Annotated in this window: 99 protein-coding genes, 1 tRNA gene, 2 pseudogenes and 2 riboswitches (2 of these 104 only partly in view); of the genes and pseudogenes, 40 read left to right on the plus strand and 62 right to left on the minus strand. The window is 61.5% G+C overall.

Annotated elements, in window-relative coordinates; translation table 11 throughout:
• Both cobN and cobW read right to left on the minus strand, forming a co-directional pair.
• Positions 1-2,327: the 5' portion of a cobaltochelatase subunit CobN gene (gene cobN / locus ACM6I6_RS18980; RefSeq protein ID WP_414920497.1), read on the minus strand. It extends 1,498 nt beyond the left edge of the window; 2,327 of the gene's 3,825 nt are visible here — the first part of the coding sequence; it begins with the start codon at positions 2,325-2,327; its stop codon lies beyond the left edge, outside the window.
• Between the two features lie 3 nt (positions 2,328-2,330).
• Positions 2,331-3,398: a cobalamin biosynthesis protein CobW gene (gene cobW / locus ACM6I6_RS18985; protein WP_323606363.1), complete on the minus strand. Its 1,068-nt coding sequence runs from the start codon at positions 3,396-3,398 to the stop codon at positions 2,331-2,333.
• Between the two features lie 98 nt (positions 3,399-3,496).
• Positions 3,497-3,708, minus strand: a riboswitch (cobalamin riboswitch).
• A 176-nt stretch (positions 3,709-3,884) separates the two neighbouring features.
• Positions 3,885-4,110: riboswitch (cobalamin riboswitch) on the plus strand.
• Between the two features lie 120 nt (positions 4,111-4,230).
• On the opposite strand from cobW, the gene ACM6I6_RS18990 reads away from it, so the two are divergent.
• The 4 genes from ACM6I6_RS18990 (at position 4,231) to cobM (ending at position 6,379) form a co-directional block, all read left to right on the plus strand.
• Positions 4,231-4,425, plus strand: coding sequence for a CbtB domain-containing protein (locus ACM6I6_RS18990; RefSeq protein WP_323606364.1), 195 nt, complete (start codon positions 4,231-4,233; stop codon positions 4,423-4,425).
• An 11-nt stretch (positions 4,426-4,436) separates the two neighbouring features.
• On the plus strand, positions 4,437-5,141 hold the full coding sequence (locus ACM6I6_RS18995) for a CbtA family protein (protein WP_414920498.1): 705 nt from the start codon (positions 4,437-4,439) through the stop codon (positions 5,139-5,141).
• Positions 5,138-5,551: a cobalamin biosynthesis protein gene (locus ACM6I6_RS19000; RefSeq protein WP_323606367.1), complete on the plus strand. Its 414-nt coding sequence runs from the start codon at positions 5,138-5,140 to the stop codon at positions 5,549-5,551. The genes ACM6I6_RS18995 and ACM6I6_RS19000 overlap by 4 nt, the downstream gene beginning before the upstream one ends.
• An 81-nt stretch (positions 5,552-5,632) precedes the next feature.
• The gene (gene cobM / locus ACM6I6_RS19005) at positions 5,633-6,379 is read left to right on the plus strand and encodes a precorrin-4 C(11)-methyltransferase (RefSeq protein ID WP_414920499.1); all 747 of its coding nucleotides are present in this window, start codon (positions 5,633-5,635) and stop codon (positions 6,377-6,379) included.
• Positions 6,380-6,501: 122 nt separating this feature from the next.
• Here cobM and nfuA read toward each other — a convergent pair whose 3' ends face one another.
• Positions 6,502-7,086: a Fe-S biogenesis protein NfuA gene (gene nfuA, locus ACM6I6_RS19010; RefSeq protein WP_007912592.1), complete on the minus strand. Its 585-nt coding sequence runs from the start codon at positions 7,084-7,086 to the stop codon at positions 6,502-6,504.
• A 192-nt stretch (positions 7,087-7,278) separates the two neighbouring features.
• Positions 7,279-9,576 (minus strand): fatty acid cis/trans isomerase, encoded by a 2,298-nt coding sequence (locus ACM6I6_RS19015; RefSeq protein WP_414920500.1) that lies wholly within the window; start codon positions 9,574-9,576, stop codon positions 7,279-7,281.
• Between the two features lie 156 nt (positions 9,577-9,732).
• Here ACM6I6_RS19015 and metH point away from each other — a divergent pair, with 156 nt between their 5' ends.
• On the plus strand, positions 9,733-13,443 hold the full coding sequence (gene metH, locus ACM6I6_RS19020) for a methionine synthase (RefSeq protein ID WP_414920501.1): 3,711 nt from the start codon (positions 9,733-9,735) through the stop codon (positions 13,441-13,443).
• Positions 13,444-13,508: 65 nt separating this feature from the next.
• Here metH and ACM6I6_RS19025 read toward each other — a convergent pair whose 3' ends face one another.
• Positions 13,509-20,105 (minus strand): NEL-type E3 ubiquitin ligase domain-containing protein, encoded by a 6,597-nt coding sequence (locus ACM6I6_RS19025; RefSeq protein WP_414920502.1) that lies wholly within the window; start codon positions 20,103-20,105, stop codon positions 13,509-13,511.
• Between the two features lie 122 nt (positions 20,106-20,227).
• Here ACM6I6_RS19025 and ACM6I6_RS19030 point away from each other — a divergent pair, with 122 nt between their 5' ends.
• Entirely contained in the window at positions 20,228-20,446 is a 219-nt protein-coding gene (locus tag ACM6I6_RS19030; RefSeq protein WP_274075934.1) for a DUF2970 domain-containing protein, read from the plus strand.
• Here the strand turns inward: ACM6I6_RS19030 and ACM6I6_RS19035 are convergent.
• Entirely contained in the window at positions 20,443-21,516 is a 1,074-nt protein-coding gene (locus ACM6I6_RS19035) for an ABC transporter substrate-binding protein (RefSeq protein ID WP_414920503.1), read from the minus strand. The genes ACM6I6_RS19030 and ACM6I6_RS19035 overlap by 4 nt on opposite strands.
• Before the next feature lie 522 nt (positions 21,517-22,038).
• On the opposite strand from ACM6I6_RS19035, the gene ACM6I6_RS19040 reads away from it, so the two are divergent.
• Entirely contained in the window at positions 22,039-23,697 is a 1,659-nt protein-coding gene (locus ACM6I6_RS19040) for a nitrite/sulfite reductase (RefSeq protein ID WP_274075932.1), read from the plus strand.
• Complete coding sequence (locus tag ACM6I6_RS19045; RefSeq protein ID WP_274075931.1) at positions 23,681-24,175, plus strand: DUF934 domain-containing protein; 495 nt, start codon at positions 23,681-23,683, stop codon at positions 24,173-24,175. The genes ACM6I6_RS19040 and ACM6I6_RS19045 overlap by 17 nt, the downstream gene beginning before the upstream one ends.
• A 68-nt stretch (positions 24,176-24,243) precedes the next feature.
• Here the strand turns inward: ACM6I6_RS19045 and ACM6I6_RS19050 are convergent, their stop codons facing one another.
• Together ACM6I6_RS19050 and sohB are read right to left on the minus strand one after the other, a co-directional pair.
• The gene (locus ACM6I6_RS19050; protein WP_414920504.1) at positions 24,244-28,071 is read right to left on the minus strand and encodes a dermonecrotic toxin domain-containing protein; all 3,828 of its coding nucleotides are present in this window, start codon (positions 28,069-28,071) and stop codon (positions 24,244-24,246) included.
• A 177-nt stretch (positions 28,072-28,248) separates the two neighbouring features.
• Entirely contained in the window at positions 28,249-29,271 is a 1,023-nt protein-coding gene (sohB, locus tag ACM6I6_RS19055) for a protease SohB (RefSeq protein WP_274075929.1), read from the minus strand.
• Between the two features lie 201 nt (positions 29,272-29,472).
• On the opposite strand from sohB, the gene ACM6I6_RS19060 reads away from it, so the two are divergent.
• From ACM6I6_RS19060 to ACM6I6_RS19085, 6 genes are all read left to right on the plus strand, one after another.
• Positions 29,473-30,183, plus strand: a complete 711-nt coding sequence (locus tag ACM6I6_RS19060; RefSeq protein ID WP_274075928.1) for a histidine phosphatase family protein — start codon at positions 29,473-29,475, stop codon at positions 30,181-30,183.
• A 78-nt stretch (positions 30,184-30,261) separates the two neighbouring features.
• The gene (locus tag ACM6I6_RS19065; RefSeq protein WP_008059234.1) at positions 30,262-30,576 is read left to right on the plus strand and encodes an SCP2 sterol-binding domain-containing protein; all 315 of its coding nucleotides are present in this window, start codon (positions 30,262-30,264) and stop codon (positions 30,574-30,576) included.
• Positions 30,577-30,870: 294 nt separating this feature from the next.
• On the plus strand, positions 30,871-32,718 hold the full coding sequence (locus ACM6I6_RS19070) for an amidohydrolase (protein WP_414920599.1): 1,848 nt from the start codon (positions 30,871-30,873) through the stop codon (positions 32,716-32,718).
• A gap of 221 nt (positions 32,719-32,939) precedes the next feature.
• Positions 32,940-33,803, plus strand: coding sequence for a LysR family transcriptional regulator (locus ACM6I6_RS19075; RefSeq protein WP_414920505.1), 864 nt, complete (start codon positions 32,940-32,942; stop codon positions 33,801-33,803).
• A 755-nt stretch (positions 33,804-34,558) separates the two neighbouring features.
• Entirely contained in the window at positions 34,559-35,710 is a 1,152-nt protein-coding gene (locus tag ACM6I6_RS19080; protein ID WP_414920506.1) for a sterol desaturase/SRPBCC family protein, read from the plus strand.
• On the plus strand, positions 35,707-36,798 hold the full coding sequence (locus tag ACM6I6_RS19085) for an SMP-30/gluconolactonase/LRE family protein (RefSeq protein WP_414920507.1): 1,092 nt from the start codon (positions 35,707-35,709) through the stop codon (positions 36,796-36,798). Before ACM6I6_RS19080 ends, ACM6I6_RS19085 begins: the two co-directional genes overlap by 4 nt.
• A gap of 123 nt (positions 36,799-36,921) precedes the next feature.
• Here ACM6I6_RS19085 and ACM6I6_RS19090 read toward each other — a convergent pair whose 3' ends face one another.
• Both ACM6I6_RS19090 and ACM6I6_RS19095 read right to left on the minus strand, forming a co-directional pair.
• Positions 36,922-37,164: a hypothetical protein gene (locus ACM6I6_RS19090; RefSeq protein ID WP_323606387.1), complete on the minus strand. Its 243-nt coding sequence runs from the start codon at positions 37,162-37,164 to the stop codon at positions 36,922-36,924.
• 97 nt (positions 37,165-37,261) lie between these two features.
• Positions 37,262-37,492: a DUF465 domain-containing protein gene (locus ACM6I6_RS19095; protein WP_274075923.1), complete on the minus strand. Its 231-nt coding sequence runs from the start codon at positions 37,490-37,492 to the stop codon at positions 37,262-37,264.
• Between the two features lie 218 nt (positions 37,493-37,710).
• Here ACM6I6_RS19095 and ACM6I6_RS19100 point away from each other — a divergent pair, with 218 nt between their 5' ends.
• Positions 37,711-38,232 carry a DUF4142 domain-containing protein gene (locus tag ACM6I6_RS19100; protein WP_274075922.1) on the plus strand — a complete coding sequence of 174 codons (522 nt, stop codon included), beginning with the start codon at positions 37,711-37,713 and terminating at the stop codon, positions 38,230-38,232.
• 60 nt (positions 38,233-38,292) lie between these two features.
• On the opposite strand, the gene ACM6I6_RS19105 is transcribed toward ACM6I6_RS19100, so the two are convergent.
• The gene (locus ACM6I6_RS19105; RefSeq protein WP_274075921.1) at positions 38,293-38,481 is read right to left on the minus strand and encodes a hypothetical protein; all 189 of its coding nucleotides are present in this window, start codon (positions 38,479-38,481) and stop codon (positions 38,293-38,295) included.
• Positions 38,482-38,694: 213 nt separating this feature from the next.
• On the opposite strand from ACM6I6_RS19105, the gene ACM6I6_RS19110 reads away from it, so the two are divergent.
• Genes ACM6I6_RS19110 through ACM6I6_RS19135 form a run of 6 tightly spaced genes read left to right on the plus strand, consistent with a single transcriptional unit; the run spans position 38,695 to position 44,119 of the window.
• Entirely contained in the window at positions 38,695-39,546 is an 852-nt protein-coding gene (locus ACM6I6_RS19110) for an STAS domain-containing protein (RefSeq protein ID WP_274075920.1), read from the plus strand.
• Position 39,547: 1 nt separating this feature from the next.
• Positions 39,548-39,910 carry an STAS domain-containing protein gene (locus tag ACM6I6_RS19115; RefSeq protein ID WP_274075919.1) on the plus strand — a complete coding sequence of 121 codons (363 nt, stop codon included), beginning with the start codon at positions 39,548-39,550 and terminating at the stop codon, positions 39,908-39,910.
• Positions 39,907-40,311: an anti-sigma regulatory factor gene (locus tag ACM6I6_RS19120; protein WP_323606389.1), complete on the plus strand. Its 405-nt coding sequence runs from the start codon at positions 39,907-39,909 to the stop codon at positions 40,309-40,311. The genes ACM6I6_RS19115 and ACM6I6_RS19120 overlap by 4 nt, the downstream gene beginning before the upstream one ends.
• Positions 40,308-41,318, plus strand: coding sequence for an ATP-binding protein (locus ACM6I6_RS19125; protein ID WP_414920600.1), 1,011 nt, complete (start codon positions 40,308-40,310; stop codon positions 41,316-41,318). Before ACM6I6_RS19120 ends, ACM6I6_RS19125 begins: the two co-directional genes overlap by 4 nt.
• Positions 41,311-42,186 carry a sensor histidine kinase gene (locus ACM6I6_RS19130; protein ID WP_274075917.1) on the plus strand — a complete coding sequence of 292 codons (876 nt, stop codon included), beginning with the start codon at positions 41,311-41,313 and terminating at the stop codon, positions 42,184-42,186. Before ACM6I6_RS19125 ends, ACM6I6_RS19130 begins: the two co-directional genes overlap by 8 nt.
• A complete protein-coding gene (locus ACM6I6_RS19135) occupies positions 42,176-44,119 on the plus strand; it encodes a response regulator (RefSeq protein WP_414920508.1) in 1,944 nt (647 codons plus the stop codon). The genes ACM6I6_RS19130 and ACM6I6_RS19135 overlap by 11 nt, the downstream gene beginning before the upstream one ends.
• 84 nt (positions 44,120-44,203) lie before the next feature.
• Here ACM6I6_RS19135 and ACM6I6_RS19140 read toward each other — a convergent pair whose 3' ends face one another.
• The 3 genes from ACM6I6_RS19140 to ACM6I6_RS19150 all read right to left on the minus strand — a co-directional run bounded on the left by ACM6I6_RS19140 (position 44,204) and on the right by ACM6I6_RS19150 (position 49,985).
• Positions 44,204-46,837, minus strand: coding sequence for an excinuclease ABC subunit A (locus ACM6I6_RS19140; RefSeq protein WP_414920509.1), 2,634 nt, complete (start codon positions 46,835-46,837; stop codon positions 44,204-44,206).
• A gap of 138 nt (positions 46,838-46,975) precedes the next feature.
• Complete coding sequence (locus ACM6I6_RS19145) at positions 46,976-49,087, minus strand: ATP-binding protein (RefSeq protein ID WP_414920510.1); 2,112 nt, start codon at positions 49,085-49,087, stop codon at positions 46,976-46,978.
• Positions 49,088-49,295: 208 nt separating this feature from the next.
• Positions 49,296-49,985, minus strand: coding sequence for a GntR family transcriptional regulator (locus ACM6I6_RS19150; protein WP_046820177.1), 690 nt, complete (start codon positions 49,983-49,985; stop codon positions 49,296-49,298).
• A gap of 140 nt (positions 49,986-50,125) precedes the next feature.
• On the opposite strand from ACM6I6_RS19150, the gene ACM6I6_RS19155 reads away from it, so the two are divergent.
• The 8 genes and pseudogenes from ACM6I6_RS19155 to ACM6I6_RS19190 form a co-directional block, all read left to right on the plus strand.
• A complete protein-coding gene (locus ACM6I6_RS19155) occupies positions 50,126-51,211 on the plus strand; it encodes an ABC transporter ATP-binding protein (RefSeq protein WP_274075913.1) in 1,086 nt (361 codons plus the stop codon).
• 1 nt (position 51,212) lies between these two features.
• Positions 51,213-52,130 (plus strand): ABC transporter permease, encoded by a 918-nt coding sequence (locus tag ACM6I6_RS19160; protein ID WP_414920511.1) that lies wholly within the window; start codon positions 51,213-51,215, stop codon positions 52,128-52,130.
• A complete protein-coding gene (locus ACM6I6_RS19165; protein ID WP_274075911.1) occupies positions 52,127-52,915 on the plus strand; it encodes an ABC transporter permease in 789 nt (262 codons plus the stop codon). The genes ACM6I6_RS19160 and ACM6I6_RS19165 overlap by 4 nt, the downstream gene beginning before the upstream one ends.
• Positions 52,916-52,933: 18 nt before the next feature.
• Positions 52,934-53,986, plus strand: a complete 1,053-nt coding sequence (locus ACM6I6_RS19170) for an extracellular solute-binding protein (protein ID WP_323606393.1) — start codon at positions 52,934-52,936, stop codon at positions 53,984-53,986.
• Positions 53,987-54,118: 132 nt separating this feature from the next.
• A complete protein-coding gene (locus tag ACM6I6_RS19175) occupies positions 54,119-55,315 on the plus strand; it encodes an amidohydrolase family protein (RefSeq protein ID WP_414920512.1) in 1,197 nt (398 codons plus the stop codon).
• Entirely contained in the window at positions 55,312-56,799 is a 1,488-nt protein-coding gene (locus ACM6I6_RS19180) for an amidohydrolase family protein (protein ID WP_414920513.1), read from the plus strand. Before ACM6I6_RS19175 ends, ACM6I6_RS19180 begins: the two co-directional genes overlap by 4 nt.
• A 12-nt stretch (positions 56,800-56,811) precedes the next feature.
• Positions 56,812-57,474, plus strand: coding sequence for a flavin reductase family protein (locus tag ACM6I6_RS19185; protein WP_414920514.1), 663 nt, complete (start codon positions 56,812-56,814; stop codon positions 57,472-57,474).
• Positions 57,475-57,515: 41 nt separating this feature from the next.
• Positions 57,516-57,605, plus strand: a pseudogene (locus ACM6I6_RS19190) (outer membrane lipoprotein carrier protein LolA); the annotation flags it as partial.
• A 2-nt stretch (positions 57,606-57,607) separates the two neighbouring features.
• Here the strand turns inward: ACM6I6_RS19190 and ACM6I6_RS19195 are convergent.
• From ACM6I6_RS19195 to ACM6I6_RS19215, 5 genes and pseudogenes are all read right to left on the minus strand, one after another.
• The gene (locus tag ACM6I6_RS19195) at positions 57,608-60,706 is read right to left on the minus strand and encodes an error-prone DNA polymerase (RefSeq protein WP_414920515.1); all 3,099 of its coding nucleotides are present in this window, start codon (positions 60,704-60,706) and stop codon (positions 57,608-57,610) included.
• Complete coding sequence (locus ACM6I6_RS19200) at positions 60,682-62,097, minus strand: Y-family DNA polymerase (RefSeq protein WP_274075904.1); 1,416 nt, start codon at positions 62,095-62,097, stop codon at positions 60,682-60,684. The genes ACM6I6_RS19195 and ACM6I6_RS19200 overlap by 25 nt, the downstream gene beginning before the upstream one ends.
• Positions 62,098-62,104: 7 nt before the next feature.
• Entirely contained in the window at positions 62,105-62,722 is a 618-nt protein-coding gene (gene imuA / locus ACM6I6_RS19205) for a translesion DNA synthesis-associated protein ImuA (protein WP_323606398.1), read from the minus strand.
• Positions 62,722-63,339: a transcriptional repressor LexA gene (gene lexA / locus ACM6I6_RS19210; RefSeq protein WP_274075902.1), complete on the minus strand. Its 618-nt coding sequence runs from the start codon at positions 63,337-63,339 to the stop codon at positions 62,722-62,724. Before lexA ends, imuA begins: the two co-directional genes overlap by 1 nt.
• Positions 63,340-63,433: 94 nt before the next feature.
• Positions 63,434-64,345 (minus strand): annotated as a pseudogene (locus tag ACM6I6_RS19215) (LysR family transcriptional regulator); the annotation flags it as partial.
• 103 nt (positions 64,346-64,448) lie between these two features.
• On the opposite strand from ACM6I6_RS19215, the gene ACM6I6_RS19220 reads away from it, so the two are divergent.
• Together ACM6I6_RS19220 and ACM6I6_RS19225 are read left to right on the plus strand one after the other, a co-directional pair.
• Positions 64,449-66,191 carry an amidohydrolase gene (locus ACM6I6_RS19220; RefSeq protein ID WP_274075900.1) on the plus strand — a complete coding sequence of 581 codons (1,743 nt, stop codon included), beginning with the start codon at positions 64,449-64,451 and terminating at the stop codon, positions 66,189-66,191.
• A gap of 106 nt (positions 66,192-66,297) precedes the next feature.
• Entirely contained in the window at positions 66,298-67,035 is a 738-nt protein-coding gene (locus tag ACM6I6_RS19225) for a TorF family putative porin (RefSeq protein WP_274075899.1), read from the plus strand.
• 154 nt (positions 67,036-67,189) lie between these two features.
• Here ACM6I6_RS19225 and ACM6I6_RS19230 read toward each other — a convergent pair whose 3' ends face one another.
• The 9 genes from ACM6I6_RS19230 to ACM6I6_RS19270 all read right to left on the minus strand — a co-directional run bounded on the left by ACM6I6_RS19230 (position 67,190) and on the right by ACM6I6_RS19270 (position 75,667).
• Positions 67,190-67,468 (minus strand): DUF971 domain-containing protein, encoded by a 279-nt coding sequence (locus ACM6I6_RS19230; RefSeq protein WP_408596743.1) that lies wholly within the window; start codon positions 67,466-67,468, stop codon positions 67,190-67,192.
• On the minus strand, positions 67,465-68,427 hold the full coding sequence (locus ACM6I6_RS19235; protein ID WP_414920516.1) for a HEAT repeat domain-containing protein: 963 nt from the start codon (positions 68,425-68,427) through the stop codon (positions 67,465-67,467). Before ACM6I6_RS19235 ends, ACM6I6_RS19230 begins: the two co-directional genes overlap by 4 nt.
• The gene (locus ACM6I6_RS19240; RefSeq protein ID WP_414920517.1) at positions 68,424-69,272 is read right to left on the minus strand and encodes an ABC transporter ATP-binding protein; all 849 of its coding nucleotides are present in this window, start codon (positions 69,270-69,272) and stop codon (positions 68,424-68,426) included. The genes ACM6I6_RS19235 and ACM6I6_RS19240 overlap by 4 nt, the downstream gene beginning before the upstream one ends.
• Positions 69,272-70,054 carry an ABC transporter permease gene (locus tag ACM6I6_RS19245; protein ID WP_274075895.1) on the minus strand — a complete coding sequence of 261 codons (783 nt, stop codon included), beginning with the start codon at positions 70,052-70,054 and terminating at the stop codon, positions 69,272-69,274. Before ACM6I6_RS19245 ends, ACM6I6_RS19240 begins: the two co-directional genes overlap by 1 nt.
• Positions 70,055-70,189: 135 nt before the next feature.
• The gene (locus ACM6I6_RS19250) at positions 70,190-71,596 is read right to left on the minus strand and encodes an ABC transporter substrate-binding protein (protein WP_414920518.1); all 1,407 of its coding nucleotides are present in this window, start codon (positions 71,594-71,596) and stop codon (positions 70,190-70,192) included.
• 237 nt (positions 71,597-71,833) lie between these two features.
• Complete coding sequence (locus ACM6I6_RS19255) at positions 71,834-72,079, minus strand: ferredoxin family protein (RefSeq protein WP_008060065.1); 246 nt, start codon at positions 72,077-72,079, stop codon at positions 71,834-71,836.
• A 26-nt stretch (positions 72,080-72,105) separates the two neighbouring features.
• A complete protein-coding gene (locus ACM6I6_RS19260) occupies positions 72,106-73,836 on the minus strand; it encodes a fumarate reductase/succinate dehydrogenase flavoprotein subunit (RefSeq protein WP_414920519.1) in 1,731 nt (576 codons plus the stop codon).
• The gene (locus tag ACM6I6_RS19265) at positions 73,833-74,600 is read right to left on the minus strand and encodes a GntR family transcriptional regulator (RefSeq protein WP_323606406.1); all 768 of its coding nucleotides are present in this window, start codon (positions 74,598-74,600) and stop codon (positions 73,833-73,835) included. The genes ACM6I6_RS19260 and ACM6I6_RS19265 overlap by 4 nt, the downstream gene beginning before the upstream one ends.
• Before the next feature lie 179 nt (positions 74,601-74,779).
• The gene (locus ACM6I6_RS19270) at positions 74,780-75,667 is read right to left on the minus strand and encodes a Dyp-type peroxidase (RefSeq protein WP_414920520.1); all 888 of its coding nucleotides are present in this window, start codon (positions 75,665-75,667) and stop codon (positions 74,780-74,782) included.
• Between the two features lie 259 nt (positions 75,668-75,926).
• On the opposite strand from ACM6I6_RS19270, the gene ACM6I6_RS19275 reads away from it, so the two are divergent.
• On the plus strand, positions 75,927-77,552 hold the full coding sequence (locus ACM6I6_RS19275; RefSeq protein WP_414920521.1) for an NADP-dependent glyceraldehyde-3-phosphate dehydrogenase: 1,626 nt from the start codon (positions 75,927-75,929) through the stop codon (positions 77,550-77,552).
• A gap of 44 nt (positions 77,553-77,596) precedes the next feature.
• A complete protein-coding gene (locus tag ACM6I6_RS19280) occupies positions 77,597-78,619 on the plus strand; it encodes an FUSC family protein (RefSeq protein WP_323626149.1) in 1,023 nt (340 codons plus the stop codon).
• A gap of 5 nt (positions 78,620-78,624) precedes the next feature.
• Here ACM6I6_RS19280 and ACM6I6_RS19285 read toward each other — a convergent pair whose 3' ends face one another.
• The gene (locus ACM6I6_RS19285) at positions 78,625-79,518 is read right to left on the minus strand and encodes a DMT family transporter (protein ID WP_323606410.1); all 894 of its coding nucleotides are present in this window, start codon (positions 79,516-79,518) and stop codon (positions 78,625-78,627) included.
• 136 nt (positions 79,519-79,654) lie between these two features.
• Here ACM6I6_RS19285 and ACM6I6_RS19290 point away from each other — a divergent pair, with 136 nt between their 5' ends.
• Positions 79,655-80,092: an Lrp/AsnC family transcriptional regulator gene (locus tag ACM6I6_RS19290; protein WP_007987480.1), complete on the plus strand. Its 438-nt coding sequence runs from the start codon at positions 79,655-79,657 to the stop codon at positions 80,090-80,092.
• A gap of 66 nt (positions 80,093-80,158) precedes the next feature.
• Here the strand turns inward: ACM6I6_RS19290 and ACM6I6_RS19295 are convergent, their stop codons facing one another.
• Positions 80,159-80,830 carry a Bax inhibitor-1/YccA family protein gene (locus tag ACM6I6_RS19295; RefSeq protein WP_034147218.1) on the minus strand — a complete coding sequence of 224 codons (672 nt, stop codon included), beginning with the start codon at positions 80,828-80,830 and terminating at the stop codon, positions 80,159-80,161.
• A gap of 123 nt (positions 80,831-80,953) precedes the next feature.
• Between ACM6I6_RS19295 and ACM6I6_RS19300 the strand changes: the two genes are divergently transcribed.
• The 6 genes from ACM6I6_RS19300 (at position 80,954) to ACM6I6_RS19325 (ending at position 86,616) form a co-directional block, all read left to right on the plus strand.
• Positions 80,954-81,041 (plus strand) — tRNA-Ser (locus ACM6I6_RS19300).
• A gap of 206 nt (positions 81,042-81,247) precedes the next feature.
• On the plus strand, positions 81,248-81,457 hold the full coding sequence (locus ACM6I6_RS19305) for a hypothetical protein (protein WP_414920601.1): 210 nt from the start codon (positions 81,248-81,250) through the stop codon (positions 81,455-81,457).
• Positions 81,458-81,598: 141 nt separating this feature from the next.
• Positions 81,599-82,006, plus strand: coding sequence for a very short patch repair endonuclease (locus tag ACM6I6_RS19310; RefSeq protein ID WP_414920522.1), 408 nt, complete (start codon positions 81,599-81,601; stop codon positions 82,004-82,006).
• A 37-nt stretch (positions 82,007-82,043) separates the two neighbouring features.
• Complete coding sequence (locus ACM6I6_RS19315; protein ID WP_414920523.1) at positions 82,044-83,423, plus strand: DNA cytosine methyltransferase; 1,380 nt, start codon at positions 82,044-82,046, stop codon at positions 83,421-83,423.
• A 17-nt stretch (positions 83,424-83,440) separates the two neighbouring features.
• Entirely contained in the window at positions 83,441-84,883 is a 1,443-nt protein-coding gene (locus ACM6I6_RS19320) for an McrB family protein (RefSeq protein ID WP_414920524.1), read from the plus strand.
• Positions 84,883-86,616, plus strand: coding sequence for a DUF2357 domain-containing protein (locus ACM6I6_RS19325; protein WP_414920525.1), 1,734 nt, complete (start codon positions 84,883-84,885; stop codon positions 86,614-86,616). Before ACM6I6_RS19320 ends, ACM6I6_RS19325 begins: the two co-directional genes overlap by 1 nt.
• An 89-nt stretch (positions 86,617-86,705) precedes the next feature.
• Here ACM6I6_RS19325 and ACM6I6_RS19330 read toward each other — a convergent pair whose 3' ends face one another.
• From ACM6I6_RS19330 to ACM6I6_RS19485, 32 genes are all read right to left on the minus strand, one after another.
• Entirely contained in the window at positions 86,706-87,278 is a 573-nt protein-coding gene (locus tag ACM6I6_RS19330; RefSeq protein WP_414920526.1) for a hypothetical protein, read from the minus strand.
• 115 nt (positions 87,279-87,393) lie between these two features.
• Positions 87,394-88,188, minus strand: a complete 795-nt coding sequence (locus ACM6I6_RS19335) for a DNA adenine methylase (RefSeq protein ID WP_414920527.1) — start codon at positions 88,186-88,188, stop codon at positions 87,394-87,396.
• 151 nt (positions 88,189-88,339) lie between these two features.
• Entirely contained in the window at positions 88,340-88,885 is a 546-nt protein-coding gene (locus ACM6I6_RS19340) for a lysis protein (protein ID WP_414920528.1), read from the minus strand.
• Entirely contained in the window at positions 88,876-89,535 is a 660-nt protein-coding gene (locus tag ACM6I6_RS19345; protein WP_414920529.1) for a glycoside hydrolase family 19 protein, read from the minus strand. Before ACM6I6_RS19345 ends, ACM6I6_RS19340 begins: the two co-directional genes overlap by 10 nt.
• 56 nt (positions 89,536-89,591) lie before the next feature.
• Positions 89,592-90,644 (minus strand): phage late control D family protein, encoded by a 1,053-nt coding sequence (locus ACM6I6_RS19350; RefSeq protein WP_414920530.1) that lies wholly within the window; start codon positions 90,642-90,644, stop codon positions 89,592-89,594.
• 72 nt (positions 90,645-90,716) lie between these two features.
• The gene (locus ACM6I6_RS19355; protein WP_414920531.1) at positions 90,717-90,926 is read right to left on the minus strand and encodes a tail protein X; all 210 of its coding nucleotides are present in this window, start codon (positions 90,924-90,926) and stop codon (positions 90,717-90,719) included.
• Entirely contained in the window at positions 90,901-91,746 is an 846-nt protein-coding gene (locus ACM6I6_RS19360; RefSeq protein WP_414920532.1) for a phage tail protein, read from the minus strand. The genes ACM6I6_RS19355 and ACM6I6_RS19360 overlap by 26 nt, the downstream gene beginning before the upstream one ends.
• Positions 91,747-91,755: 9 nt before the next feature.
• The gene (locus ACM6I6_RS19365) at positions 91,756-94,296 is read right to left on the minus strand and encodes a phage tail tape measure protein (RefSeq protein WP_414920533.1); all 2,541 of its coding nucleotides are present in this window, start codon (positions 94,294-94,296) and stop codon (positions 91,756-91,758) included.
• Between the two features lie 132 nt (positions 94,297-94,428).
• On the minus strand, positions 94,429-94,746 hold the full coding sequence (locus tag ACM6I6_RS19370) for a phage tail assembly protein (RefSeq protein ID WP_414920534.1): 318 nt from the start codon (positions 94,744-94,746) through the stop codon (positions 94,429-94,431).
• An 11-nt stretch (positions 94,747-94,757) separates the two neighbouring features.
• Positions 94,758-95,261 (minus strand): phage major tail tube protein, encoded by a 504-nt coding sequence (locus tag ACM6I6_RS19375; protein ID WP_414920535.1) that lies wholly within the window; start codon positions 95,259-95,261, stop codon positions 94,758-94,760.
• A gap of 12 nt (positions 95,262-95,273) precedes the next feature.
• Positions 95,274-96,434 carry a phage tail sheath subtilisin-like domain-containing protein gene (locus tag ACM6I6_RS19380; RefSeq protein ID WP_414920536.1) on the minus strand — a complete coding sequence of 387 codons (1,161 nt, stop codon included), beginning with the start codon at positions 96,432-96,434 and terminating at the stop codon, positions 95,274-95,276.
• 68 nt (positions 96,435-96,502) lie between these two features.
• Positions 96,503-98,080, minus strand: coding sequence for a phage tail protein (locus ACM6I6_RS19385; RefSeq protein WP_414920537.1), 1,578 nt, complete (start codon positions 98,078-98,080; stop codon positions 96,503-96,505).
• A 55-nt stretch (positions 98,081-98,135) separates the two neighbouring features.
• On the minus strand, positions 98,136-100,970 hold the full coding sequence (locus ACM6I6_RS19390) for a phage tail protein (protein WP_414920538.1): 2,835 nt from the start codon (positions 100,968-100,970) through the stop codon (positions 98,136-98,138).
• On the minus strand, positions 100,951-101,478 hold the full coding sequence (locus tag ACM6I6_RS19395) for a hypothetical protein (RefSeq protein ID WP_414920539.1): 528 nt from the start codon (positions 101,476-101,478) through the stop codon (positions 100,951-100,953). Before ACM6I6_RS19395 ends, ACM6I6_RS19390 begins: the two co-directional genes overlap by 20 nt.
• The gene (locus ACM6I6_RS19400) at positions 101,475-102,113 is read right to left on the minus strand and encodes a phage tail protein I (protein WP_414920540.1); all 639 of its coding nucleotides are present in this window, start codon (positions 102,111-102,113) and stop codon (positions 101,475-101,477) included. The genes ACM6I6_RS19395 and ACM6I6_RS19400 overlap by 4 nt, the downstream gene beginning before the upstream one ends.
• Positions 102,106-102,996, minus strand: a complete 891-nt coding sequence (locus ACM6I6_RS19405) for a baseplate J/gp47 family protein (protein WP_414920541.1) — start codon at positions 102,994-102,996, stop codon at positions 102,106-102,108. The genes ACM6I6_RS19400 and ACM6I6_RS19405 overlap by 8 nt, the downstream gene beginning before the upstream one ends.
• Positions 102,993-103,319, minus strand: a complete 327-nt coding sequence (locus ACM6I6_RS19410) for a GPW/gp25 family protein (protein ID WP_414920542.1) — start codon at positions 103,317-103,319, stop codon at positions 102,993-102,995. The genes ACM6I6_RS19405 and ACM6I6_RS19410 overlap by 4 nt, the downstream gene beginning before the upstream one ends.
• Before the next feature lie 4 nt (positions 103,320-103,323).
• A complete protein-coding gene (locus tag ACM6I6_RS19415; RefSeq protein ID WP_414920543.1) occupies positions 103,324-103,530 on the minus strand; it encodes a hypothetical protein in 207 nt (68 codons plus the stop codon).
• 56 nt (positions 103,531-103,586) lie between these two features.
• A complete protein-coding gene (locus ACM6I6_RS19420) occupies positions 103,587-104,186 on the minus strand; it encodes a phage baseplate assembly protein V (protein ID WP_414920544.1) in 600 nt (199 codons plus the stop codon).
• On the minus strand, positions 104,183-104,707 hold the full coding sequence (locus ACM6I6_RS19425; protein ID WP_414920545.1) for a hypothetical protein: 525 nt from the start codon (positions 104,705-104,707) through the stop codon (positions 104,183-104,185). The genes ACM6I6_RS19420 and ACM6I6_RS19425 overlap by 4 nt, the downstream gene beginning before the upstream one ends.
• The gene (locus tag ACM6I6_RS19430) at positions 104,700-105,365 is read right to left on the minus strand and encodes a hypothetical protein (protein ID WP_414920546.1); all 666 of its coding nucleotides are present in this window, start codon (positions 105,363-105,365) and stop codon (positions 104,700-104,702) included. The genes ACM6I6_RS19425 and ACM6I6_RS19430 overlap by 8 nt, the downstream gene beginning before the upstream one ends.
• Positions 105,362-105,676, minus strand: a complete 315-nt coding sequence (locus ACM6I6_RS19435; RefSeq protein WP_154995055.1) for a hypothetical protein — start codon at positions 105,674-105,676, stop codon at positions 105,362-105,364. Before ACM6I6_RS19435 ends, ACM6I6_RS19430 begins: the two co-directional genes overlap by 4 nt.
• Positions 105,677-105,678: 2 nt before the next feature.
• A complete protein-coding gene (locus ACM6I6_RS19440) occupies positions 105,679-106,674 on the minus strand; it encodes a major capsid protein (protein ID WP_414920547.1) in 996 nt (331 codons plus the stop codon).
• A 60-nt stretch (positions 106,675-106,734) separates the two neighbouring features.
• On the minus strand, positions 106,735-107,082 hold the full coding sequence (locus ACM6I6_RS19445; protein WP_414920548.1) for a head decoration protein: 348 nt from the start codon (positions 107,080-107,082) through the stop codon (positions 106,735-106,737).
• Complete coding sequence (locus ACM6I6_RS19450) at positions 107,079-108,233, minus strand: head maturation protease, ClpP-related (RefSeq protein ID WP_414920549.1); 1,155 nt, start codon at positions 108,231-108,233, stop codon at positions 107,079-107,081. Before ACM6I6_RS19450 ends, ACM6I6_RS19445 begins: the two co-directional genes overlap by 4 nt.
• The gene (locus ACM6I6_RS19455) at positions 108,230-109,711 is read right to left on the minus strand and encodes a phage portal protein (protein WP_414920550.1); all 1,482 of its coding nucleotides are present in this window, start codon (positions 109,709-109,711) and stop codon (positions 108,230-108,232) included. The genes ACM6I6_RS19450 and ACM6I6_RS19455 overlap by 4 nt, the downstream gene beginning before the upstream one ends.
• Positions 109,711-109,917: a phage head-tail joining protein gene (locus ACM6I6_RS19460; protein WP_414920551.1), complete on the minus strand. Its 207-nt coding sequence runs from the start codon at positions 109,915-109,917 to the stop codon at positions 109,711-109,713. The genes ACM6I6_RS19455 and ACM6I6_RS19460 overlap by 1 nt, the downstream gene beginning before the upstream one ends.
• A 1-nt stretch (position 109,918) precedes the next feature.
• Positions 109,919-111,937, minus strand: coding sequence for a phage terminase large subunit family protein (locus ACM6I6_RS19465; protein ID WP_414920552.1), 2,019 nt, complete (start codon positions 111,935-111,937; stop codon positions 109,919-109,921).
• A 4-nt stretch (positions 111,938-111,941) separates the two neighbouring features.
• Complete coding sequence (locus ACM6I6_RS19470) at positions 111,942-112,499, minus strand: terminase small subunit (protein ID WP_414920553.1); 558 nt, start codon at positions 112,497-112,499, stop codon at positions 111,942-111,944.
• Between the two features lie 142 nt (positions 112,500-112,641).
• On the minus strand, positions 112,642-112,992 hold the full coding sequence (locus tag ACM6I6_RS19475) for a phage holin family protein (RefSeq protein ID WP_414862477.1): 351 nt from the start codon (positions 112,990-112,992) through the stop codon (positions 112,642-112,644).
• Between the two features lie 176 nt (positions 112,993-113,168).
• Positions 113,169-113,651, minus strand: coding sequence for a hypothetical protein (locus ACM6I6_RS19480; protein WP_414920554.1), 483 nt, complete (start codon positions 113,649-113,651; stop codon positions 113,169-113,171).
• Between the two features lie 328 nt (positions 113,652-113,979).
• Positions 113,980-115,343, minus strand: the 3' portion of a protein-coding gene (locus ACM6I6_RS19485) for a DUF5906 domain-containing protein (RefSeq protein WP_414920555.1). The gene runs 1,333 nt beyond the window's last position; only the last 1,364 of its 2,697 coding nucleotides appear in the window; its start codon lies off the right edge, out of view; its stop codon occupies positions 113,980-113,982.

Below are 115,343 nucleotides of genomic sequence, written 5' to 3' on the forward strand. Positions count from 1 at the left end.
GTATCGCCGGTGGTGCGCCAGGGTTCCTCGCTTAGCGATAATAATGCGTTGGGGCGCGGTCCGCTCCATGGGTCGGCCAGCGCACAATCCAGCGGATCGAAGCCCAATTCGAACGCCTTGGCCAACGCCCGCAGCAGACTCGACTGTGCACCACGACCATCGCCCCGGGGAATACGCAACAGCGCGAGCAAGGTATCGATGCGCAGCCGTCCCACCGGGGATTCGCCAAACACGTGCAAACCATCGCGGATCTGCGACTCTTTCAAGTCGCACAGGTAGGTGTCCAGGCGTGGCAGCCAGATCGCCGCATCGGCATCGCTGTCGAGTTTTTCGTCCAGCTGCAATTCGCGATCGATGTGCGTGTCGCGCACCAGTTGCAGGATATCGCGCTGCAATTCCCGGGCACGGCGCGGGTCGAGCAATTGCGCCTCGTAATACTCGTCGGCCAGCAGTTCGAGGTTGCGTAGCGGCCCGTAGGTTTCGGCGCGGGTCAGCGGTGGCATCAAGTGATCGATGATCACCGCTTGCGTGCGGCGCTTGGCCTGGGCGCCCTCGCCCGGATCGTTGACGATGAACGGATAGATGTTCGGCAGCGGCCCGAGCAGTGCATCCGGCCAGCAGTGCTCCGACAGCCCGACGCCCTTGCCCGGCAGCCATTCCAGGTTGCCGTGCTTGCCGACGTGGATCACGCCGTGGGCACCGTAGGTGTTGCGCAACCAGAAATAGAACGCCAGGTAGCCGTGGGGCGGCACCAGGTCCGGGTCGTGGTACACCGCACTCGGGTCGACCTGATAACCCCGCGCGGGCTGGATGCCGACGAAGGTCAGGCCAAAACGCAACCCGGCGATCATCATTCGCCCGCCACGGCACATCGGATCGCTGTCCGGCGCACCCCAGCGGTCCAGCACGGCCTGGCGGTTGGCTTCGGGCAAGGCATTGAACATGCGCCAATAGTCGTCCATCGCCAGGCTTTGCTGGCACGGACGCTGGTCGAGGGTATCGAGGTCGTTGCTGACACCGCCGAGCAATTGCTGGATCAACGCGGTGCCGCTGCCTGGCAACTGCGCCGGTAGCGGATACCCTTCCTTGTGAAGCGCACGCAAGATGTTCAGCGCTGCGGCCGGGGTATCGAGGCCAACGCCATTGCCGATACGACCATCGCGGGTCGGGTAATTGGCCAGGATCAGCGCAATGCGTTTTTGCCCGTTGGGCACCCGCGCCAGCTCGATCCAGCGCCGCGCCAGTTGCGCGACAAAGTCCATGCGTTCCGGCTGCGCGCGGTAGCAGACCACGTCGGACTGACTGCGCTCGCTGCGCCAGGCCAGGTCCTTGAAGCTGATCGGCCGGCTGATGATGCGCCCGTCCAGTTCGGGCAACGCAATGTGCATCGCCAGGTCTCGCGGGCCGAGGCCCTGTTCGCTTGCGCGCCAGCCCGGCTCGTTGTCCTGGGCACAAATGGCCTGGATCACCGGGATATTGCGGCGAAACGGTCGCAAGTGCGGTGCTTCAGGGCTCGATTGGGCGAAACCGGTAGTGTTCAAGATCACTGAGGCTGAAGTTTCATCCAGCCAGTCCTCGACCACGCAAAGGCAGCCGGGCTCTTTCAAACTGGCCAGCGCAATCGGCAACGGGTTCAACCCCGCCGCCTGCAGGCGCTGGCAGAAAACATCGATGAACGCGGTGTTCGCCGCCTGCAAATGCGAGCGGTAGAACAGCACCGCCGCCACCGGTTGACCGGCCTGCCAGTCGGCTTGCCAGTCGCTCGGTTGCGCGGGGCTTTTTCGCGGGTGGTAAATCGCGGTGCGCGGCAGGGTTTGCGGTTCGGCCCAGGCGTAGTCGCGATCCAGCCAGCGATTGGCCAGGCAGCGGAAAAAGTCGAGGGCATTGCCCATGCCGCCCTGGCGCAGGAATTGCCAAAGACGGTCACGTTCCTCAGGACCTACGGTGCTGAGGTCGCTGAGCTCCGGGTCCGGGCGGTCATCCCCTGGTACCAGAATCAGCTGCACGCCGCGCTGCGACAGCTCCACCAGCCGCTCGACGCCATAACGCCAATAGGCAATGCCGCCGTGCAGCGAAATCAGAATGACTTTGGCGTGGCGCAACACTTGGTCGACATACAGGTCGACCGACGCATGATTCTGCACCTGCATCGGATTGGCCAGGCGCACGCTCGGGTAGTCGTCGGGCAACTGCTGCGTCGCTTCGGCGAGCAGCGCCAGGCTGGAGTCGCCGCTGCACAGGATCACCAGCTCGGCGGGGGTTTGTCCAAGGTCGGCAATGTTGTCATCCGACACGAATCCGCCGGGCTGGGTCCTGAGCAGGTGCATGGGTTACACGCTGAGCGCGGCGCGCAATTGCGCTTCGAGCAAGGCGGCGTCCAGTGCCTGGCCGATCAACACCAGGCGCGTGGTGCGTGCTTCTGCAGCGCCCCACTGGCGGTCGAAATGCTTGTCGAAACGGGTTCCCACGCCCTGGATCAGCAGGCGCATAGGCTTGTTCGGGATCGCCGCGAAACCCTTGACGCGCAGGATGCTGTGCTCGACCACCAGTTGGGTCAACGCATCCATCAGCAGGCTTTCGTCGGCTTGCGGCAGTTCGATGGAGATGGAATCGAAGGCGTCGTGATCGTGGTCGTCATGATCATCGCCATCGTGGTGATGATCATGGTGGCTGTGACGGCTGTCGATGTGCTCTTCGGAACCGGCGCCAAGGCCGATCAGCACGTCCAGCGGCAGGCGACCGCTGCTGGCTTCGATGACTTTCACCGCCGGCGGCAATTCTTCGGCGACTTCCAGGCGTACGCGAGCCAGGTCTTCCGGGCTGATCAGGTCGGCCTTGTTGAGGATCACCAGGTCAGCGCTGGACAGTTGGTCGGCGAACAGCTCATGGAGCGGCGATTCGTGGTCCAGGTTCGGGTCGAGTTTGCGCTGGGCGTCGACCTGGTCCGGGAATGCGGCGAAGGTGCCCGCCGCCACGGCCGGGCTGTCGACCACGGTGATCACCGCATCGACGGTGCAGGCACTGCGAATTTCCGGCCACTGGAAGGCTTGCACCAGCGGTTTTGGCAGGGCCAGGCCCGAGGTTTCGATCAGGATGTGGTCGAGATCGCCGCGACGGGCCACCAGTTCGCGCATCACCGGGAAGAACTCTTCCTGCACGGTGCAGCACAGGCAGCCGTTGGCCAGTTCATAGACACGGCCGTTGGCTTCTTCTTCAGTGCAACCGATGGAGCACTGCTTGAGGATTTCGCCGTCGATGCCCAGTTCGCCGAACTCGTTGACGATCACCGCGATGCGGCGGCCCTGGGCGTTGTCGAGCATGTGCCGTAGCAAGGTGGTCTTGCCCGAGCCGAGGAAGCCGGTGACGATGGTGACGGGGAGTTTGGCCAGTGTTTTCATCGGATGCCCTTTGGCAAGGTGGCGGGCATACGGGACGAGGACCGGCCACGCACAAGCGCGCCAGAAGCGTTCGCCACCGGATCACCCCGCCCGGTTGTAGTGAGAATCTGTATCGAGGCAGGTCTCCTGGCTGACGGTGTGCTGGCCTTCAAGCCTGGCATTCGCTGCGCCTTCCCGCGGGCTCGACTTGAGCGTGCAGTGGCGTGGCAGCGAACATCACCGTTCACAGTTGCGGGGGCAGCCGCGGCATCGACCGCGTTCCCTTCTTAGCTTCGACAAACGCCGAAGAACCTCGAATGCGCAAGGCTACGCATGGTAATGGGGCGGGTCAATGTCTTGTGGTGCCTGTACGGGCCCCTTCGCGAGCAAGCCCGCTCCCACATGGAAATGCGATCACCTGTGGGAGCGGGCTTGCTCGCGAATGAAGCGACTCGGTCCCGAGTTGAGAACCCTTGCCAATTGACGCCCGCCCCTCGCCCATGCTCTCCTACGCACCTTGTTACGGGTGCCCTTCACAGGGTGAAACGGGAAACCGGTGAATCATGTGCTTTACTCAAGCCCATGTCAGTCCGGTGCTGCCCCCGCAACGGTAAGCGAGCGAAGCGTCAGATCCACTGTGCCAATGTGGCATGGGAAGGTGACGCTTGCAGGTGAAGGCTAACGCCTGCGCCCCTCGTGAGCCCGGAGACCGGCCCGCAACACAAAGTGACCAACACGATCACTGACTCAACAAACCCGCGGTGGGCGGGCGCTGTTCGGACTTCTGCGCGCTCGGTCGTGCGAGGGCCTGCCTGCGCTCTTATTCCCCGCTGACAGAACAGAGGGAAGCGCCATGTCGATCATCAGCAGCACCGGCCACAGCACCACCACCAGCAACACCACTACCCTGTCCCAACGCCTGACCGCCGCCGCTTGCGCGTCGATTCTTGGCGCGTGCCTGGTGTATTTCGCCGGTTTCTCGCACATCGAAGCGGTGCACAACGCCGCTCACGATACCCGCCACAGCGCTGCGTTCCCGTGCCATTGAGACCTGCCGACATGATCAAGCGTATTGCGCAAACCGCAGGTTTCAGCGGGCTGCTGGCTGCCCTGCTGCTGACCCTGCTGCAGAGTTTCTGGGTTTCGCCGCTGATCTTACAGGCCGAAACCTACGAGAAATCGGAACCTGCCGCCGTTGAAGTCCACGAACACGCCGCGGGCGTCGCTGCCCACAGCCACGACGCCGAAGCCTGGGAGCCGGAAGACGGCTGGCAGCGCGTGCTGTCGACCACGGGCGGTAACCTGGTGGTGGCAGTCGGTTTCGCCCTGATGCTCGCCGGCCTCTATACCCTGCGCGCGCCGACCAAGACCTCCCAAGGCCTGCTCTGGGGCCTGACCGGTTACGTTACCTTCGTGTTGGCGCCGACGCTCGGCCTGCCGCCCGAGTTGCCGGGCACCGCGGCGGCGGATCTGGCGCAACGGCAGATCTGGTGGATCGGTACGGCCGCCTCCACGGCTGTCGGCATCGCGCTGATCGTATTCAGTCGTCACTGGCTGATGAAAATCCTCGGCGTAGCCATCCTCGCCGTTCCGCACGTGATTGGCGCACCGCAACCGGAAGTGCATTCGATGCTCGCCCCAGAAGCTCTGGAAGCTCAGTTCAAGATCGCTTCGCAGCTGACCAACGTGGCGTTCTGGCTGGCCCTGGGCCTGATCAGTGCGTGGTTGTTCCGCCGCAAAAGCGACGGTCAATACCAAGCATGACTGAACTTGGCACAGCGCCGACCCTGGTGGTCGGCCTGGGCTGCCAGCGTGGCTGCCCCGTCAGCACGCTGCGGGCATTGCTCGACCAGGCATTGCAGGCGCACCAGATCGAACTGCATCAGATCAAGGCCCTGGCCAGCATCGACCAGAAGCGCGGCGAACCGGCCCTGAGCGAACTGGCCGAGCAGCTTGGGCTGCAGATGATGTATTTCAGCAGTGAACAACTGGCGGGCTATCAACCCCGACTCAGTCACCATTCGGACATCGCCTTTGAACGGACCGGGTGCTATGGCGTGGCAGAAAGCGCCGCCCTGGCCCTGGCCGAACAACTGGCCAACGCCCCGGCCAAATTGCTGATCCCGCGACAAAAATATGCCCAGGCCACCCTGGCATTGGCCGGCGCCGCGTAAAATCCCCGAAATCCACGCATTCGATCATGAGCAATCTTCATCTGAAGCCTTGCCCACCCCCTTTTTTCACAGGAACCGACGATGACCGTCTACTTCATTGGCGCAGGTCCCGGCGACCCCGAACTGATCACCGTCAAGGGCCAGCGGCTGATCCGCAGTTGCCCGGTGATCATCTACGCCGGCTCGCTGGTGCCCGCCGCAGTGTTGGAAGGACACCGCGCCGAACGGGTGGTCAACAGCGCCGAATTGCACCTGGAACAGATCATCGAACTGATCAGCGCGGCCCATGCCAAGGGTCAGGACGTGGCTCGCGTGCATTCCGGTGATCCGAGCCTGTATGGTGCCATCGGCGAGCAGATTCGCCATTTGCGTGAACGGGATATTCCTTTCGAAATCATTCCCGGTGTCACCGCAACGGCAGCCTGCGCGGCGCTTCTGGGCGCAGAACTGACCTTGCCGGCCGTCTCACAGAGCGTGATCCTGACGCGCTATGCCGACAAGACCGTGATGCCCGCCGGAGAAGAACTGGCCAGCTTGGCGCAGCACGGGGCGACCATGGCGATTCATCTGGGGGTCAATCACCTGGCAAAAATCGTCGAGGAGTTGCTACCGTTTTACGGCGCCGACTGCCCGATTGCGGTGATTCACCGGGCGACCTGGCCGGATCAGGATTGGGTGGTGGGGACGCTTGAAGATATTAACGGGAAGGTTGAAGCCAAGGGGTTTCGGCGTACGGCGTTGATTTTAGTGGGCCGGGTGTTGGGCAGTGAGCATTTCAGTGAGTCGTCGCTGTATCGTGCTGGACATGCGCATTTGTATCGGCCATAGGGCCTCTTCGCTGGCAAGCCAGCTCCTACAGATCTGGTGTTGACCGCGATAGGGCCAGTGGATTTCACCCATAAAAAAACGGCGCTCACGGGGCGCCGTTTTTTTATGCCGCAGCGAACACCTTAGTAGTAGGCGTTTTCTTTCTGCGTGTGGTCGGTCACGTCACGCACACCCTTGAGCTCGGGAATACGCTCGAGCAAGGTGCGCTCGATGCCTTCCTTCAAGGTCACGTCGGCCTGGCCGCAGCCCTGGCAACCGCCACCGAATTGCAGGACGGCGATGCCGTCTTCGACCACGTCGATCAGGCTGACCTGGCCGCCGTGGCTGGCCAACCCAGGGTTGATCTCGGTTTGCAGGTAGTAGTTGATGCGCTCGTTGACCGGGCTGTCGGCGTTGACCATCGGCACTTTGGCGTTCGGCGCCTTGATGGTCAGCTGGCCACCCATGCGGTCGGTGGCGTAGTCGACTACTGCATCGTCCAGGAAAGCTTCGCTGAAATGGTCGATGTAGGCGGTGAAGCTTTTCAGCCCCAGCGCGGTGTCTTCGGGTTTTTCTTCGCCCGGCTTGCAGTAGGCAATGCAGGTTTCGGCGTACTGGGTGCCAGGCTGGGTGATGAAGACGCGAATGCCAATGCCCGGGGTGTTCTGCTTGGAGAGCAGATCAGCCAGGTAATCGTGGGCGGCGTCGGTGATGGTAATAGCGGTCATGGAAACTCCTCGCAGGCTTGGACGCAGTTTACGCCAATCATCGCCGCGGACAAAGTCCTAGTATTTTTGTCGGGAAAAGATGCGGAGCTTACCCCTGTGGGAGCGGGCTTGCTCGCGAAGGCGTCATGTCAGACAACATCAATGGTGACCGCTCCACCGCCTTCGCGAGCAAGCCCGCTCCCACAAGGGGTTCTAGAGGTTCTCGTAGCGATTCATGTCCAGCACGCCCTCTTCCACCGGTTCGGTTTCGTGGATATAACGACTCAAATCATGGAAATACTGCCAGAACTGCGGGTGGCTGCGACGGATCCCCCAGCGCTCGACGATTTTCTCCAAACGATTGGCATCCTTGGCATTCTCCATCTCATCGACAAATTGTGGCACTTGATCGGCGGGGATATTGAACATGAAGTTCGGGTAACTGCTCAGAACCCCGGGGAAAATGGTCAGCGTGTCGAGCCCCGGCTGGTACCGTAGCGACTCACCGATCAGGAACGCCACATTACTGTGCGCGCGGTTGCGCAGCAGGCTGTAGACCACACGCTGACCGCTCGCGGTTTCGACCCGCAGCATGGTCGCTTCCGGCAGTAGATCGATGACCCTGAGGCCAGCCGCCGGCCGTGAGGCCAGGCGGCTCAAGGACTGCTCGGCGGCCTGCAGCGCTGGATCGATGTTGGGCCGTGAGCAATAGGCCCCGTCGCAGCGATTGATCGGGTCAGGCCTGGCATCCAGCTCGCCGTAGCGTGCCAGCAGCTGCATGGCAAAGTCGCGCTTGGGGTCTTGTTCATTGAGTTTCAGCGCGGTCGGCGTGTCGTCGTCGATGGACTCATAGTCCAGCCACATCTTGAATCTCCCGCTGTTCTGGTACCAGTCGTCGAGGTACCCCTCCCGCGAGTCAGCCGGCATCAGGCGCAGGAAATTCTGCTCGGCGCCATTGCGGATCAGGTCGAAATACAGGCGCGTCTGGGCCTGATGGGACACGTTGCCGAACACGTCGAAATTCACCGCCAACTGATAATAGGTGCGCTCCAGCAGCGGGAAATCGAACAGCCACATCGTCTGTGGCACGTCGCCGATCAGGCCCTTGGTCACCGCGGCGCTGTCGAAGTGGCGGAAAATGCTCAGCAGCGCGTTATCGTTTCCGGCCCACAGGCTCGACCAGCTTGGCGGCGGCAGATCGGCGTAGCTGTCGCGGCGCAGGGCTTCGTATTCGTTGCGTTTGTCGCGGTAGTCGTGCCACAAGGTGAGGACGCTGCCAACGTCGTCGTTCTGCCCTGGCATCGCCAGCAACGGCGTGGCCTGGCCGCGATAGTTCGGGTCGGTGATGTAGAGGTCGTGTTCCGGCGCCTGGAACAGCGCCCAGAAGTTGTCGCGGATCACGTCAGTGGCGATCTGCCCCCGGCAGACTGGGCCGCGAATGAAGGTGCGGACGAAATACTCGGCGTTATCGAGCATGAACTGATAACGCGCCTGGGCTGGGATCGCTTCGAAGGTGGAAAAGGGGTTGGCCCGGCGTTCCGGGCCGTAACCCGGCAAGGCATTGACCTGCCAGTTGCCGTTATAAAAGAGGCTTTTGACCCGCGCCAGCTTCGCCGCGCTCAGCGGATAGGTGATGTGCGTCTTGTGCACGATCACGCCCTGCACCGGCCACAAGCGGTAATACACCTGGGTGCCGGGGTCGTCGTTCGGCCGACGGGTATTGATCAGGTCGATGGGCTGGCCGGTGGGCGTGCGCGAACGCACCCACTGGAAGAAATGCCCCGGCTCGCCATCCTTGAAATAAATGTGCGCGAGAAACCAGTGCTCGAACAACCAACGCCCTACCAGGCTCTGCCGTGCGCCCGGTGCATTGAGCAGGTTTTCCCACTGCACCACCTGCAACGCTTCTTTCACGCTCGGCACCAGGGCCTGTTCATCGATCGGCGCACCGGAAGCCAGCCAACGTTGCAGCGTCTGGTACTGCTGGTCAGTCAGGCCGGTGACCGCCAGGGGCATGCCCTCCTTGGGGTGAGCGCTGGCATATCCGTCGAACTCGCCCGGCAAGGCGCACATGTTCTCGCGATTGAGACCCAGGACGATGTCCGCAGGCAATTTGGCATTGGGTTGCAACGCATTGCTGTGCCCCAGTTCCAGCATGCGCGCCATCAATGCGGCCTGGCTGCCCTGGGCGTCGAGCACCGAATAGAAGCCTTTGTGTTGCCAGGCGCGCTTGCCGAACGCGTCAAAGAACAGCCGGCTCGGCGCGACCGCCTGGCTGCGATCGCCGTCATACACCGGGACTTTCGTCGCGCCACGGGCCGCGCCCTCCCCGCTGCCCAGGTTGAGCTGACAGGCGGCGTCGTTACAGGCGTGGCAGGCCACGCACTTTTCAGTGAAGATCGGCTGGATGTCGCGACTGTAGGAAATGCCGGCGGATAGCGCCGGGTCCTGCGCAACCGCGCCCCAGCTTAATAGCAGCAATACACTGCTGATGACGACGCGATACGACATGTCCCTGGTCCCGATCCTTTAGAAAACGCCGCGATTCTACCGGGCTGGCCGCCACACCAACATGAGCGATATTCATGGAAAACCCGGACATGCTCTAAAAGCGCACAGGTTTGCTATCATCCCGGCCCTTCGTCATGGTCTTTCCGAGTAGTCCCAATGTCCGATCGCAGCGTTCGCCTCCAAGCCCTCAAGCACGCCCTCAAAGAGCGCATCCTGATTCTCGATGGCGGCATGGGCACGATGATCCAGAGCTACAAGCTCGAAGAGCAGGATTATCGTGGCAAACGCTTCGCCGACTGGCCGAGCGATGTCAAAGGCAACAACGACCTGTTGGTGCTCACCCGCCCGGACGTGATTGGTGGCATCGAGAAAGCCTACCTGGATGCCGGTGCCGACATTCTGGAAACCAACACCTTCAATGCCACCCGGATTTCCATGGCCGATTACGGCATGGAAGAACTGGCCTACGAATTGAACGTAGAAGGCGCTCGCCTGGCACGCAAGATCGCCGATGCGAAAACCCTCGAGAACCCGGACAAGCCGCGTTTCGTCGCCGGCGTGCTCGGTCCTACCAGCCGCACCTGCTCGCTGTCGCCGGACGTGAACAACCCCGGCTATCGCAACGTGACCTTCGATGAGCTGGTGGAAAACTACACCGAAGCCACCAAGGGCCTGATCGAAGGCGGCGCCGACCTGATCCTGATCGAAACCATCTTCGACACCCTCAACGCCAAGGCCGCGATCTTCGCCGTACAGGGCGTGTTCGAAGAGCTGGGCATCGAGCTGCCGATCATGATTTCCGGCACCATCACCGATGCCTCCGGCCGTACCCTGTCCGGCCAGACCACCGAAGCCTTCTGGAACTCCGTGGCCCACGCCAAGCCGATTTCGGTAGGCCTGAACTGCGCACTGGGTGCCAGCGAGTTGCGCCCGTACCTGGAAGAGCTGTCGAACAAGGCCAACACCCACGTTTCCGCGCACCCGAATGCCGGCCTGCCCAACGAGTTCGGCGAGTACGACGAACTGCCGGCGCAAACCGCCAAGGTCATCGAAGAGTTCGCCCAAAGTGGCTTCCTCAACATCGTCGGCGGCTGCTGCGGCACCACGCCGGGCCACATCGAAGCCATCGCCAAGGCCGTGGCCGGCTATGCGCCGCGGCAGATTCCGGAAATCCCCAAGGCTTGCCGCCTGTCGGGCCTGGAGCCGTTCACCATCGATCGCAACTCGCTGTTCGTCAACGTCGGCGAGCGCACCAACATCACCGGCTCCGCCAAGTTCGCCCGGCTGATCCGTGAAGACAACTACACCGAAGCCCTGGAAGTCGCCCTGCAGCAGGTCGAAGCCGGCGCCCAGATCATCGACATCAACATGGACGAGGGGATGCTCGATTCGAAGAAGGCCATGGTGACCTTCCTCAATCTGATTGCCGGCGAACCGGACATCTCCCGCGTACCGATCATGATCGACTCTTCGAAGTGGGAAGTGATCGAAGCCGGCCTCAAGTGCATCCAGGGCAAGGGCATCGTCAACTCGATCAGCATGAAGGAAGGCGTCGAGCAGTTCATCCATCACGCCAAGCTGTGCAAGCGTTACGGCGCCGCCGTGGTGGTGATGGCTTTCGACGAAGCCGGCCAGGCCGACACCGAAGCACGCAAGAAAGAGATCTGCAAACGCTCCTACGACATTCTGGTCAACGACGTCGGCTTCCCACCGGAAGACATCATCTTCGACCCGAACATCTTCGCCGTGGCCACCGGCATCGAAGAACACAACAACTACGCCGTGGACTTCATCAACGCCTGTGCCTACATCCGCGACGAGCTGCCCTATGCCCTGACGTCGGGCGGCGTGTCCAACGTGTCGTTCTCGTTCCGCGGCAACAACCCGGTGCGCGAGGCGATCCACTCGGTGTTCCTGCTGTACGCGATCCGCGCCGGCCTGACCATGGGTATCGTCAACGCCGGGCAACTGGAGATCTACGACCAGATCCCGGTGGAACTGCGCGAAACCGTCGAAGACGTGATCCTCAACCGCACCCCGGAAGGCACCGATGCCCTCCTCGCCATCGCCGACAAATACAAGGGCGACGGCAGCGTCAAGGAAGCCGAGACCGAAGAGTGGCGCAACTGGGACGTCAACAAGCGCCTGGAGCATGCCTTGGTCAAAGGCATTACCACGCACATCGTCGAAGACACCGAAGAGTCGCGCCAGTCGTTCGCCCGCCCGATCGAGGTGATCGAAGGCCCGCTGATGTCCGGCATGAACATCGTTGGCGACCTGTTCGGCGCCGGCAAGATGTTCCTGCCGCAAGTGGTGAAATCCGCCCGTGTTATGAAACAGGCCGTGGCCCACCTGATCCCGTTCATCGAGGCGGAAAAAGGCGACAAGCCGGAAGCCAAGGGCAAGATCCTCATGGCGACCGTAAAAGGCGATGTGCATGACATCGGCAAGAACATCGTCGGTGTAGTGCTCGGTTGCAACGGCTACGACATCGTCGACCTCGGCGTGATGGTGCCGGCGGAGAAGATCCTTCAGGTGGCCAAGGAACAGAAGTGCGACATCATCGGTCTGTCCGGTCTGATCACCCCTTCGCTGGATGAGATGGTCCACGTGGCTCGCGAGATGCAGCGCCAGGACTTCCACCTGCCGTTGATGATCGGTGGCGCCACCACCTCCAAGGCGCACACGGCGGTGAAGATCGAGCCCAAGTACAGCAACGACGCGGTGGTGTATGTCACCGACGCCTCCCGTGCTGTCGGCGTGGCGACCCAGTTGCTGTCCAAGGAACTCAAGGCCGGTTTCGTCGAGAGAACCCGCGAGGAATACATCGAAGTCCGCGAGCGCACCGCCAACCGCAGCGCCCGCACCGAACGCCTGAGCTACGCCGCCGCCATTGCGAAAAAACCGCAGTTCGACTGGAGCACCTACGAGCCGGTCAAGCCGACGTTCACCGGCGCCAAAGTGCTCGATAATATCGACCTGAAAGTGCTGGCCGAATACATCGACTGGACGCCGTTCTTCATCTCCTGGGACCTGGCCGGGAAATTCCCGCGCATCCTGGAAGACGAAGTGGTCGGTGAAGCCGCCACCGCGCTGTACGCCGACGCCCAGGAAATGCTCGCCAAGCTGATCGACGAAAAACTCATCAGCGCCCGCGCAGTGTTCGGCTTCTGGCCGGCCAACCAGGTGCGCGACGATGACATCGAAGTCTACGGCGATGACGGCAAGCCATTGGCCAAGCTGCATCACCTGCGCCAGCAGATCATCAAGACCGACGGCAAGCCGAACTTCTCCCTCGCCGACTTCGTCGCGCCCAAGGACAGCGAAGTCACCGACTACGTGGGTGGCTTCATCACCACCGCCGGGATCGGCGCCGAAGAAGTGGCCAAGGCCTATCAGGACGCTGGCGACGACTACAACTCGATCATGGTCAAGGCCCTGGCCGACCGCCTCGCCGAGGCCTGCGCCGAGTGGCTGCACCAGCAGGTGCGTAAGGAACACTGGGGCTACGCCAAGGACGAGACGCTCGACAACGAGGCGTTGATCAAGGAGCAATACAGCGGCATCCGCCCTGCTCCGGGCTATCCGGCCTGCCCGGATCACACCGAGAAAAGCACGCTGTTCGCGTTGCTCGACCCGCAAGCGAGCGAAATGAAGGCCGGCCGCAGCGGCGTGTTCCTCACCGAGCACTACGCGATGTTCCCAGCCGCTGCCGTCAGTGGCTGGTACTTCGCTCACCCACAGGCGCAGTATTTCGCCGTGGGCAAGATCGACAAGGATCAGGTGCAGAGCTACACCTCGCGCAAAGGCCAGGAGTTGAGCGTGACCGAGCGCTGGCTGGCGCCGAACCTTGGCTATGACAACTGATTGATTTGCAGCCTTGGGCTCTGGAGGCGGACCTGTGCCGACTCCAGAGTTTTTTGCGCTGACAATCAGGCCTGAGCGCCCAACTCGGCTACCTCACGTTCGCTGAGTGTGGTCAGCAGTTGCAGACGCTCGGCTTTATTGGCCGTATCCAGCGCCTCCATCTCCTGCAGGTAGGCCGAATTGAGCTGCGGGTATTTATCCTCCAGCTCACTGGCCTTGGCCTGGAAGCCCTGCTGCACCCGGGTAAATTCCCCCGGGTATTTCTCCTCCAGGTAATCGCGCCAGTATTTGCGCGCCGTCAGTTGCTCGATGAACACCGGGGTCCGTTCCCTGGCAAGGATCGATGCGTACGCCTGGTCCAGATCCCCTGTCGTCACCTGCGCCAGGTTCTCATACAACATGCCTTTGGGCTGGTTGGGCAATCCAAGACGCCGGGCCAGGCCAACTCGATAGGCCAGGCGAATCTCGGCAGGATCGATATTGGGTCTGAGCTGGATACGCGTACTGGCGATCTCTTCGACCTGCGCCAGGCGGAACAACTCCCTGGACAGTTTCAGCAGCTCGCGGCCCTTGTGTTCCGGGGCAATGGACTTCAAGGCATTGAACTCATGGACCTCGACTTCCAGCTCGTTGAACAACAGGATCCGGCCATCGCCACAGGTCACGCGATTCCTCAATGCCCTCGACAGGTCCATCAAGCGCCTGCCCAGCGCTTCATCGCCATGGGCGGCTTCCAGGACACGCCACACGCGCTGCGTGAGGTCCAGGCGATCGGCGACGAAGTCCTGGGTGTGCTGAAGTTGCGAGAGGATGTATGAAAAGTCGTGGGTAGTGTCCTGCTCCATCAAGTCGCTCCACACCTGGTGTTTTTCCGAGTCGGCCGCCACGCCGGAAAACCATCGGGCTTTCTGTGCCTGCGGCGATTCATGGTCGGGATGATCCTCCTCGTCGGAGGCCTCGGAACCCTCGGAAGATTCAGGCCCGAAGCCCTCCAGATGGCGTTCAATCTGTTGCGAGGTAAAGCCCAGGCCTCGGCCAGTTTCCTGCAGGTACTCCTGCAATCGTATGAGTTCCACCTGTTCCAGGTAAATGTTATCGGACAAGTTGGTGCCAGCCATCAAGGCTGCGTGCCCTGGCAGAAACGCATCGGGAGGAATGACCTGTATTCGGTTGCCACTCAGGTCGAGGGTTGCCAGCGCTGGCGCTTGCAGCACACCTTGCGGCCAATCCCAAAGAAGGTTACCGCTCACATCCAGCGCTTGCAGCTGCTCAAGACCGGTGACATCGAGACTGACCAGCCTGTTCACGCTCAAGTCCAGCGATTGCAAATGCCTCAGGGATCGCACTTGGCGCTGCCACTCTTCACTGGCGCCAAGATCGTTATAGCTGGCGCTCAAGCGGATGAGGTGTTCACATTGCCCCACTGCGTCGGGCAACGCGCCCAGGCGGTTGTGATTGAGGGTCAAGCTGCGCAACTTGGGAAACGCACGCAGGAACCCATCCGAGTTTTCCGTGAGCCCGACACCGCTCAGGTCCAATGCACCGACATGCTCGAACGAAACCGGCAAGGCCGGCAAATCACCGATGACCAGGCCGGCAAAGTCCAGCACGGCATCAGTCGCTGCGCCCTCGGCCGCAGGCGCCTCGCGCAAGGTCGCCCGCCAGCACTCCAGGAGCTGGTTAGCCGCCCGGCGGCGGTCCAACGCGCCCACCCAGCCCTGATGGCCGCGAAAGGCCGGGACATCGATCCAGTCATTCAACTGCTTGATCAATTGCGTCCGCTGTTGCTGCCACTGGACCAGCCGGGCTTCAATTTCCAGAGCGCTCATGCCCCGGGTGAGCCAGGCATCAATCCGTTCAACGGCTTGAGCAGCGCCGAGTTGAGGATCAAGACGTTGCAGCCTGGCGGCCGCAGTCCGGGGCACGTCACCTTCGCCCGGCTCCAGGTGCAACGGCAGTATCAGGTCCGGGCGCTCCGATACTTCAACCGGATAGAACTCCGGATCGCCTCCGGTTCGTCCGGCAGACAGGTGCAATCGTTCGATACCCAGCGGGTTGCGCGACGCCGTGCGGTCAGCGTATGTCCGTACCGACGTCAACGCTTGCGGGCTCAGCCGGCAACCTTGCAGCGAAGTCGCCGCCAACAGCTGGTCATGCCCGGCCAGGGCCGCCGCGGGGATGTCCGTGATGCCGCTGTGATTCAGGGCCAGACGGCGCAGGTTGGGCAACGCCAGCACACCCTCGGGCCAGTTGCGGATATTGCTATGGCTCAGGTCCAGGCTTTGCAGGCCCGTCATCGAACCGACCTGCAAGGCGCCGACCCGGTTGTAGGCCAGGTTCAGGGTTTCCAAGGCGGTCATACGGTTCAACCGCGCTTGCGCCGACGCCGTGATCGTCAGCTGATTGTATGAGAGGTTCAACTCGCGCAGTTGCCCGAGCCCGTCAAGTGCCTGGGGCAGCCCGGTCAGCCGGTTGGCGCTGAGGTCGAGTGCGCGCAGCTGGGGAAATCCACTCAGAAAATCACTGACGTGCTCGGTCGATAGCGCGCTGTTACTGAGCTTCAGGCTGCGCACATGAGCAAAGACCGTATCGCCAAGCTCGGGTAAATCGCCCAACGGTCCAAATCCCGTCAGGTCCAACACTTCAAACAGCGCGTCACCTTGCCCCCACGACGGGCCTGCCACAGGCTGGGCGGGTGCATACCGGGCACGCAGCCCCTTGAGAAAGCATTCGCGGATCTTTTCAGCGATCAGCGCGCGGTGGTGTAACTCCATCTGCCTGCCGTCAACCCGAACAACCCTGTCCTTCCAGGCGTCCAACGACTGACTCAATGCCAGCTGCTGCTGATGCAGTGCCTCGACCTGATCCAGTAATGCCCGTCCGGACAGCCCGTCTTTACTGAATTGCGCCATTGCGTCCGATGCAAAGGTGTCATCATTGGGTGCCAGTTCTGACAATCGCCCCCTGCAGTACCTGGCAACCATTTGCGGCTCGTTGAGTAAATGGGCCGGGTTGTCGTGCACATAACCATAGGCTTTCTTGAAGGCCTGCGGTTCCAGCGCAGCCCAATTGAGCTGCATGCGTCGCCATAGCGATTCATTGCCACTGAACAGCTCGTCAGGCAGCGACCTGATCGGCATCCGTCGTAAATCGAGGGTTTCCAGCCTGCTCAAGCCGAACACCCCGTTCGGCCATTCAGTCAGATCCCCCGCCAACCTCAGGGACCGCAGATTGGTCAGCGTGCTGAAGTCCATGGCGCCCATATTGCCCGTGAGCGCCAACTGCTCAAGCTGAGTCATCCCTTCGAGCGCCTGCACCAATGGCGGCGCAAAGGTCGGCAACGGGCTTTCAAGCGCCAGCTCGGTAATAGCGGTCAATCCCGGCAATTTCTCGGCCAAGGCAGCCATATCCTGCCCTCGCACGGAAATCTCCAGTTTTTTGATCTTCGCAAACCTGCGCAGCAGCGCCGTGCCCGAATCACCGATGAGCTGATTACTGGTCAGTCGTACGCTACGCACATGAGTGAAGTCGGCATCCCACTCGGGCAACGCGTCAGCCCCGCTTAAATTCAGCTCAAAAGCAGGCTCCAATCCTCGATCAAGACCGTTGCGCCAGCACTGGATCAACCGATCGGCGATGACCCGGCGCGACGGCCCACCCGCTGGGGCCTGCACGCCAGCGTCGACCCAGTTGTTCAACGCGCGGTCCAATGCCTCGAACTCCCGTTGACGGTTGTTCAACAGATTGAACACTTGCCGATCGGTGTCTCCCGCGCTCAGGCGGCCTCTGACGAACTGACTGGCTTGCGCATCGGAAAGGTTCGGGTAGAGGTCTCGCACCCTGGAGACCAACGCGCCATCCGGGAAACCGACCCCACGGCCACTGGCCAGGTATCCGAGGCGGCCATCGGGCAATCGCAGCGACGGCCCGGCGCCATTCAACGGGCGCTGCTTGAGGATCAGCGACATCTCGTGGCGATGAGCACCGGCATAATTTGCCAGTTTGTTTTGCAAAGCCTGGACTTGATTGCCATCCAGTTTCGCCCGTGCCGCTTCGGGCAAGTACTCCAGTAGCGATTCGAAGAGATTGCGGCCATGGACGGGCAAATTGTTGAGAGCCCTGCCCTGCGCGTCATAGGCGCGAAAGTAACCGTCGCCCTTGACCAGGTAATAGCGAATCGTCGCACTGTCGCTGCCGACGCTGTCCAGCAGTGGGCCCTTGAGCGAACCGGTACGCATTTCCACGCGTATATCAGCCGACCAGCCGGGCAACTGCTCCAGACAGTGCAGCGCAAGACGGTCGCTGGCCAATGACGCCATGTCTTGCAGATGCAAACCGCAGAGCGCCCGATTCAGGCTGGCTTGCTGTAGATGGGCGCAAATCTCGCTGGCCTGGCGCAAGGGTATTTTCGCGGTGTCGCGCAATTGGGCCAGCTCGGCAGCACTGGCATTGTCCAGCACCTGTCGCGCGCCCTCCGGCGACAGCGTCGGGAAACTGCGTTGCAGTCGCTCGATAACAGCCTCGTGAGCACTCCCCTGTCGATCGCCTCTGAACCACCTGATGGTCTCGGCCAACAGCGGCGGCGGTGGCTGGTGATCGATGTGCATCTGGCGCAACGCGTCATCACTGACGCCGCTGACCTCGGCAATCTGCTGCAATTGCGCATCGGAAAAACCGTCCATCTGCGGCCCCATCCGCCGCAACAGTGTCGAGCGATCCCACTCCAGTGGCCGTTCCAGCGTGTGGCGCCAGGCCCCGTGCTGGTTGTGCCGCAAGACAGGTTGATAGGCCCGGGGGTCGCTGGGGTGTTTGATCCGCCATTGTTGCAGCGCCGGGTCGAAGGTCTTTTCGTAGACATTGCCCTCTTGTCGAATGTAGGTCCTGCCCCCGATCTTGTACTGCCCCAAAGCGTTCGGCTCGATTCCATTCAGGGAAACACCGCTCTTGTAGGGGGCCAGATCCGGACTCCACAAACGCGGCTCGCCAAAAGGCGTGGCGATCCGGGTCATGCCATTGACAAACCGTGAAGTCGTGATCGGTGGTGCCTTGTGTGCCACCGCACCCAACACGGCCATGAACGCCACGTTCTGCAAGACCGAACTGAGGTGGCCCCAGGCCTCCTCGGCGTCTGCCTCTTTCCACGCTTGCATCCCCTGGTAAACCTCGTAGGTCAATTGCACGGCAGTGACGGCCAGCATGACCTCGCCCAACCCTGGCACGAAAAAGGCTGCCACGTTCAAGACGCTCAGCCCACATTCGGCATAGTGTTCGAGCCGGGCAATCCAGGCCTCGTGGTCAACCTCGGCGGTGGGTATTGCCAGCAACCTGGCGTTGGACTTCACCCGGGCCAGATGAAACTCATAACAGGCGCCAAACACCTCGCCATCAATGAAGGTTTCATCCATGCCCAGGTCGACCTCCTCGTTCCACACTTCTACATACATGCCCTCGCGGAACGCGTCCCGGTTATAGGGCGGGCCCGGATAAACCGGGGCCGGGTCCCACTTCTGGACCTTGAGCTGGGCCTTGAGCCGGCGAAAGAAACGGCTCGATTCATCCTGTGCGACAAAGCTGGTGAAGAACCGCTGGTAACTGTACGTACGCAGCTTGATCGCAAGGTCCCGGGCAAACTCGCGGCCCGAGCCGTACGCTTTGAGAGGGCTGACGGGATCGCCCGGGATGTAGACGATGATCCGGGTATCATCTATTTGGGTGGGCAGCAAGGATGAAAACGGCAGAAGACCGAGCCAGGGATTCTGCAGGGCCGCCCTGGTTCGACGCGACGCAGCGCCAATGATCAGCACGTCGTTCAACTCCGAGCCAAAAACATGCAACCGACTGTAGGCGACCAAGGCCCCATCGAGCCGCACGGGCGAGGCTTCGTCGAGTAGCGCCAACACCGTGGCATGGTCCGCAGGGTCAATATTCGACTGTAGCAACGCGACATGCGCCTGCACGCGCATCCTGTCCTTGTTCGCCGCAATCGTCTGCTGGCGGACAGTCGCCGCCTTGTCGGGCGCCTCGAACACGGCACTCAGGTGGTCCTGATACTGCTTGCCCACGTCCAGCTCCCGGCACAGGCTGGCGAACGCCGCGGGCTCGATCGACAACTTGTCACGGATGCTGTAGCGCACCTTCGCAAACGGGTAGTGCTCGCTTTGATCGTAGCGGTGACTTTCCAGTGCCCCTGCAGGCGCCAGCGCGCTGGTCTCCTGCAAGGCCACTTCGTCAAAGGGCTCGTCCTCTTCGAAGTTGCGCAGCGCCGCCTGCAGCAATGACTGCTCTTCGGCCCGATTGGGCGAGCGCAGATGAAACAGCGCCGTGTCGGTCACATCCGGCGCCTGGCCGAATGTTTTCTGTAGCGCATCGGTCAGCAATGGCTTGGCAAATTCGGTAATGCCCTGCAAATCCTTGAGCGTCGTGGCCAGCGCCTGAGTGGAAACATTGCTCCGTGCCTGGCTGTCGAGCAAAGCCTGGCGCAACGCCGGTGACGCCTTGGCATACAGTTCGGGGTAAGCCTCGATGAAACGCTGGGCAGGATTGCGCGCCAGTGTCATGGCCTGCAGATGGGGGGTGGCCAGGTGACGCGTCCAGTCGGGAACACGGCTCTTGATAAACGGGACATGAAACCCGGATTCAGCGGGTGTGGAAAGGTCCGGCATGATGTGATTCCTGTTGCTCGATTGAGAGCGGGTCAGGACATCACGGCCATCCGCCGGCGTGGCGGTACATAGTTATGGGGTTTGGCTATGCTTAGCTCTCACACCTTGGTGAAGAGGGGTTTATGGACGATCCAGCCGACAACAAGCCGCCGACCTTCTGGCAAATGCTTCACAGCGTCATGGCGGCGGCGTTCGGGGTGCAGAGCGGGAAAAACCGGGCGCGGGACTTTACCCACGGCAAGCCCAGTCATTTCGTGGTCCTGGGGATTGTGTTCACGGCGGTGTTCGCCTTGACGCTGTATGGCATCGTGCAACTGGTGCTGCATCTGGCCGGCATTTAACGCATCAGGGTTTGCAGGCTGAACGGATAGCGATACGACGTCGGCCGGCCTTTGGCTGACAGTCGACGGAAGTTCACACCGTAGGCCGGTGATTCGCCCATGGCCAGCAATCGCCGGGCCTGTGCCTTGTCGATCAGTTGCAGCAACGGGATCCGCCGGTCCCGGCCGCCGTAATGGTCGAGATCCACACCCTGATCCAGGTCATGCAACTCCACCAACGCCCAGCCACCCAGGGTGAAGTGCCAGCCCACCAGCACGCTGAGGCGTCCGTCGAGCAACGCCTGTAACGCCGTCGGCGAGCTGTTGACCGCACTGAACAAGGCATCCTTGCCCGGAACCCCGCCCGTCTCCGAATACGCCTGCATGGCGCCAAACGCCATTTCGTCATTGGCTGACCACACCAGCGAGACCTTCGGGTAACGCCGGAACAGCAGCCCGGCCTGTTCATACGCCCGCTCCCGGGTCCAGCCGCTGTAAACCAGCTGGCGCAAGCGCACGTGCGGGTGCTCGGCCAGGGCCCGCAGCATGCCCTGTTCGCGCAGCTGCGCCGAGGGGGTGATTTTCAGGCCGGAAAACGCCAGTAGCTCGATGACCTCCCCGGGCGCTACGGGGGGATGCTGGCGAATCAGTTCCTTGAGCATCAGGTAGCCGCCCTCCTCGTCATTGGGCACCAGGCTGCCCAGGCGCTCAGGGCGCTCGCCCAGCAGGCTCATCTGGTTGGCCGTCAAGGACGCGTTGACCATGAACAGCTTCACCCCGCTGCCCTCGGCCAGGCGAATGATCTGCGGGGCGACGTATTGTTCGTTGACGAACACCAGGTAGTCCGGACGCCCGGGGCCTTGCAGCGCCACACGCGCTTGCGCCAGGGTAAGTTCCGGCATGCGTTGGGAGTAGAGAATCCGCAGGTCGATGCCCAGGTCCGTGGCTGCCGCCTGCATGAACTGCGAATAGCTGACCCAGAAGGCTTCTTCGGTCGTTCCGGGGTTCAGGAACAGCACCGATTCCGCTCGGGCAGCAGTGCTGTGAACCGCGCCGAACAGCAGCAGGAAGGAGTAGAAGAACTTCAGCATTGATCGTCCGAGCCCCGGAAATTCGCCGCGCATTATAGCCAGCGAAACCCCGGAAAACGGCGTTTATTCGGGTTTTTGTCCGACAATCGTCGGAATGGGACCCGGACGGGCTGGTTTATTGGTGACTGACCCAGAATACCGCAGTGCCAACGACCAGGATGATCAGGAACAGGATCGCCCAGGCATCGACCGAACTATCGCTTTTCGTTGCTTTTGTTGGGTTGCTCATTGCATCGCCTCTTGTCGGTTTTATCGGTGATTGCATAAAGACTCGATCACATTAAAGACGACGATTGCCCGCACCACAAACAGGGTCTTTGCAACAACGATTCTCATTAGTCCTTTTGGTTCTTTACATATACTCAAACATCACTTTTGCGCATAACCGCAAACTGGTATCTTGCCCCGGCTCCGTAGGGAGTGCGCGGCCGTGCGCGCAGAATTGCAGAGGTTTTATCGGACTCCGGCAAGCACAAAAACGCAGCGGTATCCGAGCGACCCAAGCCTGAGAACAGGACTTATATGTACGTATACGACGAATACGATCAGCGGATCATCGAGGACCGCGTCAAGCAGTTCCGTGATCAGACCCGACGCTATCTGGCAGGCGAGCTGAGCGAAGAAGAATTCCGCCCCCTGCGCCTGCAAAATGGCCTTTATATCCAGCGTTTCGCGCCGATGTTGCGAGTCGCCGTGCCTTACGGCCAGCTGACTTCGCGGCAAATGCGAATGATGGCCAGGATTGCCCGCGACTACGACAAGGGCTATGCGCACATCAGCACCCGGCAGAACGTGCAGTTCAACTGGCCGGCCGTGGAAGACATCCCGGACATCCTGGCTGAACTGGCGACTGTGCAGATGCACGCGATCCAGACCAGCGGCAACTGCCTGCGCAACGTCACCACCGACCAGTTCGCCGGTGTCGCTGCCGACGAATTGATCGATCCGCGCCCATGGTGCGAGATCGTCCGCCAGTGGACCACCTTCCACCCGGAATTCGCCTACCTGCCGCGCAAGTTCAAGATCGCCGTCAACGGTTCGACCTCCGACCGTGCCGCCATCGAAGTCCATGACATCGGCCTTGAGCCGGTGCACAACGCCGCTGGCGAACTGGGTTTCCGCGTGCTGGTCGGCGGTGGCCTGGGCCGTACGCCGGTCGTCGGTGCGTTCATCAACGAATTCCTGCCGTGGCAGGACCTGTTGAGCTACCTCGACGCCATCCTGCGGGTCTACAACCGCTATGGCCGTCGCGACAACAAGTACAAGGCGCGGATCAAGATCCTCGTCAAGGCGCTGACCCCTGAAGTCTTCGCCCAGAAAGTCGACGCGGAAATGGAGCACCTGCGCGGTGGCCAGACCACGCTGACCGAAGCCGAAGTGCATCGCGTCGCCAAACACTTCGTCGACCCGGACTACAAGGCGCTGGACGACCAGGCCGCCGCCCTGGCCGAACTCGACCAACAGCACCCGGGCTTTGCCCGCTGGCGCGCACGCAATACCCTGGCCCACAAGAAGCCAGGTTATGTTGCCGTGACCCTGTCCCTGAAGCCGACCGGCGTCGCCCCGGGCGACATCACCGACAAGCAGCTCGACGCCGTGGCCGACCTGGCCGAGCGCTACAGCTACGGTCAACTGCGCACTTCCCACGAGCAGAACATCATCCTGGCCGACGTCGAGCAGGAAAAGCTGTTCACTCTGTGGGGCGAGTTGCGCGAGCAAGGTTTCGCCACGCCGAACATCGGCCTGCTGACCGACATCATCTGCTGCCCGGGTGGCGATTTCTGCTCCCTGGCCAACGCCAAGTCGATCCCGATCGCCGAATCGATCCAGCGCCGTTTCGACGACCTGGACTACCTGTTCGACATCGGTGAACTGGACTTGAACATCTCCGGTTGCATGAACGCCTGTGGTCACCACCACGTCGGCCACATCGGCATCCTCGGGGTGGACAAGAAAGGCGAAGAGTTCTACCAGGTGTCCCTCGGCGGCAGTGCCAGCCGTGACGCCAGCCTGGGCAAGATCCTCGGCCCGTCCTTCGCCCAGGAAGCCATGCCTGACGTGATCGAGAAGCTGATCGACGTGTACATCGAACAACGTACCGAAGACGAGCGTTTCATCGACACCTACCAGCGTATTGGCATCGACCTCTTCAAGGAACGCGTCTATGCAGCGAATCATTAAGAACAACGAAGTCGTCGACGAAACCTGGCACCTGCTGCCCAAGGATTTCAGCATCGACGAAATCACCAACTGCGACGACTACATCGTCCCGCTGCAGCTGTGGCGTGAACACAGCCGCATGCTCCTGGCCCGCGACGGCGGCCTGGGCATCTGGCTGGACGCCGATGAAGAAGCGGAAGAAATCGGTGAAGACGTGGCGAGTTTCCAGGTCATCGCCCTGAACTTCCCGGCCTTCACCGATGGCCGCAACTACTCCAACGCCCGGCTGCTGCGTGACCGTTACGGTTTCAAAGGCGAGCTGCGGGCGATTGGCGACGTGCTGCGCGACCAGTTGTTCTACCTGCACCGCTGCGGTTTCGATGCGTTCGCGATTCGCCCCGATAAAGACCCGTACGAAGCCCTGGAAGGTCTCAAGGACTTCTCGGTGACCTATCAGGCCGCCACCGACGAACCGCTGCCGCTGTTCCGTCGCCGCTGATCGTCCAGCCTTGAACCCCGTTCGGGGTTCAAGGCTCCCTCCTTGCAGGCACCACGGATAAAATCCGTTCAAAGGCCTGCGATTTGTTCCAGCATCCTGAAAGCCACCCATGGGTTTTCCAGCCGCCCACGCACCGCGATCAATCGACTCCATACGATCTCTGAAGCATCCGCCTCCTCCAGGAGTCGCCAGACGCGTGCCTGCAGTGTCGGATACGCGACCCGGAAGTCGGGGGTCAGGCTTAGCCTGTCTATTGCGCTCAAGAACCGCGTACCTGAGGGTTTGCCTGCCAACCGCTGCCAAAGTGCTTGCCGGGATTGTTGCAGCGCTGCGTCGCAGTCTCGGAGCCAAGCCATAGGCTGTCCATAGTCGGCGCCTGGCGCGCCCAGCCATAAATTGATCCCCGTTTGCTCACGATGAATGATCAGACGGCGCAGCGTGTCCTCGTCCGTCAACGGATTGCCCCACAGCAGCACACGATCCACCGAGACAGCCTGATTCATCACCGCGGGCGGAATCCGCGCAATCTGGTTGTCACGCAAATCCAGTGAGATCATGTACGGCTCATCCCTGATGCCGTAAGGGCACCGGTTAATTTGGGTGTTGTTCAAGTTCAGCCGCCGCAAGTCATTCATCCGCAGCAGCACAGGGGGTACTTCCAGTGGATTGTCACTCAGGTCCAGGGTGTGAAGCCTGACCAACCCGCTCAACTGCCCTGATGTCTCTACGGTGAACTTCAGGCCGGTGGACTTGAGATTGAGCGAAGTGAGACGCGTCAGACTGAAGATGGCCGTCGGCAGTACAGTCTGCCCATTGCCCTGGGCGTCGAATTCAATCAGTTCGGCGCTTTCGAGATCCAAGGTCTGCAGATTCGGAAAACACTCCAGGAACCCGTTCAAGGTTCCACGTTCGGCCACATGGAAGCGTGGCATCGATAACTCGACGACATGGTTGAACCGGATGTTCAGGACCGGCAATCGGTGATAGTTCTCGAAGCCCATGTGGAGCCTGAATCCAACAAGTTCTGCGCCTTCATAAACGCGCAGGTCGTCTTTCGCACGCCTTTGCCAGATGTCTTTGAGCTCGTCAGCCAGCTCGATCCTGGTTTCCCGTTCGTAGTTGATCGCGTTCTGGACCAGCTCTTCGTTATGCTCTTCGATCTCCTCATCCGCCAGTCCCTCTGCCCCGTCATCGTCTGCGTCGAGGAAGTCAATGTCCATGTCCTCGATGTCGTCCATCACCTGATCGATCCAGGCATTCAAGTCCGTGTTGAGCTGCTGGAACTGTTGTTTCAGCCAATCGATGTGTGCCTGCGCACCGCCACCGGTACGCTGTAGCAGCTCATCGGCTTCAGTATCGGTGAAATCGGGGTAGATCTCCTTGAGTTGCAGCCTCATCATTTCGTGCGTCAGCGCCGCGCCCTGCGGCGTACCGGGGAAACCGCCGCCACGCAGCCCTTGCGTCTCGAAGGGCAGACCGCTGTCCATCCTGTGCAGTCCGAGCACCAGCTCCGGGCGTGGCATAACCCGCTCACTGACTTGCAGCCGCAACGCCAATGCCGGGTCAACCGCAGACAGTTGCAATGCCGAACGCTCGTCCTCGGACAAGACTTCGACAAGCGCTGCATAAAAGTCCATCTGCCCGGCTCGCCCCTGGTAATGGCCATCCACCTTGATCAGTCGACGGACGCTCGAGGCGTCAAGCGCGCCGCTACGGTCCAGCATTGGGCCGATGACGGAGTGCTCGCGCACTTCAATTCGCAGGCTCCCTGGCCATCCGGGCAGGTTTTTCAGCGAATGCAGGGCCAGGGTGTCCGATTCCGCAGTGACCTGCGAGCGAATGTACAAGCCTTCATAGGCACGATTGAGCCGCACATGCTCCTGATATTGCAGGGCCTTTTGGTTCAGCTGCTTGAATGCTTGCCGCACGCGCGCAGCGTCCACCGGGCTCTGGAGGTCCACGCCATAGCGCTCGAGCATTTGTTCGATGGCGCTCCTGGGCAGGCCAGGGTATTGCCGCTGGAACAACCGCACCCACTGATGTTCCGAGTGCTGAAGCGCCTGGTACCGGGTGGAAAACAGCTCGGCGCGCGCGCGTTGAGACATTGCCGCCTGCCCGAGTTCCTGATCGATCCTGAATCGGCTGATGGTATCGGCCAGCAAGGGCGTCGGCGGGCGCCCACTGTTCATCAGGCGCAGCATGTCATCATCGATTTCGCTGACCTTGCCGATCTGCGCCAGCACTTCATCGCTCAAGGATGCCACTGAGGGTCCGATTCCGCGCAGAAGCTGCACACGGTTCAACGCTGCGGGGGCCGTTGGCGCAGAGGGGTCCGCGGCCTGATCCGGCAATGGCCTGGCATCGCCCGCATTCTGGCCCGGTTCGCGGGAACGCTCGGCAATGGCGCCTGCCTCAGCATCGTCCTTCAGCACCGCGCCTACGCCCGCCAGCGGCAGCGCGTTGAGCAAGCCAAACACTGTTCGGGTGACGCCCGCCCCTCGATCATCCGAGGTTTCACCGTTGACCGCCTGATCAAGACCATAACCGGCGTCGATGATGCCGGCCAGCGCCAGCAATCCTTCGCCACCGGGGACGAACAGCGCCAGGGGGCCAAAACGGTTGATCCACTGCACCACAGGTTCGACGGCGGCACTCAAATTATCCCGATTGACCTGGGCATCGTCACGAATGGTTTTGACACTGGCCAGGGAGGCCTCCTTCATGGCCAGCACCAGTTGGGCAAACGGGTCGGCGCCTGCTGGCGAGTCGTCGAAGGCGATGTAGCGGGCAGGTTCCCAGAAACCGTCGTCATTGAAGAAACCCGCTTCGTTGGTCAACCGGTGTTGCCGCGGATAGACCGCCATGCCGTCCAACGCCGTCACCACACCCGCATGGAACGTACCGTCCTTGCGGTCCTCCTCGGCAAAGTGCGCAGCCAGGGCCAGTTTCGTCGCGTCACTTTTGCCCTGCTCCACCACCCATTGATGCAGTTGCCCGGCATCGCCGAAGATGTGCAGCGGAGAAGAGTTACCTGGGATGTACAAAACAATCCGGCCATTCGGATCACGCCAGCCCCAGATATCCTTCGAGCTGTAGCGATAGAGCTTCAGGCGACCCGACTTCAGATTCGCCAGCCTGCAGCCCGGTGCCTGCAGTTGTTCGAGTTTCAGGGTTGCCCATGCCTGGTCAGGCGGCAGTCCTGCCGCCTGCAGGGCCAGTTCCAGACCTTTCTGGCTCAGGCTTTTCTCACGAAACTGCAGAAAAGCAGCCATGACGAGGGCGGCTTTGGCCGAGGTTTTCAGGGCGTTCGGTTTGGCTGCGACGATCTCGGCGTCCGCTGGCCAGGTTTGCCCGAGATAGGCCTGGTACAGGCCCTGGAGATCCAGTCCCCAGACCCACTGCTTGAAATCGGCGGGCCTAACGGCGATCTGAGTGGCGGGTCCGTAGCCTTGCGGCACAGTCTGGCGGTAGATGCCTTCATAGCTGGCGTGGTTGCCGCTGCCAATATCGGCAAACTCGTCAACGTGGGCCACGATCCTTATCGACGGCCCGACATCCGGTGGCGTGTACAACCCAAACGCGGATTCACCGAAGCGCCCGTCGCCCTCGGTCTGATAGTTGGACAGCAACGCCTGCACCAGGGACATGGAACTTGCCACCCGTCCCTGGTGGATGCCGTTCTGCGCAGGATGCCCCTTGTAATCGTAATCCAGGGTCACCAGCTGGGCTGTCGCCGGATCGATGTACTGGCCCCACTGTTTTTTGATCAACTGCTCGCCAAACTGACCGGGGGTTTGCGGCAGGGAGATGGCCAAAGCGGTTTTCAGTTCATCGCGCATTCGCAGAGGCGGCGAGGGATCAGGGCTTGCAGCATTGGCGGGAGGTATTTCATTCATGGTGCATTCCTTTGCGCTCATTTCAGGAACACCACCATACCCGGCCCCGATCCCCCTAAAAGCGGGAGCAATCGTCAGGGGGCTTAGGAAACTTCCCTTCTTCGCAAGGAATTTGGATCGCCCTGAAAGAAAAAAACCGTGGAATTACCCACGGTTTTTTTTCAACGACCCAGGAAATTACCAGAAGCGTTGCTGGGTCAAGCGACTCCACCAGCTCAGCAACACACGATCGACCGAACCACTTGCCGCCATGCCGATACGCTCCTGCAGGCTTTTGCGTTCGGCGTAATGCAGGTGATAAAGCTCGGATTGCTTGGCGCGCTCGGCCAGGTACTCGTCACTGGTTTTCAGTTCGTCCACCAGTTGCTTGTCCAGCGCCGCAATGCCCAGCCAGATTTCACCGGTGGCCACATCATCGATGGCCAGTTGCGGGCGATAGCGGGCAACGAAGTTCTTGAACAACTGATGGGTAATGTCCAGGTCTTCCTGGAATTTCTCCCGGCCCTTCTCGGTGTTTTCGCCAAATACCGTCAGGGTGCGTTTGTATTCGCCGGCGGTCAGCACCTCGAAGTCGATGTCGTGCTTTTTCAACAGGCGATTGACGTTGGGCAACTGCGCGACCACACCGATCGAGCCGAGGATTGCGAACGGCGCGCTGATGATCTTCTCGCCAATGCACGCCATCATGTAGCCGCCGCTGGCCGCGACCTTGTCGATGCACACGGTCAGCGGTACGCCGGCCTCACGGATACGGGCCAACTGCGAGGACGCCAGGCCGTAGCTGTGGACCATGCCGCCGCCGCTTTCCAGGCGCAGTACCACTTCGTCCTTGGGCGTGGCGAGGGTCAGCAGCGCGGTGATTTCGTGGCGCAGGCTTTCAGTGGCCGAGGCCTTGATGTCGCCGTCGAAGTCCAGCACGAACACCCGCGGTTTGGCCTCGGGCTGCTTCTTCTGTTTTTTCTCGCTCTTGACCTGGGACTTGCGCAAGGCCTTGAGCTGGTCCTTGTCGAGCAAGGTTTGCTCCAGGCGTTCGCGCAGCCCCTTGTAGAAATCATTCAGTTTGCTGACCTGCAACTGGCCGGCGGATTTGCGTCGACCTTTGCTGCGCAAGGCCGCAAAGCTGGCCAGCACCACCAGGATGGCGATCACCAGGGTCACGGTCTTGGCCAGGAAAACGGCGTACTCGGACAAAAACTCCACAGGGACTCCTTAAACGTTGCGCGGCATGCAAGTGCGCGGGATTTCACCAGCATACCCATGCGCCGCCCCTGCGACCAGTCGTGAAACCTCTGGCAACAGGGCTGTAACGGGCATTTCAAACAAGCGTATGTTTTTTCATTGACAGCTCAGCGCCATCCTCATAACCTCGCCAAACCTTCAACGTACCGGGACGACGCGGACGTGGGCAGCATCTATTTGATTCGACATGGCCAGGCCTCCTTTGGTGCAGACGATTATGACGTCCTGTCGCCCACCGGTATTCGCCAGGCGGAAATTCTCGGCCAGCACCTCGCCGAACTCGGTATCAGCTTCGATCGGTGCCTGTCGGGCGACTTGCGTCGCCAGCAACATACGGCCAACAGCGCACTGGAACAATACGCCGCCGTGGGCCTGCCGGTGCCGATCCTGGAGACCGATTCGGCGTTCAATGAATTCGATGCTGACGCGGTGATCCGCGCGCTGTTGCCGGCCATGCTGCCGGACGAGCCCGACGCGCTGAACATCCTGCGCAACGCCGCACAGAACCGAAGCGAGTTCCAACGCATCTTCGCCCTGATCATCGAACGCTGGCTCGCCGGCACCTATGACACGCCGGGCCTGGAAAGCTGGCTGGGTTTTGTCGAGCGGGTTCAGGCCGGCTTGCAGCGCATCCTCGAACAAGCCGACAACACCCAGAAAATCGCCGTGTTCACCTCCGGCGGCACCATTACCGCCCTGCTCCACCTCATTACCCAAATGCCTGCCAAACAGGCGTTTGAACTGAACTGGCAAATCGTCAATACCTCGCTCAACCACCTGAAGTTTCGTGGTCGCGAGGTGGCCCTGGCTTCCTTCAACAGTCATGCGCACCTGCAACTGTTGAAGACCCCCGAACTCATCACGTTTCGCTGAGTCCGGACTATTGTGACCCTGGCTGTAATCACCCAGCTCTAATTACCCTGCTCTAATTACCACAAAAAGGATCAAACCATGACCTCCGTAGCTGATGCCGTACAAGCAATGAAAGCCAAGTTCAACCCAGCCGCTGCTGCCGGTCTGGACCTGGTCTTCGGTTTCCGCATCGACGACACCAAGAACTTCTCGCTGGTCGTCAAGGACAGCACCTGCGAGCTGCTGGAAGGCGAAAACCCGGACGCCCAGGTGACCCTGGTGATGGACGGCGAAACCCTGCAAGGCATCGTCAGCGGCGAAACCGACGGCATGCAAGCGTTCATGGGCGGCAAACTGCGCGCTGAAGGCGACATGATGCTGGCGATGAAACTGTCTGAGCTGTTCCCGGCCTAAGTGCGCCGCTTGCGGCTTTCGCAAGCGCGCCTGGCTGCAAACGAATCCCGCCCCTTGTGGCGGGATTCGTCGTTTTCGGCGTTTGAAAACCACTCACTGCGAATTTGCCGACTATATTCCTTCTGGCCGCATGCGGCTGGCTTCAGCTGTTTGCCCTCAACTCACGTTGCGCAGAGCACTGATATGAGCCCACCCGAGGAACACAACGGCGTCAACCGCCGTCACGTACTGCAAGGTCTTGGCGCAGGCGCCGTCGGTGCCTGGATCAGCCCGCTGTTCGCAGGGAGTAAAACCATGCCAGACACCCCCGCCGACCTCATTTTCTACAATGGACGCCTGCACACCGTCGATCGCAAGAAACCCCAGGCCAGTGCCGTCGCCATCAAGGACGGGCGCTTCGTGGTGGTCGGCAGCGACGCCCAGGCCATGGCGTTGCAAGGCCCCGGCACGCAAGTCATCGACCTGCACGGGCGCACGGTGATCCCCGGCCTCAATGACTCACACTTGCACCTGATCCGTGGCGGCCTCAACTACAACCTCGAACTGCGCTGGGAAGGCGTACCCTCGCTGGTCGATGCCTTGCGCCTGCTCAAGGACCAGGCCGACCGCACGCCAACGCCGCAGTGGGTACGGGTGGTCGGTGGCTGGAACGAATTCCAGTTCGCCGAAAAGCGCCTGCCCACCCTCGACGAATTGAACAAGGCCGCCCCTGACACGCCGGTGTTCGTCCTGCACCTGTACGATCGTGCTTTACTCAATCGCGCCGCGCTGAAAGTGGTGGGATATACCCGCGATACGCCGAACCCGCCAGGCGGCGAAATCCAGCGCGATGCCAACGGCGATCCCACTGGCATGTTGATCGCCCGGCCCAACGCAATGATTCTCTATTCGACGCTGGCCAAAGGACCGAAACTGCCGCTGGAGTACCAGGTCAACTCGACCCGGCAATTCATGCGCGAACTCAATCGCCTGGGGGTCACCAGCGCGATCGACGCCGGCGGTGGTTATCAGAATTACCCGGACGACTACCAGGTCATCCAGCAGCTGGCCAAGGACCAGCAACTGACCGTGCGCATCGCCTACAACCTGTTTACCCAGAAGCCCAAGGAAGAACTGACCGACTTCAAGAACTGGACCAGTACCTCGCGCTACGGCCAGGGCGACGATTTCCTGCGGCACAACGGTGCCGGGGAAATGCTGGTGTTCTCGGCGGCGGATTTCGAAGACTTCCTTGAACCGCGCCCGGACCTGCCGGCTTCCATGGAACAGGACCTGGAACCGGTGGTACGGCACCTGGTGGAGCAACGCTGGCCGTTTCGCCTGCATGCCACCTACAACGAATCCATCAGCCGCATGCTCGACGTGTTCGAAAAGGTCAACCGCGACATTCCGTTCGACGGCCTGCCGTGGTTTTTCGACCACGCCGAAACCATCACCGCGCAGAACATCGAGCGGGTCAAGGCGCTGGGCGGCGGCATCGCCATCCAGGATCGCATGGCCTTCCAGGGCGAGTACTTCGTCGACCGCTATGGCGCCAAGGCGGCCGAACACACGCCGCCGATTGCCCGCATGCTGGCCGAAGGCGTACCGGTGGGTGCCGGCACCGATGCGACGCGGGTGTCGAGCTACAACCCCTGGACTTCGCTGTACTGGCTGGTCAGTGGCCGCACGGTCGGCGGCCTGGCGTTGTACCCGCAGGGCTTGAGCCGTGACACCGCGCTGGAGCTGTTCACCCATGGCAGCGCCTGGTTCTCGTCCGAGCAAGGCAAGAAGGGTCAGATCAAGGTCGGGCAACTGGCGGACCTGATTGCCTTGTCAGGGGACTATTTCCATATGGAGGCCGAAGGCATCAAGGGGATCGAATCGGTGCTGACCCTGGTCGATGGCAAGATCGTCTACGCCAGCGTCGAGTTCGAAAAACTCGGGCCGCCGCCCATCCCCGTGGTACCGGAGTGGTCGCCAGTGACCAAGGTGCCTGGGCACTGGAAAGCATCGGCGCCGCTGACGGCCCAGGTTCATCAATGCGTCGGGGCGTGTGCGGTGCATGCGCACAGTCATGAGCGGGCGCGCTTGTCGAATGCGCCGGTCAGTGACTTCCGTGGGTTCTGGGGGGCGTTTGGCTGTTCGTGTTTCGCGTTCTAAACGACAATCTCGCTAGCATCGCAACCCAATGTGGGAGCGGGCTTGCTCGCGAAGGCGGTAGTTCAGTCAACATTTCCGTTGATTGACATGACCCCTTCGCGAGCAAGCCCGCTCCCACATTGGATCTGCGTGGAAGGTGCATTCTTCATCGCTGAACACCACCTGTGACAGCTGGCGAAGCCTGCTCTTACAATGCGAGCATTTCCTGCACCGGCCACCCCATGGACATCGACCTCGCCCGCACCTTCCTGGAAATCGTCCGCCACGGCAGCCTTGCCGCGGCCGCCGAGAAACTCCACGTCACCCAGACCGCGATCACCGCGCGGGTACAGAAGCTTGAAAGCCACCTGGGCAGCACGCTGTTCGTGCGCAACCGCGCCGGGGCCCGCCTGACGCCCAATGGCGAGGCCTTCGTGATCTATGCCAATCAACTGGTGGAAACCTGGGAGGCCGCGCGCCGGGACTTGCCCTTGCCCGAGGGGTTCCATGACGTCCTGCACATCGGTGGCGAGGTCAGCCTGTGCAATCCGTTGATGCTCCGTTGGGCCGGCGTGCTGCGCGACAGGATTCCCGGCCATGCGCTGCGCATGGAAATCCGCGACGGCGAAAACCTGCTGCGCCAACTGGAGCTGGGCGTGCTCGATGCGGCGCTGGTCTATCAACCCGAATACTGGCCGCGCCTGCAGGTCGAGCAGATCCTCGAGGAAAAACTCATCCTCGTACGTCACCCCGAGCGCCCCGAACCCTATGTGTACATCGACTGGGGCCAGCACTTTCGCCGCCAGCACGACGCCGCCCTGCCGGAAAAAGCCAAGGCGGCGCTCAGTTTCAACCTTGGCCCCCTGGGGTTGCAGTACATCCTCGAACACGGTGGCAGCGGCTACTTCCGCACCCGGGTGGTCCAGAGCTACCTGGAAAACGGCATGCTTGAGCTCGTGCCCAAGGCCCCGGAATTCAGTTACCCGACCTACCTGGTCTACTCCCGCGACCGCGACTCGCCGGCGCTGCAACGGGCCTTCGACCTGCTGCGCGAGGTGATCAAGAGCGATGATGATTGGTCGCAGCGGTGGAATCCGCTGACTTGAGTAGGCTTTGAATACTGCACTGTTCTTTCGGGCGCCATCGCTGCGATGCGGCGACCCGACAAGCCAGCTCCTACAGGGGAACGCGTACCCACCCAACAACGAGGTCGAGCGTTAGCTCGCCTCGCTTTGGCTTTTGCTTTTGCTTTTGATCTGGCTTTTGATTTTCTTGCCCCATCGAGAGGCCGAGTGGAGGTTCTGCGCAGTGGGCCCACGGAGCAGGACCGGAGCGAGGGCATGCCGAGCATTAGCGAGGCACCGAACGCCAGGGGCAAGAGCCCTTGGTTACTTGGGGCCGGGCGGCGTTCCGTTTTTCCAAGTGACTCGCTGTAAGAGCGAAACCATAAGCGGCCGTTACCGCAGGAATGGATATGTACTCGGTTAGCAAATAATAGGTCGTCTGTCAGGACGCCATCGCCGGCAGGCCGGCTCCCACAGTAGATCGGGTACAGCCGCGAGAGATTGGTTGGCTGTGAGGCCGTCATCGCCGGCAAGCCAGCTCCTACAGTTTGATCGGGTACAGCCGCGAGAGATTGGTTGGCTGTGAGGCCGTCATCGCCGGCAAGCCAGCTCCTACTGTTTGATCGGGTACAGCCGCGAGAGATTGGTTTGCTGTCATGCCGCCATCGCTGGCAAGCCCGCACAGTGGATCGGATACAACCGCGGGAGATGGGGCGGCAATAAAATCCAGCGGCTGCCAGCCAAAACCGCGGGATCGACTAATCTGCTGGAGATAACAAAAAAGACAGGTGATTGCAGTGAGGCAGACCACCGAAGCATTCCGCGCTCGTTACCGTTGCGACATTCATCCCCGTTATAACCCCTGGCTGCATGGCACCTTCGTACTGGTGTTCGGCCTGGTGGCGATCGGCGTTTTCTGGAGCACCGTGCACCAGGTAACGCTCCTCGAATGGCTGTCGGTACCGGTGGCCTTGCTGTTCTTCAATCTCGTCGTGTACCTGGTGCATCGGCACCTGGGCCATCACAAAAAAAGCTTCGCGCGGATGTTCTATGCCCGCCACGCCGGCGACCACCACAGCTTTTTCGCCCCCGGCCACATGACCTACGAGAGTGCTCGCGACTGGCGGGTGATCCTGTTCCCGGCCTGGCTGATCGTGCTGCACACACTGCTGGTCACCCTGCCCCTGTGGTGGCTGCTCAAGCCCCTGGATGCGAACGTTGCCGGACTGGTTGGCGGCTGCCTGGTCCTGGGGTACCTGACCTATGAAGTGTTCCATGCCTGTGAGCACTTGCCGTCGCACAACCGGATCACGCGCCTGCCCTGGATCCGCCAGATGCGGCGCCTGCATGAACTGCATCACCGCCGCGAAATGATGCAGCAGCGCAATTTCAACATCGTTTTTCCGTTGATGGATTACCTGTTCGGCACCCTCTATTGGGAGCCGGAACCGGAACCGGACTTCCAGCACCTGAAGAGAACGCCCATGACCCGCATGCAACATAAAGTCGATATCGCCGGTGATCCCATTACCGTGCTGGCCTATGCCAGCACCGTGATCCACTGGCCGGATTGGCATCCCTCTTCCCTCAGGATCGATGGCCAGAACGGGCCCTTGCATGCCGGCGCGCGGTTCGAGGAGGACATCCGCGCCGGTGGGCGTGACGGACACTTGAGCTGGGTGGTCGATGAGTATCTGCCTGGACGCCGCTGGATTGCCCGGGCCCATGGCGATAATGGTCTGTCATTGTTGCTGACCTACGAATGCGCGGCCGAGGGCGATGGCACGCGCTTTGTTCGCACGCTGGAATACCGGTTCAGTGGATTGGTGATGCGCATGGCCAACCAGTTGCTGCTCAAGCGACGGATCGAACGGGAATCGGCGGCGTCGATGCTGGCACTTCGCGAAACCGCAGAAAGATACCTGGCGCCGACAGGAGTGCGTGCGTGAGCCGAACGATCAGGTTTCATCATTGGCTGTTGCTGCTGATCGTTGTCCTCGTCGCCTTCCTGCTGTTGATGCCGACCAAGGTCAAGCCCGTCGCCTGGACCCCGCAACCGGCGCCGTCCCTCAGCAGCGGCCCGTACGCGGACAACCAGCGCCTCAAGGGCGTGGAGCGCGTCGGCGCCGCAGACATCGACGGCCCCGAAGCGCTGCTCATGGAAAACAACGCGCTGATCACCGGCTTGCATGATGGCAGGGTCATTCGCACCAGCCTGGACGGCCAGGACACCAAGGTCTTGGCCGACACCGGCGGCCGCCCCCTGGGGTTGGCCCGCCACCCCAATGGCTTGCTGGTGATCGCCGATGCGGTCAAGGGCTTGTTGTCGCTGGACGCCCAGGGTCGCCTGGTGGCCTTGACCACCGACGCCAATGGCGTGCCGTTTGGTTTCACCGACGATGTGGCCATCGACAAGCCCGGGCACTACGCCTACTTCAGCGACGCCTCCAGCCGGTTCGGCTACGGCAAGGACGGCCAGGCCATCATCGAACATGGCGGCGACGGGCGCTTGCTGCGCTATGACTTCCAGACCGGCAAGACCTCGGTGCTGCTGGACAAGCTGGAGTTTGCCAATGGCGTCACCCTGGGGCCGGACGATGCCTATGTGCTGGTCAACGAAACCGGCGCGTATCGCATCACTCGCTACTGGCTGAGCGGGCCGAACGCCGGCAATCATGACCTGTTCATCGACAACCTGCCGGGGTTTCCCGACAACCTGGCCTTCAATGGTCGCGACCGCTTCTGGGTGGCGCTGTATGCGCCGCGCAACGCCTTGCTCGACAAAACGGCGGCGCACCCTTTCGTGCGCAAGATGATCGCCCGAGCGATGACAGTCCTGCCCAGGCCGGTGGAAGAACGCGCCTTTGTGCTGGGGCTGGACCTTGAGGGCAAGGTGATCGCCAACCTGCAGGACGGCAGCAGCGACAGCTACTCGCCGATCACCACCGCACGTGAATATGGGGAGTGGTTGTATCTGGGCTCGTTGAAAGCGAAAAACATGGCGCGATTGCCACTGAGCACGGCGTTGCAGAATTAACGCAGATCCAAATGTGGGAGCGGGCTTGCTCGCGAAGAGGCCATTACATTCAACTTCTATGCTGAATGGGACACCGCTTTCGCGAGCAAGCCCGCTCCCACAAGGGGATCTGTGGTTTCTGGGTTATCGCGGATCGGCCTCGTCATCGCGCACCGCATTATCGGTTTCTTCCCGCACCCGCTCCCGATCGATGTCAGTGCCGTCGTCCTGATCCATGGGAATGGCACCTTCATTGTTCGGCAGTTCATCAATGCCCGGCTCGTCCTCCGGATTGACCGCAGTACGGCCGGGGCTCAAGGGTTCGGGATGGGTCGGAATGGGGTCGTAGCCCCCTTGTTCTTCGCTGGGAAATTTTGGGTCGGACATGAGGCACCTCGCATGAAGCCGCGTCATCGGGCTCTAGACATTCGAGGTGCCGGTCAATATCGCCGTTCCAATTATTCAGCCACCGATTGTCGGTGGCTCACGGCAACTGGAGTTGCTTGACGATCTTGTCCTTGACCTCCAGGCGCTTCGCCTTGAGCTTTGTCACCGTGTCATCACTGGATTTGGCTTGCTCTGCCTTCACCACTTCGGCGTCCGCCTGGGAGTATTTGTTGATCAGTGAATCCAGTAACGGATCCTTGGTGCGTTTCTGCTGGATATCTTCCTTTGTGCAACTCAAATCCTGATAAAGGTCATGGGGCACCGGCATGGAACACCTCCGTTTGTTAATCGGTAGCAAACGCGATTGATTGCGTTCGCCAACTATCAGAATGGCCTTGGTTGGCCCGTTCTGTCGACCACCTGTCAGACCAGCGGTGTCCGTTCGTCGTCCTGTCGCAAATGCGATAAAACCTTTGCCCCACCCGCGACCTCCACAGCATAACGATCAACTCGATCGCCCATGAACTACCGTGTGGAGAAGAACCAATGGACGGATTTAACCTGCGCCACCTCACTCTGGCCATCGCCCTGAGCACCACCATGGGCGCGGCATTCGCGGCAACCGATAACGATTTTGTCGACAAGGCAGCCGAAGGCGGCATCGCCGAGATCGAGACCAGCCGCCTGGCCCTGGAAAAAAGCCAGTCAGCCGATATCAAGGCGTTCGCCAACATGATGATCACCGATCATTCCAAGGCCAACGATGAACTGGCGACCATCGCGAAAAAGAATGACATTGAAGTGCCGGACACCACGACACTGGTGAAACAGGCCAAGGAAAAGCTCCTCGACATGCGTGACGAGTCCTTCGATTCGGCCTACGCCAACAACCAGGTCAAGGCACACGAAAACACCATCGAACTGTTCAAGAAACAAGCCAATACCGTGACCGACGACAAGACCAAAGGCGCCACGGAGCTCAAGGGCTTTGCGCAAAAAATGTTGCCGGGGCTGGAAAAACATCTGGAAATGGCGAAGAAGCTTCAAGCCGCGCATCCGGACAAGTAATCCGCTCATCAAACAAAAAGACCGCATGAATCCATGCGGTCTTTTTGTTTGGGGCCGAGCCTAACCGCCGTCGGTATCGATATCGGCATCCGTGTCATCGCCAGGCTTGGGGCGATCAGGATCAGGTTTGAAGCCCGGGCTGAACTCGTTGTCGTTATCGCTGTGCACATTTTTCTGATCGACCGCTTTGTCGGCACTTTCCGGCTCGGGGGTCTTGGCGTTTTCGTCTAGTTCATTTTCATCTTTCATAAGTACCTCGTGCGTCGCGTTCGAAACCGTCGGGTCATAACCGTTCGAACTCCACCACGCGACCAACGTTCCCTTCGTCTTTGTCCTACAGTCCTTGTGTATCGGATGAAAATACCTGTCGAACGCAACAACTATTTCATCCGCCAAATGTCATTGCTTTGCGCCGGTCATTTTTTGGGGAATCGGCCGCACACATTCAAGGAGACAAGTCCCATGGCGGCACTGCAAACCAGCACGCTCGATGCGATGAAGAACAACCAGGCACAACTGCTGACCGAATGGAAAAATGGCCTGGAGTCCAGCGGCGCCACGCGCAATCTCAAAGAGCAGGACCTGCAACAGCAGGCCTCGGAATTCCTGCAGTTGGTGATCTCGGGCCTGCAAAATGGCAATGGCCAGAACATTGCCACACCCGGCTGGGATGAAATTCGCCAGTTCCTCGACAAGCTCTCCCAGAGCCGTGCCCAACTCGGCCAGGATTCTCACCAGACCGCCAGCTTCATCTTCTCACTCAAGGGTCCGCTATTTGCCCTGTTGCAGAACCATTACCAGGACAGCCCGGCGCTGTTGGCCGAGCAACTCTGGGAAATCTCCGAATTGCTCGACGCCTTGGGCATGCACACCATCCGCACCTTCCAGAAATCCCGCGAGGCGGTGATCAAGCGCCAGCAGGAAGAACTGCTGGAGCTGTCGACCCCGGTGGTCAAGCTGTGGGACGGCGTCCTCGCCCTGCCGATGATCGGCACGCTGGACTCGCAACGCACCCAGGTGGTGATGGAATCGCTGCTGCAGCGGATCGTCGACACCGGCTCGGAGATCGCCATCATCGACATCACCGGTGTACCGACCGTCGATACCCTGGTGGCCCAGCACCTGCTCAAGACCGTCACCGCCATTCGCCTGATGGGGGCCGACTGCATCATCAGCGGCGTTCGCCCGCAGATCGCTCAGACCATCGTGCACCTGGGCCTGGACCTGCAAGGCGTGGTGACCAAGGCCAACCTGGCCGATGCCCTGAAACTGGCCCTGACCCGGCTGGGACTGACCGTCAGCAAGGCGCATTGAGATGGAGCGCATTCCGATTCTGCAAATGGGCGACTTCCTGCTGGTGACCATCCAGGTGGACATGCATGACCAGTTGGCCCTGACCCTGCAAGACGACCTGTCCGAGCGCATCAGCCGGACCTCCGCCCGCGGCGTGCTGATAGATATCTCCGCCCTGGACATGGTGGATTCGTTCATCGGCCGGATGATCGGGACCATTTCCGGGCTGTCGAGCATCATGGACGCCCAGACCGTGCTGGTCGGCATGCAACCCGCGGTGGCCATCACCCTGGTGGAGCTGGGCCTGACCCTGCCCGGCGTGAGTACCGCGCTGAACGTCGAGCGCGGGATGAAACTGCTTCAGGCACGAGTACGCGAACAATGACTGTGCGCAGCAGCGGCACTCATCCGATCCACATCGAGCAGGACGTGGTCCTGGCTCGGCAACTGGCGCGCAAACTCGCCCAGGAATGCGGCATGCGCCTGATCGACCTGACCAAAATGGTCACCGCGGTCAGCGAGTTGGCGCGCAATACCATGGTGTACGGCGGTGGCGGCGACATGGACTGGCAGATCCTCGATGAAGACCCGCGCGTGGGCCTGCGCCTGGTCTTCCGTGACGAAGGCCCGGGCATCCCCGACATCAAGCTGGCCATGACCGATGGCTGGACCTCCGGTTCCGGGCTGGGCCTGGGCCTGACCGGCGCCAAGCGCCTGGTCAATGAGTTCGAACTCGACACTGCGCCAGGAAAGGGTACTCGCGTGACGATTACCCGATGGACATGAACTTCGGTGGAACGATGACCCAAGTGCTGGTCATCGAGGACAACAGCCAGATCGGACATGCACGGCGCACCGCGCAAAAACTCGCAGAGCTTCATGGCTTCGACACCACGGACGCGGGACGGGTAGCGCTGGTCGCCACCGAACTTGCCAGCAATATTCTCAAGCACGCCACCCGCGGCGAATTGCACCTGAGGGTGTTGCCCCGGGTTAGCGGTGCCGGCATCGAGATGCTCGCCATCGACCGCGCCCAGGGCTTTGACCTGCAGGCCTGCCTGGCCGACGGGTTTTCCACCGGCGGCACCCAGGGCATCGGCCTGGGCGCCGTGTCGCGCCAGACCGAGGTGTTCGATGTGTATGCCGATTCACGGGGTGCCGTGCTGCTCACGCGCTTGTACCCACGCTCGGACAAGGCCCGGGACCTGCGCATCGGTGTCAGCCAGCATTCGTTGCGCGACGATCCCGCCTGCGGCGATACCTGGCACCTGGCGTTCGACGGACCACGCATCAGCGCCCTGGTGATCGATGGCCTGGGCCATGGCGAAGAAGCCGAACTCGCCGCTCGCGCTGGCGAAAAAGCCTACGCGCTGCAGCCCTTCGCCTCACCGTTGCTGGCGCTGGAAGACATTCATCAGGCCATGATTGGTACCCGTGGCGGTGCGCTGGCGATTGCCCAGTTCGACGCTGGCCGCGATGCGTTGCAGTTCGTCGGCATCGGCAACATCGGCGCCTGCCTGGTCGCACCGGACAAATCCCGCGGCCTGGCCTCGCACCCCGGCATCGTCGGCGGGCAATATCGAAAGGCGCAGCCCTTTGACTATGCTCAAGTGAGCGGACAATTGCTGATCATGTACAGCGACGGCCTGCAGTCGCGCTGGAACCTGGCGGACTACCCTGGCCTGGTGCACCGCCATCCGGCCGTGATTGCCGCCATCCTGCACCGCGATTTCTGCCGTGGACGAGACGATGTCACGGTACTGGTCATTGCCCTGGAGGCAGCCCATGGCTGAAATGCCCATGAGTCAAATCGACGAACAAGCCGCCATGATCGCGCGCTTGCAGGGTGAAGCCAACGCCCTGCGCGCCGAGCTGGATGAAACCAACCAGGGCGTTTTGGCGCTGTATGCCGAACTCGACAACCAGGCCGAACAGCTGCGCCAGGCTTCGGACCTGAAAAGCCGCTTCCTGTCCTACATGAGCCATGAGTTTCGCACGCCCCTGGGTTCGATCCTGAGCATCGCCAGCCTGCTGAGCGATGAACTCGACGGCCCCCTCAGTGACGAGCAGCACAAGCAGGTGGCCTTCGTCAGCAATGCCGCGCGGGAGCTGAGCGACATGGTCGACGACCTGCTGGACCTGGCGAAGATCGAAGCCGGGCGCATCACCATTTCCCCGGCCTGGTTCGACATGTTCGACCTGTTCGCCGCCCTGCGCGGCATGTTCAGGCCAATTGTCGATACCAGCGCCGTGGACCTTATCTTCGAGGAGCCGGTGGGCCTGCCCCGGCTGTACACCGACGACAAGAAGCTCGCGCAGATCCTGCGCAACTTCATTGCCAACTCGTTGAAGTTCACCACCCGGGGCGAAGTGCGGGTCTCGGCGCGACTGGAAAACGATGACTACGTGCGTTTCGCCGTCAGCGACAGCGGAATTGGTATCGCTCCAGAGCTACATGGCGCATTGTTTGAAGACTTCTCCCAAGTCGACTCTCCGCTGCAAAAACGCCTGCGTGGAACCGGGCTCGGGCTGTCGCTGTGCAAACGCTTCGCGCTGCTGCTGGGGGGCGAAGTCGGGGTCCAGAGCACACCGGGCGTGGGCTCGACCTTTTTCGTGATCATCCCGCTGGCCATCGCCATGGAGCCTGCCGATGAAACGTGACCTGCGCTTGCTGATCGTCGACGACAACGTCGCCACGCGCTATGCCTTGCGCCGGCGCCTGGAACGCCACGGCTATGAGGTGCTGGAGTCCGGCACCGGCAGCGAAGGCCTGGAGTTGATCGCCAGCGTGGCGATCGACGCCTTGATCCTCGACGTCAACCTGCCGGACATGAGCGGCTTCGACATCGTTCGTAAACTGCGCTCGGAGCCTGCTACCGCCCTGCTCCCGGTGATTCATGTGTCCGCAGCGTCGATCCAGACCGGCGACATCATCACTGGCCTCGACGCCGGCGCCGACGCCTACCTGATCCACCCGGTGGACCCGGATGTGCTGCTGGCGACCCTGCGCACCTTGCTGCGGGTGCGCGAAACCGAGAATGCCCTGCGGGAAAGCGAGGCGCGCTTTCGCGAGATTTTTGTCAATGTGTCGGCCCCCATCGCCGTGCTGGATGCCCAACTCAAGGTCCACGAGTGCAACCATGCGTTCGCCCAACTGATCCAGGACAACCTCGACCCCGAAACCCTGCGCCAGTGTTTCGCCGACGACCAGTGCGCGGTCATCGAGGAACTGCGCCTGCGCCTGGCCTATGGCGAACGCTGGAAAGGCACCTTGAGCATGAGCGTGCAGGGGGAGATTCGCGAAACCGAGTGGCAGATTTCACCCTACCGCACGCCAGAATTGAGCCTGGTGTTCGTCGAAGATGTCACCGAACACCGGCACCGCGAACGCTCGCACCTGGCACGACTGGACGACGCCACGACCCAACTGGCCAACGAAGTCGCCGAACGCGCGCGCACCGAAGCCCAGCTGTTGCAGGTGCAGAAAATGGACGCCCTGGGCAAGCTGACCGGCGGCATTGCCCACGACTTCAACAACCTGCTCACCGGCATCATCACCAGCCTGGAACTGATCCAGAAGCGCGTTGCCGAGTCACGCACCGACAAGGTCGCGTTCTATGCCGAAGCGGCGTTGAACTCGGCCATGAGTGCCGCCTCCCTGACCCATCGCCTGCTCGCGTTCGCCCGTCAGCAGCCCCTCGATACCCGGCCCGTGGACATCAACGAGCACATCCGCTCCCTCGAGGAACTGCTGGTGCGCACCATCGGCGAACGCATTGCCCTCAAGCTTGAACTGACCAGCAAACCCGCCATCGCGCTGGTCGATCCGATTCAACTGGAAAGCGCTGTGCTCAACCTGGTGATCAACGCCCGGGATGCCCTGCCCCAGGGCGGCAATATCTGGGTCAACACCTATGCCGCCTATTCCCACGGCGACCCCAACCTGGCCGATGGTGCCTATGTCGCGCTGTCGGTGCGCGACGACGGTACCGGTATCGAACACCATGTGATCGACAAGGTGTTCGACCCGTTTTTCACCACCAAGCCCCTGGGCCAGGGCACCGGGCTCGGCTTGTCGACCATCTACGGTTTCGCCCGCCAGTCAGGCGGCGATGCGCACATTCGCAGCGTGGCGCGACGCGGGACCGAAGTCACCATCATGTTGCCGGCCAGCGCCGACCCTACCGCCGCCGCCGTCGAAGCGGCGACGCAGCCTGCCGAGGGTGGCGGTGAACATGTGCTGATTGTCGAGGACACGCCGTCGGTGCGCATGTTCGTCGCCGAAGTGCTGGTGGATGCCGGCTATCGTTGCACCCAGGCGGCCGACATCGAGGGCGCCCTCGAACGCCTGCAGAACGACGAATCCATCGACCTGTTGCTGACCGATGTCGGCCTGCCGCGCATGAGCGGCCGGGAACTGGCCGACATCGCTCGTGGCTGGCGCGAACACCTGCCGATCCTGTTCATGACCGGCTATGCCGAAACCGCGATCAACCGCCAGGTGTTTCTCGGCGACGGCATGGAGATACTGATCAAGCCGTTCCAGATCAATGAGCTGTTGGACAAGGTACGGCGCACGATCAACGGTGCCTGATTAAAAGATCGCAGCCTGCGGCAGCTCCTACAGGGGTACGCGTTTCCCTGTAGGAGCTGCCGCAGGCTGCGATCTTTTGATCTTTCAATGCCCAAGAACCCTGGCGAGAAATGGCGCTGTTCGGCTCTTTTTGCTGCTCGCGACTTTCCGCGGCTCCCCCGCCACCACAACCTTGCCCCCCTGATCTCCCGCCCCCGGGCCGATATCGATCACCCAGTCACTCTGCGCCACCACGCGCATTTCATGTTCGACGACGATCACCGTGTGCCCAGCCGTCACCAGGTTGTTCAACTGCTCGAGCAGACGATCGACGTCGCGCGGGTGCAGGCCCGTTGTCGGTTCATCGAGCACGTAGAGCGTCGCCCCGCGCTGGTTGCGTTGCAGCTCGGTGGCCAGCTTGATGCGCTGGGCTTCACCCCCGGACAGCTCGGTCGCCGGTTGGCCGAGGCGCAGGTAGCCCAGGCCGATATCGCGCAGCACCTCCAGGGACCGACGCACCGCCGCTTGTTCGGCGAACACGTCCACGGCCTGGTCCACGGTCAGTTGCAGCACCTGGGCAATGGTCAGGTCCTGCCAGGTGATCGCCAGCGTCTCGGGGTTGTAGCGCGCGCCGTGGCAGGTCGGGCATGGCGCGTAGACGCTGGGCATGAACAGCAATTCGACGCTGACAAAACCTTCGCCTTCACAGGTCGGGCAGCGGCCCTTGGCGACATTGAAGGAAAACTGCCCGGCGTCGTAACCCGCCGCCTGCGCCTCGGGCGTGGCGGCGTAGAGCTTGCGTACATTGTCGAACAGCCCGGTGTAGGTCGCGAGGTTAGAGCGCGGCGTACGGCCAATGGGCTTCTGATCGACCTGCACCAAACGCTTGATCGACGCCAGCCCCGCCGCAACCTGCCCGCCACTGACGGTCGGCGCTTCATCTTCAAGGCTCAGTTCCTGCGGCTCGCTCTCAGTGCCCGGACGCCCCAGATGCGCACCGACCAGCTCCAGCAACGCCTGGCTGACCAGGCTGGATTTCCCCGAGCCCGACACCCCGGTCACCGCCGTGAAACAGCCCAAGGGAAACTCGACGCTGAGGTTGTCCAGATTGTTGCGCGTGACGCCTTCAAGACGCAGCCAGTCGCTGGCCTTACGCGGACGACGGGGTTGGTTGGCGTGTTCGGCGAACAGGTAGGCGCGGGTCTGCGAATCCTTCACTGCTGCCAGCCCCGCCGGCGCACCGCTGTACAGCACCCGGCCGCCATGCTCGCCCGCCGCCGGGCCGACATCGATCAACCAGTCGGCGCGACGCATGGTTTCCAGGTCGTGCTCGACCACGAACAGGGTATTGCCCGCCGCTTTCAAGCGTTGCAGGGCTTCGAACAGTGCTTCACCGTCGGCCGGGTGCAAGCCGGCCGAGGGTTCGTCCAGCACGTAGATCACGCCGAACAACTGCGAGCCCAGTTGGGTCGCCAGGCGCAGGCGTTGCAATTCGCCAGACGACAGCGTCGGCGTACTGCGCTCCAGGGCCAGGTAACCCAGGCCCAGGTCGGTCAGGGTGCTGACCCGCTCCAGAAGATCCTGGGCAATGCGTTGCGCGGCGAGGCGTTTTTCCACCGAGAGATTCGGCGTGTGGCGTACATCCGGGGCGTTGGCATGGCCACTGGCACCGTGGGCCACGCGCTGTTCACGGGCCTCGCGGGTTTGCTGGTGAGTTAATACCTCTCCCGCCTCGTCGCCCTCTTCGAGGTAATGCCGGGCCGCCACTGGCTTGAGTACTTCTGCCACTTGCAGCAAGGGCATTTGGGACAGTTCGCCGATGTCGTAGCCGGCGAAAGTCACCGACAGGGCTTCGTGCTTGAGGCGCTTGCCGTCGCACAATGGGCAAGGGCTACCGAGCATGAAGCGCGAGACGCGCTTCTTCATCAACGCACTTTGCGAATGGGTGAAGGTGTGCAGGATGTAGCGCCTGGCGCCGGTGAAGGTGCCCTGGTAACTCGGTTCCATCTTGCGCTTGAGGGCGACCCGGGTTTCCTTCGGGGTGAGCCCGGCGTACACCGGCACCGTCGGGGTTTCTTCGGTGAAGAGAATCCAGTCACGCTGCTTCTTCGGCAGGTCGCGCCAGGGCACATCGACGTCATAGCCCAGGGTCACCAGGATGTCCCGCAGGTTCTGGCCCTGCCAGGCCATGGGCCAGGAGGCCACGGCGCGCTGGCGGATAGTCAGGCTCGGGTCCGGCACCATCAGTGCTTCGGTGACCTCATACACCCTGCCCAGGCCGTGGCATTGCGGGCACGCGCCCTGGGGCGTGTTCGGAGAAAAGTCTTCGGCGTAGAGCATCGGCTGCCCCGGCGGGTAACTGCCGGCACGGGAATACAGCATGCGGATCAGGCTCGACAAGGTCGTGACGCTGCCCACCGAAGACCGCGTGCTCGGCGTGCCCCGTTGTTGCTGCAAGGCCACCGCGGGCGGCAAGCCCTCGATGGAATCGACATCCGGTACGCCCACCTGATCGATCAGGCGACGCGCATAAGGCGCCACGGATTCGAAATAGCGGCGCTGGGCTTCGGCGTACAGGGTCGAAAACGCCAGGGACGACTTGCCCGAGCCGGACACCCCAGTGAACACCACCAGGGCATCGCGGGGAATGTCGACATCGACGTTCTTGAGGTTGTGCTCCCGGGCGCCACGCACCCTGACCATGCCGGAGGGAGGGTTGGAGGTGCGAGTGGAGGTCATGGGGCCAGCCTCGATCAAGGATTTGAAAAATATGATGACTGTGGGAGCGGGCTTGCTCGCGAATGCGGTGTGTCATTCAACATTGATGTGCTTGACATATCGCATTCGCGAGCAAGCCCGCTCCCACATGTACTGTGCTCAGCCGTTGAGAACAGTACGAATCATCTGCGTCAACGCTTGCGGCCCATAGGGCTTGCTCAGTAAATGGGTATCCGGGCTGAGCTGGTGGTTGCGCGAAATGATGTCACGGGTGTGGCCGGAGGTGAACAACACCGCCACCGGGGGTTCCTGTACCTTGGCCCATGCCGCCAGGTCCGAGCTTTTTATCAGGCCGGGCATGACCACGTCGGTGAAGATCAGGTCCACCGCCGCGCCCTCCAGCAACATCTGCATGGCAACGTCGGCATTGGCGGCGGTGAGCACCTGATAGCCTTCTTCGCGCAACAACTCCACGGTGGAAACGCGCACCGCCTCATTGTCCTCGACCACCAGGACCCGCTCGTTGGCGCCCTGTTGCGACACTTCGGCACGGGGCGTTTCACTGTCCATCGAACGCAGGCTGCGCGGGAAATACATCTGCACCCGGGTGCCCTGCCCCTCGACGCTGGACATCTCGATGTGCCCGCCACTCTGCTTGACGAAACCGAACACCATGCTCAACCCAAGCCCCGTGCCCTGGCCGTCGGGCTTGGTGGTAAAAAACGGTTCGAACGCCTGGGCCAGCACCTGCGGCGGCATACCCGCACCGCTGTCAGCCACGGACACCCGCACATAGTCGCCGGCGGCAATGCCCTTGCCGGCGCAAAAACCCTGGTCAAGGCCGATGTTGTCGGCGCTGAGGTCGATGGTCCCCTCACCCTTCATGGCGTCACGGGCATTGATCGCCAGGTTGAGGATGGCGTTTTCCAGTTGATTGCGATCGACGAAGACCTGCCAGGAATCCGGTGGCGCGCTCATATGGACGTGGATGGTTTCCCCCAGCGCACGCTGCAACAGTTCACCAAGGCCGTCGAAAATCTGCTGCGGCGTACAAATGGCCGGGGACAGCGGCTGGCGACGGGCAAACGCGAGCAATTGCGCAGACAATTTTGCCCCACGCTCGACGGCGGCAATCGACGCCGCCACCCGACGCTGGACATTGGCGTTCTGCGGCTCATGCCGGGCCAGCAGGTGCAGGTTGCCGGCGATCACTTGCAGCAGATTATTGAAGTCATGGGCCACGCCCCCCGTCAGGCCGCCAATGGCCTCGAGTTTCTGTGACTGGCGCAATTGCTCTTCCGCCGCGAGACGTGCCTCGACTTCGTCGGCGACCCGCTGCTCCAGATTGCGGGTGAACCTGAGCAAGGATTCTTCGGCGCTCTTGCGTTCATGGATGTCGATCAGCACCCCGGGGAAACGAAACGGTTCGCCCTCTGCATTGAACTCGCAGCAGCCACTGGCGAGTACCCAACAGTAGCTGCCATCGGTGCGCAGCACCCGGTATTCGGCATTAAAGGGCTCGCCGGTTTCCACTGATTGCTGGACCTGTTCCTGCATCCAGCTCAGGTCGTCGGGATGAATCCGTGCTTCGGCAATGTCCGATGGCAAGTCGGCCAGGTCTTGCTCGGCCGGGTAGGAAAAAGTCCGGGCGAAACGCTCGTCACCGCTCAGCACATTGGCCTTGACGTCCCAGACGAACGAACCGAGCAAGGCGCCCGCATTCAATGCCAGGCGCACCCGCTCGTTATCGGCGCGATAAGCATCTTCGGCCACCTGCCGAAGGCGTTCGGAAATCACATGCTCCGTGGTCTCGACGACCATCGCCATGACCCCGGCCGGTTTGCCGTCATCGTCAGCCACCGGGCTGTAATAGAGGTCCATCCAGACGTCTTCGGGCACGCCGTCGCGCAGCAGCACCAGCTCTTTGCCACGGTAGGACAAGGTGCCGCCGGCCAGGCAGGTATCGACCACATGCCGATTGAATTCGGCCACTTCCGGCCAGCCCAGTTCCACCGGCGCCCCCAACAGATAGGGATGGCGCCCGCCGGCAAATTTCGAATAGGCGTCGTTGTAGATCATGTAGCCGGGCCGCCCCCACAACATCACCATCGGCAACGGCGAGGCGAGCATCAACTGCACCGAACTGCCCAGGCTTCTCGGCCAGGCATCGAGGCTGCCCAGCTCGGTCCGGCTCCAGTCGAACGCACGAATACGCTCGGCCATTTCGCCGTCCCAGCCGGCACACCCGTGGCTATCTTCTAGAAACTGCATCGACTGGCTCTGCGTCCCGGTTATTGCACCCGTTTGATTCGAGCATCGCGGATGGCAATGGTTTCATAGAGGTATAGCTGATTCGAGAAATTGACGCAGCCCCCCCCTGTAGGAGCTGCCGAAGGCTGCGATCTTTTGACTTTGATTTTCTCAAAGCAGATCAAAAGATCGCAGCCTTCGGCAGCTCCTACAAGGGGTGCGGGGAGCATTAGACCTCGATCAGGTGCTTGAGCGGGTGATAGCCAGTTTTCAAAGTCGCCGCCACATCCAGAATCGCCTTCTCGATCCCGTTCAGATGGATGCAGGTCAGCTCGATCGCCGCGCTCTGGTTGCCCGCCTCGATGTACTCGATCAACCGCAGGTGTTCGTCGTCGCGGCAGGCTTCGTGGCTGTCGTCGTCCAGCGCGGCGGCGTACAGCGAGGCTCGGGAGATCAGCTTCTGGAACCAGTCGAGTAAGACCGGGTTGTTCAGGCTGCGGGCCAGCTTGATGTGGAACTCGCCGAGCAGGTGGATCAAGCGTTCGTGGTCACCGTTGCGATGCGCCTCGTCCTCCAGCAGCAGGTGATCGCGCAGATCCCGGGTCACCGCCGTATCACGTCGGCGACACAGTTCGCTGACGATGCCGATCTCGACCAGGCGCCGGGTTTCGAACAACGAACGGATCTCTTCGTCGCTCGGCAGCGACACCGACGCACCTTTATTGGGCTCGGTGGTGACCAGTCCATCGGCTTCCAATTGCTTGAGCGCGGCACGCACCGACGTGCGGCTGACATTGAAAAGTTCGGCCAACGAAGCCTCGCCCAGCTTCATGCCAGGCCGCAGCGAGCGTTTGCTGATCGCCTCGTAAACCCCTTGGTAGACGCGGTCGACCGTGGTTTCCAGTTTCTTTTCCGCCATTCGATGACTCCTTGATCGCTACGCAACCCACTCCAGGCGAATCCACAGCCTTGCAAAAGGGGGTTGCACAAGCAGGTTAATCCGGGTATTTCTAAATTGCATCCAGATTTTGCATACAATAATTAGAGGAATGCACCATTATGGGTCATCCAGTTGCAATTGAAGTGCGAAACGTCTCAAAACGTTATTCCGACGATCCCGGACTGGCGCCAGCCCTGGACAATGTCTCGGTCGACATCGCCGACAACGAATTCTTCACCCTGCTCGGCCCCTCCGGCTGCGGCAAGACCACCCTGCTGCGCACCATCGCCGGCTTCGAGCACGTCAGCGAAGGCGAGATTCGCCTGGCCGGGGAACCGGTCAACGATCTGCCGCCGTTCAAGCGTAGGGTCAACACGGTGTTCCAGAGCTACGCGCTGTTTCCGCACATGAGTGTTGCGCAGAATATCGCCTTCGGCCTCGAGATGCAGGGTCTTGATCGCAAGCTGATCCCGCAACGGGTCGATGAGATGCTGGCGCTGGTGCAAATGCAACACCTGGCCCAGCGCAAACCGGCGGAATTATCCGGAGGCCAGCAGCAGCGCGTGGCGCTGGCCCGGGCCCTGGCGCCGAAGCCCAAGGTGCTGTTGCTCGACGAGCCGTTGTCGGCGCTGGACCTCAAGCTGCGCAAGGAAATGCAGGTCGAACTCAAGCGCGTGCAGAAGGAAGCCGGGATCACCTTCATCTTCGTCACCCACGACCAGGAAGAAGCCCTGACCCTGTCCGATCGCATCGCTGTGATGTCCGCCGGCAAGATCCTGCAGATCGGCACCCCGAACGACATCTACGAAAACCCCCAGCATCGGTTCGTCGCCCAGTTCATCGGCGACATCAACTTCCTTCCCGGCCATATCAAACGTGGCCAGCAGAACGAAAAGCTCTTCGTGCCCAACGGCATGCCGGTGGAAATCCCCTGCCCGGCCCAGGGCTTCGACGGCTCCAGCGTGCAACTGGCATTCCGCCCGGAGCGTTCGCAACTGGTCGACCCGACGCAACCACACCACCTGCGCGGGGTGATCGAGGCGGTGTTGTATGTCGGCACGGCGACCCTCTACCAGTGCCGCCTGAACAACGACATCAAGGTCATGCTGCGCGAAAACAACGAAGGCCTGAACCGCAATCGCGGGGTCGGCGACCGTGTCGCGGTCAACCTTCCGCCCCACGCCTGCCTGTTGATGGAGGCCTGAGATGAGCGTCAGCAGCACTTCCCCAGCCCTCAACCGCGCGCTGTTGCTTAGCCCGGTGGTCCTGACCCTGCTGGCCCTGATCGCCATTCCGCTGGGCATCATGGGCTACATCAGTCTGTTGCCGCGCAACGTCTATGGCGGCGTCGACTGGCAGGCCGACTGGCAATTGCAAAGCTATGTGCAGCTGTTTTTCCAGGAAGGTTTCGACGGCGAACTGGAGCTGAACTGGGTCTACGCCCAGGCGCTGATCCGCTCGGTGTTCCAGGCCGGCGGCACCACGGTGCTGTGTTTCCTGTTCGGCTTTCCGGTGGCGCTGTGGATGTCGAGCCTGACTCCGCGGCGGCGCAACCTGATGGTGTTGCTGATCACCATTCCGTTCTGGACCAACCTGCTGATCCGCAACTACGCCTGGTTGATCATCCTGCGCGAACAGGGCTGGGTCGCCCAGAGCCTCAACGCGCTGTTTCCCCAGGCCGGCGGCATCACCCTGCTCTACAACGACTTCGCGGTCAGCGTCGGGCTGGTCTACAGCTTCCTGCCGTTCATGATTTTGCCGATCTACTCGACCCTGGAAAAACTCGACTGGCGCCTGGTGGAAGCTGCCTATGACCTGGGTGCCAATCGCTGGCATGCGCTGCGGCGGATCATTTTGCCGCTGTCGATGCCGGGGGTGATTGCCGGCTCATTGCTGGTGTTCGTGCCGAGCCTCGGCGCCTTCATCACCCCGGCGATTCTCGGCGGCGGCAAGACGCTGATGATCGGCAACCTGATCCAGCAACAGTTCGGCACCGCGCGTAACTGGCCACTGGGCAGTTCGCTGTCGTTCCTGCTGCTGGGGATTCTGCTGCTGTCTCTGGTGCTGTACGCCCTCTATAGCCGCAGCGCCGCCAAAACGCTTCGCCGAGGAGCCACCGCATGATCGCCCTGCACTTGAAAAAACTGCCGATGACCCGGGAAGTCAGCCTGCTGATCCTGGCCTACCTGTACCTGCCGATCTTCGTGCTGATCGCCTACAGCTTCAACGCCAACCGCTCGGCGACGGTGTGGACCGAGTTCTCCTTCGCCTGGTACGGGCGGATCCTGGCCAACCCGTCGATCCAGACCGCGGCGCTGAACTCGATCATCGTCGCCAGCATCGCCACGGTATGTGCCACGGCAATTGCGCTGCTTGCGGCACTGGCGACCTACCGGCCGTTCTATGGGCAGAAAATGGTCGAAGGCGGGATCAACCTGCCGCTGATCCTGCCGGAGATCGTCACCGCCGTCGCCACCCTGCTGCTGTTCATGGCGCTGGGAATCAAGCTCGGTTTGCTGACGGTGATCGTCGCGCACGTCGGCTTCTGCATTCCCTTCGCCTACCTGCCGATCCGCGCGCGGCTCAATGACCTGGACAAGAGCCTGCTGGAAGCGGCGAACGACCTGTACGCCAATCCGTGGCAGGTGTTCCGCCGGGTGACGCTGCCGCTGTTGTGGCCGGCGGTGCTGTCCGGGTCGGTGCTGGCGTTCGTGGTCAGCCTCGACGATTTCATCATGACCTTCTTCGTCGCCGGTCCCGGTTCGACCACGTTGCCGGTGTACATCTTCTCCGCGATCAAGGCCGGCGTGACGCCGGAGATCAACGCGATCTCGACCCTGATGCTGGTGATTTCCATCGTGCTGGTGGTGCTGGCCTTCTGGCTGGGACAGCGCGGCAAAAACCAATAATCCTGGAGCGCTTCAACCATGAAAACAAAAAGCATGTGCTTCGCTGTTGCCGGTCTGGCCCTGAGTTGCTTCACCGCGTTGAGTACACAGGCCGCTGAGCCCAAGGAACTGTTCTTCTACAACTGGACCGACTACTACCCGGTCGACCTGCTGGCCAAGTTCGAAAAGGAGACCGGGATCAAGGTCACCATGGACGGCTACGACAGCAACGAAACCCTGCTGGCCAAGTTGCAGGCCGGCGGCGCGGCGTACGACGTGATCGTGCCGTCGCAATCGATCATGCGCACCCTGATCAACCAGGACCTGCTACTGGAAATCGACGCCTCGGCCCTGCCCAACTTCCAGCACGTCAAGCCGGCGTTCCGCGACCCGAGCTTCGACCCCGGCCGCAAGTTCTCGGCGCCGTACCTGTGGGGCACCACAGGGTTCTCCTATGACAGCGCGCGGGTGCCGGGCGGCAAACTGGACGACTCGTGGAAAGAGTTCTTCGAGCCGCGCAAGGAACTGCAAGGCCAACTCGCCGCCCTCGACACCTCCAGCAGCGTGATCAACGCCGCCAGCCACTATCTGAATGTCGACGAATGCAGCGAAAACCCCCAGGACGCCAAGCGCATCCTGGAGCTGCTGCAAAAGCAGAAGCCCTTCCTGAAGATGTACAGCTCGGACAACACCGTCGATCGCATGGCCTCCGGTGAAGTGATCATGATGCAGAACTGGAACGGCTCCACGGCCCGGGCCACCTTGCAGAAGAGCACCATCAAGTACGTGTACCCGAAGGAAGGCCTGGCGATGTTCCAGGACAACTTCGCCGTACCGAAAAGCGCGCCGCACCCCGGCAACGCGAAGATCTTCATCGACTGGATGATGAAACCGGAAAACGCCGCGGCCGTGTCCAACGCTATCGCCTATGACAACGGCATCCAGAGCGACAAGCTGATCGACGCCAAGTGGCGAGTGATGGACGCCATCAACATGCCCGACGAATTCGCCTCGCGCCTGCGCCCGGAGAAGGAATGCAGCAACAAGGCGCGGGAGCTGCAGGACCGCATTTGGGCGAAGCTCAAGGGCTGATCCTGGACCAGTTCGCGGCCTTCGCTGGCAAGCCAGCTCCTACAGGTATTGTGTTTACGCCGACGTCCCCCTGTAGGAGCTGGCTTGCCAGCGAAGAGGCCCGCCTGAACAACACAGAATTGGAGGTATGAAATGACCCAACCCCGCTGGCTACGCAACGTGCGCCCCTACGGCTCAACCGCCGAAGACCTACTGATCGAAAACGGCCACTTCACCCAACGTCGCCCGGCCTCGAACACCGAGCTGCTGGCCACCGACATCGACGGCCAGAACCAGCTGCTGACCCCCGCCCTGGTGGAAAGCCACGTACACCTGGACAAGACCCTCTGGGGCCAACCCTGGCGCCCGAACAGCGCAGGTCCCACCCTCAAGGACTACATCGCCAACGAACGCCGAATCCTGCGGGAAGTCACCGCCCCCATCGCACATCGGGCCGGCGCCCTGCTGGAAAACTGCATTGCCCGCGGCTCGCTGACGATGCGTTGCCACGTCGACATCGACCCCGAATTCGGCCTGCGCCATGTCGAAGCCATGCAGCAACTGCGGGAAAAATACCGCGACCTGATCGACCTGCAACTGGTGGTGTTCCCGCAAACCGGCCTCATCAGCCGCCCCGGTACCGCCGAGCTGATGCGCGAAGCCATGGCCCTGGGCGTGGAGAACGTCGGGGGTCTTGATCCCTGCGGCATCGACAACGACCCCGTGGCGCAGCTCGACTTCGTGTTCAACCTGGCCAGCGAGTTTGAGCGTGGTGTCGATATCCACCTGCACGACAAGGGCGAGCTGGGCCTGTGGCAGATCGCGCTGATCGCCGACTACACCGAGCGCTTCGGGCTGCAAGGCCGGGTGATGATCAGCCATGCCTATTGCCTGGGCATGTTGCCCTGGAGCCAGGTCAAGCCTGTGGCCGAACGCCTGGCGGCGCTGGGTATTTCGCTGATGAGTTCGGCGCCGGCCGACTGCGCAGTGCCGCCGTTCCTGGCGTTGCGCGAGGCCGGTGTCAACGTCTGCCTGGGTTCCGACGGGGTTCGCGACGCCTGGTCGCCCATGGGCAACGGCGACATGCTGGAGCGGGCGATGCTGCTGGCGTTTCGTTTCGACTTGAACAAGGACGAAGAACTGGCGGCGGCGTTTGCGGCGGCGACGGACAATGGTGCTCGGGCGCTAGGCTGTGAAAACTATGGCCTGGAAATTGGTCGGCCAGCGGATTTCCTGTTGATGCCGGTTCAGACCCTGGGCGAAGCCGTGGTTTCGCGGCCGGTTCGCCAAGTGTATCGCGGTGGTCAACTGATCGCGTCTGGCGGTCGTCTGCTGGAAAGCCGCCGGTGAAACGCATCGGCTTGCGGGCCAGCTGCGTAGTCGGCTTCGACGGCGCGCAACATGTGCTGTGGCGCGACGGCGAAGTGGTGTTCGAAGGCGCGCGCATCCTGTTTGTCGGGCGAGATTACGCCGGGCCGGTGGATCAGTGGATCGACCATGGCAACGCGCTGATCGGCCCGGGTTTCATCGATCTGGATGCGCTGGGCGATCTCGATTCCACGGTGCTGACCCTGGACAACGGCGACGAGCGCGCCATGGGCCGGATGTGGTCGGCGCAGTATCTGGCGCGCGGCCCACGGGAAAGCTACAGCGCCGAAGAAGAAGTCTTCAAATACCGCTACGCCTTCACCCAATTGATCCGCAACGGCATCACCACGGCCATGCCGATCACCTCGATGTACTACCGCGAGTGGGCCGAAACCTACGACGAGTTTGCCGCGGTGGCCGGGGTGGCGGCCGAGCTGGGGCTGCGCACTTACCTTGGCCCCTGCTACATGAGCGGCATGAGCTACTGGCAGGCAGACGGCACGCTGGCCCATCACTGGCAGGAAGCCCGGGGCATGGCCGGGCTCGAGACGGCCGAGCGGTTTTTCCGGAATTTCGATGGCGCTCATGGCGGCCTGATTCGCGGCGCGCTGCTGCCGGATCGCATCCAGACCTGCACGCCGGCGCTGTTGCAACGCACCGCGGCACTGAGCCGCGAACTCAACGCGCCGATGCGTTTGCACTGCTGCCAGGGGCTCGGCGAGGTGGCGATGGTTGAACAGCTGCGCGGTTTTTCGCCGCTGGCTTGGCTGGAGGATCTGCACCTGCTGACCCCGCGCAGCCTGTTGCCCCATGGCATCTACACCCGGGGCGATGATGATCTGCAACGGCTGGTCGATGGCGGCGCCAGCCTGGTGCATTGCCCGGTGGTGTTCGCCCGGGATGGTGAGGCGCTGAATTCCTTTGGTCGCTATCGCGCCAAGGGCATCAACTTCGCCCTGGGTACCGACACCTGGCCGGCGGACCTGCTGGACAACATGCGCCAGGGCTTGAACATCGCGCGCTTGATGGAAGGCGGCAATGCACTGACCAGCACCCTGGATCTGTACAACGCCGCCACACTCGGCGGCGCCAAGGCCCTGGGACGCGACGATCTCGGGCGCCTGGCACCGGGGGCCAAGGCCGACATCACCGTGTTCAACCTGCGTGGCCTGCACCTGGGGCCACTGTTCGACCCACTGAAAAACCTGGTTTTGGCCGGGCGCGGTGACGATTGCATCGCCAGCTACATCGACGGTCGCTGCGTGATGCAGGACCGTCAGGTGCAGGGCGTCGACTACCCCGCCCTGCAGCGCCAGGCCCAACGGCAATTCGAAAAACTGATGCGCAGCCACAGCGACCGAGCCTTCGGCCAACCGGACTGGAATACCCTGTTCCAGCCGGCTATCCCGTTCGCCGACGACTACAGCGCACAGGCGCCGCTCTGCGCCATCGATCCACTCCTTTAGAGAATCCTGCCTATGCAAAGCTTCGATTTCAGCACGCTGAGTGCGCGAGACAAATACAAGATCCTGATCGGCAGCGTGGTGCCACGGCCGATTGCCCTGGTCACCACCGTCGACGCTGAAGGCCGCGTCAATGCTGCGCCGTTCAGCTTCTTCAACGCGCTGTCTGCCGATCCGCCGATCCTGGCGCTGGGCGTGGAAAACTACGGCGACCAGAGTCCCAAGGACACCACGCGCAACATCCAGCTCAACCAGGAGTTCACCGTGAACATCGTCAGCGATGCCCTGGTGGAAGCCATGAACGTCTGCGCCGTGCCCTTCGCTCCGGGTTTCGACGAGCTGACCGCCGCCGGCCTCACCGCCATCCCCGGCACCACGGTCAGATGCCCACGCATCGGCGAAGCGCCGGTGGCCCTGGAATGCCGGCGGATGATGGCGCTGTCCATCGGCCAGTCGCGGGAGATCATCCTTGGTGAAGTGTTGATGGCCCATGTGCGCGATGAGCTGATCGACCCGAAGACCCTGTACATCGATCAACTGGGGCTTGATGCGATCGGGCGGATGGGTGGGCATGGGTATGCGCGCACGCGCGACTACTTCGACCTGCCAACCCGTTCTTTGCAGGCGTGGACGGACGCACCAGGTGGTGGCGAACGCTTCTGGCCCTCCACCAAATAACCAGACACACCCCAAAACCTGTAGGAGCGAGCTTGCTCGCGATGGTCGTCAACGATAACGCTGATAACCTGACAGCCCGCGGCGCTCTCAGGTCCATCGCGAGCAAGCTCGCTCCTACAGGGGGTTGCGTGTGTCAGTGGAAGTCGCGGCTGCGCACGGTGATGCCGTCCAGTAACGGGCTCAGATCGCTCAAGCGCCCGGCTATCAAATGCCGCACATCCCCCTCCTTCTCCCAGCGCCCATCGACCTTGAGCAGCTGCGACCCCACCAACACCTGGCGCTGGCGCTCGGCCAGGTCGCGCCAGACCACCACGTTGACGTTGCCGAACTCGTCTTCCAGGGTGACGAAGGTCACACCGCTGGCGGTGCTCGGCCGTTGGCGACCGGTCACCAGCCCGGCGACGCTGACCGGTCGCCCGTGCTCAACCTCCAGCAACTCCCTGGAACTGCGGCAGCGACGGGCTTTCAATTCGCCGCGCAACAAGGCCAACGGATGCGGCCCGAGGGTGGTGCCCAGGCTGTTGTAATCGGCCAGCAGGTCCTCACCCACCGTGGGTCTGGGCAACGCCACCGCGTCCTCCTCCTGACGGGGCAGGCCGGCAAACAGACCGAGCTGTTTTTCCACCCCCGCCACTTCCCAGCGCGCCCGATGCCGGTCGCCGGCCAGCCCGCGCAATGCACCGGCATCGGCCAGTTGTTCCTGGGCGCGGGCATCCAGGCGGGCCCGTTCGCCCAGGTCGGCGATGTCGGCAAACGCGCCCTTGGACCGCGCCGCCTCGATGCCCCGGGCATCGTCCTCGCGAAAGCCCTTGATCATGCGTAACCCCATGCGAATCGCCGGCTGCGCGCCGGCAATCGGCTCCAGGCTGCAATCCCAGTCGCTGGCCCGCACGTCCACCGGGCGGATCTGCAAATGGTGGCGACGCGCGTCCTGCAGAATCTGGTCCGGGCTGTAGAAGCCCATGGGCCAACTGTTGATCAGGGCACAGGCGAAAGCCGCCGGTTCGTGGCATTTCAACCAGCAACTGGCGTAGGTCAGCAAGGCAAAACTGGCGGCGTGGGATTCGGGAAAACCGTAGCTGCCAAAGCCCTTGATCTGCTCGAAGATCTGCGCGGCGAAGTCGGCGCTGTAGCCTTTTTTCTTCATCCCGGCGGCCAGGCGTTCCTTGTGTGGTTCCAGTCCGCCATGGCGTTTCCAGGCGGCCATGGAGCGGCGCAACTGATCGGCTTCGCCGGGGCTGTAGTCGGCGGCGACGATGGCGATCTGCATCACCTGTTCCTGGAACAGCGGCACGCCCAAGGTGCGTTTCAACACCTCGCGCAATTCTTCGGAGGGATAGCTTTCCAGCTCTTCCTTGTTTCGTCGGCGCAGGTACGGGTGCACCATGCCGCCCTGGATCGGCCCGGGCCGCACGATGGCCACCTCGATCACCAGGTCATAGAACTCGCGCGGCTTGAGCCGGGGCAGCATCGACATCTGCGCCCGGGACTCGATCTGGAACACGCCGATGGTGTCGGCGCGGCCAATCATGTCGTAGGTCAGCGAGTCCTCGGAGGGGATGGTCGCCAGGCTCAAGTCGAGGTTGCGATGACGCCGCAGCAAATCGAGACAACGCCGAATAGCACTGAGCATGCCCAGCGCGAGGATATCCACCTTGAGCAGGCCGACCGCATCGAGATCGTCCTTGTCCCACTGGATGATGGTGCGCTCGGCCATGGCGGCGTTTTCCACCGGCACCAGGTGGTCCAGCGGCTGCTCGGAAATCACGAAGCCGCCAGGGTGCTGGGACAGGTGCCGGGGGAAACCGATCAACTGCTGGGTCAAACTCAACACCCGGCGCAGCACCGGGCTCTCGGGATCGAAACCGCCTTCACGCAGGCGCTCCACGGGCGGTGTTTCATCACTCCAGTGTCCACAGCAATCGGCCAGGGCATTGATCTGGTCCGGCGGCAGCCCCAAGGCCTTGGCCACATCGCGTACGGCGCCGGCCGCGTGGTAAGTGCTGACCACGGCGGTCAAGGCCGCGCGGGTGCGGCCATAACGCTGGAATACGTACTGCAGGACTTCTTCGCGGCGCTCGTGCTCGAAGTCCACATCGATATCCGGGGGCTCGTCGCGTTCCTTGGAAAGAAAGCGTTCAAACAGCATGTTCATGCGGTCGGGGTCGATCTCCGTGATGCCCAAGGCGAAACACACCGCCGAGTTGGCCGCCGAGCCCCGGCCCTGACAGAGGATTTTTTCGCGCCGGGCGAAGGCGACGATGTCCTGGACGGTGAGGAAATAACTCTCGTAACCGAGCTCGGCGATCAGCCCCAGTTCCTTGTCGATCAGCCCGCGCACCTTATCGCTCGCCCCCTGGGGCCAGCGCTCGCGAATGCCGCGCTCGGTCAATTCCCTCAGCCAGGACGCGGCGTTGTGTCCATCCGGCACCAGCTCCCGCGGATACTGATAACGCAGCTGGCCAAGATCAAAGGTACAGCGCCGGGCAATGTTCAGGGTTTCGTCGAGCAAGGCAGGCGGATAGAGCTCGCGCAGCACATCGAGGCCGCGCAGGTGCCGCTCGCCGTTGGGGTGCAGGCGCAGCCCGGCATCGGCCACCGGCAGGTGATGGCGGATCGCGGTCATGGTGTCCTGCAGGGCCCGGCGTCCGCGCGCGTGCATGTGCACATCGCCGCTGGCCACCGCAGGTATCCGCAGTTCCCTGGCCAACGCCAGTAGATCGCGCAGGCGCCGGCTATCGTCCTGGCCGCGATGCAGCTGGACCGCCAGCCACAGGCGCTCGGCGAAGACCTGCTGCAACCACTGGCCTTGTTCAACGTCATCGACCGCGTCCGGCACCCACAGCGCCAACAGCCCTGGCAAGGGTTCGTCGAAGTCTTCGCGCAGCACTTGATACTGGCCTTTCTGTGTACGGCGTCGGGCGCGGGTGATCAGCCGGCACAGGGTCTGGTAACCCTCGAGATTCTCCACCAGCAACACCAGTTTCGGGCCATTTTCGATGCGCACTTCACTGCCGATGATCAGTGGCAACTCCACCGACTTCGCCGCCTGCCAGGCACGGACGATACCGGCCAGGGTACATTCGTCGGTGATCGCCAGGGCCTGGTAGCCCTGTTTTTTCGCCCGCTGGAACAGCTCGAGGGCACTGGAGGCACCGCGCTGGAAACTGAAGTTCGACAGGCAGTGCAGCTCGGCATATCCGGCGTTCATGCGAACCAGCCCTGCAGCCACAACGGACCACCCTCGCCCACCGCGCGATAAGCCCAACCCTGCTGGCCGGCGCGGGTTTCGATCAGGTAGTAATCGCGGCGCACATCATCGCCGTCCCACCAACCGGACTCGATGCGCTCCGGCCCCATGAGGATGCGCGCCGAGCCTTCGTGCACCGCCAGCGGCTCGGTCAGCAGCCAGCCCGGCCGCTGCACGGTCGGCAAGCCCGTACAGGGCTGGTTGTCTGCACTGGCCTGCCACGCGCACTCGGGGCGGTGATCGGCCTGGAAGCCCAGGCCGTGCACGGCATCATCCCCCAGCCGCGCGCGCAGGCGCTCGCGCAGTTGCGCCCAGGGCAAGGTCTGCTGCGGGCGATCGTCGAACAGCTCCTGAAACTGCGGAACGAAGCTCGGCAAGTCTTCGGCGCGCAGGCGAAAACCACGTACCGGGGCCTCGACCTGGACTTGCTCCAGTCGCCCCCGGGCCAGTTCGAACAGCATGGCCGGATCGCGCTCGGCGCTGAGCAGGCCGACCTTGATCAGCGTGTCTGGCAGCCCGGCGTGTTCCAGATGCAGGTCGAAACGCTGCACGCCGCTGTCCCGACCGCAGAGGAACGCCGACAGGTCACCGGTCAATCGGCGCAATGGAAACAGCAAGGCCTGATGGGACTGCACATCGAAATTGAGCTCGATGCGCACATCAAAACGGTCCGGCGGCAGGTAGAACGTCAGCGCCAACCGCCGTGTGCCCAGCAAGGCATCCAGGTGCTTGAGCACCTCGGCCTCGAAACGCCGGGCCAGGCTGTGCCGGGGCAACGCCTGCACTTGGCTCAAGGTGCGCAGGCCCATGCGCGACAACGCCGTGGCCACGCTGGCTTGCAACCCGATACGGTCGACGGGCAATTGCCCGAGGTGATGCTGCAAGGCTTGCTCGTCCGGCACCACCAGGCCGTCATGGGCGTTGGCCAGCATCCGCGCCGCCACCGGGTTGGGCGCGGCGACGATGCGGTGACGAAACCCCAGCTCGCCGAGTTCTGCCCGCAAACGCGCCTCGAATGGCGCCCAGCCGCCAAACAAACCCAGGCTGGACTCGATTTCGAACACCAGCGCCCGTGGGTAATGCACGCTGACCTGGGAGCTGAAGCGATAGGCCCAGGCGGCGAGAAATTGCTGCCAGTGTTCGATGGCGGCGACGTCGTACTCGGCGGTGGCAAAACCCTTGCTCAAGGCCTGGGCGGCGCTCATGGACTGGCCGGGACGCAAGCCCAGGGCCCGTGCCGGACCATTGACCGCCTGCAACACCCGACGCTGGGCCGGGCCGGTCAACAGCGCCAGCGGTTCGTCGGGGTCGGCGCGCTGACGCAGTACCGCGTCCAGCGCCAATTGCGGGAACAGAATACACACCCAGCGCATGGCAACCTCAATGCCCCACGGCGAAGGCAATCGGCGCCGAACGGGCCAAGCCGCCCCGGCACTTGAGCACCCGCAACTGTGCCGGCCTGGCATCGATGGCGATGCGCAGGGCCGCTGGCGACGGGTTGATCGCTTCACTGAGCGAGCGATAGGCGAAGGCCAGGGTCGAGCCGGTTTCCGCGGCCACCTGCAAGCGGCGCAAGGCGCGGTCATCGGCCTTGTGCGGCCAGCACAGCACCGCGCCGCAACTGCCCGAACGCAGGCACTGTTCCGCCGCCCACAACGCATCGCGCTCGCTGGCCTGGATGATCGACAATTGGCGCAGATCGACCCCGGCGCTCTGCCAGGCCTGGGGATACGGCACATACGGCGGCGCCACCAGGACGATGCGTTCGCCCGCCGCCGACAGCCGCGCCAGCGCCGGCCACACCAGTTGCAATTCGCCCACACCCTGCCCGGCCAGGAGGATTTCCGTCAGGGCCGCCTCCGGCCAGCCGCCCGTGGGCAACGCCGCATCCAGCGCGGCATGCCCGGTGGGTTGCGGGCTGACGGCCGGCGGCGCAGGCCGGCCTCGCCAGACCTGGCCGCCATTGAACAGCGTATCCAGCGCAACGACGGCACCCATCAGCCTTGCCTCACCAGGCCGCAGAACACCCCTTCGATGGCCAGGTCTCGATCACTTTCGACGATGATCGGCTGATAGGCCGGGTTGCGCGGCAACAGGCGAACCCGGTCGCCGACCCGTTCGAAGCGCTTGATGGTGACTTCGCCGTCGAGGCGCGCCACGACGATCTGGCCGTTCAGCGCCTCGGGGCTGCGGTGCACGCCCACCAGGTCGCCGTCGAGAATGCCATCCTCGATCATCGAGTCGCCGCGCACCCGCAGCAGGTAGTCCGGCACCCGGGAGAACATCGACGGATCGAACAGCAAGCGACTATGGACCTCGGCATCGGCACCGATCGGCGCACCGGCCGCCACCCGGCCGAGTACCGGGATGTCCAGCAGCTCAGGGCGCGGCGGCTGCCCGAGCAGGCGAATGCCCCGGGCCTGATGCGGGTTGACCTCGATAAACCCGGCTTCGGTCAGCGCCAGCACATGTTTGCGCGCCACGCTGCGGGAGGCGAAACCGAACGCCTCGCTGATTTCAGCGAGGCTCGGGGACTGACCGTGCTCGGCGATACGTTCGCGGATAAAGGTCAGGATGGCGGTACGGCGGGGAGTCAGGGTCGTCATGGAGTACATTTGTACTCCTGTGGGAATTATCTGACAAGCACCTGTGTGTAGGAGCTGACGAGTGAAACGAGGCAGCTCCTACAGGGGGAATCACGGGTACGCCCAAACCACGGGATGCCAGGAAACCTGCGATGTAATCGATGAACGCCAGCACCTTGGCCGTGGCCCGTCGATGGCTGGGGTACACCGCCAGGATGTGCGGGCCGAAGCTGTCCGGGTCTATGTCGTAGTCGGCCATCAACCGCACCAGCCGGCCATCGGCGATGTACGGCGCCGCGCTCCACAAGGGCGTATGCAGCAGGCCGCGTCCGGCCAGGGCATTGGCTAGCAGCAGGTCGTAGTTGTCGCTGCGCAGGCGCGGTGCCTGAGGCTGCGGCAGGCTCAGGCGCTGGCCGTCGCGCTCGACCCACCAGAATTCGCGACTGAGCAACGGATGCCAATACAGCAACCAGTCATGCTCGTCGAGGGTTTGCGGGGTGACCGCCTGCCCCTTGCGTTCGAGGTATTGCGGGCTCGCGCACAGCGCCAGGCAATTGCTGCCGACCACGCGCGCGATCAACCCCGGCAAGTCGTCGTGCCCTTCGCGCAAGGCCAGGTCATGGCCGCTCTCCAGCAGATTGACGAAGTCGTCGCACAGGTCCACCTGCAGGTTGATCTGCGGATACTGGTCAAGAAAACCGCCACATACCTGATCGAGAAAGGCCTGCCCATAGGCCAGCGGCGCGGTGATTTTCAGGCTGCCGCGCAAACCATGCTGCAGCTGCTCGATTTCCTCGCCGGCCTCGTCCAGTCGCTGCAACACCTGGCGCGCAGTTTCAAGGTAGAGCCGCCCGGATTCCGTAAGCAGGATCCGCCGGGTGCTGCGTTCGAACAAACGCGCGCCGAGTTCCGCCTCCAGGTGGTTGACCGCTTTGGTCAGCGCCGACGGGGTTTTGCCCAATTGCTCGGCGGCGCGGCTGAAGCTGCCCAGTTGCGCCGTGACCACGAACATTTTCAGTGCACCCAGCTTGTCCATACTTTTTCCATTCAGGCAAAAACGTTTTTCGTGAGTGAGGCGTTCTGCCAAGCGCGGCAAGCCACTAATCTGGCCATCAGACGCAATAACAAGGAAACATTCAATGAAAAGATTCATCCCGAATCTGTTGATGGTGGCAGTCAGTTTTGCCTCGTTGGAAGCCATGGCGGCGACCGACCTGGTGCTGTTCAACGGCAAGATCTTCACCGCCGACCGTAACCAGCCCAAGGTCCAGGCGCTGGCGGTACAGGATGGCAAGGTGTTGCAAGTGGGCAGCGATGCCCAGATCAAGGCCCTGATCGAGTCGGGCACCCAAGTCATCGACCTGGGCGGCAAGACCCTGATGCCCGGCCTGATCGACAGCCACTCCCACGCGATTTTCGGGGGCCTGGAAATGGTCTCGGCCAACATGGCAGACGAGGTCGTCGAACTCGACGAACTGGAAAAACGCCTGCGCGCCTGGCGTGACGACGGCAAGGCCAAGCATGGCGATGTCCTGAGCGTGGCCGGCATGAGTTCGGCTTACTGGGCCCAGGCCGAAGCGCTGGGCAAAAAATTCAACAGCGGCGAATGGGCCGACGTCGGCGTGGTATTCACCGGCAGCGACCACCACACGGCCTGGGCCAACAACGTGATGCTCAAGCGCGGCGGCATCGATGCCGCGCTGCTCAAAACCCTGCCAGACGCCGAGAAAGACACCATCGGCAAACTCGCCGACGGCAGCCCCAACGGCTTCCTGGTGGACGCCGGGTGGGACCGGGTGGCCTCGAAAATGCCATCGCCGAGTGCCGCCGACATGTTGAAAGCGGCGCAAACCGCCGTGAGTTACAACAACAGCCTCGGCATCACCGCCTGGATGGACCCCGCCGCCAACGCTGCGCCCGGCGAGCCGGTTTTCGCCCTCAAGCCCACGGAGAAAACCGTCGGCGTGCTGCCGGTGTACAAGGCCCTGTCAGAAAGTGGCGGCATGACCGCCCACGTCGCCGCGCTGCTGGTGGCCAACGGCAAGAGCGTTCCGGCCGATCTCGACACCCTCGACAAGGTCCGTCAGCAATTCCAGGGCATTCCCAACCTTACGCTGCCCGGCATCAAGATCTTCGCCGATGGCGTGATCGAGTACCCGGCACAGAGCGCAGCGATGATCGACCCCTATACCAACTCGCACAAACCGGGCGAACTGCTGATCGATCCGAAGCACTTCGGTGAGCTGGTCAGCGCCATCGATCAGCGCGGCTGGCTGGTGCACATCCACGCCATCGGCGACCGTGCGGTGCGCGAATCGCTGAACGGCATTGCCCAGGCGCGCAAGGACCGGCAGAGCGGCGTGCCCCACTCCATCACGCACTTGCAGATCGTCAACCCGAAAGAGTTCGCCCGCTTCAAACCCCTCGACGTCATCGCCTCGATGCAACTGCTCTGGGCCAGCGCCGACGACTACACCACGGACATGATCAAGCCGTACGTCAGTGCCCAGGCGTTCCGTTACCAGTACCCGGCGCACTCGCTGCTCACACAGGGCGCGACCCTTTCCGGGGCCAGCGACTGGCCGGTGTCCACGCCGAACCCGTTCAACGCCATGGCCCAGGCCATGACCCGGGTCGGTCCATTGGGCGTGCTCAACGCCGAGGAGCGCATCGACCGCGAAACCATGCTCTATGCCTACACCCTCAACGCCGCCCGCACCATTGGCCTGGACAAACAGATCGGCTCGCTGAGCGCCGGCAAACAGGCCGACTTCATCGTGGTCGACCGCGATGTATTCAGCGTCGACGAAAAAGCCCTGCACGACACCCAGGTGCTGCAGACCTGGTTCGCCGGCCGGCAAGTCTACGCGGCAACCCTCTAACAAAAACCGCCCCCCCCTGCCCGACCTCGTGTTTTACGACACGAGGCCCGGCGCAGCCTTGCTTGAAATCTGCCCATAACAATCACAATAGCGGGACGTACCCCCCATGAAAGCTTTCACCCTGTTCGCCCTCGGTTCCTTGAGTTTGCTGCCCTTGTGCAGCCAGGCCGTGCCCTTGAACGATGATTTCTCCTTGCTGCTGGACGTGACCCTGGCCAGCGACTACCGCACCCGCGGCATCTCGCAAACCCAGAACGACCCCGCCTTGCAGGCCGGTGCCACCCTGCAACACAGCAGCGGCCTGTACCTGGGCGCATGGACGTCCAACGTCGATTTTGGCTACGGCCTGAAGACCCGGCAGGAAGTCGATTACTACGCCGGTTGGTTCTGGGAGGCCACAGACGCCATCAACCTCGACCTGGGTTATCTCAAGTATTCATATCCGAAAGAGAGCCAGTTCAATCAGAGCGAGGTCTACGGGATTCTCAGCGTCTATGGGGTGAAACTCGGCGCCTATTATTCCGACGATGCACCGGGCATCGACAGCGAGCAGAACTCGCTCTACAGCTATGTCGGCTACGAGACCGAATTGCCCTACGACACCGGCCTGAAACTGCGCTACGGCTTGATGGACTTCAAGGACCCGCACCTGTATTCGAGCTCGGGTGAAGCCGAGGATTCCTACCGTGAATGGGAGGTCAAGCTGACCCACGAACTGGCGGGTGTGATGCTGGGCCTGAGCTATATCGACACCGATTTGTCCAAGAGCCAGTGCACCAGCAACTGGGGCTTCGACGACGTGTGCAGCGCGACGGTGGTGGCAAGCATCAGCAAATCCTTCTGAATGCCCACTCTGTATTTGGCCTTTGAATCTTGTGCTGAATTTGAGATTGCCTTCGCTGGCAAGCCAGCTCCTACAGGGACCCAGGTGACCACATTATTGGTGGCAACACCGATAAATTGTAGGAGCTGGCTTGCCAGCGAAAGCGGCATTCCATTCACCGACCAAGCCCGGCGAGGTAAGCCCACGGGTAGATCCCGCGTTCGTGGCCATCACTGAATACCAACTGCAACCCATACCCCTGGGCATTCACCTCGACCAGCCGAACACGGTCGTCCACTAGCGGCGTCATCCCCCGCAATCGAAACGCCCGGCACTGCGAACACGGGCACTGCCGGCGCAACTCTGCGTGATTGAGCAACTGCTCGCGGCCATCCGGCCAGTTCAAGCGCAGTTGTTGTTTGCTTTGGGAATTACCCACCGCCACCGGGTTCATTGCAGCTGACTCAGGGCAATGCGTACCGCCTTGCGCACTTCCGGATCGCCATCGTCCTGCGCCGCCTGCAACGGCGCGATGGCGCCTTTATCGTTCAACTCACCAAGGGCCAGGGCGGCTTCCTTGCGCAGGTTGCTGATGCGGTGGCCAAGGGTGTCGATCAGCGCGTCTAAAGCCTGGGCGTAACGCAAACGACCCAGGCTGCGGGTCGCGCGCAGGCGCACTTGCCAGTAATCGTCGCTCAAGGCTTGGACCAATGCCGGGCCGGCGTCAGCGTGCCCAACCTTGCCCAGGGTGGTGGCGGCTTCCTCGCGCACTTGCCAGGCCTGGTCCTGCAAGGCCTGGCGCAGGGCCGGCAGCACCTGCGCGTCGGACGCCAGGCCGAGGGCGCCGGTGGCGGCGCGGCGCACTTCGGTGTCCGGGTCGGCGCTGGCCAGGCGCGCCAGGGCCGGCAAGGCGTCGAGCTGTTTGAGCCAGCCCAGCACACCCACCGCTTCACGGCGGACATTGGCGTCCTGATCGCCCAACGCCAACAGCGCCGCCGAAGCCGCCTGTGGATAGCGCAATTCGCGCAAGGCCCTGAACGCGGCGATGCGCACGCCGATGTCGGCATGCCCGGTCCACGGCAGGATCACCCGGCCCGCCGCTTCGCTCTTGAGCAGGCTGAGGCTTTGCGCGGCAGCAGTTTGCACCGCGACGGATGAGTCGGTCAGCGCCTGGCACAGCGCCTCGACCACCGGTTCATCTTCCCAGGCCTCCAGCAAGCGTGCGGCTTCGGCACGGACCTCTTCGGCCGGGTCCTCAGCCAGTCGATTGACCAGCCACAGCAAGCCGTCCGGCTCTTCCAGGTCGGCCAGTTCGATCAATGCAATGCGGCGCACGCCGGCATCGTCATCGGTCAGTCGCGGTTGCAGGGCGAGAATGTCGTCGTTGTCGGTTACATCGAATAGTGAGGTCATAGGGCAAATCGCGGCAGTTTGTTTTCAGGGGGCAGTCCGAGAGGGTTCAGGCGCGGTAATTGCCGACCATCTTCGTGACGCAATAATTCGAGGCAGTGTCGCTTCAAGCGGGAAAACTCATGGCTGGTCACCAGTTCGCTCGTGCGTGGCCGGGGGAAATCCAGGCGCAAGTCTTCGATGATCCGCCCGGGACGCGAACTCATGACGAGCAGGCGGTCAGCGAGGAACAGCGCTTCGTCGATGTCATGGGTGACAAAGACCACGGTGGTGCGGATGCGCGTCCAGATGTCCAGCAACAGCTCCTGCATGTTCAGGCGGGTCAGGGCATCGAGGGCGCCAAAGGGCTCGTCCATGAGCAACAGCCGTGGCCGATTGACCAGCACCCGGGCGATTTCCACCCGCTGCTGCATGCCACCGGAGAGCTGATCCGGCCAGCACTCGGCGAAGTCTTGCAGGCCCACCAGGGCGAGGATTTCGTCGGCGGCCCGGTGCCGTTCTGATTTGCCGACACCGCGCATTTTCAGGCCGAAAGCCACGTTGTCGCGCACGGTTCGCCAGGGGAACAGCGTGTGATGCTGGAACACCATGCCGCGTTGCGGCGACGGTCCCGAGACTTTTGCACCGTCGACATTCAGGGTCCCGGTGTACGTTGTCAGATGCCCGGCCAGTGCGCCGAGCAAGGTGGACTTGCCGCAACCGGACGGCCCGAGGATGCACACGAACTGCCCCGGTTCGATCAGACAGTCCAGGCCCTGCACGGCTTCGAATGCTGCACTGCCCTCGCCCAGGCTGATCGACAAAGCGCGGATATCGATACGCCCTTCAGGCTGTTGAAAAACGCTCATCAGGCTTTTCCTCGTGGTCGGTGCCAGGGCGTGAACACGCCGCCCAGGCGTTTGATCAGCAGGCTGCTGCCCATCCCGAGTACGCCGATCAGCAGCATGCCGACCACGATGTCGGGGTAGTTCTGGATGGTGTAGGACTCCCAGGTGTAATAACCGATGCCGTATTGGCCGGAGATCATCTCGGCCGTCACCAGGCAGAACCACGAGGTGCCCATGCCGATGGCCAGGCCGGTGATGATGCTCGGTGCGGCACCCGGCAGGATCACTTCCAGCAACATCGCCCGGCGCCCTGCCCCGAGGCTTTTCGCCGAGGCGATCAGCCGTGGGTCGACACCTTCGACGCCGTGCACGGTATTGAGCAGGATCGGGAACAATGCGCCGGTAAAGGTGATGAAGACCATCGACAGCTCGGACGAGGGAAACATCAGGATCGCCAGGGGAATCCAGGCCACGGCGGGGATTGGGCGCAGTACTTCCAGGGGTGGCAGCAACAAGTCTTCGGCCCACTTCGAGCGGCCGATGGCCAGGCCCAGGGCGACGCCGATGACCAGGGCAGCGAGGTAGCCAGCGAACACGCGGCTGAGGCTGCTGCCCAGGTGCCGGGCGAGCTTGCCGGAGTCACCGAGGCCCAGCGCCGCTTCAATAACGGCCAAGGGGGTCGGGACGTTGGTGAAGGTCACCAGGCCAAGGTTCCAGTGTTGGCTGGCGGCGACGTGCCAGAACAGCAGGCAGAGCAGCAAGGATGCTGCCCTCGGAATCCAGCGTAAAAATGATCCGTACACAATATTCCCTCTCACCGGGAAACCTGTAGGAGCTGGCTTGCCAGCGATTGCGGTGTGTCAGTCAACATTGATGTTGGCTGGTCGGGCGCCTTCGCTGGCAAGCCAGCTCCTAAAGGGTTTTCGGTGTTCTGGTGGTTAGCGGACCGCCACGGCCTGGGTAGTGGCGTCGGTGAAATCGAACACCTTGCCGCCCTGTGCCGTGGCGAATTGTTGGGCCTGGCCTTTGAGCAGGAATGCACTCAAACGCCCCTTGGCATCACTGGCAAACCACGCCTGGTCCGCCAGCAACTTGATCCCGCTGTCAGCGGCCTGGGCATACACCGCGCGGATGTTCTTGCCTTCCTGCTTCAGCGCAGCCAACGCGGTGAACGCCGCTTGCGCCGAAGCGTACTGACGGACTTTCGGCTCGCCGCGCACCCAGATCTCGGCCACATGGCTGAAATCGGTGATGGCTTCACCGCTGGAGGCATCGACAGCTTTAAGCGGCGTCTGCTGGTAGTTCGCAAGCTGCGCGTTGTAGTCCAGGTTTGAGGCCTTGAACGCGGCGCGGATGTACTGGTCGTCGATAAAGGTATTCAGGTCGAGCCCGCGATCGGCTTTCTTCAACAACTTAAGGGTGTCGATAGCGGTACCGACGGCCTGGCGGTATTCAGGTTTCCAGGTGAGGTCGCGGGTCTGTACGCCGAGGGGGCCGTGGAACAGGTAGTTGACCTCGGCGTCGACCCCGGTGACCTTGGCGATCAGTTCGCTGTACTTCTCAGGCTCGGCGGCGAGTAGCTGATTGGCTTCGAGGCTGGCGCGCAGGTAGGCGACGACGACTTCCGGGTATTTCTTCGCATACGCCTGGTCGACCAGCGCCCCGTGGAAGGTCGGCGCGCCGGCCTGGGAACCGTCGTAGATCTTGCGCGCGAACCCGCGGCTCGGGAACAGTTCGGCGAACGGCACGAAGTCGGCATGGGCGTCGATCTTGCCGGCCTGCAACGCGGAACCGGCGACTTCCGGCGGCTGGGCGATGATGTTCACGTCCTTGAGCGGGTCCCAGCCCTGGGCCGCCACCGCGCGCAGCAACATGCCGTGGGCGGTCGAGGCGAACGGCACGGAGATGGTCTTGCCCTTGAGCTCGGCCAGCGACTGCACACCCGAGGCGCTCGGCACCACGATGCCGTTGCCACTGCCCTGGGTGCTTCCCGACAGCACGCTGATGAACAGGCTGTGCTTGCCGGCGGTTTCAAACGCCACGCCGTTGAATGAACCAGGGAAGTCGGCCATGGCGCCAAAGTCGAGCTTGCCGGCGACCATCTCGTTGGTTAGCGGCGCGCCACTGGTGAAGTTCTTCCACTCGATGTCGTACTGGGCGTCTTTGTACTGGCCGTCGTGGGGCAGGTATTTGTCCAGCAGGCCCAGCTCGCGAATCAACAGGCCGCCGGCGGCGCAGTTGATGGTGGTGTCCTGGGTGCCGATGGCAATGCGGATGGTTTCGGCCTGGGCCGACAAGGTGAATGAAGCCAGTACCAGACCGGCAATCGCTGCACGTAAGAGCATGAGTGTTTCCCCTCGAATCATTTATAGGATGTTCGTCTCCGCCACGATCAGGGCGTGGTGGGAAACGAGGGGTGTCTTGAAGCAAGCGTCCGGGGGTGGCCGGATGGCGTTTTGATTTGTCTGTACGCGATCCCCTGTGGGAGCGGGCTTGCTCGCGAAAGCGTCCTTTTCAGTCAATGGAGATGCCAGCCATGCCGGCGTCTTCGCGAGCAAGCCCGCTCCCACATTGATTGTGTTTCAACGCAGCAAATAAGGGATATCGACTTTCACCGCCCCCGTCGGGCAGTCCTTTTCACAGGGCATGCAGTACCAGCATTCATCAAAGGCCATGTAGGCCTTTTGCGTGGCCGGGTTGATCGCCAGCAGGTCCATCGGGCAGACGTCGACGCACACGGTGCAGCCTTTGTGGGCGATGCACAGGTCCTCATCGACAGTGACCGGCGCGTTGGAGCGAAAGAATATTTCCTGGGGTTGGTAGGCCATTTCACGGTCTCTCTCTAGTGTCATGCTCAAGCCGCATCGGCACCGACCCGCAACCGGTCGTAGGCCTGCATTTCATCGGCGTCCAGCGGGATGATGTAAGGCTCGACGGCTTTCTTGAAACTCCTCATCAGGCCGTCTTCCCCCTTCTTCAGGTGGCAGTGGCAGAACCATTCGCTGTCGTTGCGCTGCGGATGATCGACCCGGTAGTGGTAAAGCCCCCAGCGACTTTCGGCGCGGAACAGCGAAGCGCGGGCGGCCATTTCGGCGCAGTCGCGGATCATGCTGACTTCCATGGCACGCATCAGCTCATGGGCGTTATGGGCCTTGATCTGATCGAGGTCGCGCTGGATGTCGCTGAAGCGTTGCAGGCCGATCTGCATCTTTTTCGTCACTTTCGGCGGCTGCAGGTAGTCGTTGACGAAGCGGCGCAGCTTGTACTCGACCTGGGCCGGTGGCAGGCCGTGTTCGCGATCAAGGGGCGCATAGACCCGCTGTTTCTCGATTTCGATCTGCTCGGCATCCAGCGCTGAAAACTCGCGGCCGGCGACGAAGTCCGCCGCATTGTTGCCGGCAAACCAGCCATAGGTGAACGCACCGAGCATGTAGTTGTGCGGCACCGCGGCCATGTCACCCGCCGAATACAGGCCCTTGACCGACGTCTCGGCCTTCTCGTTGACCCACACCCCCGACGCCGAATGCCCGCTGCAAAAGCCGATTTCGGAGATGTGCATCTCGACCATCTGCGTGCGGTAATCGGTGCCGCGATTGGCGTGGAACTGACCGCGGCTCGGCCGTTCGTTGCTGTGCAGGATCTCTTCGATGTTCTGGATGGTTTCCTCGGCCAGGTGATCGAGCTTGAGGAACACCGGGCCGTTGCCGCTTTCCAGTTCCTGGTGGAACTCCCACATCATCTGCCCGCTCCAGTAGTCGCACTCGATGAAGCGCTCGCCCTTGTTGTTGGCGGTGTAGCCGCCCAGAGGACCCGTAACATAGGCGCAGGCCGGGCCGTTGTAGTCCTTGATCAGCGGGTTGATCTGGTAGCATTCCAGGTTCGCCAGTTCCGCCCCGGCGTGATAGGCCATGGCGTAACCGTCGCCGGCATTGGTCGGGTTTTCGTAGGTGCCCATCAGGTACCCCGAGGCCGGCAGGCCCAGGCGCCCGGCGGCACCGCAGGCGAGGATCACCGCCTTGGCCTTGATCACATGGAAGTCGGCGGTGCGGCAATCGAACCCCATCACGCCGTTGACCGCCCCCTCGCTGTCAGTCAGCAAGCGGGTGCAGACCAGGCGGTTGGTGATGCTCACCCGTGCCCGCTTCAACTGCCGGTAGAGCACTTTCTTGATGTCATGCCCTTCCGGCATCGGCAGCACGTAGGCGCCCATGTGGTGGACCTTCTTCACCGCGTAGTCGCCGGTCTCGTCCTTCTCGAACTTCACGCCCCAGCGGTCCAGTTGCTCGATGGTCTCGAAACTGTGGGTGGCGTAGGCATACACCGCGGCCTGATTGACGATGCCGTCGTTGGCGATGGTGATTTCCTTGGTGTACTGCTCCGGTGTCGAGTGGCCGGGAATGATCGCGTTGTTCAGGCCGTCCATGCCCATGCTGATCGCGCCGCTGCGCTTGACGTTGGCCTTGTCGATCAACAACACCCGCAGATCGCGGTTGCGCTCCTTGGCCTTGATCGCCGCCATGGGCCCCGCGGTGCCGCCGCCGATCACGACGATGTCGTATTCCTGTTCCAGTGTCGTTCGGGTCATGCCTGATCCCCTTTTTGCCGGTCGATCCGCAGGCGGTACTGGAAGGCATCGCCACGGTAGTAAAGGTGTTCGAAGTCCACTGGGCGGCCTTGGGCGTCGTGGGTCAGGCGCTCGATGCGCATGATCGGCGAGCCGGCCTCGACGTTCAGCGCCTGGGTCAGGTCGCTGTCGGCCAGCACCGCGTCGATGGCGAGGTCAGCGTGACCCAGGGCCAGGCCGCAGTCGTTTTCCAGGATCAGGAAGATGTCGCGGGTGACCAGGTCAGCCTTCTCCAGGCGTTCGCCAAGGGCTTTGGGCAGGTAGGTGATTTCCAGCGAAATCGGCTCGCGGTTGATCAGCCGTACCCGCTTGATCTGCGCCACGGTCTCGCCTTCGGCGACCTGCAAGCGTTCGGCGACCAGCTTGTCGGCGGCGATGAATTTGAAGCTGCGCAGGCGGTTGATCACCTCATAACCGCGACCGGTCATGGACTCGGCCAGGCCTTGCAAGGTGCTGACGTTCTGGAAGGTTTTCGGCTTGGCGACGAAGGTGCCCTTGCCGTGGATCTTGAAGATCAGCCCTTCCTTCTGCAGATCGCCGAGGGCCTGGCGCACCGTGATGCGGCTGACCTTGAACAGCGTGCCGAGCTCGCTTTCGGAAGGCATCTGGCTGTCCTGCGGGTATTCACCGTCGAGGATGCGCGCACGGAGGATGTCGCGCAGCTGGGTGTGCAGCGGGACACTGCTGTGTGAAAGAGGGCTGAGGGATAGAACGTTATCGGTCATGAGGATCACTTGTCATAACGAGTTATGACGTGATCTTATGGTTCTAAGTACGGGGATGAGAAATACCGTTTGAGCATAAGGTTAGATTCACTGTAGGAGCTGGCTTGCCAGCGAAAGCGGTATGCCTGACTCACCGCATCGCCCTATTCGCCGGCAAGCCGGCTCCTACAGATAATGTCTCAGCCGATGCGCAGCGCGCGCAGGTCGAGATGACCATCCTTCAACGGCGGGCACCAGTAATAGCCGCCGGTGATCGGACGGCTGATGCGGTACAAGCCATCGGTAATACCGTCCTCCAGCCCACTCATGCGTCGCAGCTGAACCTCGAAGGCATCAAGGGAAAAACCGAAGGCCAGGAACATCAGCCCGGCGCGGTCGCCTTCGATCCACGGCATCGAGCGGCGAACCACGAACGCTTCAGGGGCAAAACTCTCCTGGGCGGTGCGTTTGACGTGGGCAGAGATCGGTGCGTCGTCGAGTTCTTCGTTATCGCTCAGGCGACGGCCCATGATGTCATCCGTCTCATGGGACGGCATCGCGCGAAAACCCTTGAGGTCATGCTGCCACTGCTGGAGCGCGGCAAAACTGCCGCCCACCGTGCCCTCGACGCCCGCCCCCACCAGCGCGGCGGCCGCGGCGGCTTCGTCACGGGGGTTTTCGGTGCCGTCTTCGTAGCCGGTCAGGTCATGGCCGTCACGGTGGCGGAAACCCTCGGTGACTTGCACCAGACGCAGGGCCGGCGCCAAGGCCGCCTCGAAGGCGTGGCTGCGGTTGAGCAGTTCGCCACGGTCGGTACCGTGCAACCAGCACCACAGCGCCTGTTGCGTCGACGGGTTATCGACACCGACACCGGCCAGCGCCGGAAACGGCCGCAAGCCTTCGATATGCCCGTCGAGGGCCTTGACCAGGGACTCACCGAAACCGACCACCGCCGATTTGCCGTCCACCAGTTGCATCAGCTTGTCCAGCGCAGCCGGCAGTGCAGCCACCGATTCCAGGGCGAAAAACATATGACGAGCGAGAGGCGGAACAGGGGTGGCGAGGATGCCCGGCTGGTAGTGACTCATGTGAACTCCTTATGAAAGAGCGCGAAGTTTAACCTCGACACCCGCCATTGTGTGCTCCCAGGTCAAAAGATCGCGTTTCACCCAACGCCGTTTGCGGTCTACGCTTGAAGCACAACAACCACAGCTTCACCCCTCTATTCTGCCCATCAGCGCTCGATTGCAGCTAAAAAACCGCATCAACAAGGCGTATAACCCTTGAACCGGATTCTTCAACGGCTAGCCATAAGCGCACGGCTGACACTACACACGGGGTAGCGACATGACCACAGCACAGATCCTTGGCAACCTGTTTCCCGATGCCGCCAGCATCCCGGAAAAATACCGTCTCGACGGCCCGACCGAACAACGTGAGTACCTGGTCGACGGCGTCCTCAAGACCTGGCCAGGTCCCCTCGCCCAGGTTCGCAGCCCGGTGTACCTCGCCGGACCCGACGGCGATGAACAAGTCATCCTCGGCAGCACGCCGCTGCTGGATGCCGCCACCGCCCTGACCGCCCTCGATGCCGCGGTGCGCGCCTATGATCGCGGCCAGGGTTTGTGGCCGACCATGCGCGTGGCCGAGCGCATCCAGCACGTCGAAACCTTCCTCGGCCACATGCGCGAACAGCGCGACGCGGTGGTCAAGTTGCTGATGTGGGAAATCGGCAAGAACCTCAAGGACTCGGAGAAGGAATTCGACCGCACCTGCGACTACATCGTCGACACCATCAACGCCCTCAAGGAACTCGACCGTCGCTCCAGCCGCTTCGAGCTGGAACAGGACACCCTCGGCCAGATCCGCCGCGTACCGCTGGGCGTGGCGCTGTGCATGGGGCCCTACAACTATCCGCTGAACGAAACCTTCACCACGCTGATCCCGGCGCTGATCATGGGCAACACCGTGGTGTTCAAGCCGGCCAAGCTTGGCGTGCTGCTGATTCGCCCATTGCTCGAGGCCTTCCGCGACAGCTTCCCGGCCGGGGTGATCAACGTGATCTACGGCAGCGGGCGCGAGACGGTCAGTGCGCTGATGGCCAGCGGCAACATCGACATCTTTGCCTTCATCGGCACCAACAAGGCCGCCAGCGACCTGAAGAAACTGCATCCAAGGCCCCATCGCCTGCGTGCGGCGCTGGGGCTCGATGCGAAGAACCCCGGTATCGTCCTGCCGGAGGTGGACCTGGACAACGCGGTCAACGAAGCCGTCACCGGCGCCCTGTCCTTCAACGGCCAGCGTTGCACCGCGTTGAAGATTCTGTTTGTCCATGAAGACGTAGTCGATGCCTTCATCGAGAAATTCAACGCCAAGCTCGCCACGCTCAAGCCCGGCATGCCCTGGGACAGCGGCGTGGCCCTGACGCCGCTGCCGGAGTCATCCAAGGTCGATTACCTGCACTCACTGGTGGCCGACGCCGAAAGCAAGGGCGCCAAAGTGGTGAACCCCCATGGCGGCGAGACCCGCGCGTCGTTCTTCTACCCTGCCGTGCTGTACCCGGTGACGCCGCAGATGCGGGTCTACCAGGAAGAGCAATTCGGCCCGGTGGTGCCGATCGTGCCCTATCGCCATCTGGACACGGTGATCGATTACGTCCTCGAATCGGACTTCGGCCAGCAACTGAGCATCTTCGGCACCAACCCGGTGGCGGTCGGCCGACTGGTCGATACCTTCGCCAACCAGGTCGGGCGCATCAACCTCAACGCCCAATGTCAGCGCGGCCCGGACACCTACCCGTTCAACGGCCGGAAAAATTCCGCCGAGGGCACCTTGTCGGTCCATGACGCCCTAAGGGTGTTTTCGATCCGCACGCTGGTGGCGACCAAGTTCCAGGAGACCAACAAGGATCTCATCAGCGAGATCATCAGCGGCCGCAGTTCCAGCTTCCTGACCACTGATTACATCTTCTGAGGAGAGCCAACCTGAGCGCATCCACGGCCCTTCGCCTGCCACCGCTGCTGCGTCGGTTACTGCGTCCGTTGCTGGACCCGTACCGGCGTTATCGCCATGCGCGGATGATCCATGCGGTACGGGTGTCGCTCGGGTTACTGGCGTCGATCCTGCTGACCACCGGCATCAACCTGCCCCACGGCGAGTGGGCCTCGGTGACGATGCTGGTGGTGATCGGCGGCTTGCAGCACCATGGCAACATCGGCAAAAAAGCCGCCGAGCGCGCCATCGGCACCCTGGTCGGGGCTGCTGTCGGCCTGGTGCTGGTGGTGCAACAGTCCTGGCTCGGCCTGCCGTGGCTGACCTATTTCGCCATGGCGGTGGTGTGCGGATTTTTCTCGTACCACGCCATCGGCAAAGGCGGCTACACCGCGCTGCTGGCCGGCATTACCGTCTTCATCGTCGCCGGCCATGGTGACAATCCAGTCTCCGACGGGCTGTGGCGCGGGGTCGACATCCTGATCGGCATCGCCCTGGCCCTGGCGTTTTCCTTCGCCCTGCCGCTCTATGCGGTCTATTCCTGGCGTTACAACCTGGCTGACGCCTTGCGAGATTGCGCGACGCTCTACGGGCGCATCATCAGCGGCCAATCGGTGACGGCCGACGAACACCTCAAGCTGATGGGCCGCCTCAACACCGTGATGGTGCAGCTGCGCTCACTGATGCCATCGGTGTCCAAGGAGGTGAAGATTTCCATGACCGAACTCGATGCCATCCAGCGCCAACTGCGTCTGTGTGTCAGCACCCTGGAGATACTGGGCAACACCCGGCCGGACGCCAGTGACCTGCAAACGGCATTGAAAGCGGAGCATCGGCTGATTCGCGTGCAATTGATCGGCATGGCTCGGGCGCTGAAGTCCGGCGTCACCGAGCGGCTGAACCGCCCCATGGCGTTACCGGTCGTCAGTCTCGAAGCACCGGTGTACAACGCCCTGGACGGTTACCGTTTATTGACTGAGCAACTGGCCGCCAACATCGGCGATATGCGCCAGCGCCTGGCCAGGACCGCGCCGAACTGGAACATCTGACGGGTTCATGGGGTCACTGTGCGCCGGAATTTCAAACTCCAGCCCTGCTGCATGCCGGCAGCGGCCAGCAGAATCGCGGCAACCCCAATCCATTGCAGCGGTTCCAGGCGATGGCCGAAGGCAAACCAGTCGACGAAGATCGCCGCAATCGGGTAGATGAACGACAGCGCGCCGGTCAGCGCCGTCGGCAGTTTCTGGATCGCGCCATACAACAACACATACATCACGCCGGTGTGCACGATGCCCAGCGTCACCAGGCTGCCCCACTCGCCCGGCGCTTGCGGCAGCGCCGAAAAATGCGCGAATGGCGCGAGCAGCAGCACGCCGGTGCTGACCTGGATCAGCGCAATCAGATGCGGTGGCGTCCCGGTCAGGCGCTTGATGATCAACGCCGCGATCGCGTAAAGGAACGCTGCCCCCAGCGCCAGGACAATGCCGATCAGGTACTGGCTGCCGCTTTCGCCCTGACCGCCATGGGCACTGACGATCGCCAGCATCCCGAGAAAGGAAACCGCCAGCCAGGCCAGTTTCTGCAGGGTGATTTTTTCGTTGAGAAACAGCGCCGCCAGCCCCACCAGCATGAACGGCTGGACGTTGTAGACCGCCGTCCCGATGGCTATCGAGGCCCGGGAATAGGAGGCGAACAGCAGCACCCAGTTGCCGACAATCGCCACGCCGCTGAGCACCGCCAGCAGGAAGGTGGTGCGGGTCAGGATGTCCGCACGCAAAAAACCGAAGGCCGCGCAAATCAACAGCAAGGTGCCGGCGCCGAACAGGCAGCGCCAGAACACCACATCCAGCACCGGTTGCCCGGACACCAGCACGAACCAGCCGATGGTTCCGGAGATCAGCATGGCGGCGGTCATTTCGAACGAGCCGCGACGTATCGAGTTGTCCATCATCAGACTCCTGTGATTGATGGGCAAAGTATGCCAATCGACCGGGGCGCTGCTCCAGTGCAAAAAGCAGGCTAAACTTCGAATCTGCCTTTTATGCGAAGGCGATTTTACAAAACTGCCTAATTGAGGTTTCGCCATGACCGATGACATCGACCAGGTGCTGATCACCGCCTTGATGGAAGACTCGCGACGTTCGCTCAAGGCCCTGGCGCAGATCAGCGGCCTGTCCTCGCCCAGCGTCGCCGAGCGCCTGCGCCGTCTCGAGGAACGTGGGGTGCTCAAGGGCTACACCGTGGAAATCGACCCGAAGTGTTTCGGTTATCAGCTGCAGGCCATCGTGCGCATCCGCCCGCTGCCCGGCCAGTTGCAGGAAGTGGAACGGCAGATCATGGCCATCCCCGAGTTCACCGAGTGCGACAAGGTCACCGGTGACGACTGCTTCATCGCCCGCCTGCATGTGCGCTCGATGGAACAACTGGACACCCTGCTCGACCGCCTCAACACCCACGCCGAAACCAACACCGCCATCGTCAAGAAAACCCCGGTCAAGCGCCGCCTGCCACCCATGGCATAGCCGCCGGTACAGAAGCCGGGCATAAAAAAACCCGCCGAAGCGGGTTTTTTCAATCATGGCTGGCGATCAATCATCGCGGCTCATGATGCCAAACAGCTGCAACAAGCTGATGAACAGGTTGTAGATCGATACATACAGGCTGATGGTAGCCATGATGTAGTTACGCTCGCCGCCATGGATGATGGCGCTGGTCTGGAACAGGATGCAAACCGAGGAGAACAGCACGAAGCCCGCGCTGATCGCCAGTTGCAGGCCGCTGATCTGGAAGAAGAAGCTCGCCAGCGTCGCACCCAGCAGCACAAAGAAGCCCGCCGTGATGAAACCGCCGAGGAAGCTCATGTCCTTGCGGGTGATCAGCACATAGGCCGACAGACCGCCGAACACCAGGGCCGTCATCGCAAACGCCGAACTCACGACCTCGGCACCGCCCTGCATGCCCAGGTAACGGTTGAGGATCGGGCCGAGCAGGAAGCCCATGAAACCGGTCAGGGCAAAGGCGGACACCAGGCCCCAGGCGGAATCACGAAGCTTGTTGGTGAGGAAGAAAAGGCCGTAGAAACCGATCAGCACCACGAAGATGTTCGGGTAGCCGACACGCATCTGCTGGGCGACAAACGCCATCACGCCGCTGAATGCGAGGGTGAGAGCGAGCAAGCCGTATGTGTTGCGCAGGACGCGGCTAACCTCTAGCTGCTCAGCCTGCACGCTGTTATTAACTGCGTAATCCTGTTCGCGCATGGCGACACTCCTGTTGGTTTGAAACGTTCAGTCGCAAAGATCATAACAGACGCCCTGTAACAAGCTATGCAGAGAGTTTGACAGTGTGTTTCATTCAGGTATTATGGCGCCCGCAACACAAACGGAGGTGTGGCCGAGTGGTTTAAGGCAACGGTCTTGAAAACCGTCGACTGTAACAGGTCCATGAGTTCGAATCCCATCGCCTCCGCCATCTTTATACGACAAAGCCCTGATTTTTCAGGGCTTTTTCGTTTCTGGGATTTGGCGAAAATCCGACCACACCTGAAGCGTTACAAAACTTTTCGGGTGTCGTTACAAAACTATCCTTTTTTTACCCGCCTTCCGGCATCCTGCCAACAACCTCGACCACCACCGAGAAAATCCTGCTGCTGCGCTGAAATCCACGGAGGATTCACGATGTCGAACTCAGACCTGCTCCCTTCCCTGCTATTCAAGATCAACGAAAACCAGCTCGCCCTTGAGGCTGCCATCCTCGAGCTTTCGAACTGGGTGGAGCAACGCGGATCAGCCGAGGTTGCGGACAACGTCCGCGGGGCTCTGGACACAATCGACCGCAATGAGGAGTTCATCAAGATGACACTCGCGGTGCTCATGACACCTGAGTGATTTCCCTGTCTCACTGTCACAAGTAGCAGTTGACGCGGCGCTAGATTGTTCTCACCGATCATGCGCAAACAAAATCTGGGACGTGTAGGGCCGTCCGCCCTTTGCACCAGCACCGAAAGTGACCGCCTGATAGAATGACGCATGGACCGCATTTCCATAGAGGAGCGGAGCAGACAAATGTCGCTCGTACGCTCCAAGGACACCAAGCCAGAGCTACGCGTACGGAAGCTGTTGTTTTCCATGAAGTTTCGTTATCGTCTTCATGCTAAGGACCTTCCCGGGAAACCTGACTTGGTGTTCCGTTCGCAGAAGAAAGCGATTTTCGTGCATGGCTGCTTTTGGCATCGACACGCCGGCTGCAGCAAAGCGACGACGCCATTGAGCAGAACAGAATACTGGTTGCCAAAGTTTGCTAAGACGCTGGAGCGCGACCAGGAGAGCTTGGAGAAGCTTCATGCGATGGGTTGGCAAGCCCTCGTCGTGTGGGAGTGCGAGCTAAAAAATATGGACGTCCTCGCCACCAGGCTAAGGGCGTTTCTAAATGATTGAAAAGGCTCGAAGCCTTCTTGGGATGAGACTGCATTAAATGAAATACACGCTTGCCGAGTTCTTTAGTGGTTGCGGGGGCACCTCTCGCGGCTTTACCCGCTCGGGTCGATTTAATGTTGTACTTGGCAACGATGTGAAGGCCGAGGCGCTCAGAACCTTCGCCTACAATCACCGAAATGACGACGTTCCCCCCATCACAATTCGCGAAGACATTCGCACACTGGAAATTTCGCAGATCCATAACGCCATGAAGGAGCGCGGGGTTCAGCCCGGCGATTTAGACTGCATGATTGGCGGCCCGCCTTGTCAAGGCTTCTCCCAGATGCGTCGAGTTGAACATCGAGAAAAGGGGAAAATCGTTAAATTCAGCGGGTACAGTAAACTGGCCCATGACCCGCGCAACGACCTCGTCTTGCGCTACCTAGAAGTCGCAGAGGCGCTGCGCCCAAAGTTTTTGGTCATTGAAAACGTTCCGCAAATGCTAAACCACGGTTTTGAAGGCAGACTTGGCAAACTCTCCGAAATCGTCATTGAAATGCTGGAAAAAGACCTTGGCTACAAGGTGGAAGTCGCAGTACTGAATGCTGCTGACTATGGTGTTCCTCAGTTACGCGAGCGCGCCATCTTCATCGCCAGTTCAATTGGAGCCGCATCGCTCCCCCCCGCGACACACGCCGACCCTTCCAAACCGCATTTACTGGCACAAGGCCGTTTGCCGTGGGTGACTGTGGGCGATGCAATCCGCGATTTACCAACACCTTCTGATAAAGCGGATGAGATGGGTGGCATGGGACTGGATCTTTATGCCGGCCATCCGAGCGCATATGCAGCGGCCATGCGTACTTCGTCATCATTTCCCTACAACCACGTTACGCGCACCTACAAGCAAGCGATACTGAACATCATCAGGGAAATGCGCCCTGGTCAAACATGGGACGCCGAGAGCAAACGCATGCGCGCTGACTATGAAATCGCCATTGCCAAATTTGCGAGTGAGCAAGGGATTCCCAGCACAGTTGCTCGTGAACTGCTTGAACAGTCTGGCCAGATTAACCCCGTTTTCTATAAAGATTATTACTGGAGCGCATACACTCGATTAGCGTGGGATGCACCAGCTCTGACCATTACGGCCAATGCAAACTTCCTTGGTTCCGGTCGATTCTCTCATCCCGAAGCGCTTCGTGGCATCACCATGCGCGAGGCTGCCAGACTTCAATCTTTTGATGACGACTTCCGTTTCATCACTTCCGATAACGAACACTTGGACAGCGCGCGGATGGGGGTAGGCATGGACATGATCGGGGAAGCGGTTCCGCCTGGATTGGCACAAGCCATCGCAAAGCATCTGGCAACTCAGCTCGATGCGCACCGCACGGGGCTTCGACAGAAAGCACAAGAAAAAGTCGTCACCGCCTAAAAACAAAAGGGTCCTAAATGTCTCTTACCAACGACCAAGTTACAGAGCTGGCGCGCAACGCCGTAAAAAAGATGTACGCCGAAAACGGTGCTGACTTCAAATTTCCCGCTGATGTGATTTGGCAAAATACTCCCCCAGGCGTTCAAATCCCAAGTACTGCTCGCCCACATCAGCCAAAGCGACTGATGAAGGAGGGGCTATTGGAAAAAACTGGCGCTATGGCCAAAGCTCAATCTGAAGCGCGTAACGGTAGCTCGACAGCGGAGTATCGCTTCGGTCCAAGTCTTGTAAGTCGTAGCACTCCAGCAACGCTGCTCCCCCTCGCAAATTCAACTCGAGCCAGCGACCTATTGATTCGTCTCCAATCGAAGATCGAATCTGAAGGCTATGTATTTTCGGTGGCAGAACTCGCCAACTTTTATCTGGCGATGATGGTTAGCCCATTAGTGATCCTCTCTGGTATCTCCGGCACAGGCAAGAGCCTACTGCCACGAAAATTTGCAAAGCACTCTGGGTCTGAATTTAAGCTTGTTCCCGTTCAGCCGCAATGGTCCGACAACAGCGACCTATTCGGTTATGTACCGACACTTTCTCCCTCCGAGTTTATTGAGGGGTCACTAATCGCCAGCATAGTAAAAGCTAAAGAAAATCCATCAACCCTTACAATCACCCTGCTTGACGAAATGAACCTCGCACCTGTAGAGCACTACTTCAGCGATTTTCTCAGTATTGCAGAGACTCGGCGCCGGGACAGTGGAGTAATTGTGACGGACCCGCTCCCAATCGAACTACCAAAAGTTTCGACAGAACCGCCAGACAAATATTCCCATCTTGAAAATATCGGCCTACCCCATAATTTACGCGTTATCGGGACCGCCAACATGGACGAGACGACCCATTCATTCAGTCCAAAAGTGCTTGACCGAGCGTTCACAATTGAATTTGACGATCCTGACTTAACTTCCTTTGCGAACTTCACTGTGACCGCAGAGGAGGACTTTTCGAAACTTGCGGATCTGATTGTAGACGCTAAAAACCCTATCTCCATTCAGGAAGCCTACCAGGACAGCCAAGCGCTCTTTGATGAGGTAGCCGGTTTACTTCAGGAGATACAGGACATTCTCTCTCCGGCGGGCATTAAATTTGGCTATCGCACTCGTGACGCAGTGCTGCTTTACTTGCATTTTTGGAAGCAACTCGGCTTGGAGGACATTGTTAGCTCCAATGCCGCGCTGGACTTCTGTCTGATTCAGAAAGTTTTGCCAAAGATTTCTGGCAGCGGCGACAAGTTAGGGGACGCGCTAACGGCGCTTACAGAGTGGCTCAAGAGCGAGCGGATGGGTGATGATAATGTTGAGCCGCTCACTTTTACTGGGCCATTCACTCGGAGCCAGCAAAAAGTGGAACGCATGGCCACCCTGCTTGATGTTGACGGTGCGACTCATTACTGGGGTACTTGATGCCTTTACTTCTAGAAGCAGAGGGCTTGGGTTGGAAGCTAGAAATTGTTGGCAAGCTTCCAGATCTGCCGCCCTTCATCGCTGTGATGCCGCAATTTTCAGTTTCAGTAACTGGCGCGCTCTCCTGGTTGCAAACCCTGGATCGTACGTCCCAACAATTGGTGCCCACCGCTTCAGGTCAATTAATCGAACCGCTGTTCTTTGAGCAAATTGCCTACGACATCCATCTTGAAAAGTCGTCGGATGTAAGCGTGGTGTTGCCGCCAGGAGCAGAGGCTCGTCGCATCCGTCCGAACTCTGAGCATCATGTAATCAATTTTCGAAACAATGTCGGTTTTGTCGACATTCGCATAGATGCGCCAGACGGTTCTGTAACCCTTCGCCTAGAAGTGTTCTCGCGGAAAATTGACTACCGAACCGACTACGTTTTGATGCGCGACGATGTGTCCAAGACCCTTCGCAATTTGGCGATGACGGCTAATTCCAAGAGTTACAGCCTTGCAGCCCCGGATCGAACCCACAGACCTACGCTTGTAGAATGGTTCGCCTTGCTTAAGGGTAATTTTGAAGAGTTCATTAAGTTGACTAATGCGGTGGCTAGAAAACCGCATAGCGGCTTGACTCGCAAATCGGTTAAGAAAAAAACTGAGCAAGCACGTAAGCTTTCTCGCCAAACAATCTCACGGGCACTGCGCCGGGAGAATGGGGGGGCCGAGATTCCACGACTGAATGTCGCACTACCGCGGAAGATTAATGAAGAGGTGACCGCAACTACCTTCGACACGCAGGAAAATCGCTACTATAAGGGGTTGTTGAAAGCGACTTATCGAAATGTGCGCGCCCTGTCTCGCGTTCGTCAAACTGGCGACGAGGATGCCGAACAAGATTCGGAGATGCGCTTCTTTGATTCTATTCGCTCCGAACTGAAAGCGATGGAGCAGCGTTTGGAGGCGGCATTGAAAGCACCATTCCTTGCTGCTGTCGGTGAGGCGACTCTGTTACAACCAAGTTCAATGGTCTTTCACAAGCATCCGGTTTATTCGCGCATCGACAAGATAGCTAGACTACTAAATGGCGGGCTTTCATTTACGGGCAACATAGTTCCAATCGGAGTAAAAGACACGGCGCTGCTTTATGAATACTGGTGCTTTTTGAAAATTGTCGAATTGCTCTGCGAGCGATTTGAATTAGAGGAGCAAACAGTCGTCAAAGTGAATCGCTTCAGAACTACAATCACGTTGGCGAAGGGCGTCACTGCTGCAATGCGCTTCTTACACCGCCCAACAAACCAGAAAATTTACGTCATATATAATAGGCTGTTCGGCAGACTGCCAACGATCGCACAAAAACCTGACAATGTAATTCAAATTACAAGTGATAAACGATTTTATATATTTGATGCGAAATACCGCATACAGTTCGACAGAGAATACACTAATCACTACGGTGGACCAGGCCCGACCGTCGAAGATATTAATACTATGCATCGATATCGGGATGCCATTGCTATACCACACCCGATGCGCCCTAATGAATATATAACCGGCGTCGTACAAGGAGCGGTAGTTTTATTTCCTCTCTCAGATGAGACAACCTACCAATCACACAAATTTTACAGAAGTATTTCCCAAGTAGAAATTGGCGGTATTCCATTTTTGCCACAATCGACTTTTCTGATGAAATCCAAGCTTTTGGCAATTATTGATTCTGAGCTTCTATTAAGAGAACAATGATTTGACGACAACCCTGCAATAGAAATCTGATTACAGGGTTGCGGACGCACTAAGAGTGCTTCCCCACGCGTACGCGGGTAATTATTAAGCTAGCTACTACTAGAGCCTTCACGTGAAGAATTCGCAACACGACTGCGAGTCGCCAACTCAACTCGCTCATTGATCGCAATATAAATATTTGATGAAAACATCCCGACAATGACGGCGACCAATGTCAAGGAGTAAAATTCATTCCCCGCCAAAGCAACCTTATCGCTGACTCCGCCCACTAGCTGCTCATGAGCAATATATGGAGCAACCAAAGACAAGAAAACCTTGCTCTTAATGCTCAACCATGAAAACGCTCCCATCATTCCTGATGACAACATCGATCTCCAGTTCTCTAGTACTTCCATACCAGAAAGCAACAACCGGGCACTTCCACCTAGCGCTCCCCAAAAAAAAGGAATTAGAAGCAGAACTAAAGCGTTATAAAACTGAGTAACAACACTTAAAGTATCACTAGACAGCACAAATATTTCCTGATTCGCCCGAGCTGTAAAGTAAAAGACCCCCACGAGCAATACAAAAACATACAAACTTGCAATCTTAAGATAACTTGATTTCTTGTTATTAACAGATTCAACTAGCTTATCAGCAACATCATTTAAACTTGAAGTCATATTACTATTTCCGTTGTCCCAACAATAAAAAACACGCAAAGCTACTATTTTGCCAGCATCATGTCCAGTTTTGATGCGACAGCATCCCTACTGACGCGAAACGCCTTGCTACTTTTTAGAACAATCCGCCTAGCACAGCGGGTGCCCAGTTCATAATCACTAGTTCACCGCTCACCTCGGCCTTTCCTTGCCGCTGATTGGTATTGCAATACCGGATGTCCAGCGTCTCGAAATGAAAGCCATCAAACACACGGCGGATATCTGGATGATCGTTGATGCTGACCATCACCTTGCCTTTGCAGCGACGCATGAAGTCAGCCATCCGCTCATAGTTCTCGAACGGAAAATCCACCCCATAGCCGGCAGTCTGCCAGTAAGGCGGGTCCATGTAATGAAAGGTATGGGCACGGTCGTAGCGCTCGGCGCATTCCAGCCACGGCAGATTTTCAACGTAGGTACCCGACAGACGCTGCCAGGCGGCCGAGAGGTTTTCCTCGATGCGTAGCAGGTTGATGGCCGGGCCAGTGGTGGCGGTACCGAACGTCTGCCCGGTGACTTTGCCGGCGAAGGCATGATGCTGCAGGTAAAAGAATCGGGCGGCACGCTGGATGTCGGTGAGGGTTTCGGGACGGGTCATTTTCTGCCACTCGAATACCTGCCGGGAGCTGAGCGCCCATTTGAATTGGCGCACAAATTCTTCCAAGTGGTTTTGCACGACGCGGTACAACGTTACCAGGTCGCCGTTGATGTCGTTGAGGACTTCGACGGGCGCGGCCTGAGGGCGCATAAAGTACAGCGCGGCACCGCCGGCAAAGACTTCGACGTAGCATTCGTGCGGCGGAAAAAGTGGAATGAGGCGATCGGCCAGACGGCGTTTACCGCCCATCCACGGAATGATTGGAGTAGACATGTTAAGCAAGACCTTTACTGTATGGATAAACAGGTGCTAGGCTCGCCGCGCTTTGTGCACGGAGCAAGAGCCTTGGCTGGACTTGCAGGGACGATCTGCAGGGACGGCGGCCGGGGTCAGATGTTGACGCATCCAGCCCGGTCGCTCTTTTTCACTTCGGTGTTGAGACTTCTTTGGCGTAGGCCTGACAGGCCGCCAGCGCAATCAATCCGGTGTCGCCGTCGTCGGTGATGCCGATAATTCGTTGCGCATGCGCTGGCTCAAGGTCGGCTCTTGCGGCGCCATGAACCACGCCGCCGGGGCGGGTGGCGGCTGACACTGGCCCACCACCACTGGCGGCGTAGCCGCTGGCGAGTAGGACTGACAACCGCAACTCGCCAGTAGCAAGACGATTACGCAACTGTTTCTGATGAACTTCTGCACGCTGTAATTCCTGGTAATGGCTTTCATCGTTGGTCTGTAGCCGCGCCTCGAGCGCGCGGCGATCGGTCTTTTGCTGCTCCAGCTGGCCCACCACCGCTGCCAATCGCTGGCCGTGCTCTTCGGCGGCCTTCTCGCGCTGCTTGGCCAGCGCCTGACCATAACGCCAGTCCTGCACTTTCCAGGCGCTGCCGGCACTCAGGCCGGCCAGCAGCACCAGGACGAGCACCAGCGCCAGGGCGCGATAGCCGGCAGGTATCCAGTCGATCAGGCGCATAACACCGCCTTGGCCTTGGCCCAAAGCTCGCGACGCTCGGCCCGGCCATTGCCGCCGCCATTGATCACGCTGCTGATCCCGTCGAATAACCCGAGGTCGGCCTTCTCGCTCAAGTTGCGATCCCACCAGAACCAGGCCGCCGACATCGCCGCGTATTCCGCCTGCTCCAGCAGCTCGGGTTGCTCGATCAGGGGGACGCCCAGGGCCTGGCCGCACAGCCGGTAGTTGTCGCGAAAGGTGATGCCGATCAGGCCGCGCGCACGGTACTTGTAGCCGTCGCCGGACGCCTCGGGACCGTTACCGTAACGGCCGCCATACACCCGGTTGGCCAGCTTTTCCGAGTTGCGCAAATAGCCCTTGGCAAACTCGACCTCGGCCGGATCGACGCGGCCGTTATGGTTAAGGTCAAAGCCATACTTGAACAACTGCGCGACCCGCTCGGCGTCCTTGTAATACAGGCTTTCCGTCAGCTTGGTCAGCTGCGCCGACTCATGGCCGATCTGCGCCAGAAACGCCGCCTGGCGCGCCCGGGTGTTGATATCAAAGCGGGCCATGGCGCGATTGAGCGCCGGCAGGAACGCACCGACCACCGGCCGGCAGTTGGGCAGGATGGCCAGCAGGTGCTGTTGGGTAAGCGGGGGGTAAGCCATTGCATGAACTCCAGGCATAAAAAAACCGCCCGTAGGCGGCCAGAGAAAAAGGGGGATCACTGCGGGGAAACGACTTTCAGCGGCGTGGAGGGCTTCTTGCCCTTGCCCTTGCCCTTGGCCTTGGCCTTGCCCTGCTTGCCGCCGTTGCATTCAACCGTGGTCGACCAGCCGGATTGGGTGAATACCTGTTCCAGGGAATCGACCAGGTACTCACCATCGAGCCCGACCTTGAAGCCCGATGCGTTAATCACCCGCTCGGCAAAGAGGTCGGTACGCCCGGGCATTTCCAGGCGCACAGCGGCGGTCGAACGGTTGAACGCGGCCAGGCGCGCCTTGACGGCCTGCTCGGCGGCGGTCTTGGTCGGGTGAATATGCCGATCGGTATGCACCGGCGGCAGGCCGTCCGGCGCGTCGGGGTTGCTCAGACTGACCACCGCCAGCTTGCCGGTGGTCTTGTCCTGGTACTGCGCATTGACCGCCTTGTGGGTCGAGCGATCGCCGAGGCGGAATGAAAAGCGGCTGACGTCGGCCCGGGTGATGGTCACGACGCCAAAGGCCTTGCCGCTGGCCGTGACGCCACCCTGACGCGGCATCACCAACAGCTTGCCGTCCGCCACCTTGGCGGTGCAATCGTGCTGCTTGGCCAGCCGGGTGATGAAATTAAAATCCGATTCGCCGAGCTGGTCAGCCCGGGGCACGATCGTGCCCACGGTACAGGCCGGCTCCCAGCCGTTGCGCCGGGCGACGGTGGCCACGATCGCGGCCAGGCTGACGCCTTCCCAACTGCCGCTGCGCGTGGTCTTGCCACTGCCGCGCATGTCGCTGGCCTTGCCCCGGATCACCAGGGTATCCGGCGGGCCGGACAGCTCGATCTCGTCGACCGTGTAACGCCCCAGGCGCACCAGGCTGGTTTCGGCATAGCCCAAATAGATTTCGATGCTGGCCCCGCGCCCGGGCAGCGACACGGCGCTGTCCCGGTCATCAATGCGCAATTCGAATTCGTCCGACTCCATGCCAGGTTTATCCAGGGTGCGCAGCAACAGCAGGCGGTCGTTGATCAGGCGGGTGATGTCGCTGCCGTTGGCAACGATACGAAACAGGGGGGTCATGGCGACTCCAACAAAAAGCCCCGCATTAAGGCGGGGCTCGGGGGAATTTCAACAGGTCGTTACGCGTAACGCTTAAGACCACAACTGGATCACCTGGTCATCGCTGGCCCGGGCCAGGTCGGGCAGCGCGATCAGCAGCCCGCCGCGATACGGCTGGACCTCGACCGACAACCCGGGATTGACCGCAAGGACCGCCTCGACGCTGCCGTCCAGGTGGCCGTAATAGTTGTGACAGAGGGTGTACAACACGTCTCCGTCAGAGGTTCTGCAAGTCCTCGCCATAGCGGACAAACTCCAGAGTAAAGGCTTGTTTGCGCGGGATACCGCCCTGCAACAGGGCGCTTTGTTCTTCCTCGATGTTGGTCAGGCACCAATCGCCCAGGACCAGGCCATAACCGGTGGTCAACCCCAGCGGCAGCAACTGGTTGCCGATGCTGCGCAGGGTGTCCAGCTGCTTGAGCCCGCCCTTGTGCCCGGGAAAGATCGCGCCCTTGAGGGTCATTTTCTCATCGCCGATGCCGACCGCCTGTTGCGCCTGGCGCCGCGTTAGCCGCTCCTGGCTGGCCCAGCGAAACGCGCTTTGCCGGCGCAACTCGTCAAAGGCGGCCGTGTCCAGATTGAAGTAATACGGCTGCGCGGTGGTCTTGTGCGGTTGGAGAATCAGCAGGTGCGGAAAGGCCTTGATCGCCTCCACCGCCGGCGTTTCGTTAGGAGCAAACACGCTGGTGGGCAAGATGTCGGCCAACGCCGGATTGAGCTTGCCGGCGATCTGGTTGATCGCGCTTTTGGCCCGGGCCGCCTGCGCACCCAGCACGCCTAAGCGCTCATCGATCTGCGACACGGCGCGCGTGGCCTGGTTGTAGACCGCCACCACCTTGCCGACATTGGCCTGGGCGGTGTTGATGCCGCGCATCACCCGTTGCAGTTTCTCACCGACGATCGGCCCGACGATCGGCAGGCTTTCCAGCTCCGAAGCGGCGCCAGTGATTTCACTGATCGCACCGTTGACCGGGCCCAGCATGCCGTCCAGGTTGCGCCGCCCCGCCTCACCGGCCGACGCCAGATAACCGAGGGTGTTTTGCATCTGCTCCATGTAGGCCATGGCACCTCCTTACCCGACGTGCGGGCTGTCGTACAGTTGGCGAGCATTGGCTCGGCGGGCCGAGTCTTCCAGCTCCCGCGAAAAGTCGCGGAATCGGTCCTGCAACATCGTGTCCAGCTGGCGGGTCAACTCCGCCGGGTCCTTTACGTCGCCCTCGATCGTGATCGGCATATGCGGGGCAAAGGTGATTTTCTGATCGATCGCGGCCGGCTGGATCTCCGGCTTGAGCAACAGCGGCGACGGCGGTAGCGGCGGACCCGCCGGGGCCGTCATCGAGCGCACGACATCCCCCGGCGCCGACTCACTGCCAAACAGCGACTTGGCCAGCGTCGACTTGCCCAGCATCGCCCCCAGCGATTCGCCCCCCATCGCGCCCAGTATGGCGCCGACCATGCCGCCCACCGCCGTGCCGAGGATGGGCACCACCGAACCGATCGCCGCGCCGGCGGCCGCACCGGCCATGGTTCCCGCCAGGCCGCCGGCGGCGGCGCCGTAGCCTTCGCCCTTCTCGTCGTCGGTCTTGGCCGTGTTGTACGTCTCAAAGACCTTGATACCCGCCTCAACCACCGTTTCGCCCGGGAGCGCCTTGCCCAGCTTGCCAAGCTTGCTCACCGTCCCGACCACATCCTTGAGGCCGAACCCGGCGGGCGACGACGGGGCCACCGGTGGCGATACCGGTCGCGGTGGCGGTGCCGGTCGAGGGGCCGGTCGCGGCCCGGGCCGGCGCGACCGACGCGGTGCACGACGACTGCCGGCCCCCGCGCCCGGGCCGCCGAAGTCGCCGGCGTTGACCACAAAGACCTTTTGAATGTGCGCGGCGCCGGCCGTTTCGCCAGGCTTGCCGCCGCCCAGGGCATCGAGCACCGTCCGGCCGGTCTCCACCGGATCACGCCGTGCGCCGGCTGGCGGCGCCGGCGCATCGTCATCCGGGGCCCCGCCGTCACGCGCGCCCAACCGCCCCCGAGTTAAATTGAGCAGGCCCTGGCCGATCTTGATGGTTTTCAGCACCGTCATGGCCGCCAGCGCACTGGCGCCCAGGCCGGTCAGGCCCATGACCAGCGTCGGCGACGCATCGCTGATACTTGTAATGCCCTTGGCCGCCGAGGCCAACCCGCTGGCCAGCGCATCGGTGGCCGGGCGAATCGCGTCACCCACACTGCGCAACGCCTCGTTGCCCGCTTGCAGCGCCTCGCTCCACTTTTGCGACGAGGTATCGCGACGCTCTGCCAGGTTCTTGTCGAGGATGCCCGAGGCGTTGCCCGCATCCTTTTTCAGCTGGTCATACAAGGCCTTGTTCTGCACGTAGGCGGCCAGCGCCGACTTGACCTGCATGTCCGCAAAAATGTCGCCGGTGCGCAGCATCTGCTCCAGGTTGGCGAGCATTTCCTTGGCCTTGGCCGGGTCGGTCTCCTGGTTGATCTTGGCCGTCGCCTCGGCCATGGCCTGAGCCTTTTTCGGGTCGGTGGCTTCGACATACCGCTTGGCCAAGCCAAAACTCGCCTCCAGCGTCGACATGCCATTTTGAATGCCGTCATTGAGCGACTTCTGGTAATCAATCCCCGCGTCTGCATATGACTTGACCACATCCCCGGAACCGATTTTTTCGATCCAGTTCTTGAGGTTGTTGGCTGCCTCGTCGGCGGTGCCGGCGGTCTTCATCTGCACCTGGAGCATCGAGCCCAGTTGCGTCACCGCATCCATGCCGGTGATGCCTTGTTTCTGCATACCGGCCAGCAGTTCCGGGAACCAACGCGCCATGTCGCTGGCTTCGAAGCTACCCGCCTGGCCTTGATAGGCGACTGCCTCCAGGGCCTTTTCCAGCTGCTTGGGGTCGGTGATCTTGGCGTTGCTTTGCAGCGCGTAGATCATCTTAGCGGTGTCGACCCCGGTCGAGCCCTGACCGATCACAAACTTGGCCGCCACCGGGGCGAACTCCAGCGCTTGGCGCAGCTCCATTCCGGCGCCGACCAACTGGTTCACCACATCAGCCACGTCATTGCGACCCATGCCGACGTCTTGCGAGGTCTGAATCACCCGGCGCGACACCTGCGCTTCCTGGTCGGTCCTGGCCACCCCGGCCTTGATCGCAATGTCCCGAATGATCGCCTGATAGTCCGCGCTGACCTTGGTCGGGATCGCCACCAGGCCGGCACCGACCGTAGCCTGCGCAATGCCATTGCGTAGCGCCTGCTTGCCCTGGTCAATCTGGTGGTGCCCCTTGGCCTGCAACTCCGCGCTGCGCCCAGCCCGGCCCAGGCGGTCATATTCGCGCGCCAGGCGGCCGACCTCGATGCCCTCCTTGCGCAACACTGTTAGGTTGTTTTCCAGGCGTCGCTGTAGCGCGGCGGCGCCTTTTTCGCCCGCGTCGTGGGCCTTTTTCCACTCATCGCGCAGGCGCATAGTTTCGCCGATGCTGCTTTGCAGCACCCGCGCTTTTTTGCCCTTGTCACTCAGCGTCTTGACGCGGTTTTCCACGTCCCGGAATGCGGCGCCCACGGTCGAGCTGACCGCGCCGCCGATCACCAGGCCGAGCGCCATCTTGTTTGCCATAGGAATGCCCTGTTACGCGAAACGAAGGGAAAGGCTCAATCCGTGAGCCACCAAAGCATGCGGTCGAACCGCATGGCTTCGATTTCGCTGGCCGAGAAATGCGTCTCCCGGGCCAGCCGCTTGGCCACCGCCTTAATTGTCGTAGGGGTAAGGCTCATCATCTTCGACCAGGCGAAAATAGCCGGCCTGAATGCGGTTGTAGTCCACGATCGTCAGCGCCTCCATGTCCTTGGTGCCGGCGTCCGCCAACGAGGCGAACAGGATCACCTCGCGCTTTTCCGCATCGCCAGCGGCTTGCAGGGTGGCGGCGCGCAAATCGGCCACCGTGGGCGCGCGCAGGCTAACGCGCTGGACTTTCACCTGGTTGATCTCCGAAGCCTTGCGCAAGGTGATGTTTGCGCCCTCGTCGGTCAGCTCCAGCCAGCTTGGCAGTTTCTTGGTAGTCGTCATCGTCTTAGTCCTTAAATGCCCAGGGCGGCGCGCTCAGCGGCCAGTTGATCCACGCCATCAATGACGCGCACGCAGTTGACCGGGTCGATTTCGAAAATCACCCGGCCGTCGATTTCCAGCTTGTAATAGGTCACAGACACCGAGTATTTGAACTCGGCTTTTTCGCCCGCCTTCCACTCCCCCGGATCGACCTCACGCAAGCCGCCACGCAGGGTGGCCACCACCGCCTTGGTCGCGCCCTTCTGGCCCTTGAACGCGCCCCGGAACGACGCGTTAAAGCTGGTTTGGTCGAAGGCGCCGAAGTGCTTCAGCACCTCGCGGCGCACGCCGTTGGTGGTGAAACTGGCGTCCAGTTTCTCCAGGCCCATGTCCATGTCGATCGGCGCATCCATGCCGCCGGCGCGGTAGTCCTCGACCTTGACCGTGAGCTTGGGCAAGCTCAGGCTCGGCACATCGCCTTGCAGGCTGATACCACCGACAAACATGTTGGTGTTGTGCAGTACTTCAGGAATCATTTGCGCGCCTCCTTAGGCTACGTCGAGAACTTCGGTCATCCACTGGTTGGTTACCTCGACCTCAAAGATCGGGTTTTCCGCCGGCGGCACATCAGAGAAACGAATCGACCAGACCACCTTGCCCTGCTCGATCTGGCTCGCGGTGTTGCGCTCGGGGTCGGCAAACACTTCGAAGTTGATCACCGCGCCCTGGGCCTTGAGGTCGCGCATAAAGGCGTTGAGGCCTTCGGTCACTTCCTTGATGTAGGTCTTGGTGATGCCCAGGTCGACCGCCCAACGGTGGCCCGCCTGAATCGCCGCCATGACCATGTCGACGGTGCGCACACGGGTGACAAACGACCATTTTTCATCGCTGGACAGGGTGCGGTTGCCCCACGCCCGATAGCCGCCGTCGCGAATGATGGTGGTGATCTTGGCGTTGTTGAGGATGTTGGCCCGGCACGACGGGTCGTTGTCCAAGTACTCCACGGCGCGGCCGGTGCCGGTGATGCCGGCGATTTCCTTGTTCGACGGCGACGACCAGAAGCCATAACGCGCGTCGGTCTGCGCGAACAGCCCGGCCATCATGGCCGAGGCCGGCAGGATCTCTTCGGCGTCGGTGGTGGTGTTCCAGCGCTTGATGCCCGGGTCGACCAGGAACAGGCGTTTGTTGCTCAGCTCGGTGGCGTAGGCAATCGCCGCCTCGTCGGTCGTGCCCGGGCCGTCGACGATGCCGATTGCGCCCAGCTTGCCCACCAGCACGCCCATGGCCATGGCCACCGCTTCGGTCGCGCTGTGCTTGGGCGCCACGACTAGCCGCGGTTGCAGGTTGAACAGGCTCTTACCGTCCAGCAGGGCTTGCAGGCCGGTGCGCTTACCGTTCGCCTGGACACCGCCGATCACCGCGCTGGTCAGCGCCGCCGCCTCGCCCGAGGACGTCACACCGACCGCGACAATGACCGCCGCCGCCTGGTCAAAAATGGTAAGCGCCGCCTTGGTGATCGGCGAATTAGCGCCAAACGCGGCCACCGCCTCGCGCGGGCTGGTCAGCAGGGTGGGCACGTTGTCCTCGACCAGCCCCAGCCCCGGGGTGAAGGTGTCGACCAGGCCGATGATCGACGACGACGGCAAGCTGATAATGCGGGCGCCGGACTCGACAAGGCTGGTCGTGACACCGTGAAAGAAGCCACTCATAAAACGCTCTCCTAAGAAACGAAAAAACCGCCCAATTGGCGGTTGCGTGAAACGGGGTATTGCCTGAATTACATCGGGCTCAAGCGGTAGCCCACGGCGAGCCAGCGCACGCCGAAGTTCTGCACGTTGTTGTCATGCTCAGTGAAACTCATGGTGAAGCCGGTGGTGGTCGTTGCACCTTCGTTCACTGCACAGGTGACCGTCGCGGCCGCCGTCCGGCCGCCAGGCAGTTGGGTGATCACCGGCAGGACAATGAAAGGTGCCGTATCAAAGGCCCAGTTGAAGCCAAACGCCACGTTCCACATCCCGCCGGGCATGTCCCCGAGTTCGCGCACGCCCCATTGCACAAACAGCCCGGTGTTTTTATCCCACCAGAAACCATTGGCGCTGTGCCACAGCGACGCCGGCGACGCGGCGCCAATGTTCGCCCGGGCCGATGCCGCGTCCCAGCCGCCGGTGCCGCCGCGCCACAGCGGCAGTTGACCCGAGACCATGGCGCTGGCATCAAAGCCGGCCAACGTCAGCGGCACGTTGACGTCCGAAAGGCCACTGAGCCAGGCCCCGCCAACGGCGGCGCCGGAAAAGCTCAGGTAACGCCCGCTCTGCCACTGCGACGCGCTGGCCGCATTGCCCGTGGTGTTGCGGGTCAGGGTGCCGCTGGTGATCTTGCTGGCATCGAGCGCCGGAATGTCCGCCGCCGTCAGGCCCATGCCTTCCACCACCAGGCCCTTGGCATTGACCCGGACCTTGCCGTAACTGCCGGCCGACACGCCGCTGTTGCCCAGCGTCAAGTTGATATCGACGTTGCCCGAGCCATCAAACAGGCCATTGCCCGCCAGGTCGCCGCTGTAACTGATCTTGCGCGAGGTCTGCAACTTGGTCGCCGTGCCCGCGTTGCCGGTGGTGTTGCGGTCCAGCGTGCCGCTGGTGATCTTGCTGGCATCGAGCGCCGGAATGTCCGCCGCCGCCAGATTGCCCGCCGATTTCACCCGGCCTTTGTCGTCGACCGTGACTTTGGTGTAAGTGCCCCCGGCGACGCCGGTCTTGGACAGCGCCAGGGCGATGCTCAACGGCGCCGAGCCGTCGAACTGGCCCTGCCCCGTGGCGTCGCCCGTGAGCGCGATGGCGCGCAGCGTCTTCAGCTTGCGAGCGCTGGCCGCCTCGCCCTGGTCGATCGCCTCCTGGACCACGCCGAGGGTCGCCGTGACCGTGTTCGGGTCGTTGATGATTTGCACGGTGGCCGTGCTGCTGACCTGAATCACCAGGCGGATCACTTGGGTGCGGCCGCTGCCCTGCTCGCGTACCGGCTTGTAGGTGGCCGGGTAGCTGGCCACGGCGATCAGTAGCCCGGCGTCGTCGTACAGGCCGACCTCGCGCACCCACCAGCCGCCCATCTCGGGCAACAGAATGCCCTCGGCGACGATCGCCGATTTTTCGCTTTGCGCCGTGAGCCGGTTCAAATTGAAACGGTATTTTTCGCCGATGAGCTTCTTTTGCAATTTCGACGGTAGCGGCGTGACCCCGTTGCCATCCCCGACCGCCATCTTGGGAATTTTCCACGGTGTCCCGTTGGCAATGGACTTGGCCAACTGTGCCGCGCCCACCTCCGTCAGCATCGCGATATAAATAATATCCTGCTCTGCCATACCTGCGCCTTGTGTTGAAGTCTGCGCCCCGCCTCACCGGCCGGGCCTTGAATGGCTACGCCGGAAGCGGCGCGCCGTAGATGTTCGCCCCGGCCCCGTGGGTGCGGTACTGAATGTAAAGGCTCAGGCCGCGCAGGATTTCCCCGGCCCAAAAGCCGAAGAACATGCCGTTGTCGGTGCCCAGGCGCACCGCCGGCGACCAGCTGCCGTTCATGGCCTGGCCCGGCACGGGCGTGATCACGTAGTACTGCTGCAGCTCGCTGACACAGGCCTCGATCAGCACATCCAGCTCAGCCACCTGAGAGCCCGCCAAACCCGCCATGCAGGCCCCAGCCAGCCACAGGCCGGTCATGTGCCCGGTGAAGTCGTCCGGCACCGGCTGCGGCAAGCTGGCCATGGGAAAATCCGTGGGCAATACCCCGTCGTGCGCCTTCACAAACTGAATCAACCAGGTGATCCAGTTTTCCGCGTAGGCGATCAGCTTGGGCGGCACCGGCTTGCCCTGCTGCACCAGCTCATACCAGGCGCGACAGGCGCCGAAAAAGGCCCGGGACTGGTAGCCGCTCCAGGCAGTACCGTCGCCCCAGTGGTGCATGGTCCAGGTGTCCGGGTCGCCGTACTTGAAGTTATCCCAGCGGTTCCACACGTAGGCCGAGGCGCCCGGGCCGAGCTGGCCGAACCGCTGCTGATACCACTGCTGCGAGTCGTACAGAAACTCGACCATGTGCTTCAGTTCGTTGACGTACTGGTCCAGCGGATCGATGCAGTAGATAAACGGGTACTGATAGCCCGGGTAGGGCATGCCGTGCCACGCGCCGATCTGGTCGGCGCCCTCCGAGTAGATGTTGGAAAACGGGATCACCCCGGGGCAATAGGCCAAGGAATCGTTGCGGTAATCGCGGATCGTGCAATCACCCACCAGCGCCCGAAACTTCGCCTGGCCGCTGACCGTCAACCGATACTGCAGCGTGTAACCGTCTTCCTCGGCGAAGGCCGGCGGCAGGTCGTTGACGCAGTAATATTCAAACGTCAGGTTCGTATCTGAATCGTCCATCAGAATGCTAAACCCGGCGATTTGCGAGAACGCCGGTGCCGAAGGGTTGGGTCGGCCGTTCTTGTCCGGCTGATAACTCGACAACTTGCCAGCCCCTGGCAGGATCGGCAGGGTGACAAACTTGCCCCCGGTCGGCGGCAACATCCACCACCAGCGCCATTTGTTGTCATCGGCAAAGCGCAGATTGAAATAGCCGTCCGCCCGATAGGTGATGCTCTGCATCGGCGCCTTTGCGCTGGCCAGCAGGTAATGCCCGATTTCATACCATCCCGAATCATCCGGGAAAAACGACTTCACCACCGTGCCGGCGCGCCCTTCAAAAATCTCCGGTTCGTAACTCTCCACCGAGACGATATCGTCCGAACTCGACACGGCACGCAGGTCGGCCATGATGTACTCGCTGCCGTCGTCCTTGGTCAGGCGGTTGAACTGCGACAGCGGTATGTCGTGCGTCACCAGCTCGACGCTGGACACCGACTTGGGCAGCGCACAGCCGTACTTGATGCCACTGCCTTCGGCCTTGTCCTGGGAAATGGTCAATTCCACCTTGGCCGTCAGCGGACCGTTGTTGATGTCAACGCCGCCGTAACAGGTGCGCACCAGTGAATTCGGGGTAATGCGAAACCACACCGATTGCTGCTCGATCGACACCTGGGCGGCCGCCTCGGTCTGCATCGTGATGTACCCCAGCGAGTCGCGACCCAGCACCGGCGTGACCGTTTCCGGGTAGGTGAACTCATAGGAAATACCATCGGTAAACGGCGTGCCCGCCGTCGTGCTCTGCCGAAAGAAGCGGTCGGTCGAGTCGATTTGCGTGTACTCGTGCGCGGTAAAGCGGCACGCGTCCATGGCTTTCTTGTAGCGACTTTCGCTGGTGATCCGCCACAGCAGGTAACAGGCGTCCATGTACCACTCTTCACCGTCCGCCGCGTTGCCCATCTGATTGACGCTGCCCAGCAGCGGCACATGCAGCGGCCGATTGTGTTGCACCGCGTTACGCGGGATCAGGTAGCCGCCGTGCTCGACCGGCTGCCGGGTCGCATAGTTGAACTTGTGCACGCCGTTGAGGCCGGTGTTTTTCAGCTGGACCTGGCCGCGCTCGGCGAGCGGATGGCCCTCCGACAACACGTCGCCATCCCAGTTAATCTTTTGCCCGGTCCAGGCAATGATCCAGTCGACGTCATATTGCACGCCGCCCTGATCCCAATCGGTCGAGCCGTCCGCCTTCACGCCCTTGACGGTTGCGTTGATCGCATCCCATGCCAGCGCCCCGTCAAAGGCAAACGTGGCCTTGTCCAGGTACTCGCCCCAGTGCGGCGCGCCGTGCGGAATCGCCAGCGCGCCGTTGCTGAAAGTGAATTCCACGCCCTTGAAGCCGCTGTGCGTGGGCTCGGCGGCGTTGATCGGCCAGTTGGCCAGCACCGGCTCCTTGGAATTGACAATCCAGTTGGCAATCCGCCGCTGCGGCGTCTCCGGGATCGGCTGGCCCACGTAAAAATACGCCTCGTAGGCTTCCCAATACCACACGGCCGCCTCCAGGTAACGCGGGTCCCGCGTCGCCAGGTAGGCATGCGCATAGCCGAGGATCTGCAATGCCTGACCCTCGGTTGTGCCGTCGCCGTTGGGCTGGTACTCCATTTGCGAATGCGCGATGAAATGCCGGTTGTTCGCCAGCACGCCCTGAGTGTTCTGCACGTAGTGCTGCACCGTGGCGTCGAGGGTGTCGCCGGTGTTGCGTTGCAGAAAGCGGTGGTGTCCCTCGATCATGCTCAAGGCATTGGCCAGCGTGGCTTTCTGACTGGTCGCACGTCGACTGTTAAGCGGGACTTGAAACATTGAACCAGCCCCCCTCATAAAGCCCGAGCCAATGCGCACCATCCCAGGTGAACGTCACCAGGTCGGCCGCGCCGGTTTCATACGACAGCAACGGTGGCCGGTTGCCCGACCATTGAATGCCGGCCGGGAACGTCACCTGGTTGGCCCCGGTGCCTTGCACCAGGCGCACGGTAAACGACCAGGTATAACCGGCCGGCACCGCCGTGTTGAGAAACGTCAGCGCGCAGTGCGGCTGATCCAGGGTCACGTCAAAGAACGACACCCCAGCGATATAATTCACATCCAAGGCCCGCGCCGTGCCCGCCGACGCGATCGCCACGCGGCGCGGCAGCAACAGCCCGCCCACCAGGTTGGTGATCATCCCCGACAGCGCCTGAAAGGTCGGAGCCGGTCCCGACTCGGTGTCGACGACCTCGCTGGCCGGCTTGTGCACGATGTCGTGTGCCACTTGCGCCGCCGCCTCCAGCAATTCGATGGCGGCGCGCTGGCGGTCTGAAAGTTCGCTCATGTAACCCTCATCAGTCCGGGTAATAGGTGGTTGCTGAAATAGTTCAGGTCGTTGGCCAGCATGATCAATTCAAGGTCGAGGAAGTCCCCTGCCATCAGCTCCGGCGACAGGATTTCGGCCTCATCGCCCGAGAACACGGCCGCGCCCAGGTGAAACAACCCGTTCGGGCTATAGGTAATACTCAGGCCCACCAGGTGCCGGCTGACCGGCTTGGTGTCGGTGATCATCCGTTCCAGCTCGGCAATGCCGCGATCGCTCAGGCCGGTATCGAGCAACGCCAGGCCGAGGCTAAAGGTGCCCGGCGGCCCCATCGGCTCCAGCTGCCACCACTCGGCAATTTCGATGATGTCGGCGAACGGCTCGACCACCTGGCGCAACGCCGCGATCGTGCCCTTGCGCTTGTGAATCTCGAACGACGCACGCACCGCCTTGCGCTTGATGTCCTCCGACCATTCCGGGTCCCAGCGGTCCACGCTGCGCTCAATGGCCAGCCAGGGCAGCATGTTGGCCGAGCAATTTTCCGGCGACTTGGTGTCGCGCAGCACGTCCGCCAGCCCCGGGTTTTCCAGGCCCACTTGCGCCAGGGCCTGCTCCAGCGGCGTGCGGTTGGACGGCAACAGGCTGGCATCATTCATCGGTGCCCCCGATCGTCACCAGCGAGCGGATGCAGTTGGCCGCCTGGTGATCGGCGATCACCACATCCGCCGCCGGCTTGATCAACTCGACCCGCTGCACCCGCGACACATGCAGCGCGGCATGGATCGCCGAGCGCCGAATGTCGCGGCCCAAACGGCGCTGGGTGTTGACGTAGCGTTTCATTGAGGCGTTGGCCTCGATCAGACTCAGTTCGTTTTCCGGGCCCGGGTACAGGTACAGCACCGCCTCAATTTCGTAATTGATCAGCTCGGCCGACTGCACAATCACCCGATCGCCGACCGGGCGGATGGTCTCGTCGCTCAGCGCGAGGCGGATATTGTTCAACAGGTCTTCGGTGGCGACGCCCCCATTGAGCCGGTTAAGGATGCTCACCAGCACCGTGGCCGGGCTCGGGCTGCTGGCCTTGGCGTCGGCCACCCGGCCATCGGCCGACAGCGCGTGAAACTCATAGGCGCCGCTCGGCCCCGCCACGGCCATGCCTTCGAAGGCCAGCAACACCCGCTCCATCAGCGAATCGTCTTCCTCGTACTGCGCCTCGATCGGCGGCACGGCCGTGGGGTCGGCCTCGATCACGGTCAGGCGCTTGACGTTGTAGTTGGCCGCCAGGTGGTCGAGGTCGGATTTGCGCGCATAGGCCACCAATTGCGCCTTGGCTGCGTCATTGATCCGGGCCCGGGTCATCAGCTTTTCATAAGCCGCCCGCTCCAACAGCTTGACCACCGGGTCCGACTCCAGGGCGGCGTTCCAGTTGGCACCCATCAGCGCGCGAAACTCGTTCAGCGCCTGCTGGTAATACTCTTCAAAGCTCAGCACCTCAATCACGGTCGGCGCCGGCAGGCTGGCCAGGTCCAGAGTGCTCATGCGTCCACCTCAGTCTCAATCTGCAAATCGTTGAAGGTGCCGCGCAAGCGAAAGCGCACTTTTCCATCCAGCACCGCGATCACCTGGATGCTTTCCAGTGTCAGGCGTGTTTCCCAGCGCCCCAGAGCGCGGGCGGCCTCGGCCTGCACGGCGCTTTTCCAACCGGCGTTAACCGGCAGGTCGACGAAGCGGCGCACCTTGCTGCCGTACTCGGGCCGCATCACCCGCGAGCCCAGCGGCGTGCCGAGGATGTCGGCAATGGACTGGCGCAAGTGCTCGATGCCCGATATCGGCTGCCCCGTTTGGCGGTCCATTCCGATCATGGGTTTACTCCGGCAAGCGCTGGAAAACCGGGTCGCTGTCGAGGAACGCCAGCGCCTCGGCGTCGGCACTGCTGACCGTGACCTGGCCGACGGCTACCGCATGCTGTCGGCCACTGTTCATGATCAGGGTCCGCGACGTGAAAGCGCTGTCCTGGTAGGTGATCGGTCGCGGGCTTTCCGCCTCGGCCTTGGGGGGAGTGGGATTGGCCACAGCTTTCTCCAGGTAACAAAAAGCCCGCACGCGGCGGGCTGGTTAAAGGGTTGCGTTTAGTGCTGGTGATTCGGCGTGTTGCCGGTGGTGTCGATGATCGATCCGCCGCCGTGAATGTCGGCCGTTACGCGTAACGCGCCATTGATCAGGACGTCACCCTCGATCTGCACATCCCCTTTAAGAAACGAAGGACCGTCCAAGGTGATATGCCCCGACTTCACCACCACGGCGTTATCCGTCACGGTCAGGTCCGAGCCGGCGACCTGGATCGCGACGGTGCCCGACGGCAGGACAATGCTGTAACGCTTGGCCTGCCAGTCGTACGTCAGCGAGCCACCATCGTCGAACAGCCAACGCTCGACATGGTCGCGGGTGTCCGGCGCCGGTCCCGCGTTGCCGTACAGCCCCGGCACAAAGGTGCCTTGTGACACGTCACCGCTTGTACTGATCAGCGCGCCCTGCTCGTTCATGCTGGGCACGCGCCAGTGCCGCGCCTTGCCGGCGGCGAGGCTGTGCCAGCGCACCCAGGCGCTGGTCCATTCGCCGTCCGAGACCCGGCATACCGGCGGCACCGCTGCCAGGTCCAGGGCGACCACGTAGCACGGCTTGACCAGCCCGGCCAGCATGCGGTCATGCTCGGCGCCGGCGTAACTCATGGGGCCTCCGGCGCCACCAGCGGCGCGTCAGGCTCAACTGCGCCCGGGTGAATGCCGAACAGCAGCGAGCCGGGCGGCTCATCCTCCCAGGGCCATTCGATCTCGCCGAGGTAGATCTGCTGCGTCCATTCCACGACCCAGACGGTGTAACCATCCAGTTCGGGTTTGGTCCAGTCTTGCGAGGCTTGAATGAACTCGGCAGGCTCTACCGCCAAGCCCCAATTTTGCATACGCAGCAGCACCGCAATTTGCGCAGCCAAGTGCGCGGCCTTCTGCTGATGATGGGCCTGCTCGGGCGCCACGATCACTCGCGCCTCGAACTTGGCTACCAGCGTCGTCTCGCCGGTACCGATGTCTCGACCCGGTTCCAACTCGGCCAGCTCAAGGAACACGGCCGGCAGAGCCACCCGATCCCGGATATCCGGACAAGTCGCAACGTACTGCACAGCAGGCAATGCCTCGCGCAGATGTTGCTCGATCGAACTGTAGAGTTGATCCAGGCTGAATGGCTGATCAGACACGCGAGCTCCCCTTCAAAGATTTCTGCAGTTCAAAATTCAGCTCTTGCTTGAGTACCACCAGCAGTCGCTCATTCGCACGCCGGGTCCAGGACTCGAAATGCGGACGAACGTCTTCGAGCGAAACCTTGGCTTTCGCCAATGGGAATCGGTTGTCGTTTTCCGAGATCCATCCCGAGCGGTGGCCACCGCCAGTGGACGCGTGAGTGTCTGGGTAATCATCGGCAGAAAATTGCTTGCTGCCGGTGCGTATCCAGATATCAGCGTGACTGCCGTAAACCCGTTTGAAGAACGCACCCCGGTACCGGCGACCGGCCACCGACACGCCCGCCTTGCTCTGCCGAGGTCGACCGATGCGGCTGGCTTCGATCGGGTTGATACCGAACCAGAGCTTGCCCTGTCCGGTATCTCCCTTGACCGGGTAGCTGCGCAGCCGTTGCCGTACCGCCGCGACCGCGATGCGTTCCTGTTTCCCGACCGTACGCGCGATCTGAGTGCGCAACCAACCCAGGGTCTTGTTGATCGCGCGCCGCTGGGCATTTGCTGCTGCCTTCGGCACCCGAGCGGCAAACTCCTGGAAGGCCTGAAGATCGGAGGCGGAAGGCTGCAGCGTGATCATCGAGCTGTTGGCGGATGTCTTGTAGTAACTCCCAACACTCATGCCTGCATCCTCAATATCAATGCCACCAAGCCATCCCCGCCGGGCTCGACATTGACCAGGGTATAAACGCCGCCGCCGTCCAGCGCCGGCAAATCGATACGCACCGTCTGCGCCTTGTCCACACCGTCGGCATCGGCCACACGAATGACGAAGCGCGGCTCCCGCAGGCCGGTGTTCAGCCGCCCCATCTGCGGCTGAAGCCAAGGGGCAGAAAACATGCCCAGGACCTGGCGACCTTCGATGTAACCAGTGTCAGCCAGGGTGTCGAACACGGTGCTGTCGATGTCATCGACCAGGTCCCGAAAGCTCATGGTCAGAGCTTCAGGCGAATCAGCGCGCGCGGACGCGTGCACAGGTGCAAGGGGTTGGATTGGGCTTCGCCCGCCACGCCCTTGCCAAACGGCAGCGTCTCAATTCGGCTGTAGTACGGAATACCCAGGGTATTCACCGTCTCCATGTAGTCGGCGGGAGCGAACGCGGAGATAAACAGATCCGGTACCCCTTCCGGCGCCAGGCGCGCTTCATCATCCGGGACATAAGCCACGCCACCGACCTTGCCGCGGTAACGCTCCCAAACGATCCCGCCAAATTCGAAGCTATCGCGTGCATCACCGCGTAGCGCGGCTGCCTGGACGCTGTTCAGGTAGGTTTCTTTGACCGATTTATGCGCCACCAGCTTGTTCCAAAACGTCTTGCCACAGAACGCACGGGAGCCCGAGCTGGTGGTGCTGCCCAGCGCATCCTCCTGCATATCCAGCGCGTCACCGCACTTGACCCGCACCTCGGTGTCGGCGGCGTTCAGACCCATCGACAGCTCTTGGCGCTGGACGCCAAAGCGATCATAGATATTGAGCAGCACACGCTGACCATCGGCATCCAGAATCAGACCGTTGAGGGCGCCGGCTCGTTGGAATTCATGGGTGGCATCCAGCTGACGGCGAGCCTTGGCCAGCCGCGCATTGACTACGTCCTGCACTGCCTGCAGCTCCGTTTGCTCACCGAACGCACGGATGCCTTGAACCTCATCAGCGCGAATGGTGAAGCGCTCCGGCAGGTGCACGGTGTTAAACGGGATCAAGTCGCGCTTGCTGGCACCGACCACCAAACCCGATGTGCCGCGTTCACCGGCCGGTACCAGCGCCAAGGTGTCGCCGTCCTTTTCGATCTGGACGGTCAGCGTAGTGATGCCCTCCTCTTGGAACAGGCCGAGACTGCTGATGCGTCCGGGCAGATAGGCCTGCTCATTGATGGCATGGGTCAGGGAAGAAACAGAGAACGCCTGCTCTTCAAAAATGGCGATATCAGCCATGAAGGTACTCCAGAAAAAGTAAACCCCGCTCGGAGCGGGGTTGGGGAAGTTTCAGATCGTCTATCGAACGATGATCAATCGCTCGGCCAAGGCTTGCTCAGCGGCGGGATCAAGCCCGGTCAGATGGGCTTCACTCACCTCAGCCAAACGCACGACGGCCCGCGCACGGCGAGTGACATCAGACTCACCCAAAGGCCCGAACAGAATGCAGGCGGCGTGTTCGCTGCCGTTTTCGGCCTCCGGGTCGTACGGAGCAAAAAAACCCGTCGCCGTGACCAGACCGAGCACCTGTCCAGGCATCAGCGCAGGACCGGCGGCGACGTTGATCACCTCGCGGGAAATTTGCCCGGCACCTTCGGACAGTAGGAACTCACCGGCGTGAACCGGTTCGCGTTGGATGTGACTCATGAATGCGCTCCTCGAGCAGTGTTGGGTTTACCACCGTGAGCAGCTTTGCGCGCCGCCCAGATCGAACCAGAATTGGGTTGTTTGGCTTGGGGCTGCAGCGGCTCGTCGTCGTCCAGCGGCAGGCTGTTATCAATCTCGAAGCCTTTGCCGCTGCTGACGATTTTGTCGAACAAGCGCGCCCGAACCGCCGCCGCATCCAAGCCGGCCGCGACGTACTCGGCGCTGAATTCAGGCAATCGCGCCGCAACGCAGAGGTCATTCACGGCCTCGGCGCGGGTTAAACCCGCCTTTACGATTTCCTCGCTTTCAAGCTTGGTCGAACTGAGTAGCGGCGCAACCAGGTTGCTGATCCCCGCCTCAGCGCAACGCTGGGTGATCATCAGCGCGAGCTTGGTCGAGTCGACCACGGGCGGCGTCGGCGGCGTGTCTTCAGGCTCAATGTCCAGATCCGGTTCCTCGGGAGTATCGAGTTGGGCCAATAACTCGGCCGGCGCGTGCTGGTAACGCTGCAGCACCGCGCCCTGGCCGAGGCAGGCCTTGACCTTGACGCCGTCTCCGACTTCGTCGGCCAACCCCAGGGCCACCGCTTCATTGGCGGTGAGCCAGGTTTCAGCGGCGACCAACCGCCGCAGCTCGACCTCATCAATGTCCGGCGCTTTTGCCTTGTACGCTGCGATGATCGCTTCCATGGTCTGGTCGAGCACGTCAGCCACCTTGCGGAAGTCTTCGGCATCACCTGCGGCATAGGTCCATGGGTTGTGAATCATCAACATGGCATTGGAAGCGATCACCACCCGATGCGCGCCACACACCGCCACGCTGGCCGCACTGGCCGCCAACGCATCGATCCGCCCCGTGCAACGCTCGCCCAATCGCGACAGCGCGTTGTGCATGGCCAAGCCGTCGAACAGGTCACCGCCGATACTGTTGAAGGCTGCGATCACCGGCGAGGTACCGTCGTCCATAGCGCGCAGATCCTGCACGAACTGATTGGCGGTAATGCCCCAGGTGCCGATCTCGCCATAAACGAAGACCTCGATCACGCGCTCGGAGGCTTCACCGCTGGCTTGCAGCGCATACCAGGTTTTGTCCTGCACCTGCACGCGCTTACCTGCCCGGTTGTAAATGCGCGGTCGCGCTTTTTTGCTCATGGTTGCTCCTTGTCGTCGTTGGTAACGACGGCGTCGAGAGTGTTGTAATTGAGGCCCAGCTTAGTGGCCCGGGCCAGATCGGCCGCGTTCTCCGCGTCAACCGTTTCGGCGTCGTAGCCGGTGCGCAAACACATTTCACTGCGCGAACCGAACCCGGCCTGGACTTCCATCCTCCGGGCCTGGACGTCCTGCACTGGCTGAATGTAGGCCCAGCCTTGTGGCACCCAACGGGTACGCAGGTATTCGCGGCGCCGTTGTGCGTAGTCAGCCAGCACCAAGGCCCCCGACAGCACCGCCATGTCCATCCAGGCCGCGCGCACTGGGCGGCACAGCTGGTGTACGTAAACACCAAATTGCAGCTGCTCCAGCCGCCGCCGAAATTCGTTGAGCACCACGCGTAATGCACGGTCGTTAATCTCGCGCATGTCGCCAGTCAAGATCTCGTAAGGCGTCCCGGTACCCGCTGCGGCTGCCATCAGTTGCTGTCGCATGAAGTCCGGATAGTTGTTGCCGGCATCCGGCGGCTTGGAAAACTCGACTTCTTCACCGGGTCCCAGCTCCTGCATGGTGCCGGGCTCCAGCGCTACCATCGGCGTGAAGCCGTCGTGATCGAGGCTCAAGGGTTGGCCGGTGACCGGATCCCTTGGGGTGGGTCCTGAATCCGGTGCCGGCCGGCTGATGAAACCGGCAAACAGGTTGGCCACTTCCTGGCGAAACAACACCGCGTCGTCGTAATTGTCGAGACTGCGCAGGCGCTTGAGCACCGGTGACAATCGAGGCACGCCCCGCAGCTGGCCCGGCTCGACCGGTTCAAAGATGTGCAACACCTGCGAGGCCGGCACCCGCACCAGCTGGTTGTAACCGGCGTTCAGCGACGACGCATCACGCGGATGCGCCAGATACATCCAATACGCCACCCGCTTGCCACCTGGAGTGAACTCGATCCCGGCGCGGATAACGTTGCCGCTTTTGGTGGTTTCGAACTTGTCATGCGGCACGAACTCCGGCGCCAGAATCTGGAGCTGCAACGGCACCGCGAGACCCTCATCCAGCCCCCGAGGTCGCAGTCGAACAAAACATTCGCCCGAGGTCTCAACCGTTCGAGCCGCCAACGCCTGCTGGCCGTAGAAATCGGTGCGTTCATCAGCGTCCGACTCATCAACCCAGTCGTCCCATAGCTCCTGCAGCAATTTACGCAGGACTTCGTCGTCGGTTTTCGGTCTCGGCGTGATGCCGGTACCGATCAAGTTACTGACGCGCTTGTCGATCACGTTGAAGGCATACGGGTCATTGCGAACCGCGGCCCGGGAACGCGACCGTAGATTACGCAGTGCCGGGGTGTTGATGCTGTTGATCCCGTTGTCGGGTGCATCCCAGCCAGCAGATCGACGGCCCTCCCCGGCGCCTTCGTAACTGGCCTTGATGTTCGACGGCAACACGAATCCGTTACGAGTAAGCGTCGGATAGTGGCGGGCCATTAGAGTCCTTTGCCTCCATGGCTCAGTCGGATCACGCGCGAACGCGGCCCGGCGGCATTGACCAACGACGTGCGGATCTCTTCTCGAGCCTTGAGCAATTCATCAACCGTGCGGTACTCCACGGTACGGTCCGCATAGCGCACGGTTTTTTCACCGCGAGCGATCGCCGCCTCAACTGCGTCGAGGTGCTTCTGGGTAAATGACATATCAGCGTCTCTTCAGGTAACCGCTGCTGGAGCTGCGGCGTTGAGGGGGTGTTGCGGGTCGCGAGGGCACAACCGGAGCGGCGAGTTGTCGTGTCGATTGCGGTGCAGCAGCCGAAGCTGTTTGACCGGTAGTGCTGACGCGTTCGCCTTGAATCGGTTTGATGCCCAAGGCTTCGTCGAACAGACCCGACTGCGCCAGGGACTGACGCACCCGCTCCCAGTCGTGTTCTTTGTAACGGTTGAGGCCCAAGTAATGTGCCATGGCCAGGCAGTACACCATCAGGTCGAGTGCTTCGTTGCGCTCGGCCTTGCCCTTGACCCACTCGATGCGCTTGTGGCCGCGCACGTAGCGCGCGACCTTGCGCTCCGCAACGCACTGGTCGAAGAAGTCATCCGGCAGGTCATTGGCAAAGTGCAATGCACCCGGCCCCGATTCGAACGGGTAGCGGTTGTAGATCCAGTCCTTCGCCGTGTCGGTACCGACAAACCACAGTTCGGCACCGTTGCGTTCGGTCTGGCCTTTCCAGGTCACGTCGACCATCGAAGGCCGCTGAGCGATCACCGGTCTACCCGGCTTGCTCGCGCCCTTGATGGCGAACACGTTTCGCCAGCGACGAACACGGCAGAACTGGTAGACCTCATCGGTGTGGTGACCACCGGAGTCGACGCCTGTGGCGAGAATGCCCAGACCCACACCGCACGGATGGCGATACTTGGCCTTAAGCAATTCATCCAACGCAGCCCAGGTGCGTTCGTCTGCGGGATCACCCGGCACCACCTGGAAGTCGACAATCCAACGCTCCATCCCTATGCCCCAGCCCATCACCATGAACTCCAGGCGATTGGCCTGAACGTCTACGGCGCCGGTGAGCATCAACACGCCAGCCGGCATCGAACCCAGACCGTAGCTTTCCAATCGAGCGCGTTGTCTCAGCACATCGGCTTTGGTTTGCTCTTGTGCGCTGTCCCAGACCCTCGCCAGGCGGGTGTTGTAGAACACTTGCATGGGCTCAAGGTCGCCCTTTCCCTGGGCTTTCTTGGCTTTTTCAAACTGCTTGGCCAGTGACTTCCAGTCCATCCAGCCCAGCGGCGAATACAGCGCATTGAGGTGGAAGCCCACCGTCTCACCATCGCCTTCGGCATGTGCCCGCCATTCGCCCTGGGCGAGCATTTCGCCCTTGTGGTACTCATCGATCAGCACGTCGCAGTCAGTCCCGGCGCACTGGTAATGCACCACGCTGTAATCCTGTGAGTAATGCAGGCGTTCCCATTCCAGGGTCTGCATGTGGCCACAGGTCGGGCATGGCACGTAGTAGTGACGCTGGTCGCTGCCCTCGAATAGATCGGCGATCCGCGAGGCGCCTTTGATCGTTGGTGAGCTGGAGAAGTAAAACTTGGCGTTGCGGCCGAAGGTACTTCCGCGCGTTTCCGCGAGCTCAATGGGATCGCCCTCTTCGCCGATGTCCACTTCCCAACGGTCTATCTCATCGCCGTAAACGTAGCGCGCTGAGAGCTCCGCCAGGTTGGCCGCAGAGCCGGCGGTGGTCACGTACAACGAACCACCCTCAAACTCCTTAGTGTCCATGGTGTTGCGCGAGTCCCGCGAGCGACTGGAGGCCACACGTTCGCGCAACACCGGTGTGGCTTTGATAGTCTTACCGATCCGCGAAGACACCCGCTTTGCCAAGCCCAGACTCGGCAACAGCGTCAGGATATTGGATGGCGCCATGTGGATCAGGCCGCCGATCCAGTTCAACGCAATCTGCGTTTTCATCAGCTGCGAGGCCACCATGGTGACCACGCGTTTGCAGGGGTGAGCCGGCGATAAGCAGCGCATCGGCTCGCGAGCATAGGGTGTACGAGAGGTGCGGTACTGGCCGGGCTCGGCCGCGCCAGTGTCACGCGGGATACGCATGTACTCGTCGGCCCACTCATCGATCCAGACGTCCGGGTCTGGATGCAGACCACGGAAATATGCCTCCCGGTACACCTCTGCACCGTCGGGGATTTCCGTGGGCATTGGTTTAACTCGTGGTCAGGGCGTGTTCAAGATCCGCCGAGGACAAACGCTCTGCGTCCTCAAGCGAGCGACGGATAGCCGCGGTCAAATGCTTTTCGATCTGCCAGGGGTCGGTCATGACGGCGAGTTCCGGTGCGAGTTGCGGAGGCATGCCCAGCAGTTGGTCGCGCAGCAGGCGGCCCGCGTTATAGGCACCGGTTTCCACCGCGACGCGCTCCACCAGCGTTCCTTGCTGTTTGTGAAAGTTGGCTTGCTCTTGCAGGGCCAGATAGTGCTCGCGCAGCGCGCGGGACTTCTGAAAGTCCACAGTCTGCCCGACTTGCGGCACCGCAGGTTCTTCGGCGGCGATTTGCACTTCCCGCTGCAGACGAAGCCGTTCGTGGCGGTCGGCAACGGCAGCTTTGCTTGGATCGGCAAACTCGGCCAGCAATGCTTCGGTGGCTTCCAGCTCTACCTTGCCATCCTCAGTCAGCACTAACCGATCTTGACTGGCCAACTTGGAAACATACGATTTGGCCCAGCCACGCCGTGCGGCAAACTCCGTTTTGCTGATCACCGTCATGATGGAATGTCCTGTTCACCTAATGAATTCGGGGGGTTCACCTGTTCACCTCAGTTCACTAAGCTGGTGAACTGTCCGCTAACACTTTCCCGCGGGTTTCCGACCCCGTACCCCACGAATATCCCCAGGGTCCCCGGCGATTTCATGCCTGCCCGCCACCGGTCGGCGGCGCCTCGCAGATCCCTGCCCGCTTTGCCAACCACCGAGCGTACAACCCGCTGGCCACATCGGCGCCGAGACAAGCCACAACGCTGCCTATCGCAGCGGCAGTCATCAAGCTGCATCCCAGCGCCGTCGCGAGCATTACCGTCGCCAGACCAAACACAGCCGAAGCACCGAAGCGCAACAGCACTCGCTTGACCAGCACCGGTACCGCCATCCCTGCCGCATCAGCGCGCCACATCTCACCTGTTAAACCCGCGAGCGCCACAAGAATCAGTAGCCAGGTAGGAAGATCGGCCAGCGACTGCTGCACCTCCTGTTCAGTCGACATGCGTTGCCTCCTCGGCAAAGGAATAAAAAACCCCGCCGAAGCGGGGTTGGTTGACCGGCGCTGGGAGGGCCGGGTGAAGCTGCACAGCACGTGCGAGGTCAGCGCCAAGGCGCAAATTTCATATCGTGGTGACTTTTTACCCCCTGAGTACGGAACCGAAAAGGGGTCATTTTCGGTTATCCGACTCGACGCAACTTTGACGCAACTTTGAGGAGACTTTGAGGCAAAACGCCCCGACCAGCGGTAAGCCACTTACGGGCGTCAGCACGCTCGGCCAGCACTTCCAGCAGCCGCTCATGCAGACGGTGTACCTGGTCGTAGTAAGTCTGTTTCGCTCTCGACTCCATCCCCAGCAGATGCAACTGCATCAGCCAAGTCGGCGCCGGATCATCGCCGTAACGCAGGCTCGCCAAGTGCATCAACCGATTACCCTGCTCACCCTGACGCCCGATCTCAGACAGGGCAGCGGCGATCTCCTGTGCAACTGCATCAGGCCCCGCTCCAGCGCCGAGGATAACTCGGGATCCGGGCGTGCCGCGTGGTGCGCAGCCACCCCACTCCATGATCGTTGCCATCGGACTGCCCATGCCGCCGCTTTCGCCGTTGAGCCGAAGTTGCTCGCCCCAGTGCTTCAGCAGTACTTCCATTGCCTGGATCATCGCCCTACTCCCCCGAAAAACGAACCCGACACAAAAAACACCGAACCCGACACGAACCCAACACAAACAAAACTCTTTAAAATCAATAGCTTTAATCGAGTTGTGTTTAGTGTGTTGGGTTTGTTGGGTATTTCCGTCCTCGCATGAAGAAAATAATCTGCCATCGGAAAACAAACATCTAACGTCACGCATGCGCGCACGCGTAGCGAAACCCAACACACTCGACACAAAGCCCGCAAACCTTTGAAACATAAGGCTTCAATCTGTGTGGGGTATCTGAAATCAACCCAACACACACCCGACACACCCAACACACTTTTAGATGTAGTCATGCGGCAGCCGCCTTAATGTGGTCCCAGCTGTCCACATGCCAGCCCGCAAGCTTCGCCTTGGCACGCCAGTTTTCGACCTGCTTGCCCAGCTCGGCCGCCTTCAGTGATGGGGGCGGGGAAGCGGCCTGATCGACGGGAAAGAAGAACGCGCCAAAACGCCGGTTGCTGCCATCGGTCCAGGGAATCGCCCGCGTCTTATCGACCTCAGAACTGATGAACAGTGAAAACTTCGTCTGACTCATCACGTGCTCTTTATTGCGCTGACACCATTCGAGGAACAGCGAATAGAGGTCGGTCGACAGACACGGCCCCCAAAGCCCCTGGCCCAACTCGCTGTACTTCCACAGATGCAAAAACGTCTGCCATCCGGCGCGACTCAATGCCACCAGACGCTCACGGGCATCCGTCGACGGTGGTCGTGTCCGCTGGTTGAAGTCGCCCAGGTCGACCGACAACAACCAGCCGTACAGCGCCGCGACTCCACCCTGCTCCAGCTCTCGTCCGATCGCCTTTTGCCGTTCGACCGGCAAGGTTTCCATAGGCCACATCACCAGCATCCGCCGGTCACTGTCACTGATCGGCCACGGCAAAATTTCGTTGCTCAGGAATACCGCGTTCATATGGTTGGCTTCCTCCCAACCGTTGATGAACTTCGATTCCATTCGCACCGTTTTGCCAGTGATCAGGTGCTTGATCTTGCCCACTTGGTTGTACCGCTGGTCACGGCTCACAACCTCTTCAAACACCGACCACAACTTGCGGCTTTGCCAGGCGTTGAAGTTGCTCTCCAACTGCGTCTGGCCGACCGTGGCCGCGTACTGTCCATACAGCATGCCCAGTGCATCGGCGAACAGCAGGCTTTTGCCTGAGCCTTCCATGATCGAGTGCATCAGTACCGCGGTGTCCATCTTGGCGCCCAGGTGCTGCAACGGGTACGCCAACCAGCGGACAAGCCATTGGGCCGCTGCTTCATCGTGGTTGCACAAAAACGAAATCAGCCAACGCAGATTGGCGCAGGCTTCATCATCCCTGACAGGTTCCAGCGGCAGGCCATCAAAGGTATTGATGTACACCGCAGGGTCCTTGCTCATGGTCGGATCAAACACAATGTGTTCGACATCCACGGTGCGCCGCTCACTGCTGTTGAGCCACAGCGGATAAGTGTCACCCAGCGCCATCTTCACGGCGCCCTCGGCAATACGCCGCTTCTTTTCCCGATCCCAAACATCCTTGGTGCCATCGATGTACACATACCGATCAGTCGGCGGCATACCGAGCGCGCCGCCCTTCTTACCCGCCATACGTCGCGCTTGTTCGATGTCGCGGACGTGTTCATCAGCAATCAACCGTTTGCCCATGT

Source organism: Pseudomonas sp. IT-P218, from assembly GCF_949767605.1.
GTDB classification, from domain to species: domain Bacteria; phylum Pseudomonadota; class Gammaproteobacteria; order Pseudomonadales; family Pseudomonadaceae; genus Aquipseudomonas; species Aquipseudomonas putida_AE.

Bases quoted from the DNA above. Each gene is read 5' to 3' on its own strand.
- ACM6I6_RS19290 (WP_007987480.1), top strand. From the start codon at position 79,655: ATGACCGATGACATCGACCAGGTGCTGATCACCGCCTTGATGGAAGAC.
- ACM6I6_RS19235 (WP_414920516.1), bottom strand. From the start codon at position 68,427: ATGACCTCACTATTCGATGTAACCGACAACGACGACATTCTCGCCCTG.
- ACM6I6_RS19185 (WP_414920514.1), top strand. From the start codon at position 56,812: ATGCAAAGCTTCGATTTCAGCACGCTGAGTGCGCGAGACAAATACAAG.
- ACM6I6_RS19400 (WP_414920540.1), bottom strand. From the start codon at position 102,113: ATGAATGATGCCAGCCTGTTGCCGTCCAACCGCACGCCGCTGGAGCAG.
- ACM6I6_RS19370 (WP_414920534.1), bottom strand. From the start codon at position 94,746: ATGACGACTACCAAGAAACTGCCAAGCTGGCTGGAGCTGACCGACGAG.
- ACM6I6_RS19355 (WP_414920531.1), bottom strand. From the start codon at position 90,926: ATGGCGAGGACTTGCAGAACCTCTGACGGAGACGTGTTGTACACCCTC.
- ACM6I6_RS19455 (WP_414920550.1), bottom strand. From the start codon at position 109,711: ATGGCCCGCCACTATCCGACGCTTACTCGTAACGGATTCGTGTTGCCG.
- ACM6I6_RS19220 (WP_274075900.1), top strand. From the start codon at position 64,449: ATGAAAAGATTCATCCCGAATCTGTTGATGGTGGCAGTCAGTTTTGCC.
- ACM6I6_RS19315 (WP_414920523.1), top strand. From the start codon at position 82,044: ATGAAATACACGCTTGCCGAGTTCTTTAGTGGTTGCGGGGGCACCTCT.
- cobW (WP_323606363.1), bottom strand. From the start codon at position 3,398: ATGAAAACACTGGCCAAACTCCCCGTCACCATCGTCACCGGCTTCCTC.
- ACM6I6_RS19050 (WP_414920504.1), bottom strand. From the start codon at position 28,071: ATGAATGAAATACCTCCCGCCAATGCTGCAAGCCCTGATCCCTCGCCG.
- ACM6I6_RS19265 (WP_323606406.1), bottom strand. From the start codon at position 74,600: ATGACCGATAACGTTCTATCCCTCAGCCCTCTTTCACACAGCAGTGTC.
- ACM6I6_RS19130 (WP_274075917.1), top strand. From the start codon at position 41,311: ATGGCTGAAATGCCCATGAGTCAAATCGACGAACAAGCCGCCATGATC.
- ACM6I6_RS19155 (WP_274075913.1), top strand. From the start codon at position 50,126: ATGGGTCATCCAGTTGCAATTGAAGTGCGAAACGTCTCAAAACGTTAT.
- ACM6I6_RS19120 (WP_323606389.1), top strand. From the start codon at position 39,907: ATGACTGTGCGCAGCAGCGGCACTCATCCGATCCACATCGAGCAGGAC.
- ACM6I6_RS19410 (WP_414920542.1), bottom strand. From the start codon at position 103,319: ATGATCGGAATGGACCGCCAAACGGGGCAGCCGATATCGGGCATCGAG.
- ACM6I6_RS19395 (WP_414920539.1), bottom strand. From the start codon at position 101,478: ATGAGCGAACTTTCAGACCGCCAGCGCGCCGCCATCGAATTGCTGGAG.
- imuA (WP_323606398.1), bottom strand. From the start codon at position 62,722: ATGGGTGCCGTCGTTGCGCTGGATACGCTGTTCAATGGCGGCCAGGTC.
- ACM6I6_RS19445 (WP_414920548.1), bottom strand. From the start codon at position 107,082: ATGAGTCACATCCAACGCGAACCGGTTCACGCCGGTGAGTTCCTACTG.
- ACM6I6_RS19465 (WP_414920552.1), bottom strand. From the start codon at position 111,937: ATGCCCACGGAAATCCCCGACGGTGCAGAGGTGTACCGGGAGGCATAT.
- ACM6I6_RS18990 (WP_323606364.1), top strand. From the start codon at position 4,231: ATGTCGATCATCAGCAGCACCGGCCACAGCACCACCACCAGCAACACC.
- ACM6I6_RS19135 (WP_414920508.1), top strand. From the start codon at position 42,176: ATGAAACGTGACCTGCGCTTGCTGATCGTCGACGACAACGTCGCCACG.
- ACM6I6_RS19360 (WP_414920532.1), bottom strand. From the start codon at position 91,746: ATGGCCTACATGGAGCAGATGCAAAACACCCTCGGTTATCTGGCGTCG.
- ACM6I6_RS19480 (WP_414920554.1), bottom strand. From the start codon at position 113,651: ATGATCCAGGCAATGGAAGTACTGCTGAAGCACTGGGGCGAGCAACTT.
- ACM6I6_RS19275 (WP_414920521.1), top strand. From the start codon at position 75,927: ATGACCACAGCACAGATCCTTGGCAACCTGTTTCCCGATGCCGCCAGC.
- ACM6I6_RS19310 (WP_414920522.1), top strand. From the start codon at position 81,599: ATGGACCGCATTTCCATAGAGGAGCGGAGCAGACAAATGTCGCTCGTA.
- ACM6I6_RS19305 (WP_414920601.1), top strand. From the start codon at position 81,248: ATGTCGAACTCAGACCTGCTCCCTTCCCTGCTATTCAAGATCAACGAA.
- ACM6I6_RS19250 (WP_414920518.1), bottom strand. From the start codon at position 71,596: ATGCTCTTACGTGCAGCGATTGCCGGTCTGGTACTGGCTTCATTCACC.
- ACM6I6_RS19170 (WP_323606393.1), top strand. From the start codon at position 52,934: ATGAAAACAAAAAGCATGTGCTTCGCTGTTGCCGGTCTGGCCCTGAGT.
- nfuA (WP_007912592.1), bottom strand. From the start codon at position 7,086: ATGACCGCTATTACCATCACCGACGCCGCCCACGATTACCTGGCTGAT.
- ACM6I6_RS19350 (WP_414920530.1), bottom strand. From the start codon at position 90,644: ATGACCCCCCTGTTTCGTATCGTTGCCAACGGCAGCGACATCACCCGC.
- ACM6I6_RS19100 (WP_274075922.1), top strand. From the start codon at position 37,711: ATGGACGGATTTAACCTGCGCCACCTCACTCTGGCCATCGCCCTGAGC.
- ACM6I6_RS19260 (WP_414920519.1), bottom strand. From the start codon at position 73,836: ATGACCCGAACGACACTGGAACAGGAATACGACATCGTCGTGATCGGC.
- ACM6I6_RS19330 (WP_414920526.1), bottom strand. From the start codon at position 87,278: ATGACTTCAAGTTTAAATGATGTTGCTGATAAGCTAGTTGAATCTGTT.
- metH (WP_414920501.1), top strand. From the start codon at position 9,733: ATGTCCGATCGCAGCGTTCGCCTCCAAGCCCTCAAGCACGCCCTCAAA.
- ACM6I6_RS19385 (WP_414920537.1), bottom strand. From the start codon at position 98,080: ATGGCAGAGCAGGATATTATTTATATCGCGATGCTGACGGAGGTGGGC.
- ACM6I6_RS19405 (WP_414920541.1), bottom strand. From the start codon at position 102,996: ATGAGCACTCTGGACCTGGCCAGCCTGCCGGCGCCGACCGTGATTGAG.
- ACM6I6_RS19320 (WP_414920524.1), top strand. From the start codon at position 83,441: ATGTCTCTTACCAACGACCAAGTTACAGAGCTGGCGCGCAACGCCGTA.
- ACM6I6_RS19285 (WP_323606410.1), bottom strand. From the start codon at position 79,518: ATGGACAACTCGATACGTCGCGGCTCGTTCGAAATGACCGCCGCCATG.
- ACM6I6_RS19340 (WP_414920528.1), bottom strand. From the start codon at position 88,885: ATGCGCCTGATCGACTGGATACCTGCCGGCTATCGCGCCCTGGCGCTG.
- ACM6I6_RS19475 (WP_414862477.1), bottom strand. From the start codon at position 112,992: ATGTCGACTGAACAGGAGGTGCAGCAGTCGCTGGCCGATCTTCCTACC.
- ACM6I6_RS19295 (WP_034147218.1), bottom strand. From the start codon at position 80,830: ATGCGCGAACAGGATTACGCAGTTAATAACAGCGTGCAGGCTGAGCAG.
- ACM6I6_RS19440 (WP_414920547.1), bottom strand. From the start codon at position 106,674: ATGGCTGATATCGCCATTTTTGAAGAGCAGGCGTTCTCTGTTTCTTCC.
- ACM6I6_RS19115 (WP_274075919.1), top strand. From the start codon at position 39,548: ATGGAGCGCATTCCGATTCTGCAAATGGGCGACTTCCTGCTGGTGACC.
- ACM6I6_RS19030 (WP_274075934.1), top strand. From the start codon at position 20,228: ATGGACGATCCAGCCGACAACAAGCCGCCGACCTTCTGGCAAATGCTT.
- ACM6I6_RS19105 (WP_274075921.1), bottom strand. From the start codon at position 38,481: ATGAAAGATGAAAATGAACTAGACGAAAACGCCAAGACCCCCGAGCCG.
- ACM6I6_RS19225 (WP_274075899.1), top strand. From the start codon at position 66,298: ATGAAAGCTTTCACCCTGTTCGCCCTCGGTTCCTTGAGTTTGCTGCCC.
- ACM6I6_RS19150 (WP_046820177.1), bottom strand. From the start codon at position 49,985: ATGGCGGAAAAGAAACTGGAAACCACGGTCGACCGCGTCTACCAAGGG.
- ACM6I6_RS19470 (WP_414920553.1), bottom strand. From the start codon at position 112,499: ATGACGGTGATCAGCAAAACGGAGTTTGCCGCACGGCGTGGCTGGGCC.
- ACM6I6_RS19335 (WP_414920527.1), bottom strand. From the start codon at position 88,188: ATGTCTACTCCAATCATTCCGTGGATGGGCGGTAAACGCCGTCTGGCC.
- ACM6I6_RS19390 (WP_414920538.1), bottom strand. From the start codon at position 100,970: ATGTTTCAAGTCCCGCTTAACAGTCGACGTGCGACCAGTCAGAAAGCC.
- ACM6I6_RS19040 (WP_274075932.1), top strand. From the start codon at position 22,039: ATGTACGTATACGACGAATACGATCAGCGGATCATCGAGGACCGCGTC.
- ACM6I6_RS19110 (WP_274075920.1), top strand. From the start codon at position 38,695: ATGGCGGCACTGCAAACCAGCACGCTCGATGCGATGAAGAACAACCAG.
- ACM6I6_RS19365 (WP_414920533.1), bottom strand. From the start codon at position 94,296: ATGGCAAACAAGATGGCGCTCGGCCTGGTGATCGGCGGCGCGGTCAGC.
- ACM6I6_RS19125 (WP_414920600.1), top strand. From the start codon at position 40,308: ATGAACTTCGGTGGAACGATGACCCAAGTGCTGGTCATCGAGGACAAC.
- ACM6I6_RS19145 (WP_414920510.1), bottom strand. From the start codon at position 49,087: ATGCAGTTTCTAGAAGATAGCCACGGGTGTGCCGGCTGGGACGGCGAA.
- ACM6I6_RS19430 (WP_414920546.1), bottom strand. From the start codon at position 105,365: ATGAGTGTTGGGAGTTACTACAAGACATCCGCCAACAGCTCGATGATC.
- ACM6I6_RS19035 (WP_414920503.1), bottom strand. From the start codon at position 21,516: ATGCTGAAGTTCTTCTACTCCTTCCTGCTGCTGTTCGGCGCGGTTCAC.
- ACM6I6_RS19160 (WP_414920511.1), top strand. From the start codon at position 51,213: ATGAGCGTCAGCAGCACTTCCCCAGCCCTCAACCGCGCGCTGTTGCTT.
- ACM6I6_RS19140 (WP_414920509.1), bottom strand. From the start codon at position 46,837: ATGACCTCCACTCGCACCTCCAACCCTCCCTCCGGCATGGTCAGGGTG.
- ACM6I6_RS19420 (WP_414920544.1), bottom strand. From the start codon at position 104,186: ATGAGTTACGCCGGCGCCGAGCATGACCGCATGCTGGCCGGGCTGGTC.
- ACM6I6_RS19065 (WP_008059234.1), top strand. From the start codon at position 30,262: ATGACCTCCGTAGCTGATGCCGTACAAGCAATGAAAGCCAAGTTCAAC.
- cobM (WP_414920499.1), top strand. From the start codon at position 5,633: ATGACCGTCTACTTCATTGGCGCAGGTCCCGGCGACCCCGAACTGATC.
- ACM6I6_RS19345 (WP_414920529.1), bottom strand. From the start codon at position 89,535: ATGGCTTACCCCCCGCTTACCCAACAGCACCTGCTGGCCATCCTGCCC.
- ACM6I6_RS19045 (WP_274075931.1), top strand. From the start codon at position 23,681: ATGCAGCGAATCATTAAGAACAACGAAGTCGTCGACGAAACCTGGCAC.
- ACM6I6_RS19070 (WP_414920599.1), top strand. From the start codon at position 30,871: ATGCCAGACACCCCCGCCGACCTCATTTTCTACAATGGACGCCTGCAC.
- ACM6I6_RS19375 (WP_414920535.1), bottom strand. From the start codon at position 95,261: ATGATTCCTGAAGTACTGCACAACACCAACATGTTTGTCGGTGGTATC.
- ACM6I6_RS19255 (WP_008060065.1), bottom strand. From the start codon at position 72,079: ATGGCCTACCAACCCCAGGAAATATTCTTTCGCTCCAACGCGCCGGTC.
- ACM6I6_RS19240 (WP_414920517.1), bottom strand. From the start codon at position 69,272: ATGAGCGTTTTTCAACAGCCTGAAGGGCGTATCGATATCCGCGCTTTG.
- ACM6I6_RS19095 (WP_274075923.1), bottom strand. From the start codon at position 37,492: ATGCCGGTGCCCCATGACCTTTATCAGGATTTGAGTTGCACAAAGGAA.
- ACM6I6_RS19015 (WP_414920500.1), bottom strand. From the start codon at position 9,576: ATGTCGTATCGCGTCGTCATCAGCAGTGTATTGCTGCTATTAAGCTGG.
- ACM6I6_RS19270 (WP_414920520.1), bottom strand. From the start codon at position 75,667: ATGAGTCACTACCAGCCGGGCATCCTCGCCACCCCTGTTCCGCCTCTC.
- ACM6I6_RS19380 (WP_414920536.1), bottom strand. From the start codon at position 96,434: ATGAGTGGCTTCTTTCACGGTGTCACGACCAGCCTTGTCGAGTCCGGC.
- ACM6I6_RS19165 (WP_274075911.1), top strand. From the start codon at position 52,127: ATGATCGCCCTGCACTTGAAAAAACTGCCGATGACCCGGGAAGTCAGC.
- ACM6I6_RS19090 (WP_323606387.1), bottom strand. From the start codon at position 37,164: ATGTCCGACCCAAAATTTCCCAGCGAAGAACAAGGGGGCTACGACCCC.
- ACM6I6_RS19175 (WP_414920512.1), top strand. From the start codon at position 54,119: ATGACCCAACCCCGCTGGCTACGCAACGTGCGCCCCTACGGCTCAACC.
- ACM6I6_RS18995 (WP_414920498.1), top strand. From the start codon at position 4,437: ATGATCAAGCGTATTGCGCAAACCGCAGGTTTCAGCGGGCTGCTGGCT.
- ACM6I6_RS19200 (WP_274075904.1), bottom strand. From the start codon at position 62,097: ATGCGCTGGGTGTGTATTCTGTTCCCGCAATTGGCGCTGGACGCGGTA.
- ACM6I6_RS19000 (WP_323606367.1), top strand. From the start codon at position 5,138: ATGACTGAACTTGGCACAGCGCCGACCCTGGTGGTCGGCCTGGGCTGC.
- ACM6I6_RS19460 (WP_414920551.1), bottom strand. From the start codon at position 109,917: ATGTCATTTACCCAGAAGCACCTCGACGCAGTTGAGGCGGCGATCGCT.
- ACM6I6_RS19230 (WP_408596743.1), bottom strand. From the start codon at position 67,468: ATGAACCCGGTGGCGGTGGGTAATTCCCAAAGCAAACAACAACTGCGC.
- ACM6I6_RS19075 (WP_414920505.1), top strand. From the start codon at position 32,940: ATGGACATCGACCTCGCCCGCACCTTCCTGGAAATCGTCCGCCACGGC.
- ACM6I6_RS19025 (WP_414920502.1), bottom strand. From the start codon at position 20,105: ATGCCGGACCTTTCCACACCCGCTGAATCCGGGTTTCATGTCCCGTTT.
- ACM6I6_RS19435 (WP_154995055.1), bottom strand. From the start codon at position 105,676: ATGAGCTTTCGGGACCTGGTCGATGACATCGACAGCACCGTGTTCGAC.
- lexA (WP_274075902.1), bottom strand. From the start codon at position 63,339: ATGTACTCCATGACGACCCTGACTCCCCGCCGTACCGCCATCCTGACC.
- ACM6I6_RS19325 (WP_414920525.1), top strand. From the start codon at position 84,883: ATGCCTTTACTTCTAGAAGCAGAGGGCTTGGGTTGGAAGCTAGAAATT.
- ACM6I6_RS19450 (WP_414920549.1), bottom strand. From the start codon at position 108,233: ATGAGCAAAAAAGCGCGACCGCGCATTTACAACCGGGCAGGTAAGCGC.